The organism is Paracoccus laeviglucosivorans (assembly GCF_900182695.1).
Taxonomy (GTDB): domain Bacteria; phylum Pseudomonadota; class Alphaproteobacteria; order Rhodobacterales; family Rhodobacteraceae; genus Paracoccus; species Paracoccus laeviglucosivorans.
In genome coordinates this window covers 222,124-303,434 of record NZ_FXTK01000005.1, presented here as the reverse complement: position 1 = coordinate 303,434, position 81,311 = coordinate 222,124, and the positions used below count along the sequence as shown (strand labels likewise).

76 protein-coding genes and 1 tRNA gene (1 of these 77 running past the window's edge) are annotated in these 81,311 nt (G+C 62.4%); 21 read left to right on the top strand and 56 right to left on the bottom strand.

The annotated features are described in order from the left end of the window. Positions 1–559 precede the first annotated feature (559 nt). The 5 genes from FN835_RS08855 to FN835_RS08835 all read right to left on the bottom strand — a co-directional run bounded on the left by FN835_RS08855 (position 560) and on the right by FN835_RS08835 (position 6,224). Positions 560–1,582, bottom strand: coding sequence for an ABC transporter ATP-binding protein (locus tag FN835_RS08855; protein ID WP_142662843.1), 1,023 nt, complete (start codon positions 1,580–1,582; stop codon positions 560–562). Then, on the bottom strand, positions 1,579–3,135 hold the full coding sequence (locus tag FN835_RS08850) for an ABC transporter permease (RefSeq protein WP_246098685.1): 1,557 nt from the start codon (positions 3,133–3,135) through the stop codon (positions 1,579–1,581). The genes FN835_RS08855 and FN835_RS08850 overlap by 4 nt, the downstream gene beginning before the upstream one ends. A 2-nt stretch (positions 3,136–3,137) precedes the next feature. Further along, positions 3,138–4,118, bottom strand: coding sequence for an iron ABC transporter substrate-binding protein (locus FN835_RS08845; protein WP_142662841.1), 981 nt, complete (start codon positions 4,116–4,118; stop codon positions 3,138–3,140). Between the two features lie 163 nt (positions 4,119–4,281). After that, a complete protein-coding gene (locus tag FN835_RS08840) occupies positions 4,282–4,908 on the bottom strand; it encodes a response regulator (protein ID WP_142662840.1) in 627 nt (208 codons plus the stop codon). Beyond that, positions 4,905–6,224: a sensor histidine kinase gene (locus FN835_RS08835; RefSeq protein WP_142662839.1), complete on the bottom strand. Its 1,320-nt coding sequence runs from the start codon at positions 6,222–6,224 to the stop codon at positions 4,905–4,907. Before FN835_RS08835 ends, FN835_RS08840 begins: the two co-directional genes overlap by 4 nt. Before the next feature lie 325 nt (positions 6,225–6,549). Here FN835_RS08835 and FN835_RS21195 point away from each other — a divergent pair, with 325 nt between their 5' ends. Continuing rightward, positions 6,550–6,711, top strand: coding sequence for a hypothetical protein (locus FN835_RS21195; RefSeq protein WP_185958623.1), 162 nt, complete (start codon positions 6,550–6,552; stop codon positions 6,709–6,711). Between the two features lie 268 nt (positions 6,712–6,979). Here the strand turns inward: FN835_RS21195 and FN835_RS08825 are convergent, their stop codons facing one another. Further along, complete coding sequence (locus tag FN835_RS08825) at positions 6,980–7,894, bottom strand: LysR family transcriptional regulator (RefSeq protein WP_142662838.1); 915 nt, start codon at positions 7,892–7,894, stop codon at positions 6,980–6,982. A gap of 165 nt (positions 7,895–8,059) precedes the next feature. On the opposite strand from FN835_RS08825, the gene FN835_RS08820 reads away from it, so the two are divergent. Genes FN835_RS08820 through FN835_RS08810 form a run of 3 tightly spaced genes read left to right on the top strand, consistent with a single transcriptional unit; the run spans position 8,060 to position 11,230 of the window. Continuing rightward, positions 8,060–8,659, top strand: a complete 600-nt coding sequence (locus FN835_RS08820) for an alpha/beta hydrolase (RefSeq protein ID WP_142662837.1) — start codon at positions 8,060–8,062, stop codon at positions 8,657–8,659. A 57-nt stretch (positions 8,660–8,716) separates the two neighbouring features. After that, positions 8,717–10,291, top strand: a complete 1,575-nt coding sequence (locus tag FN835_RS08815; protein WP_185958622.1) for an MFS transporter — start codon at positions 8,717–8,719, stop codon at positions 10,289–10,291. A 3-nt stretch (positions 10,292–10,294) separates the two neighbouring features. Then, the gene (locus FN835_RS08810) at positions 10,295–11,230 is read left to right on the top strand and encodes a pirin family protein (protein ID WP_142662835.1); all 936 of its coding nucleotides are present in this window, start codon (positions 10,295–10,297) and stop codon (positions 11,228–11,230) included. Between the two features lie 13 nt (positions 11,231–11,243). Here FN835_RS08810 and FN835_RS08805 read toward each other — a convergent pair whose 3' ends face one another. The 3 genes from FN835_RS08805 to FN835_RS08795 are packed head-to-tail and all read right to left on the bottom strand — an operon-like array spanning position 11,244 to position 14,229. Beyond that, positions 11,244–12,116 carry a helix-turn-helix transcriptional regulator gene (locus FN835_RS08805; protein WP_142662834.1) on the bottom strand — a complete coding sequence of 291 codons (873 nt, stop codon included), beginning with the start codon at positions 12,114–12,116 and terminating at the stop codon, positions 11,244–11,246. Then, on the bottom strand, positions 12,116–13,975 hold the full coding sequence (locus FN835_RS08800) for an amidohydrolase (protein ID WP_142662833.1): 1,860 nt from the start codon (positions 13,973–13,975) through the stop codon (positions 12,116–12,118). The genes FN835_RS08805 and FN835_RS08800 overlap by 1 nt, the downstream gene beginning before the upstream one ends. Further along, on the bottom strand, positions 13,975–14,229 hold the full coding sequence (locus FN835_RS08795) for a DUF1427 family protein (RefSeq protein WP_142662832.1): 255 nt from the start codon (positions 14,227–14,229) through the stop codon (positions 13,975–13,977). The genes FN835_RS08800 and FN835_RS08795 overlap by 1 nt, the downstream gene beginning before the upstream one ends. Before the next feature lie 423 nt (positions 14,230–14,652). On the opposite strand from FN835_RS08795, the gene FN835_RS08790 reads away from it, so the two are divergent. Together FN835_RS08790 and FN835_RS08785 are read left to right on the top strand one after the other, a co-directional pair. Continuing rightward, positions 14,653–15,342: a hydrolase gene (locus FN835_RS08790; protein WP_142662831.1), complete on the top strand. Its 690-nt coding sequence runs from the start codon at positions 14,653–14,655 to the stop codon at positions 15,340–15,342. A gap of 117 nt (positions 15,343–15,459) precedes the next feature. Beyond that, complete coding sequence (locus FN835_RS08785; protein ID WP_221930403.1) at positions 15,460–16,296, top strand: alpha/beta fold hydrolase; 837 nt, start codon at positions 15,460–15,462, stop codon at positions 16,294–16,296. A gap of 334 nt (positions 16,297–16,630) precedes the next feature. On the opposite strand, the gene FN835_RS08780 is transcribed toward FN835_RS08785, so the two are convergent. The 4 genes from FN835_RS08780 to phaC form a co-directional block, all read right to left on the bottom strand. Further along, a tRNA-Ser gene (locus FN835_RS08780) sits at positions 16,631–16,720 on the bottom strand. Between the two features lie 42 nt (positions 16,721–16,762). Beyond that, positions 16,763–17,347 carry a polyhydroxyalkanoate synthesis repressor PhaR gene (phaR, locus tag FN835_RS08775; RefSeq protein WP_142662829.1) on the bottom strand — a complete coding sequence of 195 codons (585 nt, stop codon included), beginning with the start codon at positions 17,345–17,347 and terminating at the stop codon, positions 16,763–16,765. Between the two features lie 152 nt (positions 17,348–17,499). Then, positions 17,500–17,967, bottom strand: a complete 468-nt coding sequence (locus tag FN835_RS08770) for a phasin family protein (protein WP_142662828.1) — start codon at positions 17,965–17,967, stop codon at positions 17,500–17,502. Between the two features lie 122 nt (positions 17,968–18,089). After that, a complete protein-coding gene (gene phaC / locus FN835_RS08765; protein WP_142662827.1) occupies positions 18,090–20,303 on the bottom strand; it encodes a class I poly(R)-hydroxyalkanoic acid synthase in 2,214 nt (737 codons plus the stop codon). Positions 20,304–20,405: 102 nt separating this feature from the next. On the opposite strand from phaC, the gene phaZ reads away from it, so the two are divergent. Beyond that, entirely contained in the window at positions 20,406–21,749 is a 1,344-nt protein-coding gene (phaZ, locus tag FN835_RS08760) for a polyhydroxyalkanoate depolymerase (RefSeq protein WP_142662826.1), read from the top strand. Positions 21,750–21,788: 39 nt separating this feature from the next. Here the strand turns inward: phaZ and FN835_RS08755 are convergent, their stop codons facing one another. Then, a complete protein-coding gene (locus tag FN835_RS08755) occupies positions 21,789–22,520 on the bottom strand; it encodes an alpha/beta fold hydrolase (protein ID WP_142662825.1) in 732 nt (243 codons plus the stop codon). Positions 22,521–22,665: 145 nt separating this feature from the next. On the opposite strand from FN835_RS08755, the gene thrS reads away from it, so the two are divergent. The 5 genes from thrS to FN835_RS08730 all read left to right on the top strand — a co-directional run bounded on the left by thrS (position 22,666) and on the right by FN835_RS08730 (position 29,537). After that, positions 22,666–24,612 (top strand): threonine--tRNA ligase, encoded by a 1,947-nt coding sequence (gene thrS / locus FN835_RS08750; RefSeq protein WP_142662824.1) that lies wholly within the window; start codon positions 22,666–22,668, stop codon positions 24,610–24,612. A 223-nt stretch (positions 24,613–24,835) separates the two neighbouring features. Continuing rightward, a complete protein-coding gene (locus tag FN835_RS08745; RefSeq protein WP_011747293.1) occupies positions 24,836–25,042 on the top strand; it encodes a cold-shock protein in 207 nt (68 codons plus the stop codon). 116 nt (positions 25,043–25,158) lie between these two features. After that, positions 25,159–26,586 (top strand): class I adenylate-forming enzyme family protein, encoded by a 1,428-nt coding sequence (locus FN835_RS08740; protein WP_142662823.1) that lies wholly within the window; start codon positions 25,159–25,161, stop codon positions 26,584–26,586. A 1-nt stretch (position 26,587) separates the two neighbouring features. Then, positions 26,588–27,226, top strand: coding sequence for a DsbA family oxidoreductase (locus FN835_RS08735; protein WP_142662822.1), 639 nt, complete (start codon positions 26,588–26,590; stop codon positions 27,224–27,226). 61 nt (positions 27,227–27,287) lie between these two features. Continuing rightward, positions 27,288–29,537: an adenosylcobalamin-dependent ribonucleoside-diphosphate reductase gene (locus FN835_RS08730; RefSeq protein ID WP_142662821.1), complete on the top strand. Its 2,250-nt coding sequence runs from the start codon at positions 27,288–27,290 to the stop codon at positions 29,535–29,537. Between the two features lie 4 nt (positions 29,538–29,541). Here the strand turns inward: FN835_RS08730 and FN835_RS08725 are convergent, their stop codons facing one another. Both FN835_RS08725 and FN835_RS08720 read right to left on the bottom strand, forming a co-directional pair. Continuing rightward, positions 29,542–30,219: an AIM24 family protein gene (locus tag FN835_RS08725; RefSeq protein ID WP_142662820.1), complete on the bottom strand. Its 678-nt coding sequence runs from the start codon at positions 30,217–30,219 to the stop codon at positions 29,542–29,544. Between the two features lie 10 nt (positions 30,220–30,229). Continuing rightward, positions 30,230–31,024 (bottom strand): bestrophin-like domain, encoded by a 795-nt coding sequence (locus tag FN835_RS08720; protein ID WP_185958621.1) that lies wholly within the window; start codon positions 31,022–31,024, stop codon positions 30,230–30,232. A 127-nt stretch (positions 31,025–31,151) separates the two neighbouring features. Here FN835_RS08720 and FN835_RS08715 point away from each other — a divergent pair, with 127 nt between their 5' ends. Beyond that, positions 31,152–32,099 carry a TAXI family TRAP transporter solute-binding subunit gene (locus FN835_RS08715; RefSeq protein ID WP_185958620.1) on the top strand — a complete coding sequence of 316 codons (948 nt, stop codon included), beginning with the start codon at positions 31,152–31,154 and terminating at the stop codon, positions 32,097–32,099. Between the two features lie 139 nt (positions 32,100–32,238). Here FN835_RS08715 and FN835_RS08710 read toward each other — a convergent pair whose 3' ends face one another. The 10 genes from FN835_RS08710 to FN835_RS08665 form a co-directional block, all read right to left on the bottom strand. After that, entirely contained in the window at positions 32,239–33,078 is an 840-nt protein-coding gene (locus tag FN835_RS08710) for a PhzF family phenazine biosynthesis protein (RefSeq protein ID WP_142662817.1), read from the bottom strand. A 52-nt stretch (positions 33,079–33,130) separates the two neighbouring features. Then, the gene (locus FN835_RS08705; RefSeq protein WP_142662816.1) at positions 33,131–34,714 is read right to left on the bottom strand and encodes an acyl-CoA dehydrogenase family protein; all 1,584 of its coding nucleotides are present in this window, start codon (positions 34,712–34,714) and stop codon (positions 33,131–33,133) included. Beyond that, positions 34,714–35,679: a Bug family tripartite tricarboxylate transporter substrate binding protein gene (locus FN835_RS08700; protein ID WP_142662815.1), complete on the bottom strand. Its 966-nt coding sequence runs from the start codon at positions 35,677–35,679 to the stop codon at positions 34,714–34,716. The genes FN835_RS08705 and FN835_RS08700 overlap by 1 nt, the downstream gene beginning before the upstream one ends. A 48-nt stretch (positions 35,680–35,727) precedes the next feature. Next, entirely contained in the window at positions 35,728–37,236 is a 1,509-nt protein-coding gene (locus FN835_RS08695) for a tripartite tricarboxylate transporter permease (protein WP_142662814.1), read from the bottom strand. A gap of 12 nt (positions 37,237–37,248) precedes the next feature. Next, positions 37,249–37,710: a tripartite tricarboxylate transporter TctB family protein gene (locus FN835_RS08690; protein WP_142662813.1), complete on the bottom strand. Its 462-nt coding sequence runs from the start codon at positions 37,708–37,710 to the stop codon at positions 37,249–37,251. A 48-nt stretch (positions 37,711–37,758) separates the two neighbouring features. Further along, positions 37,759–38,727, bottom strand: coding sequence for a tripartite tricarboxylate transporter substrate-binding protein (locus FN835_RS08685; RefSeq protein WP_142662812.1), 969 nt, complete (start codon positions 38,725–38,727; stop codon positions 37,759–37,761). A gap of 179 nt (positions 38,728–38,906) precedes the next feature. Continuing rightward, on the bottom strand, positions 38,907–40,235 hold the full coding sequence (locus tag FN835_RS08680; RefSeq protein ID WP_142662811.1) for a sigma-54-dependent transcriptional regulator: 1,329 nt from the start codon (positions 40,233–40,235) through the stop codon (positions 38,907–38,909). After that, positions 40,232–42,064 carry a sensor histidine kinase gene (locus FN835_RS08675; protein WP_142662810.1) on the bottom strand — a complete coding sequence of 611 codons (1,833 nt, stop codon included), beginning with the start codon at positions 42,062–42,064 and terminating at the stop codon, positions 40,232–40,234. The genes FN835_RS08680 and FN835_RS08675 overlap by 4 nt, the downstream gene beginning before the upstream one ends. 57 nt (positions 42,065–42,121) lie before the next feature. Continuing rightward, positions 42,122–42,802 (bottom strand): O-methyltransferase, encoded by a 681-nt coding sequence (locus FN835_RS08670; RefSeq protein ID WP_142662809.1) that lies wholly within the window; start codon positions 42,800–42,802, stop codon positions 42,122–42,124. A 44-nt stretch (positions 42,803–42,846) separates the two neighbouring features. Next, positions 42,847–44,043, bottom strand: coding sequence for an MFS transporter (locus FN835_RS08665; protein WP_185958619.1), 1,197 nt, complete (start codon positions 44,041–44,043; stop codon positions 42,847–42,849). A 334-nt stretch (positions 44,044–44,377) separates the two neighbouring features. Between FN835_RS08665 and FN835_RS08660 the strand changes: the two genes are divergently transcribed. Beyond that, positions 44,378–44,575, top strand: coding sequence for a hypothetical protein (locus FN835_RS08660; RefSeq protein ID WP_142662808.1), 198 nt, complete (start codon positions 44,378–44,380; stop codon positions 44,573–44,575). Positions 44,576–44,626: 51 nt separating this feature from the next. Here FN835_RS08660 and FN835_RS08655 read toward each other — a convergent pair whose 3' ends face one another. Both FN835_RS08655 and FN835_RS08650 read right to left on the bottom strand, forming a co-directional pair. Beyond that, positions 44,627–44,947 (bottom strand): GNAT family N-acetyltransferase, encoded by a 321-nt coding sequence (locus FN835_RS08655; RefSeq protein ID WP_142662807.1) that lies wholly within the window; start codon positions 44,945–44,947, stop codon positions 44,627–44,629. A gap of 31 nt (positions 44,948–44,978) precedes the next feature. Then, positions 44,979–46,973 (bottom strand): sigma-54-dependent Fis family transcriptional regulator, encoded by a 1,995-nt coding sequence (locus FN835_RS08650; RefSeq protein ID WP_246098684.1) that lies wholly within the window; start codon positions 46,971–46,973, stop codon positions 44,979–44,981. A gap of 82 nt (positions 46,974–47,055) precedes the next feature. Between FN835_RS08650 and FN835_RS08645 the strand changes: the two genes are divergently transcribed. After that, positions 47,056–48,126 (top strand): 2,3-butanediol dehydrogenase, encoded by a 1,071-nt coding sequence (locus FN835_RS08645; RefSeq protein ID WP_142662806.1) that lies wholly within the window; start codon positions 47,056–47,058, stop codon positions 48,124–48,126. 54 nt (positions 48,127–48,180) lie between these two features. Then, positions 48,181–49,980, top strand: a complete 1,800-nt coding sequence (locus FN835_RS08640) for an NAD(P)/FAD-dependent oxidoreductase (RefSeq protein WP_142662805.1) — start codon at positions 48,181–48,183, stop codon at positions 49,978–49,980. Positions 49,981–50,052: 72 nt separating this feature from the next. On the opposite strand, the gene FN835_RS08635 is transcribed toward FN835_RS08640, so the two are convergent. The 6 genes from FN835_RS08635 to FN835_RS08610 all read right to left on the bottom strand — a co-directional run bounded on the left by FN835_RS08635 (position 50,053) and on the right by FN835_RS08610 (position 56,067). Further along, positions 50,053–51,018: a beta-ketoacyl-ACP synthase 3 gene (locus FN835_RS08635; RefSeq protein ID WP_246098683.1), complete on the bottom strand. Its 966-nt coding sequence runs from the start codon at positions 51,016–51,018 to the stop codon at positions 50,053–50,055. Further along, on the bottom strand, positions 51,005–52,249 hold the full coding sequence (locus FN835_RS08630; protein WP_142662804.1) for an adenosylmethionine--8-amino-7-oxononanoate transaminase: 1,245 nt from the start codon (positions 52,247–52,249) through the stop codon (positions 51,005–51,007). Before FN835_RS08630 ends, FN835_RS08635 begins: the two co-directional genes overlap by 14 nt. Next, complete coding sequence (gene bioD / locus FN835_RS08625; protein WP_142662803.1) at positions 52,246–52,851, bottom strand: dethiobiotin synthase; 606 nt, start codon at positions 52,849–52,851, stop codon at positions 52,246–52,248. The genes FN835_RS08630 and bioD overlap by 4 nt, the downstream gene beginning before the upstream one ends. After that, positions 52,848–53,975, bottom strand: coding sequence for an 8-amino-7-oxononanoate synthase (locus FN835_RS08620; RefSeq protein WP_142662802.1), 1,128 nt, complete (start codon positions 53,973–53,975; stop codon positions 52,848–52,850). The genes bioD and FN835_RS08620 overlap by 4 nt, the downstream gene beginning before the upstream one ends. Beyond that, positions 53,966–54,940 carry a biotin synthase BioB gene (bioB, locus tag FN835_RS08615; protein ID WP_185958618.1) on the bottom strand — a complete coding sequence of 325 codons (975 nt, stop codon included), beginning with the start codon at positions 54,938–54,940 and terminating at the stop codon, positions 53,966–53,968. Before bioB ends, FN835_RS08620 begins: the two co-directional genes overlap by 10 nt. Positions 54,941–55,827: 887 nt before the next feature. Beyond that, positions 55,828–56,067: a hypothetical protein gene (locus FN835_RS08610; protein ID WP_142662801.1), complete on the bottom strand. Its 240-nt coding sequence runs from the start codon at positions 56,065–56,067 to the stop codon at positions 55,828–55,830. Positions 56,068–56,781: 714 nt separating this feature from the next. Between FN835_RS08610 and FN835_RS08605 the strand changes: the two genes are divergently transcribed. The 3 genes from FN835_RS08605 to FN835_RS08595 all read left to right on the top strand — a co-directional run bounded on the left by FN835_RS08605 (position 56,782) and on the right by FN835_RS08595 (position 60,316). Beyond that, complete coding sequence (locus FN835_RS08605) at positions 56,782–58,629, top strand: AAA family ATPase (RefSeq protein ID WP_142662800.1); 1,848 nt, start codon at positions 56,782–56,784, stop codon at positions 58,627–58,629. Beyond that, a complete protein-coding gene (locus FN835_RS08600) occupies positions 58,626–59,657 on the top strand; it encodes a hypothetical protein (RefSeq protein ID WP_142662799.1) in 1,032 nt (343 codons plus the stop codon). Before FN835_RS08605 ends, FN835_RS08600 begins: the two co-directional genes overlap by 4 nt. Before the next feature lie 242 nt (positions 59,658–59,899). After that, positions 59,900–60,316 (top strand): hypothetical protein, encoded by a 417-nt coding sequence (locus FN835_RS08595; RefSeq protein ID WP_142662798.1) that lies wholly within the window; start codon positions 59,900–59,902, stop codon positions 60,314–60,316. Positions 60,317–60,634: 318 nt separating this feature from the next. Here FN835_RS08595 and FN835_RS08590 read toward each other — a convergent pair whose 3' ends face one another. Both FN835_RS08590 and FN835_RS08585 read right to left on the bottom strand, forming a co-directional pair. Continuing rightward, positions 60,635–61,027, bottom strand: a complete 393-nt coding sequence (locus FN835_RS08590) for a hypothetical protein (protein WP_142662797.1) — start codon at positions 61,025–61,027, stop codon at positions 60,635–60,637. A 1-nt stretch (position 61,028) separates the two neighbouring features. Further along, complete coding sequence (locus FN835_RS08585; RefSeq protein ID WP_142662796.1) at positions 61,029–61,859, bottom strand: N-acetylmuramidase domain-containing protein; 831 nt, start codon at positions 61,857–61,859, stop codon at positions 61,029–61,031. A gap of 563 nt (positions 61,860–62,422) precedes the next feature. On the opposite strand from FN835_RS08585, the gene FN835_RS08580 reads away from it, so the two are divergent. Then, positions 62,423–62,701: a hypothetical protein gene (locus FN835_RS08580; protein ID WP_142662795.1), complete on the top strand. Its 279-nt coding sequence runs from the start codon at positions 62,423–62,425 to the stop codon at positions 62,699–62,701. Positions 62,702–63,760: 1,059 nt separating this feature from the next. Next, positions 63,761–64,192, top strand: coding sequence for a BLUF domain-containing protein (locus FN835_RS08575; protein WP_142662794.1), 432 nt, complete (start codon positions 63,761–63,763; stop codon positions 64,190–64,192). 8 nt (positions 64,193–64,200) lie between these two features. Here FN835_RS08575 and FN835_RS08570 read toward each other — a convergent pair whose 3' ends face one another. The 20 genes from FN835_RS08570 to FN835_RS08475 form a co-directional block, all read right to left on the bottom strand. Further along, positions 64,201–64,944, bottom strand: a complete 744-nt coding sequence (locus tag FN835_RS08570) for a PAS domain-containing protein (RefSeq protein ID WP_142662793.1) — start codon at positions 64,942–64,944, stop codon at positions 64,201–64,203. A gap of 134 nt (positions 64,945–65,078) precedes the next feature. After that, positions 65,079–65,678 carry a hypothetical protein gene (locus tag FN835_RS08565; RefSeq protein WP_142662792.1) on the bottom strand — a complete coding sequence of 200 codons (600 nt, stop codon included), beginning with the start codon at positions 65,676–65,678 and terminating at the stop codon, positions 65,079–65,081. 391 nt (positions 65,679–66,069) lie between these two features. Next, positions 66,070–66,807, bottom strand: coding sequence for a hypothetical protein (locus FN835_RS08560; RefSeq protein ID WP_142662791.1), 738 nt, complete (start codon positions 66,805–66,807; stop codon positions 66,070–66,072). An 11-nt stretch (positions 66,808–66,818) separates the two neighbouring features. Next, positions 66,819–69,086, bottom strand: coding sequence for a hypothetical protein (locus tag FN835_RS08555; protein WP_142662790.1), 2,268 nt, complete (start codon positions 69,084–69,086; stop codon positions 66,819–66,821). Then, the gene (locus FN835_RS08550) at positions 69,086–69,712 is read right to left on the bottom strand and encodes a hypothetical protein (RefSeq protein ID WP_142662789.1); all 627 of its coding nucleotides are present in this window, start codon (positions 69,710–69,712) and stop codon (positions 69,086–69,088) included. Before FN835_RS08550 ends, FN835_RS08555 begins: the two co-directional genes overlap by 1 nt. A gap of 18 nt (positions 69,713–69,730) precedes the next feature. Beyond that, entirely contained in the window at positions 69,731–71,833 is a 2,103-nt protein-coding gene (locus FN835_RS08545) for a phage tail protein (RefSeq protein WP_185958617.1), read from the bottom strand. Beyond that, positions 71,823–72,242: a DUF6950 family protein gene (locus FN835_RS08540; protein WP_142662787.1), complete on the bottom strand. Its 420-nt coding sequence runs from the start codon at positions 72,240–72,242 to the stop codon at positions 71,823–71,825. The genes FN835_RS08545 and FN835_RS08540 overlap by 11 nt, the downstream gene beginning before the upstream one ends. Continuing rightward, a complete protein-coding gene (locus tag FN835_RS08535; protein ID WP_246098682.1) occupies positions 72,239–72,808 on the bottom strand; it encodes a hypothetical protein in 570 nt (189 codons plus the stop codon). Before FN835_RS08535 ends, FN835_RS08540 begins: the two co-directional genes overlap by 4 nt. Beyond that, the gene (locus FN835_RS08530) at positions 72,805–73,461 is read right to left on the bottom strand and encodes a hypothetical protein (RefSeq protein WP_142662785.1); all 657 of its coding nucleotides are present in this window, start codon (positions 73,459–73,461) and stop codon (positions 72,805–72,807) included. The genes FN835_RS08535 and FN835_RS08530 overlap by 4 nt, the downstream gene beginning before the upstream one ends. 2 nt (positions 73,462–73,463) lie before the next feature. Continuing rightward, complete coding sequence (locus FN835_RS08525) at positions 73,464–76,082, bottom strand: hypothetical protein (RefSeq protein ID WP_142662784.1); 2,619 nt, start codon at positions 76,080–76,082, stop codon at positions 73,464–73,466. A gap of 36 nt (positions 76,083–76,118) precedes the next feature. Continuing rightward, complete coding sequence (locus FN835_RS08520) at positions 76,119–76,328, bottom strand: hypothetical protein (protein WP_142662783.1); 210 nt, start codon at positions 76,326–76,328, stop codon at positions 76,119–76,121. 74 nt (positions 76,329–76,402) lie between these two features. Next, a complete protein-coding gene (locus FN835_RS08515) occupies positions 76,403–76,759 on the bottom strand; it encodes a hypothetical protein (protein WP_142662782.1) in 357 nt (118 codons plus the stop codon). A gap of 2 nt (positions 76,760–76,761) precedes the next feature. Next, positions 76,762–77,241, bottom strand: a complete 480-nt coding sequence (locus FN835_RS08510; protein WP_142662781.1) for a phage tail protein — start codon at positions 77,239–77,241, stop codon at positions 76,762–76,764. Beyond that, positions 77,234–77,623, bottom strand: coding sequence for a tail completion protein gp17 (gene gp17 / locus FN835_RS08505; protein WP_142662780.1), 390 nt, complete (start codon positions 77,621–77,623; stop codon positions 77,234–77,236). The genes FN835_RS08510 and gp17 overlap by 8 nt, the downstream gene beginning before the upstream one ends. 3 nt (positions 77,624–77,626) lie before the next feature. Continuing rightward, positions 77,627–78,142 (bottom strand): HK97-gp10 family putative phage morphogenesis protein, encoded by a 516-nt coding sequence (locus FN835_RS08500; protein ID WP_142662779.1) that lies wholly within the window; start codon positions 78,140–78,142, stop codon positions 77,627–77,629. Further along, entirely contained in the window at positions 78,142–78,489 is a 348-nt protein-coding gene (locus tag FN835_RS08495) for a head-tail adaptor protein (protein ID WP_142662778.1), read from the bottom strand. Before FN835_RS08495 ends, FN835_RS08500 begins: the two co-directional genes overlap by 1 nt. Then, positions 78,489–79,028 (bottom strand): head-tail connector protein, encoded by a 540-nt coding sequence (locus FN835_RS08490; RefSeq protein ID WP_185958616.1) that lies wholly within the window; start codon positions 79,026–79,028, stop codon positions 78,489–78,491. Before FN835_RS08490 ends, FN835_RS08495 begins: the two co-directional genes overlap by 1 nt. Next, positions 79,025–79,411 carry a hypothetical protein gene (locus FN835_RS08485; protein ID WP_142662776.1) on the bottom strand — a complete coding sequence of 129 codons (387 nt, stop codon included), beginning with the start codon at positions 79,409–79,411 and terminating at the stop codon, positions 79,025–79,027. Before FN835_RS08485 ends, FN835_RS08490 begins: the two co-directional genes overlap by 4 nt. A gap of 69 nt (positions 79,412–79,480) precedes the next feature. Next, positions 79,481–80,692, bottom strand: coding sequence for a phage major capsid protein (locus FN835_RS08480; protein ID WP_142662775.1), 1,212 nt, complete (start codon positions 80,690–80,692; stop codon positions 79,481–79,483). Between the two features lie 33 nt (positions 80,693–80,725). Next, positions 80,726–81,311, bottom strand: partial view of an HK97 family phage prohead protease gene (locus FN835_RS08475; RefSeq protein WP_142662774.1) — the 3' portion only. 86 nt of this gene lie beyond the right edge of the window; only the last 586 of its 672 coding nucleotides appear in the window; its start codon lies off the right edge, out of view; it ends in the stop codon at positions 80,726–80,728.

Sequence of the window (81,311 nt, the reverse complement as noted above, 5' to 3'; positions counted from 1 at the left end):
AAGCCATCAAATCTCCAGAATTTCCACGGTCAGAACCACCAACAAGCGACCCGTCCCGTCCCGTTCAGCGTCTCCGCCGTTCGGTGAAGGGGTATTTACGGATCACGCCCAAAACCCGCAACCCCAAAATTGCAGAAAAACAACATTAAATGGCAAGTGCCTGTTATTAATCAGAAAAAAACCAACACCCCCATGACGCCAGCATGACAGACAACGACCAAAGCCGGAACCTAACCAGCCCGCCGCCAGCCCAACAACCGACCAACAAAACCAAACGCGCCGGGAAAACGCAGAAAAAGTAGAAAAAGAATCGCGGCAAGTCCCTGAACCAAAAGCCGGATTAAGCAGGCAGTTTGGTGTAACGCTCAGAAAATGACTAATTAACGGAACCAGAATTGCGCATGAGGGGTTGGTCCGTCAGTCGCGAGCGTTGGTAGTGAGTAATCTGGGGCCCCACGTTTCCCTGGGCGACGGATTGGCCAGAACGGTCAAAGACAGGAATTTTCCGATCATCGCCATGATCGAACGCCAGCCGATCTTTCGGTTCGGCGCAGCATATCTATGCGTCAGATGGGGTCGTATCCGTTCGGGCAAGCGGAACCGCGCGGCCAATCACATGCGGAATGACGCCCGCCCCTTCGTTCAAATGGGGGCCGGCCAGCGCATCGACCTGAAGCTCGATCCCACGCCAATCGGCCCAATAGGTGACATCATGGCCTTTGAACTCGACCGCCGTGATGCGTCCCGCATCAGCGGCATCCGAGGGGCGCAACTGAATGCTTTCAGGACGCAGCGAAAGCGTGACATGTCCGGTCGCGGGCCGGGCAAGCGCAAGTCGCCCCAGCGCCGTTGCACAGAATGCCCCGTCCGCGACCCCGTCGATCAGGTTCGTGCGACCCAGAAAGCCTGCGACAAAGCGGTCATGCGGCAGATTATAGATTTCTCGCGCTGCGGCGCATTGCAGGATGCGCCCGCCGCTCATGACCGCAATGCGGTCGGCAAAGCTAAGTGCCTCCTCCTGATCATGCGTGACCATGACGATCCCAAGGCCGGTGGATTTCAGCAGCCGCCGGATTTCACGCCGCGTTGCGGATCGCAGGATCGGGTCGAGGTTCGAAAACGGTTCATCCAGCAGGATCAGGCTTGGTCCGGCGGCGAAACTGCGCGCCAACGCGGCCCGCTGCTGTTGGCCGCCCGACATCTGGTCGGGAAAACGCCCGCCAAGGCCGTCCAGTCCGACAAGCCCGAGCATATCCCGAGCCGTGGCAAGCTGTCCGTCCCTTGTGCCAAAGCGCACATTATCCAGCACGGTCATATGCGGGAACAGGGCGAAGTCCTGAAACACCATCCCGATCCCCCGCCGTTCCGGCGCAAGGTCGGTGATGGCGCGGCCGTTCAACAGCACCTGCCCCGCGTCGGGAGTCTCGAACCCGGCGATCATGCGCAGCGTCGTGGTCTTGCCGCAACCCGAGGGGCCGATCAACGCAAGGATTTCCCCCGCCGCCAGATCGAAAGATACGTCTTGTGCGGCATGATGGCTGCCGAACCGCTTGCCAAGGCCGCGCACGGATAGAAGCGTCATGATCGCCCCTCGCCTTCGTATTTCAGGATCAGCCCGATAAATAGGCTGGAGAACAGGATGATCGCCAGCGCATAGGGCGCGGCCTCGGCCATCATCCCTTCGACGGTGCGGGCAAAGACGTTCATCGACATGGTGCGAAACCCGGTTGGCGACAGGATCCACGCCATCGGCAGTTCCTTGACGACCATGATGAAGACAAGGATGCCACCCGCCGCAACAGGTCTGCGCAGACGCGGCAGCACGATCCGCCCGAACGCCCGCGCCGGTGAAGCGCCAAGCGAACGTGCGGCTTCCTCTTGCCGGGTGCCGATCTGCAACAGCGCAAGGCGGATCGGGCCGAACGCCAGCGCCAGAAAGCTCATTGCATAAGCAAAGATCAGCAGGGCAAGGCTTTGATACAGGACCGGCACGGCCTGCAGCGAAAAGAACACCATCGCCAGGGCAAAGGTAAGCGGAGGCGTCGCATAGCCGAGATAGGCCAGCCGCTCGGACATGCGGGCCAGACGGGTATCGTGGCGCAGGCTCAGCAATACGACCGGCAATGCCAGCCCCGCCGCCAGCGCAGCCACCGGCGCCGCGACGATCGCCGTGCCAAGCGCGGCTTTGGCCAAGGCCGCCACGTCCAGCGCCGCCAGACCGAACCGCATCCAATGCACCAGCACTGTCAGGGGCAAGCCCAGCGTGCAAAGAACGACCAGCGCAATGCCCGCACCCGCCAGCCAGACCCAAGCGCCCAGCCGCACCGGACGTAACTGCCGCGCCGCTCCGGTTCCCGTTCGTGCAAACCCCCGCCGCCGCGTGGCCATCCGCTGCAACCGCAGCGCGGCCAAGGTCAGCGCCAGCAGCATCAGCGACAGCCACGCAGCATAGGTCCGGTCAAAGGCGCCGCTGTATTGCGTGAAGATGGCGTAGCTGAAAACCTCGTAGCGCATCAGGGCGACGGCACCGAAATCGCCGATGACATACAGGCCCACGATCACCCAGCCCGACACCAGCGCGGGCCATATCTGTGGCAGCGTGACGTGCCGGAACACGGCCCAGCGTGATTTGCCAAGGCTGCGCGCGGTCTCTTCCAGCGCCGGGTCCATTCCAAGGAATGCCGCGCGCAAGTTCAGGAAGATATAGGGGAAGGTATAAAAGGACAGCGCCAGCGCCGCGCCCCAAAGTCCGTAAAGCGGCGGGGTCGACACGCCGAACCAGTGCCGCAGGAACCCATAATATCCCGATAGCCCGATCAGCGCATAGGCCATGACATAGCCCGGCACAGCCAGCGGCAGAACAACCAGATAGGACAGCAGCCGCCTGGCACGCAAATCGCTTCGGGTCAGCAGCCACGCCAGCGGAAACGCGATTGCCGTTCCGATCGCCAGCGTCAGCGCCACCAGTTTAAATGTGTTCGCCAGCAGCAGGGCATTGCGCGCACGGAACACGATGTCCAGCAATTCAACCGGATCAGCATCCAATGCGCGCAAGACCAGCCAAAGCGCTGGCAGGCAGGTGCCAGCGCAGACCAGCAGCGCGGGCAGCACCAATATGATGGGTGCCCGCGCCAAGATCAAAGCAGACCCGCGTCGCGCAGAAGCGTCAGCGTGCCTTCCAGATCGCCCAGCGTGTTGGTATCGACCTTCGGGCTGATCTCGGACACGGTGTTCAGCGATTCCAACGTGGCTGCGGGAATGATACCCGTGCGGACGGGGTATTCGTTGCCCTGAAGCGTGATGAACTGTTGCGCGGCGGGCGACAGCAGGAAATCGATAAACGCCTGCGCCTCGTCCTTGTTATCGCTGGCTTCGACGATGCCTGCGCCCGCCACCAGCACAAGGTTTCCGATGTCACCCGCGGCGAAATGCGTCTGAGCAACCGGGAACTCCGCGTCTTTGGCGGTATAACGGCCAAGGTAGTAGTTGTTCACCAGCCCGTAATCGACTTCGCCATTGGCGATGCCCTCGATCTGGGTGCCGTTGTTCTTGTAGACCTTGGTGTCGTTGGCCACCATCGCGTCAAGCCACGCCTTCGCCGCGTCGTCGCCCTGCGTCAGCCGGAACGCGGTCACGAATGCCTGGAACGAGCCGTTGGTCGGTGCCCATGCGACGCGACCACGATACTTCTCGTCCGAGAGATCGGAAATGGATTGCGGCAGATCCTCGGCCGCGCGTTCGGTCGAATGGACCAGCACCCGCGTGCGCCCCGAAGTCGCGACCCACTTGTTCGCAGGGTTGCGGAACACCTCCAGCACGGTTTCGTTCGTGGCGGCAGGCAAATCGGCAAAGCGTTCCGACAGCGCCCCCAGCGCGCCCGCATCCTGCGCCCAGAACAAGTCCGCCGGGCTGGCGTCGCCCTCCTCCATCAGAAGCGTCGCCATTTCAGAGGTGGAGCCATAGCGGACCTCGGCATCGATGCCGGTCTCGGCTTCGAATTGCTGGATCAGCGGCCCGATCAACGCCTCACCGCGCCCGGAATAGATGGTCAGCGTGTCGGCGGCGGCAATGGTTGTCATACCCAGCAGGGCGATGCCGGAAAGAACCGTGGTTTTCATGATGTGCATCCCGTTTGATTGCAGAAAACCGGACGTCTTGCGGCTTTGCCGGGCGGCATGGCTTCGGGGAGGCATCCCCGGTCAAGTGAACCGATGTGCCGGGATTAGTCGACAGTTCCGGTCAGGGAAATCGGCCCCCGACCATTGCGCCGGGGCATAGGACTTAGGTCCGATCCTGCCCGCGCAGAATCAACGCGGCCTCGGTCCGGTTTCGGGCGTTCAGCTTTTGCAGGATGCGCGTCATGTGATGCTTGACGGTCTTTTCCTGAAGACCGGCAAGGCGGGCGATTTCTTTGTTGGAATGCCCCTCGGCCACAAGACGCAGGATCTCGTCCTCGCGCCCGGTCAGAAGGTTCAGCCCACGCTCGGGGACTTCGCGGCGCTTTTCCCCAAGCACGCGCGCGGCAAGGGTGGGCGCCACGTAGCCTTCGCCCCCTGCGATGGCGCGGACCGCCTCGATCAGACTGCGTGTCCCGATGCCCTTGACGATATAGCCCGACGCACCCGCCGCAAGCGCAGCCATCAGATTTTCGCTGTCTTCGGATGCGGTCAGGATCGCGACCCGCATTCCGGGGTTTTCGCGGCAAAGAGACGGCAGCACGGTCAGCCCGCCACCCGGCATGGAAAGGTCAAGCAAAAGCACATCGGGTCGAAGATCGCGGGCCAGCGTCAAGGCCTCGGCGGCGGATGCACCCTCGCCGCAGACGGTCAGATCCTCGGCCTCTTCAAGCGACAGCGTCAGGCCCCGTCGGAAGATCGGATGATCGTCGATCACAACTATGCGCATCATGCGTCCTTCACCGGCAGCAGCATTGTCACGCAAGTGCCGTGCCCTTCCTGAGTATGCAAGTTGAAGCGGCCATCAAGTCCCACGACACGATCGCGCAATCCGGCAAGGCCCAGACCCGACATTTCGGTCGCGGGATCGAAACCCGGTCCAGTGTCGCTGACCTCGACTTCGACATTGCCGGTCGTTTCGCGGATCACGACGCTTTGCCCCGCGCCCGCTGCGTGACGCGCGCTGTTGTTCAGCGTTTCCTGCAGAAATCGATAAAGACAGTTTTTCTTGGCCACCGACAGTTCCGGCAGGTCGCGCGCAATCGTCAGGCACACCTGTGTGTTCATCCTGCTTTCATGTGTGCCGACAAGCCGATTGGCAATATCTTCGACGGACCACCTTTCCAGTTCGGGCAGCATCATGCCGCGGCAGATCAGACGCAAATCCTCAAGCGCCTCATTCACCGCGCCTGCGGCCTGCTCCTGCCCCGCTGCACCATCCAGTCGCATCGCGGCAAAAGCCATCAGTTGCGCCGGCCCGTCATGGATGTCGGCCGAGAGCCTGCGCAGCGTATTCTCGCTCTGCTCAGCGATGCGGGCGTTTGCCTGCGCCACCCGCACGCTGAGCGCGTCGTTCTGGCGCAGCAGACGCGACAATTCCGCGATCTGCACATTCAGCGCCGCGCGCTGCTGTGCGATCGTGCGATGCCCCTGCGCAAACATCGCATATAGCGCAAGAAACATTGCAACGGTTATGCAGCCGACCGCGACCCAGCTTTTGATGCGACTGTCCAGAAGATCCGCGCGAAGGGCTTCTGTCGTCGTGTAGAACTCGGCGACCGCGATCACTTCGCCCGTCCGGTTGGACCGGACCGGGCTGTAGACCTCCATCAACTGCTGACTGCCCATCAGGCCCGGTTCAAGCACATTGCGCAATTCGGCATTGACCTCGCCCGACAGCGCCACGGCAAGGCGGGGATTGTCCGGCGCAAAATGCCCGATGCGTTCGGGACGGTCGCTATAGACGATGCGGCCTTGCGGGCTCCACAGCTTGAAGGCCGAGACTTGGCGGCTAAGCGCCCCCTGCCCCAGAGTGGCCGCAAGCTGTTCTGCATCGGCGTTTGCCAGGTGACCACTTGCACCCATCGTCTGAACGGCTGGCGACACCATCGAATCGACATAAAGCGCCGTGGTCGCCCCGGCATTGTCGGTCACGATCCGCTCGACCTGCGCGCCGACCCAAAACCCGATGCCGATCATTCCGGCACAAAGAACGACGCCCGCCAGAATGATGAACCGCGCCATCAGGCCAGAGGGAAGGAGGCGCATCCGTGATCTCCGTTTCGCTAAGCCATCCGCGACAGCCTTGGCCGCGTATCCGTGCACGGCATCTATTCGTTTCCCGCAATCCCGCAGGCGGACCAATCTATGGCTCAGCGCGGTCGCTTTTTCCACGACGATATGGCCGCGCGCATAGTGTATGGCCTTAGCGTCATCGGTTTCGGACAAACCGGAAGTTTCGGTGGCCGGGTCACAGGTAAAGCTCTTCGATCAGGCCGCGATGGTGATGCGGGCTTCACCGCGCTGGAAGGCTTCAAGGCTCGCCCAGGCGACGTGCGGGGTCAGAATGAAGTTTGGCAGATTCGGAAGCTTCATGAAGGGACGATCTGGCAGCGGAGGCTTCACCGTCACGACATTGAACCCGGCCCCGCTGATCTGGCCGTCGCACCGTCGCGCTGCGCAGGCCCATGGCGATGGCGAGCAGCGCGAGGAGAAGCATCTGCAACGGGCGCGCGGCGTCGTTCCGCTGTGGTGAAGCGCAGGCGGTGAAGACATTGCCCATGCCCAGCAGGCTGACCGTGTCGATGATCCTCGTCGAGACGGAGAGCAGCAACAGGATCGCGCGAAGCGGGGCCGAGGTCGGCTGTCTTGTGATCTGTGCCGCCGCTGCGGCGGAAACGGCTGATGTGTTGATGGGTGATCTGACATGGCTGGCCTCGCGAAAGGAAACACGATGCGCTGACCAAGGTGGAGGCAGGCATCGGGTCGCGTCCTGCGGCTTTGTCCCATCTGCCTGCGGCGGGTCAGCCCCCTCCGGTCTGGAAGGCACCGGGGCCTTTCACATGCCGTTCCACGAAGTCCGAAAATAGCTGCAACCGCGCCGGGATCCGATCAAGCGGCGGGTAATAAAGCGTCAGCCACAGTTCCGGCGGTTCCCAGTCGGGCAGAATTCGGACCAGCCGGCCCGATGCCAGATCCTCCTGGATCATGAAACGCGGCAGCAGCACGATGCCCTGTCCGGCCCGCGCCAAACCCCGCATCAGGGCGGCATTATTGGCGGCCAGCGCCGCCCCGGCCCGAACCCGTTCGACCTGATCACCGCGCGCCAGTTCCCAGACCTCGGACCGGGCCAGCGGATCGTGCGCGATGCAGGTATGCGCTTCCAGATCGTGCGGGGTCGCGGGCGTGCCCTGTGCCGCAAGATAGCTGGGTGCGGCGGCCAGCACGCGGTCCACCCTACAGATTTTGCGCCAGATGCTCAGCACCTCGCGCGAGGCTCGCGAGATCCGGATCGCCATGTCGAACGTGTCATCGACGCTCTCGACAAAGGCGTCGCTCAGGATCACGGAAAACTGCACATGCGGATAGAGAATACGGAACTGGGCGATGATCTCGGGCAGCGGGTCGGCCCCGAACAGCAGCGGCGCGTTCAGCCGGATCAGCCCTGCGGTATCGCCCTGACGCTCGCGCAGCTCGTCCGTGGCGCGGTGCAGATCCGTGACCAGCGGCTCGATCCGCGCCGCAAAGGCCGCGCCCGCCGGTGTCAGCGACACCTTGCGGGTCGTGCGGATGAACAGCTGGACCCCCAGCCGATCTTCCAGCCCAGCGACGGCGCGGGTGACCGATGGCGGCGGCAGGCCAAGACTACGCGACGCGCCGACAAAGCTTGCCTCGTGCGCGACCGCCAGAAACACGCGCAGATCTTCGATTTCACCCATGATTGTCTTCCGTTCCGAGATTTTTATTCAAGACGTCAAACGCGCCGGATGATCTAACTGCCACGTATAATTACTATTAACGCAATACTGAATGCAACATTATATGTATTCATAACAACTAAATCCCGGCGCATCCTAAGCGCAACAGTCTTAGGAGACGTCACCATGACCGCTTCCGCTTTCACCCCGATACCTGCCATCGTCACCAAAGGATCGCCGCTGATCTTCGCCTTCCATGGCACCGGCGGCGATGAACATCAGTTCGCGGGTCTCGTCCCCCAGCTCTGGCCCGGTGCCGGGCTTGTCGCCCCGCGCGGGCAAGTCAGCGAGCACGGCGCGAACCGCTATTTCCGCCGCACCGGCGAGGGCGTCTACGACATGGCCGATCTGGCCCTCCGGCGTGACAAGATGATCGCCTTTGTCCGCAGCCATCTGACCCCCGGCGTTCCGGCCTATGCCTTCGGCTATTCGAACGGCGCCAACATCTTGGCCGCGATGACGCTGACCGCGCCCGATCTGTTCGACCGGGTGGCACTGCTGCATCCGCTGATCCCCTGGGATCCGGCGCCGCAGCCGGGGCTGGCCGGGGTCCGTGTCCTGATCACCGGCGGCACCCGTGACCCGATCGCGCCGCTGTCGGGAACGGAAACGCTGGCACACTACTACGCCGCGCAGGGCGCGCACGTGCAGAAGACGATCCACGCGGGCGGCCATGAGATCCGCCCCGAGGAGATCACCACCCTGAAAACCGCCTTCGAGGACTGATCCGATGATCCTGATCCTCGACATGCCCTGCGCTGACGTCCACGACGGAGAATGACCATGACGACCAAGACCGCAGGCGGGGCGTGGAGCCCGTTCCGCCAGACCGCCTTCACCGTGCTTTGGGTGGCGACCGTGGTGTCGAATATCGGCACCTGGATGAACGATGTCGGCGCAGGCTGGCTGATGACCTCGCTTGCACCCTCGCCGCAGATCGTGGCGATGGTGCAGGCTGCGACGACGCTGCCGGTGTTCCTGTTCGCGGTGCTCGCTGGCGCCGTGGCCGACATCATCGACCGCCGCAAACTGCTGCTGATCGTCAACATCGGCCTGTCGCTCGTGGCCTTCGTGATGGCCGGGATCGTGCAGTCGGGGGCGATGACCCCGGTGCTGCTGCTGATCTTCACCTTTCTGCTCGGCTCGGGCGCGGCCTTTATCGCCCCCGCCTGGCAGGCGATCGTCCCAAAGCTGGTGCCGCGCAGCGATCTGACCGCCGCGGTCGCGCTGAACTCGATGGGGATCAATATTTCGCGGGCCATCGGTCCGGCGCTGGCGGGAGTGCTGATCGCAGCCTTCGGTCTGACCTGGCCCTTCGTGCTGAACGCGATCTCCACCCTCGTCGTCATCGCCGCGCTGATCTGGTGGAAACCCGCTCGGGACGCGGAGAGCAAACTGCCGGCAGAGCATGTCCTGGGAGCGATGATCGCAGGCGTTCGTTATGCCGCCGTGACCCGGCCCTTGCGTCTGGTTCTGGTCCGCGCCGCTGCGTTCTTCCTTTTCGCATCGGCCTTCTGGGCGATGCTGCCTTTGGTGGCGCGTCAGGTCCTCGGAGGCGGCGCCGGTCTTTACGGTACGCTGCTTGCCTCGGTCGGCGTCGGTGCGGTGGCGGGGGCGCTGCTGCTGCCCGGAATCCGCGCCAAGCTCGGCCCCGATCGCACTGTCATGCTCGGCACCGCGGGCACGGCGCTGGTGCTGGCCTTGATCGCCCTGATCCCGACCGTCGCCACCGCGCTGATCGGCGGGCTGATCGCCGGGGCCTCGTGGATCGCGGTCCTCTCCAGCCTCAACGTCGCCGCGCAATCGGCGCTACCCGACTGGGTGCGTGCCCGCGGCCTTGCCATCTTCCTCACCGTCTTCTCGGGTTCGATGTCGCTCGGCTCGCTTGGCTGGGGCACGGTGGCGGCAGCGGCTTCGATCCCGACCGCGTTGCTGATCGCCGCCATCGGCCTTGTGATCGCGGTGCCGCTGACCCTTTGGGCAAAGCTCGGCAGAGCGGGCGAGGATCACCAGCCCGCCCATCACTGGCCCACGCCCGAAGCTGATCCGACCCATGACGCGGCCACCACGATCTGGATCGCCTACGACGTCCCCGCTGAGCACCACGCGCGCTTTTACGCCCTGATGCAGGAGCAACGCCGCTCCCGTCGTGCCCACGGCGCCTATGGCTGGGTGCTCCGCCAAGACGCGACCGATCCGACGCGGCATTATGAGAGCTGGCATGAGACTTCCTGGCTGTCGCACCTGCGCCATCATGATCGGGTCACGGTGGCCGAAAAGGCGCTACAAGACGATATCCGTGCTCTGCTCACCACCAAACCTCTGATCCATCACACCATCGCACACAGAAAGGGCTGACCCATGAGTTGGAACCCCACCCAACATCCCGAATGTCCCGAGAGCCTTGATACGATTGAGACGCTGATCATTCCCCGCGCCCGCGATCTGGGCGGGTTCGAGGTCCGCCGCGCGCTGCCCGCGCCGAAGCGGCAGATGGTCGGGCCGTTCATCTTCTTCGACCAGATGGGGCCGGCCGAATTCCTGACCGGTGGCGGCATCGACGTGCGCCCGCACCCGCATATCGGGCTGGCCACCGTCACCTATCTTTACAAGGGCGAATTCCACCACCGCGACAGCACCGGCGCCGATCAGATGGTCTATCCGGGCGAGGTGAACTGGATGATCGCCGGAAATGGCGTCACCCATTCCGAACGCACCTCGGACGAGATGCGCAGGAAGCCCGGAGCGCTGTTCGGCATCCAGACCTGGGTCGCGCTGCCGGAAAGCGCCGAGGATACCAACGCGACTTTCGAGCACTACGGGAAAGAGGATCTTCCGTTCCTGAACGAGGGCGGCAAGCAGGTGCGGCTGATCCTTGGCTCTGCCTGGGGCAAGACCGCGCCGGTCAAGACCTTCACCGAAACCTTCTATGCCGATGTCGTTCTGGCGGCGGGGGCCAAGATCCCGCTGCCCGACAACCATGAGGATCGCGGGGTCTATGTGACGTCAGGGTCCATCGTCGTCGCGGGTGAGACGTTCGAGGCGGGCCGGATGATGGTCTTCCGCCCCGGCGACCGGATCAGCGTGACCGCCGGGTCCGAAGGGGCGCGGCTGATGCTGCTGGGCGGAGAGACCCTGAACGGGCCGCGCTACATCTCGTGGAACTTCGTCGCCTCGTCGCAGGAACGGATCGACGCGGCCAAGGTGGCGTGGCGGGCAGGCGATTGGAAGCATGGCCGCTTTCGCCTGCCGCCCGGCGACAACAGCGAATTCATCCCGCTGCCTGACGCGCTCTGATCACGCGCTTTGCTCAAGCCAAACCCCGGCGCCAGCGTCCGGGGCTTGCGCCATGCGCGCGCTGGAACATCCGGGTGAAATGGCTCTGGTCCGCGAAGCCGCAGGCCAAAGCCACATCCACCAACGACATCTTGCTCTGGCGCAGCAGCAGGCGTGCATGGTCGAGCCGCTGACCCAGCAACCATTGATAGGGCGACATCCCTGCCGTTTCCCGGAAACTGCGGAAGAAGGTGTTGCGCGGCATGTCGAGCGCTGCGGCGACATCATCCAGGTGCAGCCTTTCGACATCATCCGACATCAGCATCGCCTTGGCCCGCGCCAGTTGCACCGGCGACAGCCGCGCCCGAGGCCGCGGCGGGCGCAGCAAGGCATGGGCCGCCGCCAGATGCTCCATCAGCCGCGCGCCGAACTCCTGACCCATGAGCGGCGCATGCAAGTGCGGCGCGGACAGCCAGCCGAGCATCCCCTGCACCAGTGCGCCCAGCCCGTGATCGACGGAATCGGCGGTCGGCTTCAGCCGCAGGGCGGAATCTGCGGGAAGCTCGATCAGCAGGAAATCGAAGACGCCTTCGGCCTCAGCGGCATAGTCCACGTCGAACTCGCGGATATAGACGCTGTTGCGGTCGAAGATCCGCTCTGAGCGCTTTGCCCCTTCACGGATTCTGCGCCGGTGCCCCGCCAGCAGCGACATCCCGAGGATCATCCCCCGGTCCTGCGCCGGGGTCGCGACATTCATCCGGATCCGGCCAGGCGCGCCCTTGCGCAGGATCGTCAGATCCCCTGCGCGGGCGCTATCGTTGTGACGCAGGCTGCCGAGCGAGCAGCCAAGGGAATCGCGCGCGCGGAGCAGCGCCTTCTGCGTTTCCGCGATCGAGACGAAGCCCATCAGACCGCCCAACAGGCGCAACCCAGCGCGCCCCAGAAGCCCTTCAGATCAGCCACCGGCAGGTTTGCGCCCCAGGCGCCGGCATGGTCATGCCCATGCACGCCGCAAGAGGACGCACAGCCGCAGCTTTGCGCGACGGTCTGGGTGATCTGATCCGCCCCCCAGGCTGCGTAGCCACCGAACTGGCGCACCGGCGACCAGTCGGGCATCGCAGGAGGCAGGTCGGTCTCGTCCAGATCGGCATAGTCGCCTTTGGCGAAGACCACCCGTCCGCCGACCATGGTCAGATCTGCGGTGATGCCCGGAATATCCGCCTCGGGGCAGGCGAAATAGTCGCGGTCGGGCATGATCAGATCGGCGAGGTAGCCGGGCGCGATCCGGCCGCGGCGGCCTTCGTCGTTCGAGAACCAGGCGACCTTTTCGGTCCACATCCTAAGCGCGGTCTCGCGGTCCAGACGATTGCGCTCGGGCGTCATCCGCAGACCGCCGACGGTCTTGCCGCTGACCAGCCAGGCCAGCCCGACCCAAGGGTTGTACGAGGCGACCCGCGTCGCATCGGTCCCGGCCGAGGTCTTCACGCCCTTTTCCAGCATTCGCGCGACGGGGGGCGTGGCCTCGGCGGCCTTGGCGCCATAGCGTTCTACGAAATATTCGCCCTGATAGGCCATGCGGTGCTGCACTGCGACGCCGCCGCCAAGCGCGGCGATCCGGTCGATGGAGCGGTCGGAAATCGTCTCGGCATGGTCGAAGAACCAGTTGATCCCTTCCAGCGGGATGTCGCGGTTCACCTTCTCGAACACGTCGAGCGCGCGGTCGATCGTCTCGTCATAGGTCGCATGCATCCGCCAAGGCCAGCGGTTCTCGGCCAGAATGCGGACGACCTCTTCCAGATCCTCCTCCATTCCGGGGGCCAGATCCGGGCGCGGCTCGCGGAAATCCTCGAAATCGGCGGCGGAGAAGACCAGCATCTCGCCCGCACCATTGTGGCGGAAATAGTCGTCGCCCTGACGGTAGGTGACTGACTTCGTCCAGCGCAGAAAGTCTTCTTTCTCCTCCTTCGGCTTCTGGGTGAACAGATTATAGGCCAGCCGGATCGTCAGCATCTGCTCATCTGCCAGCTTCTGGATGATCTCGTAATCTTCCGGGTAGTTCTGCATGCCGCCGCCGGCATCGATCACGCCGGTGACGCCCAGACGGTTCAGATCGCGCATGAAATGGCGGGTAGAGTTCAGCTGATAGTCAAAGGGCAGCTTCGGCCCCCGCGCCAGCGTCGCGTAAAGGATGCTGGCGTTGGGCCTGGCCAGCAGCAGTCCGGTCGGATTGCCTTTGGCATCGCGCTGGATCTCTCCGCCCGGAGGATTGGGGGTGTTCCTGTCATAACCCACGGCGCGCAGCGCGGCGCCATTCAGCAGTGCGCGGTCGTAGAGATGCAGGATGAAGATCGGGGTATCGGGGGCTACAGCATTGATCTCGTCCAGCGTCGGCAGGCGCTTCTCAGTGAACTGATGTTCGGTGAAGCCGCCGACGATGCGGACCCATTGCGGTGGCGGGGTGATCTCCACCTGCCGCTTGAGCATGTTCATCGCATCGGCGAGTGAGCGGACCCCGTCCCAGCGCAGCTCCATGTTGTAGTTCAGGCCGCCGCGGACGACATGGGTGTGGTTGTCGATCAGACCCGGTAAAAGGCTGCGCTTGCCAAGACCCACAAGGCGAGTGTCGGGACCGGCCAGTGCCAGGATATCTGGATCCGCGCCCACGGCAATGAACTTGCCGTCCCGGATCGCTACGGCCTGCGCCGAAGGGGCGGAGCGGTCAAGGGTGGTGATGGTGGCGTTGTGCAGAATCAGGTCGGGATGCATCAGGACTTCTTCTTGTCGGCGTCGTTGGGGGCGGCATGGGCGCTCGGCATATGTCCGAAGACATGGGCGGCAGAATGGGCGGCGCTGCCGTCCGAGGTCAACCAGCGATAAAGCGGCAGCGCCTGTTCGCCAATGAGTATCCCGAGCAGGCCGATCAGCGCCACGACCGGCGGCGCGGGCGAGCGGACCTGCAGGAGGCTGTAGATGACGCCGACCAGAAGACCCGCGCCGAGCGAGACGAGATAGAGTTTCATGAACGGGACTCCGGGGAGAGAGGGCTGGCTGACAGGGCTGCCTGACCCCCGGCGGTTCCGGCGCGGGCGGCAGAGGCCCGATCCGGGCTGTCCCGCTTATTACCCGCGCGTGGGGGTCGTTTCTTGCACGTTTGTCCCAACTGGGCAGCAGGCAGGAAAAGTATGCAAGCCGATACAATACTTCAATATTTTCCGCGTCCTTTGCGGCAGGTTTCTTCTGTGGCCCTCGGATCACCGCGCCAGACGCGGCTTCCCGCGCTGCGCTGGCCGCGCGCCTTTAATTGTTAAATATGGAATTGTGAACTTTATATTATTCCAATTATTTTCGGATGCCAGATCGGCAATTGTTGGTTCACAGACAACATCCAGACACCAAGCAGATACGGCGAACCCCGCCGACAGCCCCCCGAAAGGACCCTGACAATGACCGGCAAGCTTGATCTTCTGACCCCCTCGAACAGCCAGATCATCTTTATCGACCACCAGCCGCAGATGGCCTTCGGCGTGCAGTCGATCGACCGTCAGGTGCTGAAGAACAACACCGTTGGGCTGGCGAAAGCCGCGAAAGTGTTTGGTATTCCGACCACAATCACCACCGTGGAAACCGAAAGCTTCTCGGGCCAGACCTATCCAGAGCTGCTTGATGTGTTCCCCGACGCGGCGCTGCTGGAACGGACCTCGATGAACTCTTGGGATGACCAGAAGGTGCGCGATGCGCTGGCGAAAGCCGCCGCCGATGGCCGCAAGAAAATCGTGGTGTCGGGCCTCTGGACCGAGGTCTGCAATAACTCCTTCGCGCTCTCGGCGATGGCCGACACGGATTACGAGATCTACATGGTGTCCGATGCCTCGGGCGGCACCAGCAAGGAAGCCCATGACATGGCGATGATGCGCATGGTGCAGGCGGGGGTGATCCCGGTCACCTGGCAGCAGGTCATGCTGGAATGGCAGCGCGACTGGGCCAAGCGCGACACCTACAACGACGTGATGAGCATCGTGCGCGAGCATTCGGGCGCCTACGGCATGGGCGTCGATTACGCCTATACCATGGTCCACAAGGCGCCCTCGCGCAGCGTCCACACCGGCGAGACGCTGGCGCCGATCCCGGCCTGATTGCCTGTGTTTTCCCTGACCCCCACCCGCCGCGAGATCCTTCTTGCGACGGCGGCCCTTGCGGCCTTCCCCCTTCCCAGCCCCGCCACGAGCAGCGCATATATCGGAGATATTCAGATGGGTTATGTCACCACCAAAGACGGCGTCGAGATTTTCTACAAGGACTGGGGCCCGAAAGACGCTCAGCCGATCATGTTCCATCACGGCTGGCCACTGAGTTCGGACGACTGGGACGCGCAGCTGCTGTTCTTCGTCTCCAAAGGTTATCGGGTGATCGCCCATGATCGGCGCGGCCACGGTCGCTCTGCCCAAGTTGCCGAAGGGCATGACATGGACCATTACGCCGCCGACGCGGCCGCGGTGGTCGAGGCAATGGATCTGCGCAATGTCGTTCATATCGGCCATTCGACCGGCGGCGGCGAGGTGGCGCGCTATGTGGCGCGGCATGGTCAGGCTTCCGGCCGCGTGGCAAAAGCTGTTCTTGTCTCGGCGGTGCCGCCGCTGATGCTGAAGACGGAAGAAAACCCCGAAGGTCTGCCGATGGAGGTCTTTGACGGCTTCCGCTCGGCGCTGGCCGCGAACCGGGCGCAATTTTTCCGCGAAGTTCCGGCCGGCCCGTTCTACGGCTTCAACCGCGAGGGCGTAGAGGTTGAGGAGGGCGTGATCCAGAACTGGTGGCGGCAGGGGATGATGGGCTCGGCACTTGCCCATTATCAGGGGATCAAGGCCTTCTCGGAAACCGACCAGACCGAGGATCTGAAGGCGATCACCGTGCCGACGCTGGTGCTGCATGGCGAGGATGACCAGATCGTGCCGATCGCGGATGCGGCGCTGAAGGCAATCAAGCTGCTGGAGAACGGCACGCTGAAGACCTACCCCGGCCTGAGCCACGGGATGCTGACGGTGAATGCCGACCAGCTGAACGCAGATCTGCTGGCCTTCGTTCAGGGCTGACAATTTGCGCGGCGCCCAGGCGCCGCGCATCCAAAGGGCCAAGACGGAAAGACCCGCGGGGTCCATGTGGTGTCGATCTGAACACTCTCGATCCTCGGCCGATGTGTCAGCAGGGCCTGGAACATGTCGAAAGCGGCCCTTCCGATCTTTTCGGTGTTGCGATCGATCCGTCTCGCCGGGAGCGAGGGGCGGGTGGAAAGAGACGGTGGGCGTTTGGAGACCGATCTCGCGCGGCAGGGCAGTCTCCGAAGGGCGGATGGTCCCTGCAAACCCCTTTGGCACATAAAGAAAAAGGCCCCGCGAGGGACCTGTTTTCGGATTTGCAATGTGCAAGTGGCGGACGGTGAGGGATTCGAACCCTCGAGACGGTTCCCCGCCTACACACTTTCCAGGCGTGCGCCTTCGACCACTCGGCCAACCGTCCGTGGCAGCCCGTCTAACGTGATAGACGGGGCAGCGCAAGCGGTCAGAGTTTCGAAACGCGCTTCTGAAGTTCGGCAAGCTGCCGACGGATCTCATCCATGTCTTCGGGCTGCCCCGGCGACTTGCGGCCAGCGGCGCGCGGCGTCTCGGCATCGTCCTGATCAGGCTGGGTCGAAGCGCCGGACCAGCCCGCCGAAAGCGCCTTGAGGAACATCTGCTGTTGACGCTGCAATGCCTCGAAACCCGGCATCGAGGCCATGGGGTTCGGGAAGGTCGTCATGTTCTCCATCATCTTGGACTGGCCTTCGCGCAGCATTTCAAAGCTGGCGGCCAGGAATTGGGGAACGACGGATTGCGCCTGCGTGGTATAGCTGCGCACGAGATCGGTCAGCACCTCGATCGGCAGGACGTTTTCCCCCCTGCCCTCATGCTCGGCAATGATTTGCAGAAGATACTGACGGGTCAGGTCGTCGCCGGATTTCAGATCCACGATCTGGACCTGACGCCCTGCACGAATGAAGCCCGCAATATCCTCAAGCGTCACATAATCGCTCGTCTCGGTATTATAGAGACGGCGGCTTGCATATCGCTTGATCAAAAGCGGGGATTGGCTATCGGCCTCTGCCATGACTCCTCCAGCAATGCGTCTGCAGCATGATGGAAAAATGGTCAGCGAATTGCAAAGAAAATCGCCGCAACGCCGTGACAGGTCACGCTGCGCTGCAGCATGAAAAAGGGGCGGATGAACCGCCCCTTAGTCGAAATAGGTGATCCGATGGATCAGATTTTGGCGGTCGGCGCGGTCGCGGCAGCAGTCGCCTTTTTCACGGCAGCCTGCGTGTCGCGGGTCGCTTTTTCAGCGGCGGCCTGTGCGTCGGCTGCAATGTCCTTGCCAGCGGTCAGCATCAGATCGACGGTGTCCATCTGAACTTTCTTCGCGACCTCGGCGAAAGCGGCCATATGCTCGGCAGCCATTTCGGCAGCGGCGGTGGCGAAATCGCTCATGGCTTTTGCGTATTCGGCGGGCTCTTCCTTGGTCGAGGTCAGCTCACCCATGCGGGCGATGGTGTCCTTGGCCCAGGCGGACGAAATCTCGGTCGAACGCTCGGCGGCGGCAAGGGCGACTTTCGCCATCTTTTCGCCCAATGCGGTCTGCGACTTGAACGCGTCCTGGAAGGACGAGGTGTCCACCGGGAATTTCGCCATCATTTCTTGCATGGTCTTGGTGAAGTCAGGGGTCTTGGCCATTTTCCGTCTCCTGTAATAGGCGCGGGAAGAACGCGGCGCCGGGATGATCTGGTTGCTGTCCCCATATAAATGCTGCACTGCAGCATTTCAACAATTTTCGCTGCGCTGCAGCATAATCTTTTTTAAGACCGTTCATGCACATAGTCGCCGGGGGCCGGACCGAAGCCCTGTTCAGGTTCGCGCGCAGCGATTTTCCCGCCCGAGCGAGTCGCCAGCCATTCGCCCCAGCTTGGCCACCAGCTTCCCTCATGCTTCAGGGCATTGTCGCGCCAATGGGCGTAACCATCTGCAAACCCGGCGGTCGAGGTATAGTGGCCATATTTCTTTTTGCTGGGCGGGTTGATGATCCCGGCGATATGGCCCGATTCCGACAGGATAAAGGTCTTGTCGCGCGATCCCATCAGCGACACTCCACGCCAACTGTCATGCGCTGGCGCTATGTGATCGGTTTCGCAGGCGATGGCGCAAAGCGGCACGGTCACGTCCGATACGTGCAGGTCTTGATCCAGCAACGAAAAGCCGTCTTTGACAAATGCATTCTGCTGGCACAGCCCACGCAGATATTGCATCGCCATGCGACCCGGCAGATTGGTCCCGTCGCCGTTCCAGAACAGCAGATCGAACGCGGGCGGCGCCTCACCCATCATATAGCTGCGGATCGCCGGCCCCCAGATCAGGTCATTCGCGCGCAAAAAGCTAAAGGTGCGGGTCATCAGCTGCGCGCTTAGCACGCCCGTGCGCGTGGCTTCCTGTTCGATGCCCGAGACGAAATCTTCCTGCAGGAAGGACGTGAATTCGCCCTGATCGGAAAAGTCGGTAAGCGTGGTAAAGAACGTGGCCGAATTCACCCGCTCATCGCCGCGCTGTTTCAGCAGCGAAAGCGTCAGGGCCAGGGTCGTGCCTGCGATGCAATAGCCCACGACATTCAGCTTGGGCTGATCGGTCAGGTCCAGCACGCGGTCCAGGACATCAAGATAGCAGGAAACGTAATCCTCCATCCCCGTTTCGCCATAGCTGGGATCGGGGTTTTTCCATGCCACGACAAACAGCGTATAGCCCTGATCGACAATCCACTGAATCAGGCTGTTCTGCGGCTTCAGGTCAAGGATATAGAACTTGTTGATCCATGGCGGAAAAATCACCAGCGGGATCTCGTGCACCTGCTCGGTCGAGGGGGAATACTGGATCAGCTCGTAAAGCTTGGTCCGCGCGACCACCCTGCCCTTTGAGGTGCCGATCGACTCGCCCACGCGGAATGCGTCGCGGTCGGCCAGCGATACGATCATCTCTCCGCCATGGTGTTCGACATCGCGCACAAGGTTTTCAAGCCCGCGCACAAGGCTTTCGCCTTCGGTCGCCAGCGCCTTTTCAAGCGCATCAGGATTGGTCGCCAGAAAATTCGTGGGTGCCATCATGTCGATCATCTGGCGCGTGAACCATTCGACGCGCTTGCGGTCGGTCATGTCAGCAATGTCCAGATCGCTGGCTGCCTTGCGCATGGCGTCGGAATTGATCTGATATTGCCGCTTGATGAAGTTGAAGAACGGATGCGTTTCCCAAAGCGGGTTCTTGAACCGGCTATCCTTCGGCCCCTCATCAGGGGGAGGCGTCATCGTGCCGCGCACCATCGCGGCCTGCGCATCGGCGAAATGGCGCAGGGTTTCGCCCCAATAGCTGACCTGCTGTTCCATGATGCGTTCGGGTTGTTCGGCCAGCAGCTTCATCCATGCGCTGGCGGCGGCCGTGAACAGGTCCGCGCCCGGCCCTTCGACTCCGGGGTTCTTGGGGCGGCGCTGCGACAATGCGCCCACCAGCCGCTGGGTCAGCGACTCGATCCGCTCGATGTTCTGGGCCAACTGCTCGGGCAGGCGGCTTTGCGGACCAAAGGCGGCTTCCATGAATTCGGAGGTGGAATGGTTATGTGCCGCGTTCGCAGACTGCGGGGCATCCTGCGCAGGCGCGGTCACGGATTCGGGCGCATGGTTTTCGGGTGCATGGGTTTCGGGCGCGACACTCTCGGGCGCAGGTTTGGCGCGCGGCGGCGTGGGCTTGCGGCGGGTGGTGGTGCGGGTGTCCTGACGCGCCGCGGTGCGCGCGCGGGCTGCGGCAGCGCGGGCGGATGTCGCAGGTTTTGCGGATTTGGCATCAACGGTTTTCGAGGTGGGCTTTGCCGCAGCAGGCGCATCTTCCGGGGTGGTTACAGGCTCGGCCGGTGTTTTTGCTGCCTTTTCCGCAGGCTTGGCGCGAACTTCCACAGCAGCGCGCACCGGACGCTTGCGATCCGCCGTTCCGGCAGCATCCGCAGGCGTCTTCGGCTTGTCGTCATTCCCGGCCATAATTGACAATCCTCTCCATCCGTAAAATCATTATGCCCGACCGGAAACGCAGGTAAAGCGGAGTCCTGCCAGGCAAACCTTAATAAAAGCGAGGTTTCTGAAATGACGAGCTACAAGGGCCTGAAAGGCATCTTGTCCTATGATGCGATGGAAACGATGCGCAGCACGAACGAATGGCTTGGCGCGACGGCCAAGGCATTCGGATCCTATCCTGCCTTCGCGCTGATCCCCAACCCGATGTTCAAGCTGATGGCCGCATGGGGTCGCGTTGCCGAACGCAGCAATGCGCGCATGATCGTCAAGCCCGACTGGGACATTCCCGCCATCGTGTCCGAAGACGGTCAGGACCACATCGTCTATGTCGAGCCGGTGCTGAAACGCGACTTTGGCGACCTTGTGCATTTCCGGGTCGCCCGGCGCAACCCGATGTCGCGCAAGGTGCTGCTGGTGGCGCCCATGTCCGGGCATTATGCGACCCTCCTCCGATCCACGGTTACCTCACTGCTGCCTGATTGCGAAGTCTATGTGACAGACTGGCACAATGCGCGGGATATACCCGTCAGCGCGGGCAAGTTCGATGTCGAGGATTACACCCAGTATCTGGTCGATTTCATCCGCCATCTGGGCGCGGGCACCAATGTCGTCGCGATCTGCCAGCCCGCTCCGCTGGCGCTGGCCGCGACCGCGATTCTTGCACGCGAAGAACCCAAGGCCCAACCCAATTCGCTGATCCTTATAGGCGGCCCCATCGACCCGGATGCCAAGGCGACCGACGTGACCGATTTCGGTCATCGCATGACGATGGGAGAGCTGGATTACCTGATGATCCAGCAGGTCGGCTTCAAATATCGCGGCGCGGGGCGGATGGTCTATCCGGGTCTGGCACAGCTTAGCTCGTTCATCGCGATGAATGCCGACACCCATGCCAAGGCCTTTATCGATCAGGTCTTCGCCGAAGCCCGCGGCGAGGCGTCGGAAGGCGACCGGCACAACAAGTTTTACGACGAATATCTGGCAGTGATGGACATGACCGCCGAATTCTACCTGTCCACGGTCGAGCGGATTTTCAAGAACAACGAAATCTCGCGCAATGCCTTCACCGTGAACGGCAAACCTGTGGATATTTCGGCGATCAAGGACGTGGCGCTGATGACCGTCGAGGGGGCGAATGACGACATCTCGGCCCCCGGCCAATGCGTTGCGGCGCTGGATCTGTGCACCGGCATTCCCGCCAACCGCAAGACGCAGCATCTGGAACCGAATGCAGGGCATTACGGCATCTTTGCCGGCAAAAGCTGGCGGCTGAACATCCGTCCGCTGGTTCTGGACTTCATCGACGAACATCTTGGCGATGCGACGCCTGCCAAACGCCGTCGCGGTGGCCCGCAACCCGTTGATTGCGGCGTCAGCACCCCGCGCGAAGAAGACGGCAAGATTGCCGTTTAAAGCCACGAAGGCGCGGCCCCGGTGGCCGCGCCTTTTGCTTTATTCCAGCACATCCGCAATCGCCGCGCCGATCAGGTCCAGACATTCCGGCGTCGAAAAGCGGTGATCCGCCCCCTTGACCAGCGTCAGCCGCATATCCGGCCCGCTGGCATGGTCCAGCAGATCGGTGGCCCAGCTGACCGGCACATCCGCATCTGCCGTGCCCTGCAGGAAACGCACGGGGAAAGGCAGCGTCAGCGGCTGGGCCAGCACCTGATGATTGCGCCCATCTTCGATCAGCTTGCGCGTGATCACATAGGGATCACCGTAATCGCTGGGCCGCAGAACCTGCCCGTCGCGCAGCAGGGCGGCGCGCTGTTCGTCGGTAAATTCGGGCCAAAAGCCGCGCTCGGTAAAATCGGGCGCGGCGGCAATGGTCACCAGCCCCGCCACACGCTCGGGCATCGTCCGCGCCAGCAGCAGGCTGATCCAGCCGCCCATAGACGACCCGACCAGCACCTGCGGCCCATCCGTCAGGCTAAGAACCGCCTGCGCATCGGCCAGCCAATCGCCGATGCAGCCATCCTCGAATGCGCCATCGGATTCGCCGTGCCCGGAATAGTCGAAGCGCAGAAAGGCGCGGTTCTGCGCCTGCGCCCATGCCTCAAGCCAGACGGCCTTGGTGCCCTGCATATCGGAACGAAAACCGCCCAGAAACACCACGCCCGGCCCCTGCCCCTTGGTCTGCGCATAGGCCAGTTGCCCCTTTGGGCCTTCCAGAAATTCGGTCATGTCATGGCTCCCAAGCTGCGGCGGTGTCGTGATACGCAACCCCTAACTGCATTGACATCGCCCGGCAATCGCGCGACACCCCCGGCACAGACATAACCCGCAACCGGGCGTTCCGTGGGCGCCAAACCGACGAGGAGGACTTTCCATGTCCCAGATCTCTCTGACCTTTCCCGATGGCAATTCGCGCGACTATCCCGCAGGCGTGACGGCAGCCGAGGTTGCGGCCTCGATCGCGCCAAGCCTTGCGAAGAACGCGATTTCGGCAAATCTGGACGGCCAACATATCGACCTTGCATGGCCCATCAACGCCAGCGGTCGCATCGCCATCAACACCATGAAGGACGCAGACCCGGCGCTGGAACTGATCCGCCACGATCTGGCGCATATCATGGCCCGCGCCGTGCAGGACATCTGGCCCGACGTGAAAGTCACCATCGGCCCGGTCCGCGATCAGGGTTGGTTCTACGATTTCGACCGCGCGGAACCCTTTACCCCCGAAGACCTTGGCCAGATCGAGGCGCGGATGAAGCAGATCATCAATGCCCGCGATCCCGTCCGCACCGAAGTCTGGGACCGCGCCCGCGCCGTGGCCTATTATCAGGACCGCAATGAGCCGTTCAAAGTCGAACTGATCGACCGCATCCCCGAAGGCGAAGACCTGCGGATGTATTGGCACGGCGATTGGCAAGACCTTTGCCGCGGCCCGCATCTGCAAAACACCGGGCAGGTTCCGGCGGACGCCTTCAAGCTGACGCATGTGGCGGGCGCTTACTGGCTGGGCGACGCCTCGCGCCCCATGCTGCAACGCATCTATGGCGTGGCCTTCCGCAACCGCGACGACCTGAAAGCCCATATGACCATGCTGGAGGAGGCCGCAAAGCGCGACCACCGCAAGCTGGGCCGCGAAATGGAGCTGTTCCATTTCCAGGAAGAAGCGCCGGGCATGGTCTTCTGGCACCCGAACGGCTGGACCGTCTATCGCGAGCTTGAGGCCTATATGCGCCGCCGCCTGATCCGCGCGGGCTATAAGGAAATCAAGACGCCGCAGGTCGTGGACCGCATCCTGTGGGAAAAGTCGGGCCATTGGGAAGCCTACCGCGAAAACATGTTCATCGTTGAGGTGGACGAGGAAGGCGCCAAGGAAAAGCGCATCAACGCGCTGAAACCCATGAACTGCCCCTGCCACGTTCAGGTCTATAATCAGGGCCTGAAATCCTATCGCGACCTGCCCCTGCGGCTGGCCGAGTTCGGATCGTGCCACCGCTACGAATCCTCGGGTTCGATGCATGGGCTGATGCGGGTGCGCGGCTTCGTGCAGGACGACGCGCATATCTTCTGCACCGAGGATCAGATTCAGGCCGAATGCGCGGGCTTCATCAGCCTGCTGTCCTCGGTCTATGACCACCTTGGGTTTGCCAAGTTCGACATCAAGCTGTCCACCCGCCCCGATGTGCGCGTAGGCTCCGATGAGATCTGGGACAAGGCCGAGGCCGCGCTGAAAGGCGCCATCGAACATCTGGGCCTGCCCTATGAGATCAATGAGGGCGACGGCGCCTTTTACGGTCCCAAGCTGGATTTCAAGCTGACCGACGCGATCGGCCGCGAATGGCAATGCGGCACGTTCCAATGCGACTTCAACCTGCCCGACCGGCTGGACGCGGAATATATCGGCGAGGACGGCCATAAGCACATGCCCGTCATGCTGCACCGCGCCGTGCTGGGCAGTTTCGAACGCTTTATCGGCATCCTGATCGAAAACTACGCAGGCAAGATGCCGCTTTGGCTGGCCCCGCGTCAGGTCGTGGTTGCATCCATCGTGTCTGGCGCAGATACTTATGTGCATGAGGTCGTCGAGACCCTGCGCGCCGCGGGCATCCGTGCCGAAGCTGATACGCGCAACGAAAAGATCAACTACAAGGTCCGCGAACATTCGGTCGGCAAGGTGCCTGTCATCATGGCGGTCGGCATGAAAGAGGTCGAGGAACGCACCGTTTCAGTCCGGCGTCTGGACAAGCAGGGCAGCGAAAGCCTGACGCTTGAAATGGCGATGCAAGCGCTGGTTGCCGAAGCGACACCACCTGATCTGCGCTGATTTTCGGTCAGCAACAATTTGCCGAAGATCCCGCATAGCGCGACCAGTGGTCGCGTTGTGTGGCGCATTATTGCTTGCCTTTTGCAGCGAATCGTTCATCCTCTCATCCGCGTGAGCACGACTTTCTACCGCTCCCTTCACGGGGCAGCCGGACTTGACGGGAAAGGGCTGCACGGCCCGGCGCAATATCGCACCGGGAGGACTTGAAGGAGAGACGGTAATTATGGCTACCGGCACCGTGAAATGGTTTAACGCCACCAAAGGCTATGGCTTCATCGCGCCCGATGACGGCGGCAAAGATGTGTTCGTGCATATCTCGGCTGTCGAGCGTGCGGGTCTGACCGGCCTGAACGACAACCAGAAAATCGCCTATGAACTGCAGTCCGGCCGCGATGGCCGCAGCTCGGCCAGCGACCTGAAACTGCTCTGATCGGCAGTTCCTGCGAATTTGGAAACGGCCCGCCCCGTCGCGGGCCGTTTTCATTTCAGCAGCCCTTTCATCGCCGGGACTGACGGCATATCTGGTCGGCCATGGGGAAAGCCGCGATGAATCTGGCGCAATATGTGCTGCAGGCAGGGCTGGAGACGCCCGACAAGCTGGCCATGTCGGTGCTGGGCCTAAGCCGTGCCGACCGCTGGTCCCATGCGCGGCTGCGCCACGCGGTGCTGGGCACGGCGACAGGGCTTCTGCAATCGGGCCTTGTTCCCGGCGACCGGCTGCTGATGCGGCTGGGCAATACGCCCGCCTTTCCTGTGACCTATCTTGCGGCAATCGCCGCAGGCATCGTGCCCGTGCCCACCTCGGCACAGCTGACCGTGCCCGAAATCACGCGGCTGGCCGGGGTCATCGAACCTGCGGCCATCGCGCATGAAGATGGCGTGGCGCTGCCCGACCACGCGGCGCGCGTCATCACCGCAGGCGAAATCGCGGCATTTGCAGATTTGCCGCCCGCCGATTTCGCCCAAGGCGACCCGGACCGGCTGGCATATATCGTCTTTACCTCGGGGTCTTCCGGGCAGCCGCGCGCCGTCTGCCATGCCCATCGCGCGATCCTTGCGCGGCGCATGATGTTTGACGGCTGGTATGGGCTGACCGCGCAGGACCTTTTGCTGCATGCAGGCGCGTTCAACTGGACATTCACGCTGGGGACCGGGCTGATGGACCCCTGGACCATCGGCGCGACCGCACTGATCCCGGCGGCGGGCGTGACGCCGGAACAGATCCCGCTGATCGGCAGCCGCCACGGCGCCACGATCATTGCCGCGGCCCCCGGCGTCTTTCGCCGGATGCTGCGCGCGGACTGGAGGCCATGCGCCACCCTGCGCCACGGCCTGACGGCGGGCGAACGGCTGGACCCCGCGCTGCGCCGCGACTGGCAGGCCCGCACCGGCACCGATCTGCATGAGGCGATGGGCATGTCGGAATGCTCGACCTTCCTGTCCGGCAGTCCGGCACGCCCCGCACCCGAAGGCACGGCGGGTTTCGCCCAGCCCGGTCGCCGCATCGCGATCCGTGACGGACAACTGGCCGTGCATCGCAGCGATCCGGGGCTGTTTCTGGGCTATCTGGACCAGCCACAGGACACTGCCGCACGTTTCGACGGCGACTGGTTCCTGACCGGAGACATGGCCGAGGAAACGCCCCAAGGCGCGATCCGCACGCTGGGCCGCGCCGATGACATGATGAACGCCGGCGGCTTTCGCCTGTCCCCCGCCGAGGTCGAGGATACACTGGCCCAAGCCCCCGCCGCGGGAGAGGTGGCGGTGACGGAAATCTGCGTCCCCTCGGGCACGATCATCGCAGCCTTCTGGACCGGCGACGCCACGCCCGACGCGATGCAGAGCCATGCCGAGGAACGGCTTGCGCGCTATAAGCAGCCGCGCGAATACATCCGCCTGACCGCCCTGCCCCGCACGGCGACAGGCAAGATCAACCGCCGCGCTTTGCGCGATACCTATCGTAAGGACCGCTGACATGACCGGAACCGTTCGCCTTGACATCTTTGCCGATCCAGTCTGCCCGTGGTGTCTGATCGGCAAGGCCGAACTGGACCGCGCGCTGGAAAGCCGTCCCGACCATCCATTCGCGATCACGTGGCAGCCGTTCCGGCTGGACCCGCAAATGCCGCAGGCGGGCATGGATCACGTCGCCTATATGAAGATGAAATTCGGCGATGAGAAAGGCATCCTTGCCGCCATGAAGCCGGTGATGGAGGCCAGCGAGCGGCTGGGCCTGTGGATCAATCCCAGCCTGATCGAGCGTATTCCGAACACGCTGAACGCCCATCGCCTGATGCATTGGGCCGGGCTTGAAGGCGCGCAGACCCCGGTGATGTCCGGGCTGATGCGCGCGCATTGGCGCGAGGGGAGGAATATCTCGAACCCCGACGTGCTGGCGGATATTGGCGAAAAGGCGGGCATGGACCCCGCCATGATCCGCCGCCTGCTGGCCACGACCGAGGACCGCGACGAGGTGGCCAGCCGCGAAATCCACGCCCGCCAGCGCGGCATCAGCTCGGTCCCGACCTTCGTGGTGGCCGACAGCCATGTCGTCACCGGCGCGCAGCCCGCCAGCCTGTGGATGCAGGTCATTGATGAGCTGACGGGGGCCTGACAATCGGCAAAGCCGGTGATTATCTGCTATTCTGCGCCCAAGCCTTGGCACAGGAGAGAAGATGACCCGCTTCGCTGCCCCCATTGCCGAACAGATCTGGGACATGAAATACCGGCTAAGGGACGCAGGCGGCCAGCCTGCCGATCTGTCGGTCGAGGATAGCTGGCGCCGCGTCGCCCGCGATCTGGCCCGCGTCGAGGCCGACCCCGCCGCGTGGGAGGACCGCTTTTACCACGCGCTGGAAGATTTCCGCTTTCTGCCCGCCGGACGCATCCTTGCAGGTGCGGGCACGGGGCGCGATGTGACGCTGTTCAACTGCTTCGTCATGGGCACCATCCCCGACAGCATGGCGGGCATCTTCGACATGCTGAAGGAAGCCGCGCTGACCATGCAGCAGGGCGGCGGCATCGGCTATGATTTCAGCACCATCCGCCCCAAAGGGTCCGAGGTGAAGGGCGTGGCGGCGGATGCCTCGGGGCCGCTGAGCTTCATGGATGTCTGGGACGCGATGTGCCGCACGATCATGTCGGCAGGCTCGCGCCGGGGCGCGATGATGGCGACGATGCGCTGCGACCACCCGGACATCGAGGATTTCATTCAGGCCAAGCAGGACAGCGCGCGGCTGCGCATGTTCAATCTGTCGGTGCTGGTGACGGACGCTTTTATGCAGGCGGTCAAGGATGACGGGCCTTGGGATCTTCGGTTCGGCGGCAAGGTGTTTCACACGCTGGCGGCCCGCGATCTGTGGAACCGGATCATGCGCGCGACCTATGACTATGCCGAGCCGGGCGTGATCTTTATCGACCGCATCAACCGGATGAACAATCTGGCATACGCCGAAACCATCGCCGCGACGAACCCCTGCGGCGAACAGCCTTTGCCACCCTATGGTGCCTGCCTGCTGGGTTCGGTCAATCTGGCGCGGCTGGTGCGGGAACCGTTTACGCCGCAGGCGCAGATGGACATGGCGGCGCTGGACGACCTGACGCGCACCGCGATCCGCATGATGGACAACGTGGTCGATGCCTCGCGCTTTCCGCTGCCGCAACAGGCGGCCGAAGCGCAGGCCAAGCGACGTCTGGGGCTGGGCGTGACCGGGCTGGCCGATGCGCTGCTGATGCTGGGGCTGCGCTATGGCGCACCGGATGCGGTGCAGGCAACGCGCGACTGGATGCGGGCGATTGCGCATTCCGCCTATTGGGCCTCGGTCGGCCTGGCGCAGGAAAAGGGGCCGTTTCCGCTGTTCGATGCGGCGGGGTTCCTGGGATCGGGCTTCATGGCGCGGATGGACGGTGATCTGCGCCAGGCGGTCGCCACGCATGGTATCCGCAACGCGCTTTTGACCAGCATCGCGCCGACCGGCACCATCAGCCTTTACGCGGGCAATGTCAGTTCCGGGATCGAGCCGGTCTTTGCCTATGCCTATACCCGCAAGGTCTTGCAAAAAGACGGCAGCCGCACCGAGGAGGAGGTGGTCGATTACGCCGTCCAAGCGTGGCGCGACCTGCATGGCGACGCCCCCCTGCCCGACCATTTCGTCAACGCCCAGACGCTGGCCCCGATGGATCACGTCGCGATGCAGGCGGCGGCGCAGGAATGGGTGGACAGCTCGATTTCCAAGACGATCAACTGCCCGGTGGATATCGGGTTCGAGGCATTCAAGGATGTCTATCTGGCCGCATGGGATCAGGGCTGCAAGGGCTGCACCACCTATCGCCCGAACGAGGTCACGGGTTCGGTCCTATCGGTCGCTGAAACCGCCCCACTCCCCGCCGCGTCTGACGCAGAAGTGGTCTATCTGACCGAACCGCTGGACCGCCCCGCCGCGCTGGAAGGCCAGACCTACAAGCTGAAATTTCCCGGCAGTGAACATGCGATCTACATCACCATCAACGACATCGTGCAATCGGGCCACCGCCGCCCCTTCGAAGTGTTCATCAACTCGAAGAACATGGAGCATTACGCCTGGACCGTCGCGCTGACCCGGATGATTTCGGCGGTGTTCCGGCGCGGCGGCGATGTGTCCTTTGTGGTCGAGGAGTTGAAGGCGGTCTTCGATCCGCGCGGCGGGGCGTGGATGGGCGGGCGCTATGTGCCCTCGATTCTGGCGGCGATTGGCGGAGTTATCGAACGCCACATGGTCGCCACGGGCTTTATCGCGGGCGAAGGCATGGGGCTGAAATCTGACCCCAAAGCCATGGCGGCGGAACCGCCGCGCGGCCCGGCCTGTCCGAATTGCGGTCAATACGGGATGCGGATGGTCGAAGGCTGCATGACCTGCCCCCATTGCGGCCATTCGGAATGCGGCTAAGCGGTTACTCCAGCAGCGCGCCTTCGATGCTTTCGCCGGTCATGCGCCGATACAGATGTTCGTTCCAATAGGGCGTCCAGCAGACCAGTGCCTTGCCCTTGCCGGTGAACACCCGCAGGCGTTTCTGGCCCGAGATCATGCTGCGCGGCCAGCTTGCCGCGGGACGTGAACTGAAACGCAGCCCCTCGGTCCGGCCCAGAACCAGACGGCCCTGCACGCGCAATTCGCCGTCCACATCCACCACCTCGACCGGGCCGGGTGCGTTGATCGCGACGCGGCCATGGTTGCGCAGCGTGGTTTTCCAGGTGAAAAAGCCGTCGCCCGACCAGAAACTGGCCCAAAGCGGTTCGCGGCAAATGCCCAGCTCGACCCCACCTTCGGACGCCCAATAGATCTCCGGCTCAAGGATCCAGCTTTCGCCGGGGGCCACGTCCAGCAGGTGATAACCTGCCAGCGACGGCTGCAGCATGATCGAGCCGCTGCCGGTGTAATAGGGCCGGATCCGCGCTTCGCTGGTGAACATGGCGCGGAAGATATCGCCAAAGCCCGGCAGGCGCGGGGTCAGCTTGATGTCACCGCGCATGGTGGACATGGCGCCGCGTCGCGCGCGCACGGTTTCGCCCTGAATATCGACGCGGACCTGCCGCATCCCCTCGACTTCGCGGATGGAAAAATCAGCCATGCGCGTTCCCCTACGGCTCGTCCCAGATCATCACGCGGTCCCAAAGCCTTCGCAAAGGATCGGGCTGGATCGCCGCCTCGCCCCGCAGGGGATCGTCCAGCGCCACGATGACGAACAGGATGACGCCAAGGAAAAACGCGGTGATCGTGCCCAGAACGAATTGCCGCACGGGGCGCATCCGCAGCAGCACGATCAGAATGATGTTGATCGCCGCCCCCACAAGCACGGCATACCACAGCACGTTGGGGATCTGGGTATAGACGCCGTTCAGGCGCAACTGGCGGGCGCGGGTGAATTCCTGAAACGCCGACAGCATCTGCGCGTGCAGGATCTCCTGCCCCGGCGTTGTCGGCTCGAACGCGCCCAGTTTCTGGCGGATCGCGTTCACGCGGTTTGCACCGCCGTCAAGGTAATAGCCCTTCGCATGGGCGGGCCAGTCCTTATACAGCGTGAACAGCACGTAATCGCGGATCATCGTCTTGGTGTCGGATCGCGTCGGTTCGGGATAGGCGTTCACATCGGAATAAAGCGCGGCCAGCACGGTCGCTTCCTGCAGCACCGCCTCGGCAATGCGTTCGTTGTTCTGATAGGCCGATACGGTCAGCAGACCCAGCAGCAGACCGTAGAACAGGTTGAACCCCGCCGTGCCGTAGTTGATCGCTTCGTTCAGGTCGGGACCGGCACCGATCAGCAAGCGCATGATCGGCTTGATGATCAACATCCCGATCACGATGGACGCCACCGCCGCCAATGCGAAATAGGTGGCCAGTTCCTTCAAGGGAATATCGTAGACAAAATCCGGCATGCTGCCCCGAATCCGAATTGCCCGCTTATTCTGACCCGATGAAATGGTTTTCGCGAGAGGGAATTTACGACTTGCCGCAATATTCCCGCCGTGTCCTAATATGCGCGCCGGTCTTCTGGGGTTATCAATGCTTCGACTTGTCCTTGCCTTGGTCATGGGCCTTGGCTTTTCCGCGCACGCACAGGATTTGCGGCTTTACACGATGGGTTCCGGCGACGTCAGTGGCAACTATTATGCCGCTGCCGCCGCGCTTTGCGATGCGACCAACCGGGCCGAAAGCGGCAAACTGCGCTGCAGCCCCGAAGCGACACCGGGGTCGATCTACAACCTTGGTGCGCTGCGCAGCGGCCAGCTTGATTTCGCGCTGGTGCAATCGGACGTGCAGCACATGGTCCTGAAATCCGAAGGACCGTTCGAAGGTGCCCCGCCCTTTCCCGACCTGCGCGCCGTCATGTCGCTTTACCCCGAAACGCTGACCATCCTTGCCCGGCCCGGCGCCAAGATCCTGAGCATCAAGGGGCTGATCGGCAAACGTGTGGACATCGGCCTGCCCGCGTCGGGACGGCGTGCGACGGCGATGCGCCTGCTGACCTCATTGGGGCTGGATCGCTCTGATTTCCTTGGATTGCTTGAGCTTCCGACAGGCAGCGCGTTGGATGAACTATGCGCCGGAACGATCGACGCGACCATCCTGATCGTCGGTCATCCGAACGACGGCGTGGCCCGCGCGATCAAGGAATGCGACGCACGGCTGGTCACCGTCTCGGGCCCCGAGGTGCGCGCATTCCTTGAGCAGAACCCCGATTATGTTTACGCCTCGATCCCACGCGCACCCTACGGCAAAAAGGGGCGGGCGCTGTCATTCGCGGTCATGGCAACGCTGGTGACGCGGGCGGATATTCCTGACGACATCGTTGGCGCGATCACGCAGCACACGCTGGAAAACCTGCTGCTGGTCGGACTGTCCGCGCCGGTCCTGAACAATCTTGCCCCCCGCGCGATGCAGGAAACCGGACTGACAGCGCCGCTGCATCCCGCTGCCGCGCAGGTTTTCAACAGCGCCGTTCCTAATTGAATACCTGCCAGTTCAGAAAATCAATTCCAGCGGGAATATCGCAATGCGGCGCGCGATTTAAAGGTTTATTTTTAACAGCCGCATTACAATTCTGTAAATAAACCCGCCCGATACCGGAATATATCGGGCGGATTGCCTGTTAAATGTCCAGACTGCCTGTGATGCAGGTCACGACATTTCCGCCGATCCAGATTGCATCATCGTCCTGCGTCACCTGCACACGACCGTCGCGACCCAGCGCGGTCCCCTGACGCGCGACATAGGGTGCGGTGGCAATTCCCGCGCCCAGCAGCCATTGTGCCAATCCGGCGTTCAGGCTGCCGGTGACAGGATCCTCGGCGCCGGGATTGTAAAAGGCCCGAACCTCGAATGCGGCGTCGCCACCAGCGCACGGCGCGCAGATGCCGACCTTCAGATGCGCCAGTTCCGGGCTGTCGGGCCGCAGCGACATCAGCCGCGCGTGATCTTTCAGCAAGACGCCGATCCAGCCGGGGCCGTTATCGATCCATTCCGTGCCCTGCACCTCATCCGGCGTGACGCCCAATGCGGCGTAAAGCTGTTCCAGCAGCGCGGCCTCGACCGGGCCGGAACGCAGCAGCGGCGGCGCGGCAAAGGCCAGCCCGTCACCCGCACGGCGAATGCGCACCAGCCCCACCTGACATTCCTGCACGATGTCGGAGCCCCTGGGCTTGCCCCCGGCTTCCAGCCATGCGTGGCAGCTGCCCAGCGTCGGATGCCCGGCAAAGGGCAGTTCGCCCTGCGGGGTAAAGATACGGACGCGGTAATCCGCTTGCGGGTCGGCGGGCGGCAGCAGAAAGGTCGTCTCGCTGAGATTGGTCCAGTTGGCGAATGCCGCCATGTCCGCATCGCTCAGCCCGGTCGCATCATGCACCACGGCCAGCGGGTTGCCCCGTAGCGGCATTCGGGTGAACACGTCCACTTGCCGAAAGTCGTAAATGCGGCGCGCTTGGTCGGTCATCTTTGCCTCATGTCAAGGGTTCGATCCGAAGTCGCGCCAGCGGCGGGCAAAGTCAAGCCGGGGGAAAGGCCGCATCCGACAAGGCATCCGCCAGCCCTGCCGGGATCGCACCCGCAAGCCTGCCGCGTTCCCCCGCCAGACGGCTGCGGCAAAAGGCTTCGGCGAACAGGTGGTGCGGACCACGGATCAGGGCGGCGCCGGTCAGAAGCAACGCCGTTTCCTCGACGAACCAACGGGCCTCGGCCTCGGTCGGAGCAGGATTCCAGCGGCTGCGCCACGCCGCAAGGGCCGTATCATATGCCGCAACTTGCCCCGCCGCAGCCGCAAGCCGGTCGTGCAGTGCATCGCGACACATAGGATCGCGGCCAAGGCTGCGCAGGACATCAAGGCAGATGACATTTCCCGAACCCTCCCAGATGCCGTTCAGGGGTGCTTCGCGATACAGCATCGGCAGGGGCGTATCTTCGACGTAGCCCATGCCGCCCATGATCTCCATCGCCTCGACCACGACGATGGGGCACAGCTTGTTGGCCATGTATTTCGCCAGCGCAACGCCGATGCGGGCAAAGGCGCGGTCCTGCGGGTCGTCGAAACTGGCCGCAACATGCAGCCCCAGCGCCAGACTGCCAAGCCAGTCCAGCGACAGATCCGCCAGCAGCGCGCGCATCAAAGGCTGGTCGATCAACCGGCGCTGGAACGCGCTGCGATGCCGCACCCAGTGATGCGCCTGCCCCAGCGCGGCGCGCATCAGCCCGACAGGGGCCATCGCGGTGTCCAGCCGCGTGTGATGCACCATCTGCAGGATGGTGCGGATGCCGTCGCCGCCCTGCCCCAACTGCCAGGCAAGGGCGCGGTCATATTCGATCTCGGCCGAGGCGTTGGCGCGGTTGCCCAGCTTATCCTTTAGCCGCATCAGCCGAATGCCGTTGCGCTGATCCAGCCAGCGCGGCACCAGATAGCATGTCAGCCCCTGCGGCCCCTGCGCCAGCGTCAGGAATGCGTCCGACATGGGGGCAGAACAGAACCATTTATGCCCTGTCAGCCGCCAGGCATCGCCATCCGCCTGTGCCCGCGTGGTATTGGCCCGCACGTCCGAGCCGCCCTGCTTTTCCGTCATCGCCATGCCCAGCGTGACACCGGCCTTGTCTGGCATCGGCCGGACCATGGGGTCGTATTCACGCGACAGGGCCTTGGCCTGCCAATCGGGCAGATCGGCCAGCGCGGGATGGGCGGCATAGGTCATGGTCAGCGGGCAGCAATGCCCCGGCTCGGTCTGGCTGGCCAGATAGACCATGGCGGCATGGGCGGCGTGACTGCCGCCCTGCCAGGGTGCCGCGTGGTAGCCCGCCGCGATGGACGCCTGCATGAAGCGATGCCAGGCCGGATGAAACGCCACCTCGTCCAGTCGCCGCCCGCCTGCGTCGAACAGGCGCAATTCAGGCGGATTGCGGTTCGCCGCGCGTCCCGCCTCGGCCATGTCGGCACGGCCCATCAGGGCACCATAAGCCGCAAGGCCGGAACCGGACACCAAGGCGCGCAGCATCGGGTCGCTGGCCCAAAGGTCACGATCCCCCGGCGCGGGTGGCTGGTTTGTCACCTCATGCGTCGGCAGATGGGCCTGCGGCGGGGGGCGCATCAGTCCAGGCTGACATTTGCGTCGCGGACGACCGGCTCCCATTTCGCCATCTCGGCCTTGACGTGTTCGCCCAGTTCCTCGGGGGTCGAGGCAACGATGGTGGCGGAAAACTCCTTCATCCGCTCGGCGACCGCCGGATCGGCCATCGCGGCAACGGCTGCCTTGTTCAGCGCGGCGACCACCTCGGGGGGGGTGCCTGCAGGGGCGAACAGCGCGTTCCAGCTATAGGTCTCATATCCCGGCAGCGTTTCGGCGATTGCAGGCACGTCGGGAAAGCTGGGCGCGCGTTCCTTGGTCGTGACGCCCAAAGCCCGCAGCTTGCCAGACGAGATATGCCCGGATGCCGAAGGCAGGTTGTCGAAGATGACGGGAACCTGATTGCCCAGCACATCGGTCAGCGCCGGGCCGGAGCCCTTATAGGGGATATGCGTGATGTCCACGCCCGCCATCGACTTGAACAGCTCACCCGACAGGTGCAGCGGCGTGCCATTACCCGATGAGGCATAGGCAAGCGGTTCCTTTTTCGCCAGATCTATCAGTTCCTGCACCGTGTTTGCAGGGACAGCGGGGTTGACCGCCAGCACGTTCGGCACCAGCACCAACAGCGATACCGGCGCGAAATCCGCCACCGGGTCATAGGGTTTCTGCTTCAGGATCAGCGGGTTCAGCGCATGGGTCGCGACCGTGCCCATCAGGATCGTGTAGCCATCGGGATCGGCCTTGGCGACCTGTCCCGCGCCAAGGCTGCCGCCCGCGCCGCCGACATTCTGCACGACGATCTGCTGGCCCAGCTCCTGGCCCATGCGATCAGCGACGATGCGGCCCACCACATCGGTCGAGCCGCCTGCCGCGAAGGGAATGACCAGCGTGATCTGGCTTTCGGGAAATTCCGCCGCCGCGGTGCCCGCAAGCCCCAGCACGACGGTCGCCGCCAGAATGGCGCGGCGGGTCAGGTTGAATGTCATCTTATCCTCCCGGAAATGAAAAGGGACGGCGCAGGGCCGTCCCCCGGTTCAGGCATCGCTTTCGGTGAACACTTCGTCGCGGCGCTTGCGGATCTGCGGCAGGAAGACCAGCACCAGCACGCCCAAGGCCATCAGCAGCAGCAGCGCGCTGATCGGCCGCGTCACAAAGGTCGAGGCATCGCCCCGCGACAGGATCATGGCGCGACGCAGGTTTTCCTCAAGCAGCGGACCAAGGACAAAGCCCAGCAGCAAAGGTGCCGGTTCGCAGCGCAGCTTGGACATGAGGTAGCCCAGCAGACCAAAGAACGCGACGGCGTAAAGGTCGAAGGTGTTCGAGGCCACCGAATAGACCCCGATCGAACACATCGCCATGATGATCGGGAAAAGCACGAAATAGGGCACGGTCAGCAGCTTTACCCACAACCCGATCAGCGGCAGGTTCAGGACGACCAGCATCAGGTTGCCGATCCACATGCTGGCGATGATGCCCCAGAACAGTTCAGGCTGTTCGCTGACCACGTTCGGCCCCGGCACGATGCCCTGAATGATCATCGCGCCGATCATCAGCGCCATGACGGGGTTCGCCGGAATGCCCAGCGTCAGCAACGGGATAAAGCTGGTCTGCGCACCCGCGTTATTCGCGCTTTCCGGTCCCGCCACGCCCGCCAACGCGCCCTGACCGAATTCGCGCGGGTTCTTGGACAGCTTCTTTTCCACCGTATAGCTGGCAAAGCTGGCAAGGATCGCACCGCCGCCCGGCAAGATGCCCAGCACCGACCCGACGCCCGTGCCACGCAGGACCGGGCCGATCATCTGGCGCAATTCGTCACGGGTGGGCAGCAGGCGGTTGATGTTCTTGGTCATCACCTCTCGGTCTGTCTCGTCCTCAAGGTTGCGCAGGATTTCCGCTATGCCGAAGACGCCCACGGCCAGCGCGACGAAATTCAGCCCGTCGGCATATTGCGTGATGCCCATCGTGAAACGCGGCGTGCCCGTATAGATGTCGGTTCCCACCATGCCCAGCAGCAGGCCCAGCACGACCATGGCCAGCGCCTTGAGCACCGATCCATGCGCCAGCGCAACCGACATGACCAGACCCAGCACCATCAGGCTGAAATACTCGGCCGCGCCGAATTTCAGCGCGATGGCCGTCAGCGGCGGCGCAAAGATCGCGACCAGAAAAGTCGAAACCGTGCCTGCAAAGAACGACCCCAGCGCGGCCACTGCAAGCGCGGTGCCGGCGCGGCCCTTGCGTGCCATCTGATAGCCGTCGATGGCGGTCACGGCGGACGAACTTTCGCCCGGCATGTTGATCAGGATCGCCGTGGTCGAGCCGCCATATTGCGCCCCGTAATAGATACCCGCCAGCATGATAAGCGAACTGACCGGCTCAAGCTGAAAGGTGATCGGTAGCAGCATGGCGATGGTGGCCGTGGCACCGATGCCCGGCAGCACCCCGATCAGCGTGCCCAGCAGCACTCCGATCAGACAGAATGCCAGGTTCGCAAGCGAGCCCGCGACCGAAAAGCCCATGGCGAGATTGCTGAAAAGCTCCATTCTCGCGCCCCCCTAGAACTGGACCCATGGCCCAAAGCGCCGGAACGGCAGGCCAAGGCCATAGCTGAAAATCAGCGTGGACAGGATGGTGACGGCCACCGCCAGCACCAAGGCGTGCAGGGGCTTCATCCGAATCGACGCCTGCGATGCGATCAGCGTCGTGAAAAACAGCGCAGGCACGAAGCCCAGACCGCGCACGGTCAGGCCGAAAAAGATCGGCGCGGGCAGGATGAACAGGATCCCGCGCCACGCGATGCGGCCGAATGCCTCGCCCTCGCGGCCAAAGGATTTCAGCGTGATGATGACACCCAGAACGAACAGGATGATCGACAGGACCATCGGAAAGTAACCCGGCCCCATCCGCAACGAGGTGCCGATGGGCAGGCCCATGGTCTGCCAGCCAAAGAACGCGGCGGCAGCTATCAGCAAAAGGCCCGCCGCAAGATCGGTCGAGTCCTTGGGTTTCGTGGACATGATGTTCCCCCATGATAGGCCCCGCGCATGGCGCAGGGCCGCCAAGGATCAGTCGGCGTAAACGCCGGCGGCCTCGATCACCGGCTTCCAGCGGGCGATCTCGGATTCCAGCTTGGCCTTCAGCGCGGCGGGCATGGCATCCTCGGCAGATGAGGGCGCGGTGCCCAGATCGGCCATCGCCTTGGCCACGCCTTCATCGGCCAGCGCGGTTTGCAGGGATTTCGACAGGCGTTCGTTCACCTCGGCGGGCGTGCCCTTGGGGGTGTAGATGCCATGCCAGATGCTGACCTCGAAGCCCGCCAACCCGGATTCCTCGGCGGTGGGCAGGTCGGGGAACAGGTCCAGCCGTTCGGGCGTGGTGACGGCATAGGCCTTGATCGTTCCGCCCTTGATTTGCTGGGTGGTGTTCGTCGTCTGGTCGCACATGATGTCGGTCTGCCCGCCCAGCAGGTCGGTCATCGCCGGCCCCGTGCCTTTATAGGGCACCGTGACCAGCGGCGTTTCCAGCGCCTGCATCAGCAACATGCCGCACAGGTGGCTGGCTGCGCCGATGCCCGCATTGGCTAGGGTCAGGCTGTCGCCGTTCGCCTTGACATAGTCGATGAAGCCCTTGAAATCCGTCGGCTCAAAATCCTTGCGGGCGACGATGACCATCGGCACCTCGGTCACGAGACCCACATATTCGAAGGCGTTCGGGGTGTCATAGGCAAGGTTGCGATACAGCGTCGCCGCCGTCGCCATGCCGATATGGTGCAGCAGGACCGTGTAGCCATCGGGATCGGCCTTGGCGACCTGACCCGCGCCCAGCGTGCCACCGGCACCGCCGACGTTTTCGACGACGATCTGCTGACCCAGATCGCCCGACATCTTTTCGGCGACCAGACGTGCAACGGTATCGGTCGGGCCACCGGCAGCAAAGGGCACGACCATCGTGATCTGGCGTTCGGGATAGTCCTGCGCAAAGGCGGGCGCGGTCAGCATCGTTGCGGCGCAAAGCGCGCCGAGCAATTTCTTCATGATTTCCTCCCTGGGTGTCGGCACATGCTCCCCCACGTGCCGCTTGGCATCAGGTTGCGGCCAATCTGACACATTCGCCAAACGCTAAAACGCCCTGCGGCCCGTGTTTCGACAGCCGCAGCGGCCAAATGGGTGGAAAGCGTAACAACACGCGCCCGTGATGGGTGGAAATCCACCCATCAGTGATCGGCATCGACGATCAGCCGCCGGTCCAGACCGTATTTCTGCATCTTTTCGTAAAGCGTCTTGCGCGAAATCCCCAGCGTTTCATAGACCGGGCGCAACCTGCCGCCATGCGCGGCAATCGCCCCCGCAATCAGGCTGCGTTCGAAATCGGCCACCTGATCGGACAGGCGCGCGCCCTGCCCGGCCACCTCGGCCCCCTCAAGTCCCAGCACGAAACGTTCAGCCAGATTGCGCAATTCGCGCACGTTGCCGGGCCATTCCTTGGCCGCAAGGCTGGACAGAAAGGCCGAAGCCGCCTCGCGTTCGGGCAGTTTGTGGCGGGCGGCGGATTCGCGGACCAGCTGCAGGAACAGCAGCGGAATATCCTCGCGCCGCGCCGAAAGTGGCGGGACATGCAGGACGGCGACATTCAGGCGCCAATACAGATCCTCGCGGAAGGCACCCCGCGCGACCAGTTCGGCCAGATCGACCTTGCTGATCGCGATAAAGCGCACATCCAGCGGAATCGCGTCGTTCGAGCCAAGCCGCGTGATGACCCGTTCCTGCAGAACGCGCAGCAGCTTCGCCTGCAATTCCAGCGGCATTGAGCCGATTTCATCCAGCAGCACCGTGCCGCCCCGCGCATGTTCGAACTTGCCGAACCGCGCCCGCAACGCGCCGGGGAACGCCCCCGCCTCATGGCCGAACAGTTCGGATTCGATCAGCGCCTCGGGCAAGGCGGCGCAGTTTATCGCGACAAAGGGACGCCCCGCGCGGATCGAGATGTCGTGCAGCGCGCGGGCCACGACTTCCTTGCCCGCGCCGGTCGGGCCAATGATCAGCGCATCGGTATCGGACGACCCGATGGCGCGCAGGCGATAGCGCAGATCGACCATGACCTGCGTGCGACCGGGCAGCCGTGCCTCAATGTCGTCGCGCTTGCCCGCGACGGCGCGCAGGCGACGGTTTTCCAGGACCAGCCCGCGATGGTCGATGGCGCGGCGGATGACGGTCGCCAGTTCCTGCACGACAAAGGGTTTTTCGATGAAATCATAGGCCCCGCCCCGGATCGCCTCGACGGCCAAAGGCACTTCGGCATGGCCGGTCACAAGGATCACGGGAATGTCCGGGTCCACGTCATGCAGCCGCCCCAGCAGCGTCATGCCGTCCATCCCCGGCATACGGATGTCGCTGACCACCGCGCCCGCAAAGCCGGGACCGGCCAGCGCCAATGCCTCATCCGCCGATCCCAGCGCCTCGACGGCAAAGCCCGCAAGCTCCAGCGCCTGCGCGGTCGAGACGCGCATCTTTTCGTCGTCATCGACCAGCAGCACACGCGTCATGCCGCCGCCTCGGCCGCCGCGATGGGCAGGGTGACGCAGAACTCGGCCCCCGGCGCGGCGTTGCGGCAGGAAATCTCTCCTCCGAAATCGCGCACGATGTTCGAGGTGATCGACAGCCCCAACCCCAGCCCGAACCCCTTGGTGGTGAAGAACGGATCAAAGATGCGGGCGGCAATCGCATCGGGGATACCGGGGCCATGGTCGCGCACGCGAATGGCGATGCGGTCGCCCTGAACCCGCGCGGACAGGGTGATGCGGCGGTCGTCCCGCCCTTCCACCGCATCGGCGGCATTGGTCAGCAGGTTGACCAGCACCTGTTGCAGCCGCGTCGGACCCGCGCGCAAGGGCGGCAGACCATCGGGCACATCCAGCGTCAGCACCGCGCCGGAACTGGCCAGCCGCGCCGCCACGATGGTCTGCGTCTCATGCAGCAACGAGGTCAGCGGCACCGCGCCAAGCTGGTCGTCAGGCTTGCGGGCGGCATGGCGCAGATGCTTGCCGATAGCGGCCATGCGATCGACCAGCGCCAATATCTCGCCGATATTCTCGCGGGCGCGGGCATAGTCGCCGCGCTCGATCAGGATTGCCGCGCTGTCGGCATAGTTGCGCGCCGCCGCCAGGGGCTGGTTGATTTCGTGGGAAAGCGAGGCCGACATCTGCCCAAGCGCCGCCAGCTTGCCAACCTGAACCAGACTTTCCTGCGCGGCGCGCAATTCCGCCTCGGTCGCGCGGCGTTCAGCGATTTCCTGTTCAAGCTGGCTGTTCACGCGGGCCAGATCGGCGGTGCGTTCCGTCACGCGGCGTTCCAGTTCGGCATTGGCGAATTGCTGCATCGCCAGACGCTCCGCCGCCTGCACGCGACGCTGCCACCAGATCAGCCCGCCGAACCCCGCAGCCGAAATCAGCAGCAACAGGGTCAGCATCGCCAGCCGCGCCTCGGCCCGCAATTCGGCGCTGTCCAGCATGACATGCACGGTCCAGCCCGCATCGGCCATCTCCTCGGAGGCGGTGATGTAATCGTGCCAGCCATCCGCTGCAGGCATCTGGAACACCGGAACGCCGTGCATCCTGACGCTTTGCATGGAAAACTCGGTCAGCGGCAGGTTGGCATAGCGCCGCGTCGCCGCCGTGCGGGCCATGCGTTCGGGCGTCAGCGCATGGATCGAATGGTATAGCCAGCCCGGATCCGAGGACAGGAACACCGCGCCTTCGGGATCGGTGACCATGGTGCGGAAATCGCCACCCTGCCACGACGCCTCGATCCGGCCCACGCCGATCTTGACGGCCATGACCGCCGTGATCCGCCCCGCATCGTCGCGCACCGGCGCCGAAAAGTAATATCCCCGCACCCCCGAGGTCGTGCCGACGCCATAGAACCGCGCCGCCCGCCCCGCCATCGCGTCGATGAAATAGGGGCGGTAACTGAAGTTTTCGCCGATGAAACTTGCAGGCCCTTCCCAAGTGGAATGGGCGATCGTCTCTCCGTCCGGCAGGATCAGGTAGATGTCCGAGGCCTGCACCGCCTGATTCTGTTCGGCCAGCCACAGGTTCGTCTGCCGCCGCAAATCGGGATTGCCCGGATCGGCCACCAGTTCGTGGATCAGGTCCAGATCCCCGACAAGCTGCGGCACGACCTCATACCGGGCCAGATCGGCGTTCAGCGCGTTCACGGTCAGGCGCAGCGCATTCGATGCCCGCGCGTGACCGGCGGCAAAGTAATGCTGCCACGCCACCTGCCCGCCCAGCCAGACGACCAGCGCCGCCGCAGCGATGGCGGCGGCGATCAGACGCTTGCTGATGCGTGTGCTGACGACCGGTGCCCAAGACATCCGCGCCCCCCTCTCCCCTGAGGGAAGACTGGCAGTAACGCGGCTGTCATGCAATATTCACGCTTGGACGACGGCCATGACGAACCCGTCCCAACCCTTTTCCCCGACAGTCTGGATCGCCGTCGCCTGCAGGCGCGGTTCATCCGCGATCCGCGACAGGAAATCGCGCACGCCCCGGACATTCGGATCGGTGCTTGCGGGATCGGCCACCGCACCGCCGCGCACCACGTTGTCCCCGATGATGACCGTGCCGGGGCGCGAAAGGCGCAGGGCATGGGTCAGATAGTGCGGGTTGTTCGGCTTGTCCGCGTCGATAAAGATCAGATCAAAAGGCGCATCCAGTTCCGGCAGCACATCCAGCGCCGCGCCGATGCGCAGTTCCACCTGCGCAGCCAAGCCCGCCGCAGCGATATTGGCGCGGGCGATTTCGGCGTGATGGGCGTTTGCCTCGATCGTGACGATACGGCCGCCCGGCGGCAGCGCGTGGGCCATCCATATCGTGCTGTAGCCGCCCAGCGTCCCCACCTCCAGCACGTGCCGCGCGCCGGTCATCTGCACGAACAACGCCAGCATCTTGCCCTGCATGGCCGAGACATCATGCGCGGGCAATCCGCCCGCCGCATTGGCCGCAAGCGCCGCCGTCAGCGTAGGATCGGGCGGGGCCAGCAGCGTGCTGAAATAATCGTCCACCTTGGCCTGCGCCGCGCCGTCCGCCGTCGCATAATCGGGATTGCGCATGTCTGACCGCCTTTCCTTTGCAGCCAGTCTAGCCCCATCGTCCGTCATGGGCGTGACAAGGCGGTCGGTCGCATCAGCAGCAAGATCGCCAGCACCGAAAGCCCCGCCCCGATCAGGAATGGCATGTGCGCGCCATAGCTGTGCCAGAGCCAGCCCGCTGCGGTATTGCCGATCAGCACCACCGCCCCAGTGACCAGATTGAAGGTGCCGAATGCCGTGCCCTTCAGCGCCTCGGGGGTGGCGCCTGCGATCATCGCGCCCAGCAGACCTTGGGAAAAGCCCATATGCAGCCCCCAAAGCACGGTCCCCAGCAGATAGGCCGGGATGCTGCCCGCGAAGGCCAGCACCAGATGCGCGCCGATCAGGAAGATCAGGCTAAGGATCAGCAGCCCCCGAACCCCGATCCGGTCCGACACGCGCCCCACCGGATAGGCAGCAAGGCCATAGACTGCGTGCATGATGACCATGGAAAGCGGCACCCAAGCGGGGGTAAATCCGGCCTCCAGCGCCTTGAGCAGCACGAACGCCTCGCTGAAACGCGCCAGCATCAGGACTGCGGCGATGGCAATCACACCCCAGACCGCGCGGTTCAGGCGCAGCGCGTCGCCGATGCGGAACGGCGTGTCGGCCTTGCGCGGCGCGGGCGCGGGTTCGCGCACCGCCAGCATCAGGACCAGCACCGCCATCACGGCGGGAACTGTCGCGATCCAAAAGACCGACAGGATGTCGCCCGCCAGCAGAAACATCAGCGCCACGGCAATCAGCGGACCGACAAAACCGCCCACCGTGTCCAGCGATTTGCGCAGGCCAAAGGCGGCTCCGCGCATCTGGGGCGGGGTGACGCCTGCGATCAGCACATCACGCGGCGCGCTGCGGATGCCCTTGCCCACGCGCTCCACCGCCTTGCCCAGCACGATCAGATCGACCGATCCCGCCAGCGGAAAGATCAGCCGTGACGCCGCGCCCAGCCCATAGCCAAGCACCGCCAAAGGTTTGGAGCGTCCGGTCCAGTCCGCCAGCACGCCCGACAGAAAGCGGGTGGCGGTGGCGATGGCGACAGACAGCCCCTCGATCAAGCCCACCGCGATGACGGACGCGCCAAGCCCGCCCACCAGATAAAGCGGCAGCAGGGTCGAGACCATCTCGGAGGAGATGTCCATCAGCAGGCTGACGAATCCCAGTGCCCAGACCGTGCCGGGAATGCCCGCCCGTGCCTGCATCGTCAGAAAAAATTTTCCCATCGAAATCCTCGGGATAGGTCTTTGCCGCTTTCCATGCCGCGAGGCGTCGTCCTGCACAATCCTGAGCGAAAAAGACGGGCGCGGGGTGGTTTTCCGGCAACCCACCGCGCTGCAACGCAAAATCCGAAATCCCAGAATTTTGGTCGGAAGGCGGCGGCAAACCCGACTGAAAAAATCGGCAGGCAGTAACCAACTAAACCTATCAACCATTTGTTTTTGTTGTATTTTTATTGACCACGCCGGATATGCCGCCTATAAAGCATGCAAGGTAGCCAGCCAGCCTTCGCAAGCCAGCAACCTGAAATGACAAGCCAGCAAGACAGGAGAATTTGATATGGCCAAGACAGCATGCAGCGCCTGCGCGTTCTATGAAGATCACGTCGCCAACTCCGCCAGCACGCTTGCCGATTCCGGCCTGTGCCGCGCCAACCCGCCCGTCACTCAGGTTGAGGCGGACAGCCGTGGTTTCTGGCCGGTTGTGAAATCGGACGACTGGTGCGGCCAATACGCATCGGCCTTTGCCGCCGAGTAATCCTCGGGCGAATTGGGACGCTTGGGCAGCCTTCGGGCTGCCTTTTGCATGTCAGGGGGTCGGATCTTCGCCCGGTGCGGTGGTGAAAAGATCCGCCCATTCGGGATGGCGCGCATATTGGCCGCGCACGAAGCCGCAGATGGGGATGATGCGGAACCCCTGCGCCCGTGCGTCATCCAGCATGAATTGCAGCAATGCCTGTGCGACGCCCTGCCCGGCCATGCTTTCTGGCACGCCGGTGTGATCGGCGCTGATGCGGTCCGGGCCACGCCGGGTAAAGGTGATCTCACCCTCGCCGTCCATGCCCGTGATGCGGGCGACGTAGCGGCCGTGTCGGGTATCGGTCGTTTCCTTGCTGATCTGGATATCCATGCACGCCCCCTTTGGCCCGTTCGGGCCGATGCTAATGCGTGGAGGCCCCGGCATGAAGCCCCAGCCGCCGCATCCGGCGATGGATCGTGGTGCGGTCCACCCCCATGCGCCGCGCGGTTTCCGAGATATTGCCACCCGTTTCATGCAATGTGCGCGCCAGCAATGCCGCGCCGCCGCTGCGCTCGGTGGGGGCAGCCATCGTCATCGGCAGATCGGACAGCGTGACGTTCGGACCCTGTGCCACCGCCGCAAGGCTGGCGGCAAAGCCCGACAACTCGCGCAGGTTTCCCGGCCATTGATGCGCGGCCAGCGGGGTCAGCACCTCGGGCGATAGCAGCACCGGCTCGGCATAGGCGCGGGCAAGGATGCGGTCGATCAACCAGAACAGGTCGCGCCGGTCGCGCAGCGGCGGAAGGCGCAGCGCCGACCCCGCCAGGCAGTGATACAGGTCGCGGCGGAACGCACCCGATTGCACGCAGGCCGCCAGATCGCCCTGCGCCGTCGCAATCAGCCGCAAACCGGGCAGGATCGGGCGGATGCCGCCAACGGGCAGATAGCTGCCCTCGGAGGCAAGCTGCAAAAGCCGCGATTGCAGGCGCGGCGGCAATTCGTTCACCTTGTCCAGAACCAGCGTGCCGCGCCCGACCTGATCGATCAGCCCTTCCTCGTGCCGGCGTCCGTCCATGCGGCCAAAGACCAGCGCCTCATCCGTGTCGGACAGCTCGGCGCAGCGCAGCACGATAAAGGCCCCGCTGCGACCCGCATCATGCATGGCGCGCGCAAGGGTCAGCTTGCCGGTGCCCGTCTCGCCCTCGATCAACACGGGCAAGGCGGCACGCGCCAAACCTGCAGCACGGTTCAGCAACTGCGCCATCGCCGGATCGTCGCCCGCCAGTTCCCGCAATGCCGCAGGCAGCGGCACGGCACGGGCTATCGGAACCGGATTGCGGCTGGGCAGGCGGCGCGGTTCGATCGCGTGGGCGAACAGGCGGTGGCCGTCGCGAGTCTCGATCAACCGTTCGGGCGCGGGGCGCTGGCGGGTCAGATCGTCCAGCCGGTCCAGCCGCACGTTCAGGAAATCGCTGACCGGCCGCCCGATCAGCAGCCCCGCCTGTCGCCAGTCGATCCCCGCCGCCCGCGCCATCAGCCGGGCCGCCGCATGGGTCATGCCGATGACGCAGCCCGCCCCGTCCATCGAAATCGCGGCCTCGGGGTCAACATCCAGAAAATCGGCGCTGCCCGAAAGGCGCAGCACCCAATCGCTCCGGCTTTCGGCCATGATATTCGCCATCTCGATCCGCCGGGCCGATTGCCGCACCAGATTAAGCGCAAGGCTTTGGCTGGTGCGCGGACGCGGAGATGACAGCAGCGAGATGTCCAGCACCGCGGATAGCTGCCCGCGCGTATCATAGATCGGCGCGGCGGTGCAGCTAAGCCCACCATGCGTCACATCGAAATGGTCGCTTTGATGGATGATCAACGCCTCGCCCGCCTCGATGCAGGCGCCCAGCGCGCAGGTGCCCGCCCGCGCCTCGGACCATTCAGCGCCCAGATACAGGCCGGATCGGCGCAGTTCGGCCTTTTGCGTCTCGTCCCCCAGATATTCGACGGTGACCCCGGCGCGGTCCGCCAGCATCAGGACGTAATTCTGGCCCGCGACCAGCGAATACAGGTTTTCGATGCCGGAACGCGCGATGCCGATCAGCTCTTCGGAGCGTTGGCGGTGTTCGCGCAACTGGTTGTCGGGCAGGATGTAAGCCTGCGCACGCACCGCCGGGTCCAGCCGGTGCTTTTCGATGCAGCGCAGCCAGCTTTCCACGACCACGGGATCGCGCGTGGCCATGACGCCCTGCGAGACCGCCTCGATCTCGCGGATATGGTGCAGGTCGGCGTCCATCGTCTCCTCCCCGAAACCGGACCTGTTCAGCCTAGCAGCAGGGGCGCGGGCGGGGAAATGGGCATTAGGTGTGGCGGCGGATTGCCACAGATGCCACAGGCCACGCCACAGGTGCGCAGGCCAAGCCATTGTTTTCGCTTGCACCGCACCGGCCCCATTTGGCGCATCCCACAGCAGCGCTAGCGTTTTCCCCGATGATAAGGAGAGAGATATGAAGGCCCTTCGCTTTCACGCCGCCAAGGATCTGCGTCTTGAGGAACTGGACGCTCTGCCGGTTCCCGGCCCCGGTCAGGTCGCGATTCGCAATCGCTTCGTCGGCATCTGCGGCACCGATCTGCACGAATATGCCCATGGTCCGATCTTCATTCCCACCGCGCCGCATCCCTTTACCGGGGCGCAGGGGCCACAGGTGCTGGGCCATGAATTCGGCGGCGTGGTCACGGCGATCGGCGCAGGCGTCACCCATGTCGCGGTAGGGGACCGGGTGTCCGTGCAGCCGCTGATCCAGCCGCGTGGCGGGGATTATTTCTCGGACCGTGGGCTGTTCCAGCTTAGCGAGGAATTGGGGCTGGTGGGCCTAAGCTGGCAATCGGGTGGCATGGCCGAAGGGGCGCTGCTGAACGCCTATAACGTCTTCAAGCTACCCGATGCGCTGTCGGACGAGGAAGCGGCGCTGGTCGAACCCACAGCCGTCTGTGTCTATGCCTGCGACAGGGGCAAGGTGGCTGCGGGCAACAGCGTGCTGGTCACCGGCGCGGGGCCGATCGGCATCGTGACGCTGCTGACCGCGCGGGCATTCGGCGCGGTCAAGCTGTTCGTCACCGATCTGAACGACACGCGGCTGGAAAAGGCGCGCGAGATCCTGCCCGACGTCATCGCCCTGAACCCCAAGCGCGACGACGTGGCCGCCCGTGTGCGCGCCGAGACGGAAGGCGGCGTGGGCTGCGACGTGGCCTTGGAATGCGTCGGCAATGAAAAGGCGCTGCAAACCTGCGTCGATGCCGTGCGCAAACAGGGCACTGTCGTGCAGGTCGGGCTGCATCCCGGCCTTGGCGCGGTCAACTGGTTCGACGTGACCTTCAAGGACATCGATATCCGCGGGTCGTGGTGTTACCCGACCTATATCTGGCCGCGCGTGATGGACCTGATCGCATCCGGCGCGATCCCGTCGAAAAAGGTCGTGACCCGCAAGATCCGGCTGGAACAGGCCGTGACCGAAGGCTTTGACGCCCTGCTGGACCCCGCGGGAACGCAGCTGAAAATCCTGATCGACCTGACCTGAATACCCGCGTCCTCCGGGGAGGGAGGGCGCAGCCACATCATGGGAGGAGAAACCATGCTAGACACTAATACCCCGCAACTGACGGCGCTGGTCGCCGATCTGGAACGCGCGCTTGTTGCGCAGGACGCGGATGCCGTGGCCGACCTGTTTCTGGAAACCGGCTTCTGGCGCGACCTTGCCGCGTTCACGTGGAACCTGAAGACCTGCGAAGGTCACGATGAAATCCGCGCCATGGCCGCAGCCCAACTGCCCAAGATCTCGCCGAAATCGCTGGCGCTGGACCCGACGCAGGCCACCAGCGAAGCGGGTGGTGTGGCCGAGGGTTGGCTGGTGCTGGAAACCGCCGTAGGGCGCGGCGTCGGCTATATCCGGATCAAGGACGGCAAGATCTGGACCCTGCTGACCACCCTGCACGAGTTGAAGGGCCATGAGGAACCGCGCAAGCTGCGCCGTCCCATGGGCGCGGAACACGGTCATGATCCCAATCGCCAGACGTGGAAGGAAAAGCGCGAGGCCGAGGCCGCGCAGTTGGGCTATGACGCCCAGCCCTATGTGCTGGTGATCGGCGGCGGTCAGGGCGGCATCGCATTGGGCGCGCGCCTGCGCCAGCTGGGCGTGCCGACGATCATCGTGGACCGCCACGAACGCCCCGGCGATCAGTGGCGTAAGCGGTATAAATCCCTCTGCCTGCACGACCCGGTCTGGTATGACCACCTGCCCTATATCCCCTTCCCGGATAACTGGCCGGTCTTTGCGCCCAAGGATAAGGTGGGCGACTGGCTGGAGATGTATACCAAGGTCATGGAGCTGAATTACTGGTCCTCGACCACCGCCAAGTCGGCGACATACGACGAGGCCAAGGGCGAATGGACCGTCGTGGTGGAGCGCAACGGCGAACAGGTCACGCTGCGCCCCAAGCAGCTGGTGCTGGCCACCGGCATGTCGGGCAAGGCGAATGTGCCGGTAATCCCCGGTCAGGACGTGTTCAAGGGCGAACAGCAGCATTCCAGCCAGCACCCCGGCCCCGACCCCTATCGCGGCAAGAAGGTCGTGGTGATCGGTGCCAACAACTCGGCCCATGACATCTGTGCGGCGCTTTGGGAACATGGCGCGGATGTGACGATGGTGCAGCGGTCGTCCACCCATATCGTCAAGTCCGACAGTCTGATGGAGGTCTGTCTGGGCGGGCTGTATTCGGAAGCTGCGGTGGAAAATGGCATCGACCATGACAAGGCGGACATGATCTTTGCCTCGATCCCCTACAAGATCATGCACACCTTCCACGTGCCCCAGTATGATGAGATCAAGCAGCGCGACGCCAAGTTCTATGCCGACTTGGAAAAGGCCGGGTTCATGCTGGATTTCGGCGACGATGAATCCGGGCTGTTCATGAAATACCTGCGCCGCGGCTCGGGCTATTACATCGACGTGGGGGCCTGCGATCTGGTGATCGACGGTTCCATCAAGCTGCAATCGGGCAAGGGCATCAGCCATCTGACCGAAACGGCCGTGGTGCTGGATGACGGGACCGAACTGCCCGCCGATCTGGTGGTCTATGCCACAGGCTATGGGTCGATGAACGGCTGGGCGGCGGACCTGATCTCGCAAGAGGTCGCGGACAAGGTGGGCAAATGCTGGGGTCTTGGGTCCGACACCACCAAAGACCCCGGCCCGTGGGAGGGCGAGCAGCGCAATATGTGGAAACCCACCATGCAGCCCGGCCTGTGGTTCCATGGCGGCAACCTGCACCAGTCGCGGCATTATTCGCGCTATCTGTCCCTGCAACTCAAGGCACGGCACGAAGGGATCGACACCCCGGTCTATGGGCTGGAGGCGCCGCATCACCTGAAATAAGGCGCGCCCCCTCCCCGGTCGTCATACCGCGCGCCTTCGCCGCGTCCCCCCTTAAGCCGGGGGGGCGCGGCGTCACTGTTGCCAGACCATCGCCCCCCAGATCGTGCCCGCTCCGAATGCCGACAGCAGCAACGGCCCATCCGGCAGCACGCCGCCATGCCATGACAGCGCAAGGGGAATGGTCGCAGCCGACGAATTGCCATGCAGCGCCAGCGTGCCCAGCGTGGGTGTGGCCTGCATCCCAAGGCAATCCGCCACCTTGTCCAGAATGCGTGCATTGGCCTGATGCGGCACCCACAGCGCCACATCGGCAGGGGTCAGCGCGGCCTGCGCCAGCGCCTGCCGGGCGGATGCAGCCATCGCCTGAACCGCGCGGGCAAAGACGGCTCGCCCGTCAGGCATGGTCATGCCCAGCCCGCCCTGCCCCGGCGCGGTAAAGGGCAGCCGAGAGCCGCCCCGCGCGATGCGGATCGCGTCGTAATCACCCCCGTCGGAACGCAGCACGACCGCACGCGGACCCTGCCCCGGCCGACCCGGCTCTAGCAGCACCGCACCCGCCGCGTCAGCAAACAGCACGCGGGTCGCCACCTCGGCCGGATCGATGCGGCGCGACAGCAGGTTCGCGGCGATAACCAGCACCGCCTGTCCGGTCATGCGCACATGCGCCGCGCCCAGGGCCAGCGCGTGCAGAAACCCCGAACACGCCCCCGCCAGATCGACCGCCCCGCAGGCCAGCCCCAACCGCCCCGCGACCAAGGGCGCGGTCGGCGGCAGCAGGTGATCGGGGGTAGACGTTGCCAGCAGCAACAGCCCCACCCGCGCCGGATCGCAATGACCCAGCGCCATGCGACCCGCCGGAATGGCAAGATCGCTCAGCGCCTGCGTATCCGCCGCATAATGGCGGGACTGGATGCCGCAGCGCGCCTGAATCCAGCCGGGGGGCAGGTCCATCTCGGCCTCGATCTCGGCGTTGAGGACGCGGCGTTCGGGCAGGTAATGGCCAAAGCCCGCCATGCGCACCCCGTCAGCCAAAAACATCGGCGGCCTCCAGAATGGCGTCATGGCAGGCCGACAGCTCTGCCGCAGTCGCGCAATAGGGCGGCAGCAGATAGACCGTGCGGCCAAGGGGCCGGATCAGCAGGTCGCGTTCGGCAAAAAAACGCATCAGCGCCGGACCCGTATCGGCCATGTAATCGTTGCCCTGCCCCACCTCGGCGGCCAGGATCGTGCCGATCTGGCGCACGCCCGACAATCCGGGATGCCGCGCCAGACGCAGCGCCCCCTGGGCCTGCGCGGCGGTCACGGCATCAATGCGGTCCTGCACAGGCTCGTCGTCCCAGATCGCCAGATTGGCGCAGGCCGCGGCGCAGGCGATCGGGTTCGCCGTATAGGATGAGCTGTGAAAGAACGTCCGCCGCCGGTCCGTGGACAGGTGCGACTGATAGATGTCTTCGCGGCACAGCGTCACCGCCAGCGGCAGATGCCCCCCGGTGATGCCCTTGGACAGGCACAGGATGTCAGGCGCGACGCCGACATGATCGCAGGCCAGAAAGCGCCCGGTGCGGCCCCAGCCGGTCATCACCTCATCCGCGATCAGCAGGACACCGTGGCGGGCGCAGATCGCCGCCATCTCGGTCAGCACGTCCTGCGGATAGATGCGCATACCACCCGCGCCCAGCACCAGCGGCTCGATCAGCAGGGCGGCGGTTTCGGGTTGGCGGCAGAAATGCTCCAGCGCGTCCAGCGTGGCTTGCCGCGCCTGTTCCGTCGGGAAGGGGATGCGGTCCACGGCGAACAGCAGCGGGTCATAGGGCTGGGTAAAGGCCCCCCGCTCACCTGCCGACATGGTGCCGACCGTATCACCGTGATAGCCGTCCTGCATCACGACGATGCGGCGACGGGGGCTGCCTTGGTGGCGGAAATGCCCCAGCGCCATTTTCAGCGCCACCTCGACCGCCGTCGAGCCGCTGTCGCTGAAAAACACCCGCGTCAGGTTCTGCGGCACCCGCGCCAGCAGGCCGCGCGCGAATGTCTCGGCGGGTTCGTGGGTATAGCCCGCAAAGATCACCTGATCCAACCGCCCCGCCTGATCGCGGATCGCCTGCACGATGCGGGGATGGCAATGGCCATGCGTCACCACCCACCACGAGGAAATGGCGTCGAAGATCCGCCTTCCCCCGGCATCGGTCAGCCATGCCCCCTGCGCGCTGGCAATGGGGCGCATGGTCGGGAACAGCGCGTGCTGGGTGAACGGATGCCAGATGGTCATGGGAAATCCTTGAAAGCGGCGTCGAAGCCCCTGCGCAGCGCATCGGGCGAAAGATCGTCCAGCAGCGGCAAACGGCCAAGCCGCCGCACCTGCCCCATATCCGCGATGGTTTCCTCGGCCAGCGGCTCGGGGTTGCCGATAAAGGCCACGCCATGGACCGGCACTCCGGCCCCGCGCAGCGCAGCCAGCGACAAAAGCGTGTGGTTGATCGTTCCCAGCGCAGTCCGGGCGCACAGGATCACGGGCAGTTGCCAGCGGGCGAACAGGTCCAGAAACGTCTTGCGCGGCGTCAGAGGCACCATCAAGCCCCCCGCCCCTTCGACCACCAGCGGGCGCTGGGGCGGCAAGATCAGCGCGTCGGGGTCGATCCGCAGCCCCTCGGCCGCAGCGGCGATATGGGGCGAGGCGGGCAGGCGCAGCCGCCACGCCTCGGGCAAGGTCGGGCGCCCGGACAGGCGGGCGACGATCTGGCTATCCGTCTCCGCCTCAAGGCCCGATTGCACGGGTTTCCAGTAATGCGCCGCCAGATGCGCGGTCAGGCCAGCGGAAAAGACGGTCTTGCCGATGCCGGTATCGGTGCCGGTCACGATGAAAGCGGTCATGCGGATTCGTTCTGCAGAATTTCGGAAAGCGCGGCAAAGGCTGTGCCGATGTCGCGTTGGGATGGGTTCAGCGTCAGCGACAGGCGCAGCCGCTCGGTCCCCTTGGGGACGGTCGGTGCGCGAATGGCACGAATATCGAAGCCTTGCGCGGCAAGACTTTCCGCGGCGGCAAGACAGCGCGCGTCTCCGGGCAGGATGATCGGCTGGATCTGGCTGCCGCTGGGCCGCAGCCCCAAGGCGCGGATGTGGTCTTGGACCTGCGCCACGCGGGCCAGCAATGCCGACCTGCGCGCAGGTTCCGCCCCCAGATGCGCCAGCACCCCCCGCAAGACCTGCGCCAGCAGTGGCGAGGGCGCGGTCGAATAGATAAAGCTGCGTGCGCGGTTCACCAGCACCGCGATCAGTGTGGGCGCAGCACAGACCAGCGCGCCCTGCACGCCCAACGCCTTGCCGCAGGTATGCAGCGTCACGACGTTTTCCTGCCCCGCATAAAGGGCGGCAAGCCCGCGCCCCTGCGGTCCCCAGATGCCGGTCGCATGTGCCTCATCCACGATCAGGAATGCGTCTTCCTGATCGGCAAGCTGGATCAGTTCGGCGATGGGGGCGGTGTCGCCATCCATCGAATATAGGCTTTCGACGGCTATCCACGCCTGCCCCGTCCCGCCCGCGCGCCGCCAGTCGCGCAATGCCCTGCGCGCGGCATCGGGGTCGTTATGCGCGAAGGGCCGCGCCGTCGCCGCACCCAACCGCATCCCGTCCAGCGAACTGGCATGGATCAGCGCGTCATGCAGCACCAGATCGCGCGCCTGAGGCAGGGCCGAGAATATGCCCATATTCGCCGCGAAGCCGCAGCCGAAATACAGCGCGGCAGGCGCGCCGAAATGGGTGGCCGCCTCAGCCTCAAGCGCGGCAAAGGCGTCGTGATTGCCGCGCAGCAGCCGGGCCGCCCCCGAACCCACCGGGGTGTCCAGCGCCTGCCGCGTCAGGTCACGCAGCAGCGCCGATCCCGCCAGCGCCAGATAATCGTTCGAGGCGAAATCCATCCCGGCAATGGGCCGCAACCCCCGCAACCTGCCACGCTGCGCCAGACTTTCCAGCAAGCCCTGATGCGCGGTCAGCGACATGCCGCCCCCTCGGGCAGCAGGCCAAGGCGGTCCATCAATTGCCGGTCGCGGCTTTCTTCGGGGTTGGCGGCGGTCAGCAGCGTGTCGCCCATGAACAGCGAATTGGCCCCGGCAAAAAAGCACAGCGCCTGCATCTCATCGCTCATGGCGGTGCGGCCTGCGGACAGGCGCATATGACTGCGCGGCATCAGGATGCGGCCAAGCGCGATCACCCGCACAAAGTCGATGGGATCGACGGGCGGCGCATCGGCAAGGGGCGTGCCAGCCATCGGGATCAGCATGTTGATCGGCACGCTTTCGGGATGTTCCGGCAAGGTCGCCAGGGCCAGCAGCATGTCGATGCGGTCGCCATCGCTTTCGCCCAGACCAAGGATCCCGCCCGAGCAGACCTTGATCCCCGCCTCGCGCACCCGCGCCAGCGTATCCAGCCGCTCGGCAAAGGTGCGGGTGGTGATGACGTTGGGATAATGCGCCTCGGAGGTGTCGATATTATGGTTGTAGTAATCAAGCCCGGCATCCTTCAGCCGCAGCACCTGATTTTCGGACAGCATCCCCAGCGTCATGCAGGTTTCCATCCCCAAGGCGCGGACGCCCTGCACCATCGCCTCGATCGCGGCCATGTCGCGGTCTTTGGGTTCGCGCCACGCCGCCCCCATGCAATAGCGGGTGGCCCCTGCGGCCTTGGCCTTGCGCGCCTCGGCGATGACCATTTCGACCTGCATCAGCTTTGACGCGGAAAGCTGTGCGCCATTGCGCGCGGACTGGCTGCAATAACTGCAATCTTCGGGACAACCGCCCGTCTTGACCGAGAGCAACCGGCTCATCTGCACACGATTCGGGTTGAAATTCGCGCGATGCACGGTCTGCGCCTGAAACAGCAGATCCATAAAGGGCTGGGTGAATATCTGCACGGCCTCGTCACGGGTCCAATCGTTGCGGGGCGACGGGGGCATATCCTTGGGCATGGCTGCTCCTATTTTCTTGATAAATTTCGGCGCGACCTGAGGCGTTGGGATGTTTTGTAGATTTATTAAATCGTAACGTCCATATGATTCCATTTTTATAGATAATTCTACAGGGCATAGAAAAAGACCGCAGAGTGCAGGTTTCGGTTTTTTATAGAAAAAGGACACCTTGGCGCTATTGCCAACGGCTTCACCACGATCTTGATTTTGGGAAAGTGGTGGGCGACCCTGATCCACCATGAGGCCACTTTGGGCCAAAAATCACTACACAGGGTGTCCCGCAAATCCTCGGTGCGGGACACATGCATGGGTTAGGTTGCGAGTAGGAGAAGCTTACCGCCAACGCGTTTGAATTTTATCTGCCCGGCGAGCATTCGTTCTCGTACTTCAGCGTCAGTCTGTCGGCAGTTTACGACATAACGATCATATGGCACCCACCCCACCATGTCATTCTGCTGCAACTTCGAGATCGAATCGCGAAGGTGGGCACGGGCGTCCAGAACAGCCGCGCTTTCGAACATCCGTCGATCCTCCAGACTAGCATCGTAATCCACTGACAACAGGTCATCCATGACGTTCACCAAAATTGCCGCAACTCACAGGTTAAGAGATTAGATAGCTTAATAATTCAGTCGAGAGTTTTCCATCCATACGGCGGATGACCCCACTTGTCAGAGGCCCGAACGCGGACCTCCTCGAGTGCCTGCTAAAGCGTCGTGGAATAGCTGTTCGCAGACGGAACCGTAATCACTGACCAGCGCCATGTCTCCGCGCGATTGTGCTGGGTAACATCTTTGGAGACCCTACCAACCACCAGCCCATTCCGAAGCACTGTCCAATCGTCGGCAGATTCGATTTCAGCAAAGGTCTGGACGCGGGTCCAGCGATCACCCTTTGCGTCTATCCCACAAACGTTTCATCCCTTCGCCGGTTCTGCACTGTGTCTCGGCGTTGGCCGGATCGCCCTCGTCGATATCGTCGATTAGAGAGGTGATGGCGGCCAAAGCCTCCGCGCGCTTCCATACAGCTGCAGTTGTGCGATCAAGCACCGCGATAACATCGTCCTCCAGCTCCTCCCAGCCGTAAAAGTTGTGATCGTATTCCTGCGGGTGTCGCGGGCAGTTCACAGACCCCTCCTGTGCGCTAGAAGACATAGATATGCCCGAACTTGGCGCATAGTACACCTTGACCGACTCGGCCAAGACAGGACATGGGATACAAAACCCCTCAGTCCAGTTTGAAGCGCCATGTTGGTTCTACTTAAGTCCATTGTCGCAACCCTAATCATCTACGGGATCGGCTCGCTAATCGCTTTCTTGACGATCGATCGAAAGGCCCACTCCGGACGGTCGCCGTTGGGCGTGCTGGGCGTCACGGCTATCGTCTCAACACTAGTGGCGGCAATCACGCTGGCATGGTTGCTGGATGTGATGACCCGGCAAGCGATGTAGAGATACTGCGCGCTGCGACGAGGATTTTTATCTGCGAGGATCGTTTTGCACGTTGCCGTTCGCTTGGGGGCCACCACTGGGCCGCAGTCGAGCGGCTCGTAAAGCCCCAAACCTGACGTTCACTAGTAAGAGTAATCAACGGGAAAAGCCTCCAGCACCCTGCTACCCAGCTGCCATCTTCATGGTGAGCTAAGCTGCATGAGCTAGCCTCTTATATCGATCAGATATCGTATGGCACAAGTTCAAGGATATTGCACAAGCATGAGCAACCCAAGCGAACGTGATTCTCCGAATAAGCTCTTGATCACGAAACGCTAAGTGCTCTAGTAATCTTGACAAAGGTGTTCAACCAAATATCAATGTTCAATATAAGTCTACAGCAGGCTGAAAATGTTAAAAAACTGGCGTGTAAAAAACTTCAAAAGTTTTTCTGGAGAGCATGAAATTGAGCTTTCTCCTCTGACTATTTTTAGTGGAGCAAACAGCTCCGGAAAGTCATCCATCATCCAGTCGATTCTGCTAATAAAGCAAACATTGAATTCATCCTCGCCTGGGCGGCCCATTGCTTTGAATGGTCCCCTTGTACAGCTTGGGGGATTTTCTGATATTCTGAATCAGCGAGCGGCTACAAATGGAATTGAAAGAGAGATTTCGTTCGGGTGGGATATAGCGGAAAGCTTCTCTCCAGATTATGATGGTCAAAATCACTCTGCGGTAGAGGAAGGATTGGAAAGTATCGCAACGGACTTTTCAATTTCCGACGGAAAGAAATCTATTTCAGGATCCGTTGAAGATATACACCCGACGCTGACGGTGTCAAAAGTGAGATCGCAGGCACGGGATTTTACTGGAAATATTCACGAAAATTATCTCAGTATTCGAAAATCTTCTGGTAAGGGCCGGAAGCTAAAAATTAACACTCATCAGATAGATGGTTCGTTGAACCCATCAGCTTACGTGGTCACAGAAATCGACAAGGAGATGTCTTTATCAGCAGTCGAACGTTACAAGGGTGGAAAAGTTGCCGGTTGCGCCACCCGGCATTTTTTGCCGAGCAACCTCTTTGTCCGCTTCGACCGTGGACTATTCAATGCACAGGTTGTTATGGATGCCATTCTAGGTGAAGAAACAGGGAGGCGCCTGATTAAGGTTTATATACCTGAATCAGCATTCTCAGTTGCTTCCGAAATTTGGCGAACAGCGATTGCGGGTTCCTCCAGCATAAACGCAGCGACAACCGCTTCTCTGGCACTCGAATCTCTCAGTGTCAGTCCACTGGTCTCGGACTACTCCAAGCGACTTAGAAGCATACACATATCTTTGCGCAGGAAAATACTTGAGGATCTCAGGGGGCAAAGAGTAGCTTTAACGAATCTAGTGAAAGAAGCATTTCCTGCCGATCTGACGCTCGTCAGATCTGAGCCTGGAGTGCTTCAAGAAATATCTGAAGCTAACGAATATTTTTTTAGGTTCGGCATTAATTATGTCGGCCCGCTCCGGAGTGAGCCTAAACCACTTTATGCTCTTCAACTTACAACTGCGGCCGACGATGTGGGTGCGCGTGGCGAATGGACTGCTGCCGTACTAAGTCGAAATGGCGATGCATCGGTGATAACGATTGATCCAAAACAATTCGCTCATGACGGAAAAAAAGTTAGGATTGAGTGTTCGCTGAAAGAAGCGGTGACTGCTTGGTTGCAGTATCTCGGCGTGGCAACTGACGTTGAAACATTAGAAAAAGGCAAGCTTGGTCACGAAATCCGTGTTCGACCTAGTCCCGATGGGGATTTTCGGGACCTGACTAATGTAGGTGTGGGGTTGAGTCAGGTCTTGCCCGTATTGGTTAGTTGCCTAGTCGCATCCGAAGGTTCGTTGATGTTACTTGAGCAACCGGAACTCCACCTGCACCCCCGTGTCCAAGCTAGGCTCGCAGATTTTTTTGCAGTATCAATCGAACTTGGTCAGCAGTTCATCATTGAGACCCACAGTGAACACATTATCGAAAGACTACGCCTAAGAATCACTGAGCCTGACGGTGAAAAACTCAATAATAAACTTAGAACATACTTTTTCTCTCAGTCGGATGGTTGCACAACATTAAGACCAGTAGAATTTTCCAAATATGGAGCTGTCATTGATTGGCCAGATGACTTTTTTGATCAATCACAGAAGCAGTCAGCGCATATTCTGAAAGCAGCAATGGCCCGGCGCCTCCGCGAGAAGAGCGATCAGGGATGACGGATGCTCGAAGCAGCTTCATTGTCGCCGATCCCTCGGCGATTTGGTTGATTAACAACTCCACGCTGACCGCTGATGTGGAAAGGACATTGATAAATGGAATGTCGCTACTCACACACGAGCTCACTGGAGTTAAAGTTGTTATGGACAATCTGAGCGTTGAAAGACTCTATGAACAGAGCCTCGTTCCTACTGAGCACTGGATAAAGCCGCTTCTCGAAAACCATGGACTTCAGGATGTATTTGACCCTCGTCTGGTAGCGTCGATAATTAATAACTTCCTTATATCCAACAGCGGCCTTCCAATTCCGCAAGAGTTTGACTGCCTAGCTCAAGTAATATTTGAAGATTCATCCGATGAAGTGTTTGACGCGAATAAGGATTTTTCTTCCATTTCAGAGGTAAGCTTAACGCGATCCGTGCTTTCCTCACTCATTTACGAATACGAATTCCTCTATTCAATCCCAGCACTACGGCATGAATTTCAAGATGCTATCGTGCAAATCTCGGTGGAGATGGTCGACCCCGCGAGCGACGGTGTTGTGGACGGCTGCGAGATTGAGAGTGAAGTTAGATTCATTTGTTCGCCAAGTTACTTTATGTTGGATGAGGATCCATTAGCAATTTGGTGCAACGCACCAAATCAGGAGGGAATAAAAGATGCTATTCGAGTAGCTTGGAAGCAATCAGGAAAAGATCTTTCTGAGCTCCCGCCCTTCAGTGTAGGCACCAGATTTGTCGAATCATTGAAAGCAAATGCTGGACAAAGCTCACATTTGTCAAGCACGCTGCTTAAGAAGATTGTAGCGGCGATTAATCAGCCGGAACACTTCTCAGTATTTCGCCGTTCGGCCGCATTAAATTCAGGCGCCCGTATTCGCGAGAGAGATGGAGCGACTGCTTTACGCTTGCATATAACTGATCGTCATGAGGGCTACCGGCTAATGGCATGGTTGCTTAAAGATGGAGAAATAGAACTGGCTAACGTAGGACCAAAGAAGGAAGAGTATATCGCCGATGGACACTAGTTCCGACATAAGACACCAGCCTGGTAATAATGCGATGAGTGCATTGGGCGAATTGGGCTGGCGGACGCTAAGTCGCCGCTGAACGTCAGTTCGTCCCATCCTCGACCGCGCCCGCGCCACCGGTGGCAGGGCGGTCTCGAAGTTCGGAGCCCATACCGGACCTTGACGAGATGCGTCTAAAGTGAGGAAATGTCCGCGCCACTGCATACAAGTGCCGCGGTTATTTAAGGAGGGGCTTATCCTTGGCTGTGTCGACCAACTCATCGGAAAGTCAGGCATTTGAACGCCAGTTGGCTGAGATGGTAGAGATTGCGAGCGCCGATCCCCGCCAGCGTATAGTGCCTGCGCAAGTCAAGGAGTGGGCAGGCAATCTGCAGAACCATCAGTTTTACAACCTGTTCGCTCTTATGGTGGCCGAGAGATATGCTGCGGGTGCCCTCAGCTACCGAGTCTGCGACAGCATCATGAACGATTTGTGGTGGGCGTGGCTCGAAGGCGAAGCTGGCCCGAAGGTGCCCGAGCCATTTTATGAAATATTCTTAGCATTCGATGCAGGTGAATATCACAGAAAGCGCGACCGATCCGACGATCCGGTCAAGGATCATACCGATCCGTTGATCGCAGAGATATTATCGAGACAAAAACATCCTATGACCTAGCAGGCTGCTACACAGGCAAGCCTGCACGACCAATTCTCTTGAATGGCCGCTTTGTCCCACGAGCGGACGCTTTCCCTCATGAAACCCCTCGCAGGCATACTCCCAATCGAGAAGAAGGCCCCCGCCTCGGGACAACCGAGACGGGGGCCATATGCCCTGCCTAAACCGACAGGTTCAAATTCAATCAGCGCGCGTCCATAAGGGGCGCGTAATGAGTGTTCTGGTTGTTGGTCGGGCATGGCAAGTTGCCTGTCCGGCTACGACAGTCGGGCTTTCTGGCCCCCACTCAGCCAGTGATTGGCTAAAGGCCTTCAAAACCTATGGACGGCGAACCGCATCCAGCACGGGCACCCCTGGCCGCGTCAACGCATTGGCCAGCTGGTCCTGCGCCATCTGCGCGGATATGCGTTTCGCGATCCCTGCATCCGTGGTTTTTAGCTTGGCCACGGTCCCTGCCATCGTCTGGCGCAGATAATCCGCAATCCACGCCTCTGCCGATTGCCCGGTAAGACCGGCCTTTGCGGCCTCAGCCGCGGCACGCGAAATCGCCTCGCCGAGCTTGTGGTTAAGGAGATCCGCGCGCCGCTCGCCCAGCAGACGGCCCAGCTGGGCCATGGCAAACGTGCCCGCAGCGCCGAGGGACGTGGTCACAAACGCGACGATCAGCAGAGCCGCTTGCTCCGCCACGATCTTGGTGATGATCTCTTGCATCTTAGGTATCCATTTCCGGGATGAGGGTCGCCCATGTCAGGGGGCCGATGATGCCGTCTGCCTTCAGGCCGACAGATTTCTGGAAAGCTCTGGTCGCGGCATCGGTGTCGCCACCGAAAATGCCGTCCACACCGCGCGGGTCGAAGCCGAGGGCCAGCAAGCGGGACTGGGCGACCGTGACGGCCGCATTGCGCGAGCCGCGCCCGATCTTCGGATAGGACGGCTCCAGCACATCCGGGATGGCCTGCCACTTCGCATACGCATCCCGGAGCCGCGTGTGGTAGCCGTGCTTGGCATAGCCGCTTCCGTTATAACCGCGCGCAAAGCCAGACCAGTCGTGACGGCGCAGATCGTCATCCAGCCCCTCTGCCTCGATAAATGCGATCATCGCGGCCAGCTGGGCTTGCTCACTGTCGCAAAACGCTTCCACCATATCGCCCACGGTCGGGTAGCCGGCAGCTTTGTGGTTGCTGCCGAGGATCTGGCCGAGGCCCCAGCTGCAGGACCGCAGCGCGGCGCTGGTGTCGATCCGCATGGCCAGCGCAAGCCGGGTGTAGCTTTCTGCTGGATAAGGGCGGGTGCCCCATTTCGGATAAGCCAGCCCCTGTTCCGCCGCTGCCGTGCGCTTCGGCCCTTCCCCCAGTTCGATCCAGAACCGGTGCGGTTCGAATAGATTCTTCGGGCGGCCCTGCTTGTCGAAGCCGCCTCCGAGAGTCTCGACTTCCATGACAGCGCGGACTTCGTCTTCGCCCACGCCGATGACGCGACCCACGCGCGCCACGTCGATATCAGTGAGCCGCAGGGTGCGGCCCTTAAATCCTGCGGGATACATGCATCCTCCAAATGCGAAAGGCCCGCGCGAGGCGGGCCGTAGACAGATTGAAAATCGAGGAGTAGGTTGGGGACGCGTAACTTTAGCGGGTCACGCAGCCCCTGCCCGATTGGCTACAACATCGGCAGGGGCATCAAATCCCCTAAGGCAAATCCACTTTCCAGTCCGAGACGCGCTTGGCGGCATAAGCGACTGCCCGTCTGGGGGCCTGCCATGAAATGCGCAGCCGCGGGCCCAAGCGACGGCGATTGAGGCAAGCACAGTAGAGCTACTAAAAAGCAAGTTGTTGCTGAACCGGCTCCTAGGCATGGTCCCTCCAAAAAAATAAGCAGGCTGCGGGCGCTATGGACGATGAAAAAATTACCGCATAGATTGTGCGGACGCGTGTCTGGGAGGGCACCGCCCCGCCATCGTCTTAGGTCCGGTGGCGGGGCTACTTTTTAGACTGCCGGGCAGCACCAAAGACTGGCTTGATGTTTGTTGAAGCGGGGTGCGTTGGCCACGTGAAGCAACCATATCAAGATAATCCTCGGTATGGTCCGAGGTCATATGGAGGACCCAGCATGGGTACCGACAACGATCGCTACGGGCAGTCTCAAAGCCAGTCTCAGACGCAGAAACCTGACGACCTTACGAAGCGGCCCCGCGAGGAAGACGAGGTCAGCGACACCGGAGTGGAATTCCCCGACCGGGAAGATGACGATAATGAGGACGACGCGTCGCATCGGGAAGTCACGGACGACGACCTCGACGACGACGACGAGGGTGGACTTCGCGATGAGACCCATGAGATCAGCCGCGAAGACGAGCTGAAACGCCAACAGCGCGAACAGCGCGGCTGATTTCGTCATACCTGCTAGTCTGAGCCCCCGGTTTTCGAGCCGGGGGCTTTCGTTTGCTCATCGTCTCGCTATCATCGATCAAACTGAGAAAGCGACGGACCGGCTGTTTTTCGAATCGCGCGTTGATGTGCATGATCGTTGACGGGCGCACCCCGCCGGAACCTCCGCTCCCTCGTGGGTTCCATCATCCAGTGCCTTGTTTTAAGCCCTTCGCCCGAAAGCCACGCGCGGCGAGAGGACCTTCGCCATTTCCGGCAAGTTATCGTCGAGTAGGTATCCGACTGAGGAACTGCCAAAGTAGTTAGGATCCTATCTTCGTCGACAGGAGCTATCGCCTAAATCTGCGACAAGCTATGACGCGACGATCCGAGCGCTGGAGGCGCTCACCTTTCCACAATCCCCAGGTGAATGATGACCCAGGTAAAGCGCGTGGTTCTGACGGATGCCAGAACCGGTCGCACCGAATACTACAGCAGCCCTCCGTGGTCGCTACTTGCGTTGGATCTGGCGCAGAAGAATTGCATCGTAACCTTGAAGCACGAAAGCGGACAGACCGTTACAGTTCACGTCTCTTCCTCAGCCAGCACTGTCGCCCAGCGTTTCGCTGATTGGTGATCAGGGTTGCGTGTAGCGAATTGCTCGGTGCCTTGACCGGTCTCATCCCAGCGCTATCTTGGCGTCGCCTTCGGGGAAATGTCTCGAAAGTGTGCGCCGAGGGTGGGCTCCTCTTCCCATCACTCCACCTTGGAGAGAGGAGCCATCTCGCAAACATGGCGTAAAGGGCAGGTTCATTTCTGCCGTTTTGACAGATACATGACACCCACACCCTTATGTTGAGAGTGCTTTATCAGTACTTCGTTGTTGGTTCGCAACTTCGATGTTTTGCGATTATCAGCGGGCGGCCCTTGAAAGTGGGCCGCTCGTTGTTTTTTCCATGTAGCGGAAGCAACCACCTTACCTTACTGTCAGTCAGCTGACTGAGGCTGTTAAGCTATTGAAGCCCGGATAAAACCTGAGTTAGCAAACGAGGGATCGAATTATCGCAAGCGGTAGGACCTCTTGAGCCACGACCTGATCTCTGTTCTTTATCGAAGCGTAGCTAAGCTCAAAGAGCACACCCACGCTGAGACCGAGCTGCTGCTGAACGCGCGAACGAAAAACCAACTGTTAGGAATCACGGGATTTCTCCATAGAGAGGAAGATTTGTTCTTCCAAGTCTTGGAAGGGCCTCGGGAAACCATCGACGCAGTAATCGAGCGTATCGCTCTCGATACTCGACACGAGAAGCTAGAGTTTCTGGACCGACGTTCAATCTTGACCAGAGCGTTCGAGGCCTGGTCGATGGGCTACTCGAACAGCGGCGACGGCTCTCTATTCGACTGGTCCTCCCAAAACGGAATTCCGCTAAACGGTCGAGACCATGAAGGTGTATTAAGTTTTTTGCAGCTTAGATCCATGGCATTAAACACAGGCTCATCGACGGCAACCTAACACTTTGATTAATTATCAAAGTCAGAACTTATCGTGACGAGGCCTTCCGGTCGTTCATTGTGATCTCTCAAGACGGTTAACGTATTATTCACCCAAATGTTAACACCGTCAGGTCGTATATATCGCTTTTTGAATGAGACAGATCTGCTGGATCTTAATGCTCTTTCTATGGCTTCTTTTCGATGATCAAGATCTTCGGGATGAGTAATATCATGAGCGCTCGTGCGAAGTAACTCTGCACTTTTACGTCCAACCATTTGGCAGAAAACCTGATTCACCCTGCGAAAACGACCGCTGATGGTTACCTCGAACACGCCAAACGGCGCGCAAGAAAAGAGCACGTCATAGTTTGAGTTCTCCGGCGAGAGCTTGTCCGTTTTATTTTTTCGCCCTAGGTGAACCGCGATCTCACCCCTGAGTTCGTGCCGAAAAGGCGTGCCGTCATCGTAGGACAGACCGGCATCAAGGATTTCCTGCGGTATAAGAGCATGGGATACTGCTCGGTCTCTTCTGGCTATCTGAGAAAGAATTTTTGTCTCGCCGGCTTCAACTACAAGATCAATCGATAGGCAGGCGGGTAGCCAAGGTTCAGCCGCTGCGTAGAGTTTATAATCATAATACCAAACGCAGTCGTCAGGCGCGGGTGCAGTCACGCCCTTATTTTTCAGCCTTAACAAAAGATCCCGCAAGGCAGCGAGCGCCTGAGCGGGAAATAATGCGTAAGCGCGTTCGAAAGTGGTTGGTGCTTTCATGAATCGGAATTCGCTACGCCGATGCTCGAGCGCATCATCTGCCCTCAATCTACTCGGCAAAGCAGGAAAGTCAATTCAGCGCGGCCGTGCGTCCTGAAGCGACCTGTGATCCGCCCTCTCCAGCTCCGAAAGAACTATCTCGGAGCCGGAAGCAGTGAATATGTGACGATGTCGGTTCGATCGAACACCCGCCTACCGTCGCAGTCATATTCAAGGGCGAGATACAGCTCGATGCGGCCCGGTCGCAAAGTATCGGGCGGAACCAGCTTGACGCGCAGCCGGGTCGTTTCCTCGCCGATCTGCCGCGACGGGCGGATCTCAGAACCGGGCGTGACCACGCCGCCCGCCTCGCCAAAGAGCGATTGTCCGGCCACAAAGATGCACTTCGCGCCGAGCGTCGTGCGTTCCATGACGAGGTTCATGATCACGCCTTCCCCGACATGCACAGGCTCGGTCACATAGGACAGACCCGGCGTCTGCCGGATGACGCGGTTATCCCCGGTGGCTGCGTTGAGTTCGCTCCGCATCGCAGTGACCTCAACCTGCAATGCGGCCACCGCCTCCGGCGTTTGCCAGATTGCCTGCATGCTGCCCCAAAACGGGGTAAACAGCGCCAGCAACAGCGCCCCAGCGGACCAGAATAGGCCGCCTGCAATCCAGACCCAAAACCGGTCCAAAAAAAACTGCTTGGTCGGAACAAGGCGTTGTCCCTTGCTCTCTATCGTTTGTGTCATTTTTCTGACCCGATGATGAATGAACCGATTCTGACTATCCCGTTCAGATTTTGTCGGATATGAATGTTGTAACGCGCTCGTGACTGGTGCGTGATCCCCCGTCATTTTGCGCCAGCGGATGACGGGGGCATTCCCCCAATCTATTGGCCTAGCAAATGATACATATTCGTCATATGCAGCGCGCATTGACGAGTAACCCGGTTTGCTGGCTCGCGTGCTTCTTTGGCACGCGGGTCATCGGACGTCACCAAATTTGCGAACGCTGGATTTAAGCCGGAACAAATTCCCGACAATTTGCCTTTTATGATCGCTATGGATGTCACGAAAGCGTGCGGCTGGCGTTGGCTCTCCACGTCCATCACCCATACGTCGGGTGGAGAGCCTTCCGCCCTCACCCCACCCAAGCCAGCAGCGCCGCGAGGTCAGCGCCGGACGCAGCACCAGTCCAGATGCCCAGCTTAGATGCCCAACCCGGCATGTCCTGCACGACACCGCCCCCCGCACCGCCAAGCGTGAAACCCTGAAACTCCGGCGCGGCGTTGATATTGGCCACAGCTGAGCCGACACCGGCAATATGTAGGGCTGTCGTCCCGCCTCCTGTTGCCGGGTTAAAATTGTAGACCGCGACCGCACCGATGTCGCCGCCATGGTTAGCGGGAAGATCAACTTCAACGTTCACATTGCCAACTTGCAGACGCATGAAGTTGTTGCCGCTGACATAACGATATTGGAGCCGGTTGAACGGCTGATGCCAGCCCCAGAGGTAATGCAGATCCACCGGCAGGCTTTCTGGAACCAGCCTGACCCGCGATGCGACGGTCATGGTATTCTGGGCGGCAATCTGCGTGCCCGCGAGCGCCAGATAGGCGTTCGGAGACATCGTGTTCTGATCCATGAACCGCAGGCCGTTTCCGGTATAGGTCGGGCGCAGGGCGGCGTTTGCCTGTGCCAACTGCCTTCCCGAACGCCCGAGCCATGCCGAAACCTTGCCATCTACGATGGTCATGGCGGAAGCATCCGCATTCCAGATATCAACCGGGTTGGCGATCTCGGCCACGATTTCATCGATCGAGCGGATAATGCCAAAGTGCGTGCCCTCTTGGGCCACGAAGTCATAACGGGTGCGCAAAGGCTCTCTCCTTATTGGGGCACGGCCACGCCATGCGAAGGCATGCGACGGCGGTGAACGATGTTCGGGTTCAGCGGGTCGCGCATCCGCGACGTGGTGGCCAGCAGGCCCCGGAAGGCCGTGTAGCCGTCATTGACGGGAACCATGTTCTGCGACTGCATCATGTAATCGATCCAGAGCGGCACCGCGTCGAATGTCAGTTCGACCTTGCGCCCGATCAGGCGGATGGCGGTGATATTCGCCGTATCACAGGTGTAGCCGTGGAACTGATCGATGCCCTGCCCATTGTAGCGGTCCGGCTCGACCTCCCACATTTCGCCGTCCCAGAGCGACTCGTAATCAAGCGTCACGATGAGGCCGTTCCGCGTCACCTTAGGCGAGCGGATCGTCCACGGCCTGCCTGCCTCTCGCGCCGCCCGCGCCCAGTTGAACTGGCCCAGCAGCTTTTCGCCCTCGATTTCACTGAAGTGGACGTTGCCATCCCATGTTTTCAGCGGCGCTTCCGAGGTGACCAGCACGCCATAGCCTTCATCCGCCAGATCAAGGAAGGACTGCGTGACATGCCAATGCTCAATGCTGGGGCTGGTGTCGGTGTCGCCACCCGGCTGGGTAAAATAGATCATCGCATCTTCGAACCCGCGCGCGTCGAATTCGCGGCGCAGATCGATGATCAACTGGCGTAACGTGCGGGCATGAATCAGCGGATCCGCGTCCTGCTTCGAAGACGTGCCTTGCGTCACCAGCACATCGACGCTGGGGATCAGCCCTTCCAGCGCCGCGATCCGCGCCGCCTCATTCAGCCAATACATCAGGTTGTCCCAATGATTGCGGCTGTCCACCAGCGGCGCGGGCGCATCGCCGAGAATGGCGTTGAAGCGGGTGATGTGTTCCCCCGGCTGGCCCCAGAGCATCCCGACATTGCGGCGGCGGATCAGGCCGTACTTGCGCCGCCAGCCGTTATAGCCCTTCACCGCGTAATAGGCCCCGGTGGGGATATTTCCGGGCGGATCGACCGACACGAAGCCGGTGCCGGGCCATGTGTAATCATATGCCATGGAACGCGGGCCGGGCAGACCAAGGTTCTGGCCATCGGATCGCCGCAGCCCGCCGATCATCAGCGCGGCATCGGTATCCACGCCGGGATAGAGCGGGGCCACCTCACTGTCGCCGTCCATGAACAGCAGCGATTGCGACAGGCAGATGGTCAGCGTCACATAGGTCGGATCGAGCGACAGACCGATGTTCAGCCGTTCCGCCCCGCGATCCCAGAAATCCTGCGACATATGCATGTCGTAACCGCCACGCTCGCCATATTTCCAAACCAGAATGGCTCTGCCAAGCGAATCCCAATCCAGAGCGCGCATGTTCTGGCCCTGCACAGTCTGAACCACTGCCTCGATACCGGGCTGCGCCAGCATGCGGGGCGCGGCATTTTGCAGCGTGCGATCCGCGAGCGTGGTGACAAGTCCAGAGGCATCCCATCCCATGATGGCATGGCGCAAGGCATCAAAACCGAACCAATGGGTGCCATTCTCCAACACGGATTCCAAAGGCCCTTCCAGTTCGGCGCTGATGCCGTTCACGATCAGCGCCAGTGCGTCAACCGCCGCCGCGCGGACCGCCGCCTCTGCGGCAATCGCCGCGCGCAGTTCGCGCGTGGTGACATCACCCGCGACAATGCGCCAATTCGCCCCCCGGCGCTGGAGGATGTAGCTTCGTCCACCAACGATCTCCCCACCGACCAGCGCCGCGCCATCCGCCGACAGCACCGGCGAGGCCGCAGAAATACCCCCGATCGTCAGGTTCAACGGCCCGGTGTTCGTGCTGCTGAATACGATCGAAACAAAATCTTGGTTGGCGATACTGCCGACGATCGACGCAAACACCCCAGTCGCCGCCGCGACCGGCCAGTTCGGCTCGTTGCCATTGGTGATGGCCAAAGGGATGATGCCGCCGCGCAGGAAGGTCGCCAGACCCGGCAGGCGCAACAGCACGCCCCAAGTCGGATACTCCAGAAACAAGGGATCATCGGCAGTCTGCCCCGGCCCCCGGACGGCAAAACCACCGTCCTCGATCGTGATGATCCGGCCATACGCGGCCAGCATCGCCTCACGGCCTACTGCGAAGGCAGTCGCGCGGTCTGGGAAAATCTTGCCGACATTGCTGAGAACCGCATCGATCCGCGCGTTCACCGCAGCGATGTCGCCCGCCGATGCCCCGCCGGTCGGCAGCGTGCCGCCGCCAAATACGATCAGGTTGTCTTTGTCCACAACGGCCATCAGGGCACCTCATTGACGATCAGAAAGCCGGTTTTCAGGATGACGCGCGCGCCCGACGACATGCGCACCACCCATTGGTATTTGCCGGACAGCAGCGCGGTCTGCGCCGCGCCAAGCGAGATTTCAAAAGTGCCCTGCCCGGCATTGATGATGGCAACGGTCAGCGGCACGCGCTGCTGGCCCTTGCGCCCGAGCCAGCTGCTGAGGCCGATGCCCGCAAGGCTGGCCGGTCGCATATTGGCGTCGGCGTAGCGCATGCCGACATTCAGGGTTTCGCCCTGATCGATGACATGGAAGTTGGTTGCGCCCGGCGGGATTTCGATCGCAGAGAACGCGGCCAGCGTGCCGTTGCCATCCTCCGCCGGGATAACGATGTCGGGCAGTTTGACCGCGACGATTTTGCCGACAGCTGCCGACCAGTATTCGGCCACTACGGCATAGACCATGCCATCTGCCGAACCTTGAAGAACGATCGAAATCTGCCCGCCGCTGATCAGCGCTTCGACCGGCCCCGGCACCACCAAGGGCGAGGACAGGCGCGGGCGGCGGGCCGTCAGGATCAACCGGCCCTGCGTCGGGTTCGTCCCGTCCGGCATAAGGACGGGACCGGATATGGTCGTCGGCATGATTGCTCCAGTAAAAGATCAGGTGACGCTGACGCTGCGCGGTGTGCCGCGCGGCCCGGCCACGCCCGAGGCGTTGATCGGTTCAGCCCAATACCAATAGGTGCCCGCCGCCAGCCCTGTGTCAGTCCAGCTGTCGATGGTGTTTGGTGTGCCATATTCAGTGCGAACCACGATCGCATCGGCGAAGATCGCCGAGGTGCCGCGATAGATCCGCGTGGCATCGAAGCGCGCACTGTTCGGCGTGCCGAAGGTCAGTTCCACCTGCTCCGACCCGCCCGTTGCGGTGAAGCTGGTCAGCGCAGGTGGTCCGATCGTGTCGGCTATGGCTGTGACGGTGATGGTCGCAGACCACGGCGACACCTTGCCATTGCGAACATTGCGGATCTGCCATTCATAAGCCGCGCCGTCGAGTAGGCCCGGCTGTTCATGCCGGGTCGATCCCTTGGGCACATCGACCACCTGCCACTGTTCCGCACCGGCCACCGAATAGCGCAGGCGCTGGCGATAGCTGCCGTCCTGTTCCGCCCATGACGAAACCAACATGGCGGAGCCAGACGTGGACGGCCCGGCCACGACCGAGAAGCCATCCACCGGATCGATGACGGAATCGCTTTCCAGCTTTTCATAGACCGGTCGCGGCGGAAATTCGGCCGCAGCAACCAGCCAGTCTTCGGGCCGGGTCGAGATGCCTTCGATCGGCCAAGTCATCCAGCTGTCGCCCATCGACAGCTTGCGCACTTCGAGAAAAAAACTGATGCCGCTGTCGGGATCCTCGAAACGCACGAACCGCTGGCCCCGCAGGCGCAGGCCGATGAACTTCAGCACGCCGGTCAGCCGGTATTGCGCATGATCCATCGCCGCCGCCCGCTTCGCCAAAGCGATCGCCTGATGATGCGATGACACCAGCGTTGCCTTGACCTCTTTCCGGGCTTTGCCGTCCCGCACCTTCCATGTGCCGGATGGTGTTTCGCGGTAGTCATTCGACGGCTCGATATAGCGGGTGATGTATTCATCCGCCGCGTCGATGTCCGTGGTTTCGGTGATCTGGTAGCTGATGAAATCCGCAGGCGTCAGCGTGATCTGCGGCTGCATCCAGCGCCCGGCATTGAAGCCGACCTTGCCATCAGCCGTGTCGTAGAAAAACCCATCCGCCGCGATCAGGAACTGCGCCCGGATATCGGCGAATGTCTGATCCGTGGAAAACACCCCATCTGCGCGCCAACGGGGCCGCGCCGCGCCTTCACCCGTCGCCACCATCTGGTCGCAGATATCTGCCTCCAGCGCCACGGCATCCCAATCGACCTGCAAACCCTGATAGGTCACCAGCTCATGGGCAAAGCACAGCGCCCAGTTCCGCGTGAAGCCGCGCGTATTGGTGCGCGGATCGAGGATCAGGTCATTGCCTTCGATCACCGGCGCGATGACGGGTTTCCCGTTCGGATAGATTTCGTTGAAATTGTCATCCTCCAGCCGCTTGGCCCGCGCCACGACATAGGCCAGCCCGGCCATGTCATGCGCAGCTGTCCATTCCGGGATGGAATCGACCAGCATCTGGTCTGCCGCCTGCGTCTGCGTGCCGCGATAGAAGCGCAGCCCGACATCGCCCACCGGGTCATAGGGCTTTTCGGTGACGAAGCTGTTGGCATTGAGCGTCACCAGACGGTTATCGACATACCATTCCAGCAACCCCTTCACGCGGTGCGCGGCGAGGATGACGGTATAGACGCGGTATTCCCGCTTGCGACCCTTGCCGGGATAGGTCGTGGGCACGCGGGTAAACTTGCTGACCCCGACCACACCGCCCTTGCGAACGATGCCGTAAACCCGTTCCTGATAGCTGACCGGCTGCTGCGGATTGTAATTGACCGCCGGGAAATCCATGCGCTGCGGCGGCATGAGCATCTGGACGGCCATACCCACCAGCGTGGCCACACCGACCGTCACAGCCATGGCGGCAAAGCCCCCGGCAGCAATGATGCCCGCGTTCACCAGCGCCCCCGCGACGGCCTGCCCGGCCCACATCCCCGCGATCGAGGTGATCAGGGGCAGGATCGGCGCGGCATCGGCAGGTGTCGCCAGCACGATCAGCACCAGCGCGGCCAGCAGAAACTTAAGGCGCATAACCCACCCCCCAGATCCGAAGCACCTGCGGAACAAGCCGCGCGTCATAAAAGGTCACACCGCCTTCGTCCTTGCTGGCCCAGCCGTTCTTGCCGGTCCAGATCGCGCCGAAGTGCTGGTAAGGGCCAAAGCTGAGGATGGCGATGTCACCCGGCGCGGCCTCTCCCACTGGCGGCAGGCACGCGACATCCTCAAAGCAGCGCGACGTGATGCCGAGGGGGTCACGCAGAAAGCCGGTCTCGCGCTGACAGCTGCTGCGATCGTGATAGGTCATGCGCACATCCTCCATGGGATCGGCCCATCCCTGCGCCACGCACCAGTCGGCAAGCGACAGCACGCAATCCATGCACCCCCATTCCCATGGCGTGATGCGCCACCGGTTCAATTCGGCGTAAAGCGGTGTGATCATCCGAACAGCGGCTCGTCGTTTTCGATTTCCTGCGGAATGTATTGCAGGCTGGGGTTCGCCCGCCCGATCAGTGCCGCATGGTCTTCGGTGTTGTAGATCAGGCGCGGCTGGTGATTGCCGGACGCGCCCAATGTTTCGAATGTCAGGGTGATCGAACGCTGCGCCGGACCATCAACCGTATAGGTCAGCCCGGTTTGCCGGCGCGTGGCGATCAGTTCCGGCGGCTCGACCGGCGCGCCCACCTGCGACAGGTCGGTGAAAGGCTGGGCATAGAAGCGCACGGGCAGGCCCTCGACATAGACCAGTCCGAGCTGCTTCATCTGCCCGACGAAATCGGGCCCATCAGGATCCTGCAGATAGGTGATCGTGATGCTGCCGCTGGGGGCGATGTCGCCCACCAGCATTTCCAGCTCCGGCACGTCCAGCAGGGTCGAGCCGATCCAGACCTGGCCATTCACATCGATGAACCGGCCATCCAGCCCCAGGATGAAGCGGAAGACGCCGCCCGCGGTGGTGACTTCGGCCAGACGGATGATCCCCAGGACTTCTGCACGCGCGTCGATCATGGCCGGTTGATCCATTCAGCAAAGGACAACTGTGGGGTCGAGACATCCCCCAGCCCGACTTCGGGATTGCCCATGGTATCCTCTCGGGCACGAAACAGGCCGTGGGCAATCAGATTGACTGTGGCCCCTGCGGCGGCTGCCCGGCGCAAAGGCATCTCAATGGTCAGGATCCAGTTGGCGCTGCCCGGCCCGACCCGCTGCCGATCGACAACCAGATAGGGCCAATCCGCGATCGAGATGTATCTGCCGATTCCGGCCCGGTGAAACGTCTCCGTCACAACGATCGAGGTGGCCCCCGGCGCGGCGGCATTGACCAGAGGCACGGTCGGACCGTCGCCGTAATTGCCGTTCAACGGGCGACCCCGGCTGTCCGCCTGCCCATAAGCGTTGGGCAGGTTGCTTTTTTCAAGCAAAGGCACGCGGTAGACGTTGGCCCGCCCGCGCGCTTTCGCCCGTGTGGCCCGCCAAAGCCGTATCGCCTCGCCGTGCAGGATCAGCTGTGGCGTGCCAATCCAGCGCGGGAAGGGCTGCAGGAAAATCTGTTCCGATCCTTCGGCCCCCTCGCCCGCCGATTGCGACCGCCAGTCGATATCCCAATCGCAGTTGAGCACCCGCATGACGCCATGCGGGATGGTGATGACGTTGTTCACCATTGTCAGATTGTCCTTCGCCGTTGTTTGTCCGCCATCACCCCCGGCATGGTCTTTTGCTGAGCGCGCGCCGAGACGCCGTCCCAAGCCCGTGCCCGCTGATCGACATAGCCGGTGACATTGCCGTTGCGAGGATCGATGCCGACCTTGACATTGACCTCTTGCGGGGCCGCTGCCGCGCGATCGACCATGCGCTTGGACAGACCATGCGGCACCACGTCAGACCCTTTCGGCAGTGAGACGACTTCCCCACCGCGCTCGTTGATCTGCGCCAGACCGCCCCGGAAGTTTTTCACCCCGGTGGCAAACGCCGGAATGGCCGGAAGGCCCGCCCCGCGCAAGGCACCCGCCAATACGTCACCCCTGCCCCGGAACCAGTTGCCGACATTGGCGAAAGAGAACCCGCCCATGCCGCCGCCGCCCATGAAGGCATTATCCCACATCGCCGCCGCCCTCATCTCCAAGAGCTTGGCGATCACGTTGGTCAGAGCGTCCTTGATGCTCATGGCGCCCGAAGCCACCGACTTGAAGGTATCCTTGAAGGTGCTGCGGAGATCCTGTGCCCGCTCATTGGCAGTTTCGAGGGTCTTGTTCTGCCGGGTCAGTGAAGCGATCTGTTGCCCCGTCGCGCTGGTTGCCGTGACCTGCGCCTCTTTAAGATTTTCCCAAACCGCCACTTCCGTATCCGACAGGCCGAAGGTGCCTTTGAGTTTTTCATTCTCTTCACGGAGCCGTTTCATCACCTCCTGTAGCGGGGTCAGCTTGTCCTTGGCTTTCTTGGCCTTCTTGCCTGCCTTGTCAGTCTTGTCGCCGAGGTCATCCATCGATCCGGCGGCACCGCCCGCCGTCTCGCCAAGCACCGCGATTTCCGAAGATGTGCCCGCCAAGGTATCCTTGACGCGCTGCCACGCCGTCATCGGCTTGGCATCCGCCGCCGCCGCGAGCTTGCCCGAGGCTTCGCGATACGCATCCGCCTGACCACGCAATTCGTCGGCACTGGCGCGCAACCCGTCTATGACGCCGGAAGGCGCGCTGAACGTGTCGGTGTTGAAGCCTTCCATGAAGGCATCCCGCGCCGCCGCGCCCGCATCGCGGATCTTGCCTGCATAGGGGTTCTGCACTTCCGGCAGTTTGATTTCCCCGATCAGCTCGATAGGCTCCGCACCCGCGATCGCGCGGACCTTGTTCAAACCAGCGATAAAGGCGTCGATAGGTTTTGCGGCCTGTGTCAGCATCCAGCCGACCGCAGTGATCAGACCGTTCGCGGCCTGATAGGCGGCATCGCCGATCGCGGCAGGCAGCATCGACCAGATCGCGGTCACCGCCTCATAGGCCCCGCGATAGATGCCGACATAGCGGTTGGCAAATTCCACAGCCCCGCCGATTAGACTGGCGAACATATCGCGCGCACCGGCCTGCACGTCCTTCAGCATGCCGTCCAGATTGGCGGTCATCGCCTGCGCCCGCAGCCCGATGTAATCCAGCGCTTCCCGCGCAGCGTCACCGACGAGTTTCAGGGCGGTGCTAAATCCGCCCGAGGCGGAAACCAGCTGCATGAACTTGCCGACAAGGTATCCGGCACCGACGACGATGGCGCCGATCCCGGTCGAGATGATGGCCGCCTTGAGAAAGCCGAAGGCGATGGCCAGCCCCTTCGTCGCGACACTGGCTAGCGCCGCCGCGCGTGACTGCGCGCCAAGTGCCATTTCCAGCGCGACCGACTGCACGACGAAGGCCACCATGGCGCGGACCGCAGAGACGCCGACCGCGACCGCGTATTTTGCGGCAAAGGCCACCGCGACAACCGCCGCAACCCCGGCCAAGGTCCGCAGCGCATCCGAGATCACCGCAGCGTGCTGGTGAAAGAACGTCGCTGCCGCCGTGACCGCAACCGCCAGCGCCTTGATCACCGGCACGGCCTGCGCGCCGATGGTGTTTTTCATGCCCTCGACGGCCATGCGCATTTCAGAAATGGCAGACTTGCCTTCGCGCAGCGAGGCCAGCATTGGCCCGCTCATGATCGCGCCCATACGTTGCGCGCGATCGCCGTATTCGGTCATGAGCGCGCCGCCGTTCTTCAAAAGCGGCAGCAGCAGCGTGCTGTCGGATGCCATCGCCTCCATGTAGAAGGTGAAATCCTGTTGGTTGACGTTCGCTTTTTCGAGCGACGACACGTAAAGCTGGAGCGCATCCGCACCCGACAGGTTGCGGAAATGCTGTGCGGTGACGCCGACCTTTGGCCCGATTTTTTCAAAGAAATCGGCCATCGGCCCGCCGCCCGTCTGGACGAAATCACCAACCCGATCGTTCACGTCTTTCAGGATATCGCCCAGCTTTTCCTGTTCGATCCCCACGGATTTCGCGCCCGCGCTCCAACGCTGAAACTGATCGGGCAGAGTATTGGCAACCTGCGACAGCCGGTCGATTTCAGCCCCGGCCTGCACGGCCCCCATGCCCATCGCCGTCATGGCGGTGCCGAAGGACGCAACCAGACCGGCAGCTATCTTGCCTGCCTGCGCCGCAAACCGCGCCAGTTTGCTGCTGGACTGGCCGAGGCCACGGGAAAACTGTGCGCTATCGAGACCCAGATTGACGCGCAACGCGCCGATGACCGATGCGACCATAGCCCACCCCGTGATGAATGAAGAAAGCCGGGCGTGTTACGGCCCGGCAGATTGGGCCAACGCCCGGTCGATCCGATCCCACACCTCATGGAACCGCTTGGCGCGCGCGCGCGGATCGGGCTTTTCGCCCATGAACGCGCGCAGTTCGATCGGCTTTTCGAGATGCGGGAGCATGGCTCCGAACCAGACGTTTTCCCGATCGCGCCGCACGCGATCGGCAGCGCCGTCGAGTTCCAGAAACAGCAACCGGGGCGTCAGGTCCCAGAACCGTGCCGGGTCCAGCCCCGCCGCGACATAAGCCCGAAGGGCCGCGCCGATATCTAGCGGCGCGCTGCCGCCTTCCGGGCCTTGGGCTTTCCCGCATGGGCTGCATCGGCATCGGGGCCGCTGCCGTTCATCAAAGCTTCGAAGGCATCGCCGTTTTCAGCCATGATGTCATCGACCAGCCAGCGATCCGCCTCATCGGCGTGATAGCGTTGCAGCGCCGCGATAAAGGTATCGCGCACGATAGTCAGGGGCGGCATCCAATTGGCCGCAGCATCTTTCGGCGGCTCCATGCGCTCCAGAAAATCGTCGCCGTGTTCGGCCTGCAATTCAGCCAGGACGCTCATGCCGAGCCAAAGGCGGTAGGTTTTGCCGCGCGCCTTCAGCGTTACATCACCTCGAACATTGGCCATGTTCAGGCCCCTCCGCCGGGCAGCGGACGCGGGTCAGGCGTGACGCGCTCAAAGATCTTGAACGCGACATTGACCATGCGCTTTTCGCCGACCGAACCCGAAGGGGTGAAGGCATTGACGTAGCCGCGATAGGTGCGGCGCAGACCGGCGACCACCATTTCGATCAGCACGTATTCTTCCGTGCCCGCCTCGGTCAGCGCGGCCAGTTCGTCCAGCAACTCGTCGCCTTCATCGGTGGCCCACAGTTGCTTTTCCACCGTGTAATCGGCGACAGGCATCAGGCCCGGCTTGGTTTCCCGCGACCGGCCCGGCGACTGCTGATGCGTCACATCCTGATCTTCGGGGGCCTTTTCCGGCACACCCAAGGTTTCGATGCCGTAGATTTGCAAGAAGGTCGCGGGGCCGCCGCCACCGGCAGCGAAACGACCGATATGCAGCTGATCGTCCCAGCTGACTGCGGCCTCTGATTGGCGTTCAGGCATTGGCGTCTCTCCAGTTCGTGATGAAGTCCATCGAAATCCAGTAAGGGCGATCGACCGCCCCCTGATCCTTGTTGCTGCGCTGCTGGGCCTGCGTGATCAGCTGGAAATTCCCCCCGCTGAAACAGTGCAGCACGTCGCGCACGCGCCGGGCGGCTATGGTCGCCCCGCCGAATGTGAGGTCGTAAACATCGACCTGCACCCTGCTTTGCCAGAGCGCGTCCGACCCCTGCTGGGTAAGACCGTCCTCATTGGAGATCAGATGCAGGACGATGGCGGGCGGGCGCTGGCCCTGCGGCACCTCGCCCCAGTTGATCCTGTCCGCCGCGACAATAGCGGTCAGCGCCGCTGACCCGCGCAGCAGCGCCAGAAATTCTTCTTCCATGGCTCAGACCTCCCAACCGTCGCGCTTGGCCTGCCGCTTTGCTGCCCGTTCGATGAACTGCATCAGGATCGGCCCGAGCCGCGCCACCGTGGGCCGGGCTTCGGCATCATAGGCCGGGCGCATGAAGGGCTGGGGCGCGGTGCCGGGATGCTTCGACCCCTTGAACACGCCGCCCTGAATGTGCGGGGCGGTGCCGAACTCGACCAGATGGCCATGACGCCCGCCTTGGCCGAGTTTGTAGGATGGGCCAACGTAAAGCTCGATCGCGGATCGCTCCTCCGCAGTCAGCCTGCGCCTTGCCCGCTTTTGGCTTTTGTTGAGCAAACCGCCGATGATGATGGAGTCGCGCAAATCGCCGTCATCGACAGGGGCCAGCGACTTCGCCTTTTCCTTCATCGGCTCAGCAGCCTTGCGCAAGGATTGCCGCAGCACGCTACGGCCCACCGATTTTGAGAGGTTGTCCAGCGACTTTTCGAGTTCCGCCAGACCCTGCACACTCATCCGCGCTGAATTCGCCATCAATCGGTCCTTGCGGTTGCGGTGATTTCCAGCCGGTCAAGCCGGCCGATTTCCTTGATGCCCGCGATGTCATAGACCAGACCGCCGCAGACCAGCCGATCCTTGGGCGTGATGCCGCGCGTGAAGCTGCTGGAGCGCACGACGAAACGGCTCATCATGCTGGCCTCAATCCCACCGGACTTGGCCCGCTCCGCGTCGGAAGCATCCTTGCGGCTGCCCCAAACCGGGGTGCCGAGGTTGTCGGCATCAGGATTGTCTTCGTTCCATCGCAGCACGGTCTGGAACCTATCGTCCTGCACAGTGGCACGGCGGAACTGGATGCGCCGATCAAGATCCCCGGCCCCCATCATACCCACCTTGTTTTCAGCGGCGACAAGAGCGCGTGCACAGCAAATGGCCACGCCGTGACGCTACCTTCCGTGACGGCCTCGCGGTTGCGGAACCAATGACCGATCAGCAGCAGCATCGCGGTTTTGATCGCGGGCAAGGCGTCATCCGGTGTCGAGGCGCTGAAATCCACTTCTGCGCGCCGATCGTTCGGAGCGTTGAAGCTGATATAGGTCGATGCGCCGCGATCGCAGCGGGTGATTTCCGCCTCTTGTTCGTCGCCGTCTTCATCAAACCAGCGCGCGGTGACGGTATCGATATGGGGAAACGGCAGATGCAGGCCGCGCAAATCCTCGCCCGGCTCAAAGCTCATGCGCCATGTCTGGGGCTGGATGCAGCGCCCAAGCACACCGCGCGGCCCGTCGAGATGGGAGATGGCGGCAGCAATCAGTGCCCGGATCGTGCCGTCCTCATCCCCGTGATCGACGCGCAAATGTGCCTTCACATCCGGCAGCGGCAGGAAGTCCGCATCAGGTTCTACGATCCGGGCGAGTTTCACGACGATGCCTTATTGCTGGGCACCGACTGGGCCTTGTTCTGAGGCGCAGGTTCGGCCTTTTTGCTGCCAGCATCTGCTGCGGATGCATCCTCGCCGGTTTTCGGCTGCGGCGCGGCGGCGTTGCTGGCATCCGCACTGGACTGTTTGTCACCTGCCGTGGACGGGCCAGCTGCCGCATCACTTGCAGGTTTCGGTTCCAGAGGAATGGCGCTCTGAGCATCCGTGCTCGAGGGACCGTCACCGGCTGCGACAGCTTCATCACGGGCCGGGCGCAGAACCCCAGCCTTTACCAGATGCTTGACCTTGGCCTCATCCGCCACGCGGGTGTCGCCGGTCAGATACATCTTGTCGCCTTCGTGTTCACGCAGAACATCGTATTTCATGACAGCCTCCGCTGATGATGAACGCGGGCGACCAGAGCCGCCCGCGAGGGTTCGTTTCAGAACAGGGGATCAGCCGCCCGCTGCGGGCGCGATGTCGCCGTAGACGAAGGCTTCGGGGCGGTAGAGCGCCAGCGCGATGCGCTCTTCCGCCAAGATCGTCAGCAGGTTGCGGGTGAAGTCGTCATTCTCGAAACCGACTTCGATCCGCGAATCCCAGAGATCGAAAACCTCCGCGCCCATCTGGAACGCGCCGGTCAGGAACTTGCCGACTGCCATGGCCGGGGTTTCGACAACCGGCAGACGCCACAGGCTGGCCGGGGCACTGCCCTGCGGCTGGCCGATGATATGACGGCCCATGCCATCTTTCTGCAACTCGATCGATGCCCAGTCGATCGGGTTCAGCACGTGGCCAGTCGCGGGCAGCAGCGCCAGCGCGGCTGGCAGCTGCGCGATCCGCAAGGTGTCGATGATCGTCAGACCTTCGGTGACCACGCCTGCCGGAATGGCGTAGGCAGTTGCCTGCGGCACGATGCCCAAGAGGTTCTGACCGACGCCGTCACCAAACAGCAGCTGCTGTTCTTCCTTCAGATCGAGGCCGAACAGCAGACGATTGTCGATATGCGAACGCAGCTGCGACACGTCGCTCAGCGCCTGCTTGGAGACTTTCATCCAGTGCGCGATGGTGCGCGCCGAGGTCGCGATCAGTTCCAGCTGGATGTCGGATTCGGGCTTCTTGGTGCCTTCTGCGTGCATCCCGGCGTTGTTGGTGAAGCCCTTTTCTTGGATGTATTCCAGCGCGGCGGTATTGATGCGGCCTTGCGAAATCAGGTCGCGAACGACCAGACGGCGCTGCGGCTGCTCGATCATACCCGGCAGGCGCGTGCGATCGGTGGCCGCGCCGACCGAACCGGCAGCGTCAACCGTGGACGTGGTGATCGTAGCTTTGACCGCCATATCCGACTTGCCCTGACGCGGGCGACCATCAGCCCACGCTTTGAAGCCTTCGGATTCCACGAACTGTTCGCCAAGCGACTGTGCGGCCTCTTTGCCGTCACCACCGCCGCGCGCCATCTTTTGCGCCAGTTCGGTGACCTGACCGGCCAAATCGTTCATCTTGATCAGCGCTTCGTCCGCATCGCCTTTCAGCTTTTCGGTCAGCGCCTCGCCCGCCTTAGCCTTGCCAAGCGCCTCTTCGGCGATCGCCTTGACCTTGGCGTTGGCCTCGTCCTGCGCAGCCTTGAACTCCGCCGCGAGTTGCTCGGGCGTTTTCTGTCCCGACATGGGGAACCTCCTTTATGTGTGGAAACCGGGCGTTCAGCCCGCGAGAGCCTGCAGGAATGCAAGGCCCGTAGCCGCATCGTCAGGTTCCCCCTGACCTTTCAGGTGGACGCGCGCGGCACGCTCCGCCTGCGAGTTCGAGAGGCTGAAGGCCCCCTTCAGCAGATCCTCAAACTCCCGCTCCGAAAGCCGGTCCCCGGCCCGAAGCTTTTCCGTGATTTCGTGCAACCGCCGTTCCGACTTTACGGATGCGATGGTCGCGTTCTTATTGGCGCCGATGCTGACAACCGAAACTTCCATCAGGTCCAGCTTGGTCAGCGTCCAGATATCGTTGTCCTCATCGACCTCGTAGCCCTTGATCCGGTAGCCGATCGACAACCCGTCGATGTCGCCCGCCTTCAAAAGCTCGTAAGCCTCGCGGCCCCGCTGCACGCCCATATTCAGCTGACCGCTGACCAGCAAACCCTTATCGTCCTCACTGGCCTCCAGCCATTTGCCGATCGGCTCGCGCGGATCGTGCTGCCAGAACATCTTCGGCATGGTGCCGCGCGCCTTAGGGGCGGCCAGCGTTTCGGTATAGGCACCGGCAGCGATGATATCGCCGTAGCTGTCGGGATCACCG

Bases quoted from the DNA above. Each gene is read 5' to 3' on its own strand.
- FN835_RS08855 (WP_142662843.1), bottom strand. From the start codon at position 1,582: ATGACGCTTCTATCCGTGCGCGGCCTTGGCAAGCGGTTCGGCAGCCAT.
- FN835_RS08845 (WP_142662841.1), bottom strand. From the start codon at position 4,118: ATGAAAACCACGGTTCTTTCCGGCATCGCCCTGCTGGGTATGACAACC.
- FN835_RS08840 (WP_142662840.1), bottom strand. From the start codon at position 4,908: ATGATGCGCATAGTTGTGATCGACGATCATCCGATCTTCCGACGGGGC.
- FN835_RS08835 (WP_142662839.1), bottom strand. From the start codon at position 6,224: ATGCGCCTCCTTCCCTCTGGCCTGATGGCGCGGTTCATCATTCTGGCG.
- FN835_RS21195 (WP_185958623.1), top strand. From the start codon at position 6,550: ATGAAGGGACGATCTGGCAGCGGAGGCTTCACCGTCACGACATTGAAC.
- FN835_RS08825 (WP_142662838.1), bottom strand. From the start codon at position 7,894: ATGGGTGAAATCGAAGATCTGCGCGTGTTTCTGGCGGTCGCGCACGAG.
- FN835_RS08820 (WP_142662837.1), top strand. From the start codon at position 8,060: ATGACCGCTTCCGCTTTCACCCCGATACCTGCCATCGTCACCAAAGGA.
- FN835_RS08815 (WP_185958622.1), top strand. From the start codon at position 8,717: ATGACGACCAAGACCGCAGGCGGGGCGTGGAGCCCGTTCCGCCAGACC.
- FN835_RS08810 (WP_142662835.1), top strand. From the start codon at position 10,295: ATGAGTTGGAACCCCACCCAACATCCCGAATGTCCCGAGAGCCTTGAT.
- FN835_RS08805 (WP_142662834.1), bottom strand. From the start codon at position 12,116: ATGGGCTTCGTCTCGATCGCGGAAACGCAGAAGGCGCTGCTCCGCGCG.
- FN835_RS08800 (WP_142662833.1), bottom strand. From the start codon at position 13,975: ATGCATCCCGACCTGATTCTGCACAACGCCACCATCACCACCCTTGAC.
- FN835_RS08795 (WP_142662832.1), bottom strand. From the start codon at position 14,229: ATGAAACTCTATCTCGTCTCGCTCGGCGCGGGTCTTCTGGTCGGCGTC.
- FN835_RS08790 (WP_142662831.1), top strand. From the start codon at position 14,653: ATGACCGGCAAGCTTGATCTTCTGACCCCCTCGAACAGCCAGATCATC.
- FN835_RS08785 (WP_221930403.1), top strand. From the start codon at position 15,460: ATGGGTTATGTCACCACCAAAGACGGCGTCGAGATTTTCTACAAGGAC.
- phaR (WP_142662829.1), bottom strand. From the start codon at position 17,347: ATGGCAGAGGCCGATAGCCAATCCCCGCTTTTGATCAAGCGATATGCA.
- FN835_RS08770 (WP_142662828.1), bottom strand. From the start codon at position 17,967: ATGGCCAAGACCCCTGACTTCACCAAGACCATGCAAGAAATGATGGCG.
- phaC (WP_142662827.1), bottom strand. From the start codon at position 20,303: ATGGCCGGGAATGACGACAAGCCGAAGACGCCTGCGGATGCTGCCGGA.
- phaZ (WP_142662826.1), top strand. From the start codon at position 20,406: ATGACGAGCTACAAGGGCCTGAAAGGCATCTTGTCCTATGATGCGATG.
- FN835_RS08755 (WP_142662825.1), bottom strand. From the start codon at position 22,520: ATGACCGAATTTCTGGAAGGCCCAAAGGGGCAACTGGCCTATGCGCAG.
- thrS (WP_142662824.1), top strand. From the start codon at position 22,666: ATGTCCCAGATCTCTCTGACCTTTCCCGATGGCAATTCGCGCGACTAT.
- FN835_RS08745 (WP_011747293.1), top strand. From the start codon at position 24,836: ATGGCTACCGGCACCGTGAAATGGTTTAACGCCACCAAAGGCTATGGC.
- FN835_RS08740 (WP_142662823.1), top strand. From the start codon at position 25,159: ATGAATCTGGCGCAATATGTGCTGCAGGCAGGGCTGGAGACGCCCGAC.
- FN835_RS08735 (WP_142662822.1), top strand. From the start codon at position 26,588: ATGACCGGAACCGTTCGCCTTGACATCTTTGCCGATCCAGTCTGCCCG.
- FN835_RS08730 (WP_142662821.1), top strand. From the start codon at position 27,288: ATGACCCGCTTCGCTGCCCCCATTGCCGAACAGATCTGGGACATGAAA.
- FN835_RS08725 (WP_142662820.1), bottom strand. From the start codon at position 30,219: ATGGCTGATTTTTCCATCCGCGAAGTCGAGGGGATGCGGCAGGTCCGC.
- FN835_RS08720 (WP_185958621.1), bottom strand. From the start codon at position 31,024: ATGCCGGATTTTGTCTACGATATTCCCTTGAAGGAACTGGCCACCTAT.
- FN835_RS08715 (WP_185958620.1), top strand. From the start codon at position 31,152: ATGCTTCGACTTGTCCTTGCCTTGGTCATGGGCCTTGGCTTTTCCGCG.
- FN835_RS08710 (WP_142662817.1), bottom strand. From the start codon at position 33,078: ATGACCGACCAAGCGCGCCGCATTTACGACTTTCGGCAAGTGGACGTG.
- FN835_RS08705 (WP_142662816.1), bottom strand. From the start codon at position 34,714: ATGCGCCCCCCGCCGCAGGCCCATCTGCCGACGCATGAGGTGACAAAC.
- FN835_RS08700 (WP_142662815.1), bottom strand. From the start codon at position 35,679: ATGACATTCAACCTGACCCGCCGCGCCATTCTGGCGGCGACCGTCGTG.
- FN835_RS08695 (WP_142662814.1), bottom strand. From the start codon at position 37,236: ATGGAGCTTTTCAGCAATCTCGCCATGGGCTTTTCGGTCGCGGGCTCG.
- FN835_RS08690 (WP_142662813.1), bottom strand. From the start codon at position 37,710: ATGTCCACGAAACCCAAGGACTCGACCGATCTTGCGGCGGGCCTTTTG.
- FN835_RS08685 (WP_142662812.1), bottom strand. From the start codon at position 38,727: ATGAAGAAATTGCTCGGCGCGCTTTGCGCCGCAACGATGCTGACCGCG.
- FN835_RS08680 (WP_142662811.1), bottom strand. From the start codon at position 40,235: ATGACGCGTGTGCTGCTGGTCGATGACGACGAAAAGATGCGCGTCTCG.
- FN835_RS08675 (WP_142662810.1), bottom strand. From the start codon at position 42,064: ATGTCTTGGGCACCGGTCGTCAGCACACGCATCAGCAAGCGTCTGATC.
- FN835_RS08670 (WP_142662809.1), bottom strand. From the start codon at position 42,802: ATGCGCAATCCCGATTATGCGACGGCGGACGGCGCGGCGCAGGCCAAG.
- FN835_RS08665 (WP_185958619.1), bottom strand. From the start codon at position 44,043: ATGGGAAAATTTTTTCTGACGATGCAGGCACGGGCGGGCATTCCCGGC.
- FN835_RS08660 (WP_142662808.1), top strand. From the start codon at position 44,378: ATGGCCAAGACAGCATGCAGCGCCTGCGCGTTCTATGAAGATCACGTC.
- FN835_RS08655 (WP_142662807.1), bottom strand. From the start codon at position 44,947: ATGGATATCCAGATCAGCAAGGAAACGACCGATACCCGACACGGCCGC.
- FN835_RS08650 (WP_246098684.1), bottom strand. From the start codon at position 46,973: ATGGCTTGGCCTGCGCACCTGTGGCGTGGCCTGTGGCATCTGTGGCAA.
- FN835_RS08645 (WP_142662806.1), top strand. From the start codon at position 47,056: ATGAAGGCCCTTCGCTTTCACGCCGCCAAGGATCTGCGTCTTGAGGAA.
- FN835_RS08640 (WP_142662805.1), top strand. From the start codon at position 48,181: ATGCTAGACACTAATACCCCGCAACTGACGGCGCTGGTCGCCGATCTG.
- FN835_RS08635 (WP_246098683.1), bottom strand. From the start codon at position 51,018: ATGTTTTTGGCTGACGGGGTGCGCATGGCGGGCTTTGGCCATTACCTG.
- FN835_RS08630 (WP_142662804.1), bottom strand. From the start codon at position 52,249: ATGACCATCTGGCATCCGTTCACCCAGCACGCGCTGTTCCCGACCATG.
- bioD (WP_142662803.1), bottom strand. From the start codon at position 52,851: ATGACCGCTTTCATCGTGACCGGCACCGATACCGGCATCGGCAAGACC.
- FN835_RS08620 (WP_142662802.1), bottom strand. From the start codon at position 53,975: ATGTCGCTGACCGCGCATCAGGGCTTGCTGGAAAGTCTGGCGCAGCGT.
- bioB (WP_185958618.1), bottom strand. From the start codon at position 54,940: ATGCCCAAGGATATGCCCCCGTCGCCCCGCAACGATTGGACCCGTGAC.
- FN835_RS08605 (WP_142662800.1), top strand. From the start codon at position 56,782: ATGTTAAAAAACTGGCGTGTAAAAAACTTCAAAAGTTTTTCTGGAGAG.
- FN835_RS08600 (WP_142662799.1), top strand. From the start codon at position 58,626: ATGACGGATGCTCGAAGCAGCTTCATTGTCGCCGATCCCTCGGCGATT.
- FN835_RS08590 (WP_142662797.1), bottom strand. From the start codon at position 61,027: ATGCAAGAGATCATCACCAAGATCGTGGCGGAGCAAGCGGCTCTGCTG.
- FN835_RS08585 (WP_142662796.1), bottom strand. From the start codon at position 61,859: ATGTATCCCGCAGGATTTAAGGGCCGCACCCTGCGGCTCACTGATATC.
- FN835_RS08580 (WP_142662795.1), top strand. From the start codon at position 62,423: ATGGGTACCGACAACGATCGCTACGGGCAGTCTCAAAGCCAGTCTCAG.
- FN835_RS08570 (WP_142662793.1), bottom strand. From the start codon at position 64,944: ATGAAAGCACCAACCACTTTCGAACGCGCTTACGCATTATTTCCCGCT.
- FN835_RS08565 (WP_142662792.1), bottom strand. From the start codon at position 65,678: ATGACACAAACGATAGAGAGCAAGGGACAACGCCTTGTTCCGACCAAG.
- FN835_RS08555 (WP_142662790.1), bottom strand. From the start codon at position 69,086: ATGGCCGTTGTGGACAAAGACAACCTGATCGTATTTGGCGGCGGCACG.
- FN835_RS08550 (WP_142662789.1), bottom strand. From the start codon at position 69,712: ATGCCGACGACCATATCCGGTCCCGTCCTTATGCCGGACGGGACGAAC.
- FN835_RS08545 (WP_185958617.1), bottom strand. From the start codon at position 71,833: ATGCGCCTTAAGTTTCTGCTGGCCGCGCTGGTGCTGATCGTGCTGGCG.
- FN835_RS08540 (WP_142662787.1), bottom strand. From the start codon at position 72,242: ATGATCACACCGCTTTACGCCGAATTGAACCGGTGGCGCATCACGCCA.
- FN835_RS08535 (WP_246098682.1), bottom strand. From the start codon at position 72,808: ATGATCGACGCGCGTGCAGAAGTCCTGGGGATCATCCGTCTGGCCGAA.
- FN835_RS08530 (WP_142662785.1), bottom strand. From the start codon at position 73,461: ATGGTGAACAACGTCATCACCATCCCGCATGGCGTCATGCGGGTGCTC.
- FN835_RS08525 (WP_142662784.1), bottom strand. From the start codon at position 76,082: ATGGTCGCATCGGTCATCGGCGCGTTGCGCGTCAATCTGGGTCTCGAT.
- FN835_RS08515 (WP_142662782.1), bottom strand. From the start codon at position 76,759: ATGGCCAATGTTCGAGGTGATGTAACGCTGAAGGCGCGCGGCAAAACC.
- FN835_RS08510 (WP_142662781.1), bottom strand. From the start codon at position 77,241: ATGCCTGAACGCCAATCAGAGGCCGCAGTCAGCTGGGACGATCAGCTG.
- gp17 (WP_142662780.1), bottom strand. From the start codon at position 77,623: ATGGAAGAAGAATTTCTGGCGCTGCTGCGCGGGTCAGCGGCGCTGACC.
- FN835_RS08500 (WP_142662779.1), bottom strand. From the start codon at position 78,142: ATGGCGAATTCAGCGCGGATGAGTGTGCAGGGTCTGGCGGAACTCGAA.
- FN835_RS08495 (WP_142662778.1), bottom strand. From the start codon at position 78,489: ATGGGGGCCGGGGATCTTGATCGGCGCATCCAGTTCCGCCGTGCCACT.
- FN835_RS08485 (WP_142662776.1), bottom strand. From the start codon at position 79,411: ATGAAATACGATGTTCTGCGTGAACACGAAGGCGACAAGATGTATCTG.
- FN835_RS08480 (WP_142662775.1), bottom strand. From the start codon at position 80,692: ATGTCGGGACAGAAAACGCCCGAGCAACTCGCGGCGGAGTTCAAGGCT.